Origin of the sequence: Companilactobacillus bobalius (assembly GCF_002179915.1) — a bacterium.
GTDB lineage: Bacteria > Bacillota > Bacilli > Lactobacillales > Lactobacillaceae > Companilactobacillus > Companilactobacillus bobalius.
This window is the reverse complement of record NZ_MYFM01000006.1, coordinates 173,015-260,027: the sequence shown is the minus strand read 5'-3', so window position 1 is coordinate 260,027 and position 87,013 is coordinate 173,015. Positions and strand designations below refer to the sequence as shown.

At 34.5% G+C, this 87,013-nt stretch carries 82 protein-coding genes (1 of these 82 only partly in view); 19 read left to right on the top strand and 63 right to left on the bottom strand.

The window, feature by feature from the left end:
* Positions 1 to 276 precede the first annotated feature (276 nt).
* The 21 genes from LKACC16343_RS10575 to LKACC16343_RS10475 form a co-directional block, all read right to left on the bottom strand.
* On the bottom strand, positions 277 to 1,110 hold the full coding sequence (locus LKACC16343_RS10575) for an acyltransferase family protein (protein ID WP_056953534.1): 834 nt from the start codon (positions 1,108 to 1,110) through the stop codon (positions 277 to 279).
* A gap of 115 nt (positions 1,111 to 1,225) precedes the next feature.
* Positions 1,226 to 2,335: an LCP family protein gene (locus LKACC16343_RS10570; RefSeq protein WP_056953532.1), complete on the bottom strand. Its 1,110-nt coding sequence runs from the start codon at positions 2,333 to 2,335 to the stop codon at positions 1,226 to 1,228.
* 123 nt (positions 2,336 to 2,458) lie between these two features.
* Entirely contained in the window at positions 2,459 to 3,574 is a 1,116-nt protein-coding gene (gene glf, locus LKACC16343_RS10565) for a UDP-galactopyranose mutase (protein WP_056953529.1), read from the bottom strand.
* 15 nt (positions 3,575 to 3,589) lie between these two features.
* Positions 3,590 to 4,354: a glycosyltransferase family 32 protein gene (locus LKACC16343_RS10560; RefSeq protein WP_056953527.1), complete on the bottom strand. Its 765-nt coding sequence runs from the start codon at positions 4,352 to 4,354 to the stop codon at positions 3,590 to 3,592.
* Between the two features lie 24 nt (positions 4,355 to 4,378).
* Positions 4,379 to 5,371 carry a nitroreductase family protein gene (locus tag LKACC16343_RS10555; RefSeq protein ID WP_056953524.1) on the bottom strand — a complete coding sequence of 331 codons (993 nt, stop codon included), beginning with the start codon at positions 5,369 to 5,371 and terminating at the stop codon, positions 4,379 to 4,381.
* 31 nt (positions 5,372 to 5,402) lie between these two features.
* Positions 5,403 to 6,800 carry an oligosaccharide flippase family protein gene (locus LKACC16343_RS10550; RefSeq protein ID WP_056953522.1) on the bottom strand — a complete coding sequence of 466 codons (1,398 nt, stop codon included), beginning with the start codon at positions 6,798 to 6,800 and terminating at the stop codon, positions 5,403 to 5,405.
* Positions 6,801 to 6,823: 23 nt separating this feature from the next.
* Positions 6,824 to 7,924 (bottom strand): polysaccharide pyruvyl transferase family protein, encoded by a 1,101-nt coding sequence (locus LKACC16343_RS10545; RefSeq protein ID WP_056953520.1) that lies wholly within the window; start codon positions 7,922 to 7,924, stop codon positions 6,824 to 6,826.
* 5 nt (positions 7,925 to 7,929) lie between these two features.
* Positions 7,930 to 9,228 (bottom strand): O-antigen polymerase, encoded by a 1,299-nt coding sequence (locus LKACC16343_RS10540; RefSeq protein WP_056953518.1) that lies wholly within the window; start codon positions 9,226 to 9,228, stop codon positions 7,930 to 7,932.
* A gap of 1 nt (position 9,229) precedes the next feature.
* Complete coding sequence (locus tag LKACC16343_RS10535) at positions 9,230 to 10,246, bottom strand: glycosyltransferase family 2 protein (RefSeq protein ID WP_056953516.1); 1,017 nt, start codon at positions 10,244 to 10,246, stop codon at positions 9,230 to 9,232.
* Position 10,247: 1 nt separating this feature from the next.
* Positions 10,248 to 11,222 (bottom strand): glycosyltransferase family 2 protein, encoded by a 975-nt coding sequence (locus LKACC16343_RS10530; protein ID WP_056953514.1) that lies wholly within the window; start codon positions 11,220 to 11,222, stop codon positions 10,248 to 10,250.
* Positions 11,223 to 11,244: 22 nt separating this feature from the next.
* On the bottom strand, positions 11,245 to 12,051 hold the full coding sequence (locus LKACC16343_RS10525) for a DUF4422 domain-containing protein (protein ID WP_056953512.1): 807 nt from the start codon (positions 12,049 to 12,051) through the stop codon (positions 11,245 to 11,247).
* Between the two features lie 97 nt (positions 12,052 to 12,148).
* Entirely contained in the window at positions 12,149 to 12,817 is a 669-nt protein-coding gene (locus LKACC16343_RS10520; RefSeq protein WP_056953509.1) for a sugar transferase, read from the bottom strand.
* A gap of 33 nt (positions 12,818 to 12,850) precedes the next feature.
* The gene (locus LKACC16343_RS10515; protein ID WP_056953507.1) at positions 12,851 to 13,636 is read right to left on the bottom strand and encodes a tyrosine-protein phosphatase; all 786 of its coding nucleotides are present in this window, start codon (positions 13,634 to 13,636) and stop codon (positions 12,851 to 12,853) included.
* On the bottom strand, positions 13,633 to 14,388 hold the full coding sequence (locus LKACC16343_RS10510; protein WP_056953506.1) for a CpsD/CapB family tyrosine-protein kinase: 756 nt from the start codon (positions 14,386 to 14,388) through the stop codon (positions 13,633 to 13,635). The genes LKACC16343_RS10515 and LKACC16343_RS10510 overlap by 4 nt, the downstream gene beginning before the upstream one ends.
* Positions 14,389 to 14,396: 8 nt before the next feature.
* Complete coding sequence (locus LKACC16343_RS10505) at positions 14,397 to 15,173, bottom strand: YveK family protein (RefSeq protein ID WP_056953503.1); 777 nt, start codon at positions 15,171 to 15,173, stop codon at positions 14,397 to 14,399.
* 249 nt (positions 15,174 to 15,422) lie between these two features.
* Positions 15,423 to 15,689, bottom strand: a complete 267-nt coding sequence (locus LKACC16343_RS10500) for a hypothetical protein (protein ID WP_056953502.1) — start codon at positions 15,687 to 15,689, stop codon at positions 15,423 to 15,425.
* Between the two features lie 272 nt (positions 15,690 to 15,961).
* Positions 15,962 to 16,477, bottom strand: coding sequence for a PadR family transcriptional regulator (locus LKACC16343_RS10495; protein ID WP_056953499.1), 516 nt, complete (start codon positions 16,475 to 16,477; stop codon positions 15,962 to 15,964).
* A 50-nt stretch (positions 16,478 to 16,527) separates the two neighbouring features.
* Positions 16,528 to 17,064, bottom strand: a complete 537-nt coding sequence (locus tag LKACC16343_RS10490) for a phenolic acid decarboxylase (protein ID WP_056953497.1) — start codon at positions 17,062 to 17,064, stop codon at positions 16,528 to 16,530.
* A gap of 688 nt (positions 17,065 to 17,752) precedes the next feature.
* A complete protein-coding gene (locus tag LKACC16343_RS10485) occupies positions 17,753 to 18,571 on the bottom strand; it encodes an SPFH domain-containing protein (protein WP_025085357.1) in 819 nt (272 codons plus the stop codon).
* Between the two features lie 18 nt (positions 18,572 to 18,589).
* Entirely contained in the window at positions 18,590 to 18,913 is a 324-nt protein-coding gene (locus LKACC16343_RS10480; RefSeq protein ID WP_054643824.1) for a hypothetical protein, read from the bottom strand.
* Positions 18,914 to 18,987: 74 nt separating this feature from the next.
* The gene (locus tag LKACC16343_RS10475) at positions 18,988 to 19,800 is read right to left on the bottom strand and encodes a glycosyltransferase family 8 protein (protein WP_056953495.1); all 813 of its coding nucleotides are present in this window, start codon (positions 19,798 to 19,800) and stop codon (positions 18,988 to 18,990) included.
* Positions 19,801 to 19,912: 112 nt separating this feature from the next.
* Between LKACC16343_RS10475 and LKACC16343_RS10470 the strand changes: the two genes are divergently transcribed.
* Positions 19,913 to 20,323, top strand: a complete 411-nt coding sequence (locus LKACC16343_RS10470) for a peptide deformylase (protein ID WP_056953493.1) — start codon at positions 19,913 to 19,915, stop codon at positions 20,321 to 20,323.
* Positions 20,324 to 20,343: 20 nt separating this feature from the next.
* Here LKACC16343_RS10470 and LKACC16343_RS14575 read toward each other — a convergent pair whose 3' ends face one another.
* The 3 genes from LKACC16343_RS14575 to LKACC16343_RS10455 form a co-directional block, all read right to left on the bottom strand.
* Positions 20,344 to 21,786 (bottom strand): hypothetical protein, encoded by a 1,443-nt coding sequence (locus tag LKACC16343_RS14575; RefSeq protein WP_234032516.1) that lies wholly within the window; start codon positions 21,784 to 21,786, stop codon positions 20,344 to 20,346.
* A gap of 241 nt (positions 21,787 to 22,027) precedes the next feature.
* A complete protein-coding gene (locus tag LKACC16343_RS10460; RefSeq protein ID WP_056953491.1) occupies positions 22,028 to 23,668 on the bottom strand; it encodes an Nramp family divalent metal transporter in 1,641 nt (546 codons plus the stop codon).
* Between the two features lie 30 nt (positions 23,669 to 23,698).
* Entirely contained in the window at positions 23,699 to 24,139 is a 441-nt protein-coding gene (locus LKACC16343_RS10455) for a universal stress protein (RefSeq protein WP_056953489.1), read from the bottom strand.
* Positions 24,140 to 24,545: 406 nt separating this feature from the next.
* Between LKACC16343_RS10455 and LKACC16343_RS14350 the strand changes: the two genes are divergently transcribed.
* Both LKACC16343_RS14350 and LKACC16343_RS10450 read left to right on the top strand, forming a co-directional pair.
* Positions 24,546 to 24,707 (top strand): hypothetical protein, encoded by a 162-nt coding sequence (locus tag LKACC16343_RS14350; RefSeq protein ID WP_156638765.1) that lies wholly within the window; start codon positions 24,546 to 24,548, stop codon positions 24,705 to 24,707.
* Positions 24,708 to 24,745: 38 nt separating this feature from the next.
* Positions 24,746 to 25,417, top strand: coding sequence for a metal-dependent transcriptional regulator (locus LKACC16343_RS10450; RefSeq protein ID WP_056953488.1), 672 nt, complete (start codon positions 24,746 to 24,748; stop codon positions 25,415 to 25,417).
* A 42-nt stretch (positions 25,418 to 25,459) separates the two neighbouring features.
* Here LKACC16343_RS10450 and LKACC16343_RS10445 read toward each other — a convergent pair whose 3' ends face one another.
* A complete protein-coding gene (locus LKACC16343_RS10445; RefSeq protein WP_143444247.1) occupies positions 25,460 to 25,711 on the bottom strand; it encodes a Mor transcription activator family protein in 252 nt (83 codons plus the stop codon).
* A gap of 103 nt (positions 25,712 to 25,814) precedes the next feature.
* Here LKACC16343_RS10445 and LKACC16343_RS10440 point away from each other — a divergent pair, with 103 nt between their 5' ends.
* Entirely contained in the window at positions 25,815 to 26,807 is a 993-nt protein-coding gene (locus LKACC16343_RS10440) for a helix-turn-helix transcriptional regulator (RefSeq protein WP_082604555.1), read from the top strand.
* A 9-nt stretch (positions 26,808 to 26,816) separates the two neighbouring features.
* Here LKACC16343_RS10440 and LKACC16343_RS10435 read toward each other — a convergent pair whose 3' ends face one another.
* On the bottom strand, positions 26,817 to 27,245 hold the full coding sequence (locus LKACC16343_RS10435; protein ID WP_056953484.1) for a MarR family winged helix-turn-helix transcriptional regulator: 429 nt from the start codon (positions 27,243 to 27,245) through the stop codon (positions 26,817 to 26,819).
* A 111-nt stretch (positions 27,246 to 27,356) separates the two neighbouring features.
* On the opposite strand from LKACC16343_RS10435, the gene alsS reads away from it, so the two are divergent.
* The 4 genes from alsS to LKACC16343_RS10415 all read left to right on the top strand — a co-directional run bounded on the left by alsS (position 27,357) and on the right by LKACC16343_RS10415 (position 30,514).
* Positions 27,357 to 29,033 (top strand): acetolactate synthase AlsS, encoded by a 1,677-nt coding sequence (alsS, locus tag LKACC16343_RS10430; protein ID WP_056953482.1) that lies wholly within the window; start codon positions 27,357 to 27,359, stop codon positions 29,031 to 29,033.
* A gap of 18 nt (positions 29,034 to 29,051) precedes the next feature.
* On the top strand, positions 29,052 to 29,759 hold the full coding sequence (budA, locus tag LKACC16343_RS10425; RefSeq protein WP_056953480.1) for an acetolactate decarboxylase: 708 nt from the start codon (positions 29,052 to 29,054) through the stop codon (positions 29,757 to 29,759).
* A 174-nt stretch (positions 29,760 to 29,933) separates the two neighbouring features.
* Positions 29,934 to 30,119: a type II toxin-antitoxin system HicA family toxin gene (locus LKACC16343_RS10420; RefSeq protein ID WP_056953478.1), complete on the top strand. Its 186-nt coding sequence runs from the start codon at positions 29,934 to 29,936 to the stop codon at positions 30,117 to 30,119.
* A 2-nt stretch (positions 30,120 to 30,121) separates the two neighbouring features.
* A complete protein-coding gene (locus LKACC16343_RS10415; RefSeq protein ID WP_056953476.1) occupies positions 30,122 to 30,514 on the top strand; it encodes a type II toxin-antitoxin system HicB family antitoxin in 393 nt (130 codons plus the stop codon).
* Positions 30,515 to 30,560: 46 nt separating this feature from the next.
* Here the strand turns inward: LKACC16343_RS10415 and LKACC16343_RS10410 are convergent, their stop codons facing one another.
* The 6 genes from LKACC16343_RS10410 to LKACC16343_RS10385 form a co-directional block, all read right to left on the bottom strand.
* Entirely contained in the window at positions 30,561 to 31,436 is an 876-nt protein-coding gene (locus tag LKACC16343_RS10410) for a DMT family transporter (RefSeq protein ID WP_056953474.1), read from the bottom strand.
* Positions 31,437 to 31,614: 178 nt separating this feature from the next.
* A complete protein-coding gene (locus LKACC16343_RS10405; protein WP_056953471.1) occupies positions 31,615 to 32,697 on the bottom strand; it encodes an RES family NAD+ phosphorylase in 1,083 nt (360 codons plus the stop codon).
* The gene (locus LKACC16343_RS10400) at positions 32,697 to 33,608 is read right to left on the bottom strand and encodes a sce7725 family protein (protein ID WP_056953469.1); all 912 of its coding nucleotides are present in this window, start codon (positions 33,606 to 33,608) and stop codon (positions 32,697 to 32,699) included. Before LKACC16343_RS10400 ends, LKACC16343_RS10405 begins: the two co-directional genes overlap by 1 nt.
* Positions 33,609 to 33,623: 15 nt before the next feature.
* Entirely contained in the window at positions 33,624 to 34,475 is an 852-nt protein-coding gene (locus tag LKACC16343_RS10395) for a sce7726 family protein (RefSeq protein WP_056953467.1), read from the bottom strand.
* A 129-nt stretch (positions 34,476 to 34,604) separates the two neighbouring features.
* A complete protein-coding gene (locus tag LKACC16343_RS10390) occupies positions 34,605 to 35,420 on the bottom strand; it encodes a DMT family transporter (RefSeq protein ID WP_056953465.1) in 816 nt (271 codons plus the stop codon).
* 229 nt (positions 35,421 to 35,649) lie between these two features.
* Positions 35,650 to 36,600 carry a DMT family transporter gene (locus LKACC16343_RS10385; RefSeq protein WP_056953463.1) on the bottom strand — a complete coding sequence of 317 codons (951 nt, stop codon included), beginning with the start codon at positions 36,598 to 36,600 and terminating at the stop codon, positions 35,650 to 35,652.
* 250 nt (positions 36,601 to 36,850) lie between these two features.
* Between LKACC16343_RS10385 and LKACC16343_RS10380 the strand changes: the two genes are divergently transcribed.
* Positions 36,851 to 37,807: a LacI family DNA-binding transcriptional regulator gene (locus LKACC16343_RS10380; protein ID WP_056953461.1), complete on the top strand. Its 957-nt coding sequence runs from the start codon at positions 36,851 to 36,853 to the stop codon at positions 37,805 to 37,807.
* A gap of 397 nt (positions 37,808 to 38,204) precedes the next feature.
* Positions 38,205 to 40,472 (top strand): ATP-binding cassette domain-containing protein, encoded by a 2,268-nt coding sequence (locus LKACC16343_RS10375; RefSeq protein ID WP_056953460.1) that lies wholly within the window; start codon positions 38,205 to 38,207, stop codon positions 40,470 to 40,472.
* 41 nt (positions 40,473 to 40,513) lie between these two features.
* Here the strand turns inward: LKACC16343_RS10375 and LKACC16343_RS10370 are convergent, their stop codons facing one another.
* Positions 40,514 to 41,338 carry an alpha/beta hydrolase gene (locus LKACC16343_RS10370; RefSeq protein WP_056953458.1) on the bottom strand — a complete coding sequence of 275 codons (825 nt, stop codon included), beginning with the start codon at positions 41,336 to 41,338 and terminating at the stop codon, positions 40,514 to 40,516.
* Between the two features lie 24 nt (positions 41,339 to 41,362).
* Positions 41,363 to 43,330 (bottom strand): PTS sugar transporter subunit IIABC, encoded by a 1,968-nt coding sequence (locus LKACC16343_RS10365; RefSeq protein ID WP_056953456.1) that lies wholly within the window; start codon positions 43,328 to 43,330, stop codon positions 41,363 to 41,365.
* A 418-nt stretch (positions 43,331 to 43,748) separates the two neighbouring features.
* Between LKACC16343_RS10365 and LKACC16343_RS10360 the strand changes: the two genes are divergently transcribed.
* The 4 genes from LKACC16343_RS10360 (at position 43,749) to LKACC16343_RS10345 (ending at position 47,571) form a co-directional block, all read left to right on the top strand.
* Positions 43,749 to 44,582, top strand: coding sequence for an EAL domain-containing protein (locus LKACC16343_RS10360; protein ID WP_056953454.1), 834 nt, complete (start codon positions 43,749 to 43,751; stop codon positions 44,580 to 44,582).
* Entirely contained in the window at positions 44,560 to 45,066 is a 507-nt protein-coding gene (locus tag LKACC16343_RS10355) for a hypothetical protein (RefSeq protein WP_056953451.1), read from the top strand. The genes LKACC16343_RS10360 and LKACC16343_RS10355 overlap by 23 nt, the downstream gene beginning before the upstream one ends.
* 9 nt (positions 45,067 to 45,075) lie before the next feature.
* Entirely contained in the window at positions 45,076 to 46,401 is a 1,326-nt protein-coding gene (locus LKACC16343_RS10350; protein ID WP_056953450.1) for a glycosyltransferase family 2 protein, read from the top strand.
* A 480-nt stretch (positions 46,402 to 46,881) separates the two neighbouring features.
* The gene (locus LKACC16343_RS10345) at positions 46,882 to 47,571 is read left to right on the top strand and encodes a M57 family metalloprotease (RefSeq protein WP_056953448.1); all 690 of its coding nucleotides are present in this window, start codon (positions 46,882 to 46,884) and stop codon (positions 47,569 to 47,571) included.
* Between the two features lie 38 nt (positions 47,572 to 47,609).
* On the opposite strand, the gene LKACC16343_RS10340 is transcribed toward LKACC16343_RS10345, so the two are convergent.
* The 4 genes from LKACC16343_RS10340 to LKACC16343_RS10325 form a co-directional block, all read right to left on the bottom strand.
* Positions 47,610 to 47,870, bottom strand: a complete 261-nt coding sequence (locus LKACC16343_RS10340; RefSeq protein WP_056953446.1) for a hypothetical protein — start codon at positions 47,868 to 47,870, stop codon at positions 47,610 to 47,612.
* A 112-nt stretch (positions 47,871 to 47,982) separates the two neighbouring features.
* Entirely contained in the window at positions 47,983 to 48,537 is a 555-nt protein-coding gene (locus tag LKACC16343_RS10335) for a TetR/AcrR family transcriptional regulator (RefSeq protein WP_056953444.1), read from the bottom strand.
* Between the two features lie 129 nt (positions 48,538 to 48,666).
* The gene (locus tag LKACC16343_RS10330; RefSeq protein ID WP_056953442.1) at positions 48,667 to 49,278 is read right to left on the bottom strand and encodes a sugar O-acetyltransferase; all 612 of its coding nucleotides are present in this window, start codon (positions 49,276 to 49,278) and stop codon (positions 48,667 to 48,669) included.
* 59 nt (positions 49,279 to 49,337) lie between these two features.
* Complete coding sequence (locus LKACC16343_RS10325) at positions 49,338 to 50,810, bottom strand: MFS transporter (RefSeq protein WP_056953439.1); 1,473 nt, start codon at positions 50,808 to 50,810, stop codon at positions 49,338 to 49,340.
* Between the two features lie 207 nt (positions 50,811 to 51,017).
* On the opposite strand from LKACC16343_RS10325, the gene LKACC16343_RS10320 reads away from it, so the two are divergent.
* Both LKACC16343_RS10320 and LKACC16343_RS10315 read left to right on the top strand, forming a co-directional pair.
* Positions 51,018 to 52,541, top strand: coding sequence for a Y-family DNA polymerase (locus tag LKACC16343_RS10320; RefSeq protein WP_056953437.1), 1,524 nt, complete (start codon positions 51,018 to 51,020; stop codon positions 52,539 to 52,541).
* Positions 52,541 to 52,960, top strand: coding sequence for a hypothetical protein (locus LKACC16343_RS10315; protein WP_056953435.1), 420 nt, complete (start codon positions 52,541 to 52,543; stop codon positions 52,958 to 52,960). The genes LKACC16343_RS10320 and LKACC16343_RS10315 overlap by 1 nt, the downstream gene beginning before the upstream one ends.
* A 39-nt stretch (positions 52,961 to 52,999) precedes the next feature.
* Here LKACC16343_RS10315 and LKACC16343_RS10310 read toward each other — a convergent pair whose 3' ends face one another.
* Positions 53,000 to 53,728 carry an SDR family oxidoreductase gene (locus tag LKACC16343_RS10310; protein WP_056953433.1) on the bottom strand — a complete coding sequence of 243 codons (729 nt, stop codon included), beginning with the start codon at positions 53,726 to 53,728 and terminating at the stop codon, positions 53,000 to 53,002.
* Positions 53,729 to 53,847: 119 nt separating this feature from the next.
* Between LKACC16343_RS10310 and LKACC16343_RS10305 the strand changes: the two genes are divergently transcribed.
* Positions 53,848 to 54,189, top strand: a complete 342-nt coding sequence (locus LKACC16343_RS10305) for a winged helix-turn-helix transcriptional regulator (RefSeq protein ID WP_056953432.1) — start codon at positions 53,848 to 53,850, stop codon at positions 54,187 to 54,189.
* A 32-nt stretch (positions 54,190 to 54,221) separates the two neighbouring features.
* Here LKACC16343_RS10305 and LKACC16343_RS10300 read toward each other — a convergent pair whose 3' ends face one another.
* The gene (locus tag LKACC16343_RS10300) at positions 54,222 to 54,899 is read right to left on the bottom strand and encodes an ABC transporter ATP-binding protein (RefSeq protein ID WP_056953430.1); all 678 of its coding nucleotides are present in this window, start codon (positions 54,897 to 54,899) and stop codon (positions 54,222 to 54,224) included.
* Positions 54,900 to 54,903: 4 nt separating this feature from the next.
* Positions 54,904 to 55,962, bottom strand: coding sequence for an FtsX-like permease family protein (locus LKACC16343_RS10295; protein ID WP_056953428.1), 1,059 nt, complete (start codon positions 55,960 to 55,962; stop codon positions 54,904 to 54,906).
* Between the two features lie 218 nt (positions 55,963 to 56,180).
* On the opposite strand from LKACC16343_RS10295, the gene LKACC16343_RS14345 reads away from it, so the two are divergent.
* A complete protein-coding gene (locus LKACC16343_RS14345) occupies positions 56,181 to 56,327 on the top strand; it encodes a hypothetical protein (protein ID WP_156638764.1) in 147 nt (48 codons plus the stop codon).
* Positions 56,328 to 56,345: 18 nt separating this feature from the next.
* Here the strand turns inward: LKACC16343_RS14345 and LKACC16343_RS10290 are convergent, their stop codons facing one another.
* The 5 genes from LKACC16343_RS10290 to LKACC16343_RS10265 form a co-directional block, all read right to left on the bottom strand.
* A complete protein-coding gene (locus LKACC16343_RS10290; protein WP_056953426.1) occupies positions 56,346 to 56,816 on the bottom strand; it encodes a glutathione peroxidase in 471 nt (156 codons plus the stop codon).
* Between the two features lie 133 nt (positions 56,817 to 56,949).
* Positions 56,950 to 58,371, bottom strand: a complete 1,422-nt coding sequence (locus tag LKACC16343_RS10285) for an MFS transporter (RefSeq protein ID WP_056953424.1) — start codon at positions 58,369 to 58,371, stop codon at positions 56,950 to 56,952.
* Positions 58,372 to 58,846: 475 nt separating this feature from the next.
* Complete coding sequence (locus LKACC16343_RS10275) at positions 58,847 to 59,284, bottom strand: LytTR family DNA-binding domain-containing protein (RefSeq protein ID WP_056953420.1); 438 nt, start codon at positions 59,282 to 59,284, stop codon at positions 58,847 to 58,849.
* Between the two features lie 143 nt (positions 59,285 to 59,427).
* A complete protein-coding gene (locus LKACC16343_RS10270; protein ID WP_321197799.1) occupies positions 59,428 to 59,625 on the bottom strand; it encodes a type II toxin-antitoxin system HicA family toxin in 198 nt (65 codons plus the stop codon).
* A 129-nt stretch (positions 59,626 to 59,754) separates the two neighbouring features.
* Positions 59,755 to 65,283 (bottom strand): adhesive domain-containing protein, encoded by a 5,529-nt coding sequence (locus LKACC16343_RS10265; RefSeq protein WP_087721291.1) that lies wholly within the window; start codon positions 65,281 to 65,283, stop codon positions 59,755 to 59,757.
* A gap of 842 nt (positions 65,284 to 66,125) precedes the next feature.
* On the opposite strand from LKACC16343_RS10265, the gene LKACC16343_RS10260 reads away from it, so the two are divergent.
* On the top strand, positions 66,126 to 70,304 hold the full coding sequence (locus LKACC16343_RS10260) for a beta strand repeat-containing protein (RefSeq protein ID WP_056953416.1): 4,179 nt from the start codon (positions 66,126 to 66,128) through the stop codon (positions 70,302 to 70,304).
* 119 nt (positions 70,305 to 70,423) lie between these two features.
* On the opposite strand, the gene LKACC16343_RS10255 is transcribed toward LKACC16343_RS10260, so the two are convergent.
* The 17 genes from LKACC16343_RS10255 to LKACC16343_RS10175 all read right to left on the bottom strand — a co-directional run.
* The gene (locus LKACC16343_RS10255; protein ID WP_056953414.1) at positions 70,424 to 71,086 is read right to left on the bottom strand and encodes a hypothetical protein; all 663 of its coding nucleotides are present in this window, start codon (positions 71,084 to 71,086) and stop codon (positions 70,424 to 70,426) included.
* A 73-nt stretch (positions 71,087 to 71,159) separates the two neighbouring features.
* Positions 71,160 to 71,849 (bottom strand): 2,3-diphosphoglycerate-dependent phosphoglycerate mutase, encoded by a 690-nt coding sequence (locus tag LKACC16343_RS10250; RefSeq protein WP_056953412.1) that lies wholly within the window; start codon positions 71,847 to 71,849, stop codon positions 71,160 to 71,162.
* 141 nt (positions 71,850 to 71,990) lie between these two features.
* Positions 71,991 to 73,427: a Rossmann-fold NAD(P)-binding domain-containing protein gene (locus tag LKACC16343_RS10245; protein WP_056953410.1), complete on the bottom strand. Its 1,437-nt coding sequence runs from the start codon at positions 73,425 to 73,427 to the stop codon at positions 71,991 to 71,993.
* A 67-nt stretch (positions 73,428 to 73,494) separates the two neighbouring features.
* On the bottom strand, positions 73,495 to 74,547 hold the full coding sequence (locus LKACC16343_RS10240) for an AI-2E family transporter (RefSeq protein ID WP_056953407.1): 1,053 nt from the start codon (positions 74,545 to 74,547) through the stop codon (positions 73,495 to 73,497).
* Positions 74,548 to 74,557: 10 nt separating this feature from the next.
* Positions 74,558 to 75,358 (bottom strand): YdcF family protein, encoded by an 801-nt coding sequence (locus LKACC16343_RS10235; protein WP_056953405.1) that lies wholly within the window; start codon positions 75,356 to 75,358, stop codon positions 74,558 to 74,560.
* A gap of 15 nt (positions 75,359 to 75,373) precedes the next feature.
* Positions 75,374 to 76,801, bottom strand: a complete 1,428-nt coding sequence (locus LKACC16343_RS10230) for a hypothetical protein (RefSeq protein ID WP_056953403.1) — start codon at positions 76,799 to 76,801, stop codon at positions 75,374 to 75,376.
* Between the two features lie 147 nt (positions 76,802 to 76,948).
* The gene (locus tag LKACC16343_RS10225) at positions 76,949 to 77,914 is read right to left on the bottom strand and encodes a peptidoglycan recognition protein family protein (protein WP_056953401.1); all 966 of its coding nucleotides are present in this window, start codon (positions 77,912 to 77,914) and stop codon (positions 76,949 to 76,951) included.
* A 104-nt stretch (positions 77,915 to 78,018) separates the two neighbouring features.
* Positions 78,019 to 78,507 carry a sigma-70 family RNA polymerase sigma factor gene (locus LKACC16343_RS10220; protein ID WP_056953400.1) on the bottom strand — a complete coding sequence of 163 codons (489 nt, stop codon included), beginning with the start codon at positions 78,505 to 78,507 and terminating at the stop codon, positions 78,019 to 78,021.
* A 161-nt stretch (positions 78,508 to 78,668) separates the two neighbouring features.
* Positions 78,669 to 79,418, bottom strand: coding sequence for a hypothetical protein (locus tag LKACC16343_RS10215; RefSeq protein WP_056953398.1), 750 nt, complete (start codon positions 79,416 to 79,418; stop codon positions 78,669 to 78,671).
* Between the two features lie 148 nt (positions 79,419 to 79,566).
* Positions 79,567 to 81,291 carry a glucosaminidase domain-containing protein gene (locus tag LKACC16343_RS10210; protein ID WP_056953396.1) on the bottom strand — a complete coding sequence of 575 codons (1,725 nt, stop codon included), beginning with the start codon at positions 81,289 to 81,291 and terminating at the stop codon, positions 79,567 to 79,569.
* A 120-nt stretch (positions 81,292 to 81,411) separates the two neighbouring features.
* Positions 81,412 to 81,651, bottom strand: a complete 240-nt coding sequence (locus LKACC16343_RS10205) for a hypothetical protein (RefSeq protein ID WP_056953394.1) — start codon at positions 81,649 to 81,651, stop codon at positions 81,412 to 81,414.
* A gap of 160 nt (positions 81,652 to 81,811) precedes the next feature.
* Positions 81,812 to 82,831 carry an acyltransferase gene (locus LKACC16343_RS10200; protein WP_056953393.1) on the bottom strand — a complete coding sequence of 340 codons (1,020 nt, stop codon included), beginning with the start codon at positions 82,829 to 82,831 and terminating at the stop codon, positions 81,812 to 81,814.
* 93 nt (positions 82,832 to 82,924) lie between these two features.
* Positions 82,925 to 83,884, bottom strand: a complete 960-nt coding sequence (locus LKACC16343_RS10195; protein ID WP_056953390.1) for an ABC transporter substrate-binding protein — start codon at positions 83,882 to 83,884, stop codon at positions 82,925 to 82,927.
* Between the two features lie 430 nt (positions 83,885 to 84,314).
* Positions 84,315 to 84,977, bottom strand: coding sequence for an MgtC/SapB family protein (locus LKACC16343_RS10190; RefSeq protein ID WP_056954031.1), 663 nt, complete (start codon positions 84,975 to 84,977; stop codon positions 84,315 to 84,317).
* A 45-nt stretch (positions 84,978 to 85,022) separates the two neighbouring features.
* Complete coding sequence (locus LKACC16343_RS10185) at positions 85,023 to 85,850, bottom strand: PTS system mannose/fructose/sorbose family transporter subunit IID (RefSeq protein WP_054643577.1); 828 nt, start codon at positions 85,848 to 85,850, stop codon at positions 85,023 to 85,025.
* Positions 85,847 to 86,692 carry a PTS mannose/fructose/sorbose/N-acetylgalactosamine transporter subunit IIC gene (locus LKACC16343_RS10180; protein WP_056953388.1) on the bottom strand — a complete coding sequence of 282 codons (846 nt, stop codon included), beginning with the start codon at positions 86,690 to 86,692 and terminating at the stop codon, positions 85,847 to 85,849. Before LKACC16343_RS10180 ends, LKACC16343_RS10185 begins: the two co-directional genes overlap by 4 nt.
* A 20-nt stretch (positions 86,693 to 86,712) precedes the next feature.
* Positions 86,713 to 87,013, bottom strand: the 3' portion of a protein-coding gene (locus LKACC16343_RS10175) for a PTS sugar transporter subunit IIB (protein WP_056953386.1). Its footprint extends 194 nt past the window's final position; the window shows 301 of its 495 coding nt (coding positions 195-495); its start codon lies beyond the right edge, outside the window; the stop codon is at positions 86,713 to 86,715.

The following is an 87,013-nucleotide window of genomic DNA, read 5'->3' as shown; positions in this document are numbered from 1 at the left end:
ATATAAATTAATGCTATGAGATGTTTTTTCATAAGATTCTTTTATAATCATATTCTTTAGAAGATTGACAGGTGATTTAAAAAAGCTTCATACCCATTAAGGTACATTAGTTGGTAATTATTTTATTTTTAAATATTTATTAGGATGGAAAAAGAAATTTATTATGTTTACCTTCCTTGAAAGATAACAAATAAATAATGAAGCGAACCATGATAAAATTATTGATAAAATCAAAAAGATAAAATAATTTGGAATTCCAATTTTAATCAATAAAATTTAAAAAAAGGACGTCAAAGGTAAATGTACCAGATAAATAACTATTGAATAATTTCCATACTTCTCAAAATATTCAAAAAACTTATTATTTTGAACATGGTAGAAGAAAAAGAACATCAGGAATATACTTCCAACTTTGAAAATTGCAGTATTCATTAGCATATCATTGTTTCTAAACCATGAACCGCCTAAATATATTCTTATTGCTAAACCAAAAATCGTAATTATTAAAGAAATTACAAATACCATATAATTATTCAGAATATTCATATTCCTCTTAATTAGAATTCCCATATAAAAACATGGTAACCATGAAAATGTCGCATATATAAAGTAAACTGGATTTATCAGTTGTACTACAATAAACAAAATTATGCTTAAAACTAACTGAATGTTAAAAGGAACCTTTATTATATCCATCAAACCTATAAAAACAAATATTAAAAATAATACATATAAAAACCAAAGGTAACTTATTGGCTGTTTATATATAAATATCAGACTTCCCCATGGATTCAATCTATTAACTTTCGTCAAATGCTGTAAAGATACATATAAAATTGAAAATACGATATACGGTATCGAAAAATTTACAAATTTTTTTCTAATTGAATACAGATATCCTTTATTCGATTTAGGTGACTTATATAAAAAACCTGACAGTGCAAAAAAGCATGGCATTATAAATGTATATATTATTGCCAACATCAATTTAGAAAACACATCATATTTTGGAAAAATATTTGTTCCATAAAGTTCATCTATACAATGTGCAGTCAATACAAAGAATATGGTAAATCCTTTACCAAAATCAATCCATCTAATTCTTTTCATTAAATTATCGCCCCTCAAAAGTCATTTTAAAACTTCTTTTTTGACAAAAAAATGAGAAATCACTATTCTTAAGAATCATGATTTCCCATATGTAAATATATAGTTTTCAAAAATTCTAATACCCTGTATTTGAATACCCTGAGTTGCTAGTAGTTCCCTTACTTTTTGCAGTAGAATCATTTGTAGTATTTGAACGCTGTGAACCAATATTATTAATATCTTGAACTGATTTATTGGTATTAGTACTCTGTGTTGACGGTTTAAACTCAATATTACCAGTCTTAGCGTGAGGCAAATCCAAATTCTCACGAATAAAGTTTGTTACGCGTTGTAATTCAGATTTTTTCATAACTTCCATACTTTGTTTAGCAACTTCATCGCTACTACCCTGCAAATGTGTTTCTGAGGTATGTTTTCTAACCGAATTATAATCCTTAGCAATTGTAGTTAATTCATCGAACGTTAAATCAGTTTGCGTTTGATCAGACAATGAGTTAATAAAGCTTTGATTTAATAACGTAGATACTGAACTACTCTTATGTACTAAGGCAGTAAGAACTTCCCTTTGACGAGTCTGACGACCGTAGTCGCCTTTTGGATCGTCATATCTCATACGCGAGTATGCCAAGGCCTTTTTCCCGTTCATATGAGTTTTTTCATTCTTTGTAAATGAAGATCCTTCATATTTAAAACTCAAGGACGGTGTTACATCAACTCCGCCAGCCTGGTCAATAACTTTTTCCATACCACCCATATTGATAAGTGCATAGAAATCAATCGGAATGTTCAAAAGTTTTTGAACAGTTTTAATAGCTGTCTTAGTTTGGCCGTATGAATATGCAGCATTGATTTTAGCAGGAGAAACTGACTTATATCCTGGAATATTAACAGCCGTATCACGAGGAATACTTGTTACAGTAGTCTTCTTATTATTCGGATTTAAAGTAATTACCATCATACTATCAGTACGTCCCTTATAATCTCGACCTAATGCACCGGTATCTGTTCCCATTAAAAGAATAGACACTGGCTTCTTATTCTTTAAGGCATTACTTACATCACGTTCTTTAGTCACACCTGATGGTTTAAATGAACTATTTACTGAATTCTTTACGCTTCGATAGCGCGTCATTCCATATGCTGCTCCACCCAAAACAAGTAACAATACGAATGATAAAAATACATTTCTTAATGTATGTTTTTTCTTTTTTCTATTATTATGCATCTTATCCCCCTAAAACCAAATCATCCATGTTCTAATTAATTAAACTAATACAATAAATACCCGAGCTATTACAGATAGACTATCTAATGATTCATTAAAATTTCTAGATATTCACATGGTAATCTAATTTTCAAATTCTCTTTTTACTATTTGCATTGCTGACATAATAGTTTGATCCATATTATAATAACGGTACTGTCCTAATCTACCACCAAATATAACATTTGGAAATTCATTTCTTGCTAATTTAACATAATTTGAATATAAATCTTTATTTCTTTTATTATTGATTGGATAGTAAGGATCATCCCCACGATGCCATTCTTGAGGATACTCATGGGTAATAACTGTTTTTCCATTATTCCCTTGACCAAATTCAAAATGCTTATGTTCGATGATTCTAGTAAATGGTGTATCTGAATCAGTATAATTTACAACTGCATTTCCTTGATAATTATCTTCATTCAAAACCTTTGTATCAAAGCGTAAACTACGATATTCTAATTCACCTAATCTGTAATCAAAGAATTGATCAATCATACCGGTAAAAATAATTTTATTATCAGATTTCAAATATTTGTTCTTATTTTCAAAAAAATCTGTATTAATTTTAACGTCTATTAACTCATTACTTAGTAGCTTATTAATAATTTGAGTATAGCCGCCAATTGGAATTCCTTGATATGGATCATTGAAGTAATTATTATCGTATGTAAATCTTACAGGTAATCTACGGATAATAAAAGCTGGTAAATCCTTTGCGGATTGCCCCCACTGTTTCTCTGTATATCCTTTAACCAGTTTTTCATACACATCTGGCCCTATTAAAGATAGTGCCTGTTCCTCAAGATTTTTGGGATTTCCTTCAATATGAAGCGCTTCTTTTTGACTTTCAATTTTTCTTTTGGCTTCAGTAGGTGTTATTACTCCCCATAGCTTGTTGAATGTATTCATATTAAATGGAAGGTTATAAATCTCACCTTTATAGTTTGCAATTGGACTATTTATATAATTATTAAAGTCTGCAAATTGATTAACATAATCCCATATATCCTTCATTTTAGTATGAAAAATATGAGCACCATACTTATGTACTTGAATTCCCTCTACTTCTTTAGTATAGATATTACCTCCAACATGATCTCGCTTTTCAATAACAGTCACATTATTTCCTCTTTTTGCCGCTTCGTTGGCAAATACCGAGCCAAATAAACCTGAGCCAACCACTAAGTAGTTCATATAAATCCTCCTAATTTATTGTTTTCCTCGTCCAAATAGTGGTGAATACACCTTAAATATTAAATTATATACATGAACGCCTAAATATTTTTTTATTCTTCTAGAAACCCTTGCATGCCTATATTGTTTCTCTAATGAGAATTTATTCTCTGAAACCCAGCTACTATTAAAATGATGTGTCGTATAAGCATTACCAAAATCTTTAGAATTCTTAATTTCTCCATACTGCTGAGGACAAAAAACAGAAGTTTCATAAATTATATGATTATCAATATTCTGACGTTTCCCATTAAATTTAAATCCTCTATCTTTGAAGAAAGATGTCACTATCTCAACAGTACTACTATAATTTATTGCATTTATAGCCGCATCCTTATCCATTGAAGAATATATATTCAAAATTTCACCTAAAATAGTATCCCCTTTTTCAGCAGCAAAAATTAAACCTGTATTAATCCGATCAATTTCCTCAGTAGCAAAAAAGGAGCCATTATTGACAATTTCATCTATATTCCTTAGGAACTCAACATCAACATCAACATAAATACCACCATTCTGATGAATAATATCTAACCGTGCATAATCCGATACAAAGGCAAATTTGTTCATCGAATAGGCACATCGAACAAACTCATTGGAATTTATATCGTAATTTTTCTCATTCCATTCTACAATTTTGTAATCTGGACAATATTTTTTCCAAGATGAAATTATAGATTCAAAATTATCTGGCTTTGTTCCATGTCCAAACCAGCAGTAATTAATAACTTTCGGAATCATATATTCATTTCCCCTTCTATAAAACTAATCAACAAATTTTAGTACTTCATTTGTAGGTTTTCTTGCTGATTTTGCTGCTAGTACTTCATCCTTAGGATACCCTGCCGCAACAAATGCTATTAAAACCTCTGAAGGTGAAATTCCTAATATTTTTTTTACCTTCCTTTGTTCTTCGTTAGGTAACATCGAGTTAAGAATGCATGATGCCAAGTCAAAGTATGTTAAAGAAAAATCAAAATTCATTAAAAAGAGTCCACCATCTATATATGCTTCATTTCTTTCATAACTCCCTATAAAGGATCTTCTATCGACAGTAACTAAACTTAATGTTGGAGGTAACTCATAACCATTGAATCCTTTTTGCAACCTTAACAATTCAGCTATTTTATTTTTATTACTTGTTGTGTAGACTTTCCAAGGTTGCCTATTACAGACGGAAGGTGTTTTTAAAGCCAACTTTACTGCTTCATCAAATACACTACTATCCACGCCTTTATGTGAAAATTCACGTTGCGTTGTTCGATAATATTCAAATTCTTCAAAGCTCATGTCATTTGCTTCTTTATTAACATGTTTCTCTGCACCAGCCATTTGCTTTCCAAATGAAATTTCATCAAGATTAAATAATGAATCAAAAAAAGGAGTATCAATACCCGCATTTTTATGCTTGTTTTTGTAAAATTTTAAAACGGAAATAGCATTTTGGTAAGAAAAGTCATTTTTATCAAGATTCAAACGTTCAAATTCATCTAAATTTGCCTTCAAACCAGACAGTGCTCTTTTTCCAAAATTAGGTCTAAAATGCGGATGACTAAGTCCCTTCTCCAAAGCATGCGTATGAAAAATCAATAATTCTTTAACTCCCTTATCCGAACTACCTACCAAATGGAAATTAGTTGAATTATTATATTGAACAGCATCTTCGCGAAATTCATTCTTTACACGACCATGTTCTCTAAACTCTCTATACTTAATTACCCAGATGTTGGGAACAATCTTTTTTACAAGTTCTTTCATCTCGTTACCTCTTTGATATACAATTTAATTATTAATTAAAAAATTTTGCCTTTATTCCAGAAACAACAATTCCAAGAATTTGTTTATTTAAGACAATGGAATACCCCATAGCAAATATGCAGGAAGAAATTATTGCCAAAGGTGTCTGAACCATGAATAAGCTCAATACAACACCACTGGCTATAATATTGATAAAAATGATTCTCTTTGAGTAACTCAATTTAACCATGCCTTTAACTTTCATTCTTCTATACCAATAGATGAAAAAACTTGACAGCAAGGTAGCAAATGCCGCAGCATATATTCCCATGGTCTTAATAAGGACAATATTAAGAACCAGATTAATAATGGCAGACCATACAGTGGTTGTACCCAATATCCACGTATTTTTATGGGCTGTGAAAACACCACCAAAAAAACCAGACAAATTCGAAAAGAACGTTGCAAAAAGTAATATTGGTACACAATAGATTGCACTATAATAACGATGATTGACAAAAAATCTAAAAATAATTGGCATAAATGCGGTCATTAAAAGAACTACTGAAATTAAAAAATTAATCAAATACACAAAAATCTTTTGAAAAAATGCATCACTATCATCTTTTGCAAGAGCACGTGCAGAACTTTCTTTCCATGACTGATAGAAAAAGCCATATACTGTATCCATTAATGTAGGAAATTTATAAGCTACGGCATATAAACCTGATGCACTGGCACCTAAAACATTCATTATCACAATTCTATCCGATAAATTTATAATAGACCAAGAAATACTATTTGGAATCATTGGTATTGAGTATCTAAGCATTTCTCTGTAATTCCCTGACGCCTTGAAATCTATGAAACGCCAAACATGTATTCTGAATGCCGTAAATATGGCTACCGAACTTTGTGCAATTATAAAAGCAAATAGCATACCATATACACCAAATCTAAATACAGCAATCAAAGTTACATTCAAAATAACATTCAAAATTCCTGTAATACAATTATATAAGGCATACCAATCTGTTCTTCCTATACCTCTCAAAAAAGCACTAAAAAGAGTTGCCACAACGGACGAAATCATATACATTAGGAAAACCAATATCATCACTTTATTGATAAATAGATATAATATTCCACAAATAGCACTAACTATTAAAATTCCTACTCCAGTGATTTTTACCGCTACACTAATTATCGATTTTCTTTCATTATCATTTTTTGCATCAATTAAATAACGAAACATAGACTCATCCATTAGCATAGTTGCAAAGGGAACACAAAAGGTTGAAATACTTATTATATAATCGACAGTACCATATTGGTTAGTGGTTAATAACGCCGTATATAATGGTAATAGAAAAAAAGAAACCAGCTTAGTACTCAAATTTCCTAAAGCAATTAATCCCGTGTTCTTTATAAGCCGATGTTCTTCTTTCATAACCTACTCCTCTTGATAAAAAGTTAATCATTTTTTGATAATGCTGATTTCAAAAAATTAATCGAATTCTGCTTAAGTAATTCGAGTTTTTTATTAACAGTTTTGAAGTCAATTTGATCATCCATATTAAAATTTGAATCCATTATCCTATTAGTTAATCCTAAGTTACCCAATAAATCTAACATTCTAGGAAAACTCTTCCTAGTTTTAAAAGTTGCAAATCTTTTTTCGAATATTATTGAAAAAACAGTAGCATGAAAGGAATTAGTAACTACATATTCAGCGTTCTTCAATTTAGATAGAAATTCATTTGGTGCCAAACCATATAAATTTTCAGAATTAACTGAATCAAAAATTTTCTTTTTTGTAATGTTAGATATATATAATACCTTTAGTTCTTTTTCCTTGGCTAATTTAGATACATAATCTACCAATTCATTATTTGGCTCCAAGAGATAAACAAATATGTACTTACCATCATTATCTTTATTCAATAAAGTGGAATAATCATCACTTTTTAAAAGCAGAGTGGGATCTAGTACAACTTCAAAGTCCCTATTTGTTAAGCTTTCTAGTTTTTTCTCCATACTTTTTTCACGTATTGATAAAGAATTAAAACTTTCTAACATTGGTTTTATGGTATCAAGATCTTTTTGATTTTGTCCGTTTTGTCCCATACTTGGTGCGTACGCAATTTTTTTCTTTGAAGAACTAACGAAATCCAAAAAGTAAACCGAATCTACTCCACCTGTACACTCAAAGTTCCAAATTTGATCGCTTCCAGCTACAAATGCATTCATTTCAGTATTTAAGCTTTTTAATTCTTCAATAGAGTTATACTTTTTTGAAGTTATTTTTAGATATTTCTTATGAAATTTTCTAAATGAATGTCTTCGTTTTAAATTTTTTTTCAAATATAAAATATCTGAAAGAAAAGTTTTAGGTCTATTCTTATACTGATGAATTCTAAACAATTTATAATTTTCAAAATCATACATACATATATAATCTATTATTTCCGATTCATACCCCATTTGCTCAAGTACTTTTTGTAAAGCAAAGGCCTGTAGGGTAGAACCGTAATTATATGGGTAATGCAATGTTACTGTACCCACTTTTTCCATTGTATTTACCTCAAATCCTCTGAACCATTAGTTTCATTACTTTTTAAATTCTTAAACATAAAGAACGATAGTAAAAACGCCCCGGTAAAAGTAAATGTTCCAAATTGCCATCTAAAAAAGGACGATGCTAGTATTTCAACTAGGATCATAGCTGGAAATACATATTTCTCATTTTTAAATTCTGTAGATAATACATATATCCATTTACTTAATCCACCCAAAATCAGGGAACCGATGAAGACTCCCCAAATTCGAAAATCAATATATAAATCATAAAACATAGTATCAAACGCGTTATACCAATTACCTGAATATATTTGAACCCAATTTTGTTGAGGTATATTAATTAAATTTGCAACATTTTCATATACTGGTAAATTTATTCCAAATTTGTTTAGGATCACATCCAAAAGCTGAAAGATTCCACCAAAAAATGCTAGACCATTTCCCTTAACGCCACTAGTATCTACTGTACCTATCCATCGAGATAATATTGGTAAGTTTACATTGAAATATGCATATACTGAATTGATTTTTAAAGATCCGACACTTTGAGACTTAACCCTAAACAATGTGGTAACAAAAGCAACTATTCCTAAAACTAGGACAAACATTCCAACTCTTCTAATAGTTTTCCATGGAATATCTTTCCTATAGTATCCCATAGCAAAAATAAACTGGAATAGCATAAACATAATAATTAATCGTCCACCAGTTGCTATTATGTAAGCACCAATACTTATCCAACTCATTACTTTATATTGTAACTTTAGCCTACCATGAAAGAGTTCAATAACTGCTACTGGTGCAACACAATACGTCATTGGAACATCGACAATATTATAAACATTCAACATTAGCTTAGAAGTAAAAAACTTTGTTCCATCATCATTATATGAATATAGCAAGTCTCTAATATATGCATAACTAATACCACTTCTTAAATAATTAATCATAATGACAACTAACATAATATTGAATACGGTACTGAAAACAATTATTAGTTTAATCAACCAATTTCTATAAGTTGTTGGGAAAGCACTTCCAGAATTATTTATTCTAAATGCCCCTACTAAAGTCTTACGGATTAATACAGTTCCTAAAATGAAACTTAATGTACCTATAATTACTAAATTTAAAGCTTCCTGATTTATCTGCCCATTAATCCGATATATATCTAACACATAAGTTAAAAGACACAAAACCCATGGAATTAAAAAATAAATTAATGGGTGTGTAAGATCACGTCTTATAAAGACAATGAAAATAATTATGCAGATAAAAAATATTAATAAATAACCCATCTCATTTCCCCATCCGTTTAATATGAATAACTAAACTATTCAACTTATTTTCCATAGAGTAAAACATCCCTTTAGAAAGCTTTAATAGATTTAATTCAGCTCTATACCTAGGAGAGAGAAGTTTTTTTTCTAACTTCCCATAATTCTTTGACAGAATTAATTGTAGTTTTTCATCCTCACCAAAGTCTAATCTCTGATTTGACAATGCAGCCTCTCTATATATGTCAATTATTGCTGCAATAACAGAGACTTTTAATTCAGGTAAAAATTTTGGTTTCAATTTACCTAGTTCCTTTTTTCTCAAAATCCTCGCATCCAACAAATTAAAAAAGGACTTATAACTATCGGAATGAACTATGGAATTATCTCGTTGATTATAAAAGTACAATGGTTCATCTAATAAAACTATAACTTTGGCTTTTAAGTACGTTTTATAAACCGTAGAAACGTCCTCATAAGTTGTACCCGAAGGAAATGAAATTCCTTTCCAAGTAGAGGCTTTATAAATTCTCCCCCAAGTTCTACTTCTGAACTTTCTGTCATCCAGTAATGTCTTCAAACTTGAATCACTATCTTGACGAACACATTTTCCAGAAGTATCTGGTTTTTCTATTCTATCGCCATATACAAAGTAGTTTTCACAAGCAACAATATCAGCATTTTCATTTAAAAGGACGTTCAACAATCGTTCTATCATCTCAGACTTCACCCAATCATCCGAATCAATGAATACTATAAAATCACCATGCACATTCTCTAATCCGACATTTCTAGTATCAGCTATTCCCGAGTTTTTTTTATGAATAACCCTAATACGAGCATCATGATTTGCAAGAGAATCACATAATTTATCAGACCCGTCTGTTGAACCATCATCTATTAATAAAATTTCTAAGTTATCATATGTTTGAGTACAAACACTTTTTACAGACTTTTCTAAATAACTTACTACATTGAATACCGGTATTATTACTGATACTACTGGATTTGATTTTTCCTCTTTATTTAAAGAATCCATACTATATTCCCTTTTTTACTTTAAGATAATACTTCCAAAAACAACTGTATACGGGATAGCCAAGGTATATTAAAATTAAGGCAACTTTATCCCTTGTAGGCGTCTTAGAATCACCTAGAACTTTAAATCCATTCAAGCGAATTTGTTTCACTAGTTTGTTCTTTATATCCCTATGTTCTTTAACACCTTGCATTTGGTTAAGTGTACTAATTTTAGCATAGACCCTTCTACGTAAAACAGCTCTTTCCAGCAGAGGAAATTTCTTGCTAACGTCTTTCCCCATTTGATCAGTCATACTAATCAAATCCATCTTATTCAAGCTGAACTTTCTATTAACAATAGACTTAGAGCGATATACATAATTATATTTTTCATCGCTACCAATAGAAACGTACTCTGACGCCATAATAAACTTATAAGTGGTTGAAATATCTTCAAATAATTTTCCGACAGGAAATTCTATATTCCAAAATAAATCTTTGCTATATAATTTTGCCCAAGCAGAAGTATCCACTTCATCAGAATATAAAAGTCGTTCTAATGTTTTTACAGATGAAAGTTTCTCATTTCCATGGTAAAAATGATGTTCTACTTTCCCATTAGTAAAAACAGTCCTGTGTTGGCAAATAGACATTTTTACATTATTTTTTGATAGAAGATCATAAAGATACTCGACATAATCATTATCTATAAAATCATCTGAATCAACGAAAGTAACAAAATCACCACTAGATTTACTGACTCCAAAATTTCTTGCATCGGACAATCCACCATTAATCTTGTCAAATAGTTTAAATCTAGAATCTTCATTCACAAATTCTTTACAAATACTTCTACTACTGTCTGTAGAACCATCATTAACCATTACTACTTCAATATTCTCATAAGTTTGATTTTCTACACTTTTTAAACATTTTTTAAGATATTCTTCAACATTAAATACTGGAATCACTACTGAAACTAATGGTGTATTCATAAAATCTCTCTCCAATTATTACCTAATCAACATGACTTTTAATATGTGCTTCACCATGTCCAATAACTTTTCTTTTAATAAATCCAATTCCCTTTTTAAACAATTGTTGTCCCTCTACATACAACACTGGCACTTCTACAAACGAAATCTTATTGTTCTTTAACCATACATCCAATAAAAGTTCACTTACATAGCCAAAAACTCGAGCCTCTTGCTTTGAATAATCTGATATATCTAATCTATTTTGTAATTCAAAAAGAATAGAAAATAACCACTCACAATATTCATCAAAGAATTCTGATTTCATAATAAACATATTAAACATATGAGCAGATCTTGCATTCATTACTTCATCATACGAACTTCTATATTTGGGATACATCTCGGAAATAATATTCTTTGTACATTTCAATGCCTCAGATGGATGGGCATGAACATAATGTGAGTAATTTGTTTCAATATAATATTTTCTCTTTTGAGGTAAAATAACATCAGCGCTTTTAAACAACGATTCCAAATCTGAAGTAGTTAAAATCTTATCAAAAATTTTATTTTCCCCATTAGTAAAATGATTTTCTTTACTTTTAAGATATCTGCGATAATGAACCAATCCTTTATACCTAGAATTAACATTTTTCCAGATATAGTATATTCCTGTCAATTCACTATAGTTGGAATTCAAATTAGAAATATTATCCCCTATATCATCTCTTGTAAAATTTGGTATTGTCATTTTACCCGAGGCACCAACTTGAATGGGAACATAAGAATTATCTTTCGGCATATCATATTTCTTGTGCCCGGCAACACCAATAAAAAAATCTTTCATAGTTAAACATCCTCAATTAACTTCTTTTAACAATATAAGGCCCAGTGAGATTATGCAATCAACACTCAGCCTTACAAAAAATATAGTTATAAATTTATTAATATGCCCCATTAGGGACAAAGAAAATACCGACAGTCTTGATCATAACGTACAAATCAAAAGAAATACTTCTTTTACTTATATATTTAAGATCCAAACTAACCATTTCATCAAATCCAACATCGTTTCTTCCACTAACTTGCCATAAGCCCGTACAACCAGGTTTCACAGTTAGTCTTTGCATGTCATGATCTGTATACTTAGCAACTTCTCTTGGTAAAGGTGGACGAGGTCCCACTAAACTCATTTGGCCTAACAATACATTAACTAATTGTGGAAGTTCATCAATACTATATTTTCTGATAAATTGTCCTACCCTTGTAACTCTAGGGTCGTTTTTCATCTTAAACATAGCACCTTCAATTTCATTTTGTTTCAATAATTCCTTTAAATGACTATCAGCATCAACTATCATTGAACGGAATTTAAACATTTTAAATGACTTTTTATTTTTTCCTAATCGTATTTGTGAATAAAAAACGGGGCCTTTTGGATCTTCAATTTTTATCATAACTGCGACAATCAAAAATAATGGTGATAAAATTATTAATCCTAATAAGCTTGCAACAAAGTCAAAAATTCTTTTTGACATTCGATAGATATACCTTCTATTCTGATATTCAAGATTAACAGTTGCCTTATCACTTTTATCATCAAAATATTCCATATTAAAATCCCCCCTAAAAACACTGTCTTTATACTAAAATAGCCAAAATTTCTTTTTCTTCTTAGGTAATGAAGATATCTCAATAAAATCAGTATCACCAACGTCATCACCATTGATGATATTTCTTGCATTAAGATTAAATAATTGTGCCTTGCGAAGTCCCTCTTCTTTTTCTAACTTCTCAAAGGCTTCCTTCATCAAATATCTACGCCCCTTAAAATTATGGGCATCAGATGAAAAAACAAATCCTAAATTGGCTTTAATGATTTCTTCAGTAAGTGTTTGAACCCTTTTACCAAACACACCAAGATAACTGCTACTTGTCAATTGTGTTAAACATCCCATTTTAACGAAATCATATAATTTATCAGGATCCTCTTGGATTCCTTGATTACGCTCTGGATGGGCAATAACTGGCGTTATACCACGAGTAGTTAAATCAAAAATCATGTCCGCTGTATATTCAGGAATACCATCGTGTGGCATCTCTAACAATATATAACGATTAGTTTCATCCATGAACAGAACATCATCTTTAGCAATGGCATCCATTAGTTCCCCTGTTAGATGAACTTCCTGACTAGCAAACACACTCAACGGTATGCCTGCATTATCTAAAGCTTCTTGAAATTCATTAGTCTTTCTAATCACATCTTGTTTGTGATTAGTGTATTCCCCATCCATATGGTGAGGAGTTACCAGACTATTGGTAATTCCTTGATCTACAGCTGCCTTAGCCAAATCTAATGACATCTGCATATCTTTGGAACCATCATCAACGCCTGGCAATATGTGGCAATGCAAATCAATTAATTTCATTTCTCTTTCTCAGCTCCATAGTATCCGCCATAATAACCACCATAGTATCCACCATAATAGCCTTGTGACTTTTCTTTTGTGACACGATTCATAATCACACCTAGAATATTAGCATGAACCGTATCTAATAATTGCTTAGCATGAGCAACGCCAGCTTTTTCAGCAATTCCTTGAGGTACAACCATAATTACACCATCAATTTGTGCTGCCAAGACTTGCGCATCAGTAACTGTATTAACTGGTGGCGTATCCATAATTAATAATCCAAATTTATCTTCAAGACGATTAATTAAATCCTTAGTTCTCATACTCCCAAGAAGTTCGGACGGATTAGGTGGTATTGGTCCACTAGTAATAACAAATAGATTTTTAACCATAGTTGGTTGAATAACATCTTCAAATGAAGCATTTCCCAATAAGTAACTGGACAATCCAACACGATTACTTACATTAAAGGTTTTATGGATTGTTGGACGACGAAGATCGGCATCAACAAGAACAACGGTCTCACCTTGTTTAGCCCAAGTTACCGCAACATTGTTACTTACGGTAGATTTACCTTCAGATGGAGCAGATGAAGTGAATAAAATTGAATTCAACTTTTTATCTACAGATGAGAATTGAATATTAGTTCTGATAGTATTAAATTGCTCTGAAATCGTACTGGTAGGGTCATCATAAGTAACCAAACCAACACCATTTTTCAAACTATAATTATCTAGCTTTGTAGTTTTCTTTTTAAATAATGCCATTTTATTCCCTAGACCCTTCTATGATTTCTTGAAGATTTATTGATACTCAATTTAGATTGAACTTTCTTATGTTCAACAGTTCTTTCAATATCTTTTTGATCAATTTCAGCAACAGTTCCCAAACTCGTAAGTCCTAAATCATCAGTTAAGAACGTCTCAGTTGAAACTGTTCTATCAGTTAACTCACGAATAAATGCTAATGCTATTCCTAAGATTAAGCCTATAATTACACCAGCTATAACATTTAAGGCCTTTCTAGGACTTACCGGTTTTGTATTTGCCGTAGCTTCAGAAACAATTGAAACATTATTAACACTCATAATTTTTACTACTTTTTTCTTAAAAACTTTTGCTGTCATATTAGCGATTGCTGCTGCAGTTCCTGCATCAGAAGATTTTGCCGTTACTGAAAACACTTGAGAATTCTGAGCATTACTGATGGATAACGAACTCTTTAACGCATTTATTGAACCCGGATATCCCGGATACGCGCTTACTTCCTTATTAACATCTCTTAAAACAGTAGGACTAGTAATAATATCCTTATAAGTACTAATCATCTGAACATCAGCCTGAACTTGTTGGAACTGCGCTGATTGCATATCATCTGATAATTTACGATTGACCAAAATTTGTGTAGTGGCGCTATATTTTGGTGTCATAACGAAAAAGGTAACGAAAATTGCTGCCAAAGTAACAACAATAGTTGTTCCGAAAATTGCTTTTATATGTTTGCGTAAGATGCCTACGATCTGCATCATACTAATATTTTGTTCTGATTCCACTTCGTCCTCCGAATATATACAAGTTATTGTAAATTATATACATAAAAACCCCAGCTTAATTAAAGCATGTATAAAAAAGTATAGTCCATTAGCTCGTTCCAAACAATAATTCTTGACAAATTTAAAAATTTGGCAACGTTTACCAGACGCTTTTTTCCGTTTAGTAAAGGTTAACCAGATTTTTATTTTTACTTTTTGATTAATTGTTTTTACATATATTTTGGACGACCAAGTTTAAATTTCTTAGCTTCATTTTTTATCCTTAAACAATGCCTTTCTAATCCATCTCTGGGAAAAACCATAGATGTGTGACAAATCTTTAATACTTATGGTCTTATCACTGATGCTTCCCAAATATTTTTTAAGTGTTTGACGATCATAGAGTTTCATCGGCATCTGTACTTGGGTGCCTCGGAATTCATGATAAACTTTCATCATATTATCTTCGCCAACTAAATCATAAAGAGCCTTGTATGTTGGATGTAAAACCTCGTAGCGAATTTTTTCCTTTTTCAAAATTATTTCCTCCCGAACTCCACTAATATATAAAATAGCAAAAACTTGGATACTGTAAAAATGCACGGCGCAATACAAAAAGCATGTATAAAGTCCTATGAAATGACATATTAATGGAGACTTATTATTTTTATTTTTTGTGTTTCTTCCTATTATTAATAGTTAGTTAGGCTATTAATAAAAAAGAATAACTATATTCGAACCGGTTCATTCATCTTTGTATGTTCAAATATATCGGGAGTCAAGTTCAATTGTACAAAAAAAGGACGTCATTAAACGTCGCTTTCTCGTTTTAACCACTCAATATGATTTTTTTCTCGTTCGATAGCACGCGTCAAAATCAAATAGTGACCATAATTATTTTTTATTTGTTGCTGATTGGAAAATACTGTTTGGAGTCGTATTTGCAAATGAGCATACTTATCCTGATTAATTTTTAACTCTTCAAAAATCAGTTTCTTCATCAGCGGATCTGTTTCATCCAATACAAAGTACATTTTTAGCGAGAACAAGTCCTCATCTGCTTGCAGTGGTTCTTCCATCCAGGCACGCAAAACTCCATGGCCGACTTCAGTAATTTGATAGTAAGTTGATTTACCATCTTCTTGATCAATTAACCAACCGTCCTCTTTCATACGAGCTAGTTCGGGATAAATCTGACTGTGTGATGCACGCCAAAATTCGCCAACTTCATTTTTGAATTCTTGACTGATTTGGTATCCGGATAACTTGCCTTTATTGTTTATCAATCCAAGCAATACATATGGCAAAATTCGTCTCTTAGGCATAATTCCTCCAAAAAAAATGATATACGATGTTCTCGTATATCATTCTAATACTATTTATTAATACGGTTATAATTCTTATCGAAATATTTACCATTTCTAATATCATCAGGCATCCCTTTATAAGGTGCTTCACTGATAACATCTTCGTTATCTTGACCAGCATCACCCATATATGTGATATTAGCAAATTCAGGCACAACTAATTTTGGATATGTCTCGTACTTTTCACGTGATTCTTCCATTAAATCAATATGTTCATTTTGATATGTCACAGTAATTTCTGGATGTTCTTCAACCCACTTAGGGAAAAAGATTGTTCCGTGTAATTTCTTTTCATTAGGCATGAAGTCCAAGGCTACGTCTGTACCTGTTGGTTCTGTCCAAGAAATCTTGTAAATACCTTCTGTTAACATAATGATATCAGCTTTTTGATCAGTTACCCAACGGCCACCAACCATACCACCGTGAATACGGTAGTCAACTGTGTGGTCGTTTTTTGCGTACCATTCATATTCCCAACCGTTATCGTATGTGTAAATGAAATGTGTTCCTAAAAAGTCTTCTAAAGTTTTAAATGTTTTTGTCATAGTTATTTGCCTCCTTGTGTCGTTATCGACAATTAATAGTATATGTCGATATAAACATATAGTCAAGAGCTTTGTTTTTTTAGAGATAAAAAAAGCCCTCATGCTGAGGGTTATCAAAATACTTATGCTCAATTATCACAAATCAAATTTTAAAAGTTTGATTTATTTAGTTATACTCAAGCTAGAGTCGTAAAGGGTCATTTCTCTTTATTGACTTTAGTGGCTTTAAAAACAAGTAGTATACTCCCTCTCGATTACTGGAGAAATGGAGGGTTAACTATGAGTGAAATGATAAGGTGCGTTGGGCTGTGTTTGCTTTCGCAGAATCCGTTGTTCAACTAGGTATCGCCTGCATATTTTTTGCAGTGGCCTATTGGATAATAAAAAAAGCTAACCACTAGGGTTAGCCAACCAACGAAATTTTTCGAGTCATGATTGAGATCACGGGAGCCATATTCCTGTGGTCTCTTTTCGATTACATAAATATTATAAATGATGATTATTCTTTTTGCAATCTTGAGCGGTTCTTTATTTAGATAACCAATGTTCTTGGCAATATAGTGGAAACGAGCTGCGTGAGGGCAACCTCTTCCGGTTTGCTACAGTATTGAAATTGCCCGCAAAATCCGCGTGCGATTTCAGTACTTAGGCAAATCCTCGGAGGCTAACCGCCCTCACTCCGCTCTCTCTACTTTTTACTAATCTGATTCATAACTTGTGCGGTAACGGGGATTTCGGAGAACTTTCCGATATCTTCTTTACTCATCACAACGGTATTACTTGAAGATTCTGCCAAGGCTGCGAATGCTTGGATTTGTTGATCTGTGAAGTATTTATTGTCGGCTGATGCTAACATGTCATTCAACTTCTTGATTTCGTATGCTTTGGCATCGGCTCTGGCGATGGTTGCAGCTGCTTCGGCTTTGGCTGTTGAGACGGTCGCATCGTTTCTGGCTTTTGTTTCAATTTCAATACTTCTGGCTTCACCATTTGCTTTAGCAATGGCGGCTGTCTTCTCACGATCAGCTCTGATTTGTTTCTCCATTGATTCGGTGATGGAAGCTGATGGTTTCAATTCATCGATATTTACACGGTCTACTTTGATTCCGTAGGTATTAGTCAAATCCCCGATTGCTGCGGCTAAATCTGCGTTGATCTTTGAGGTTGACCCTAGTGCTTCGTTCAAGTCGATCTTACCGATAATATCACGTAAGTGTCCACGGACTAATTGCACCATTGATTCAACTGAGTTGCTGTTTTCATATTCGAATTTACGCGCATCGGTAACGTGATAATTTAATGTAACGTTTGTCTGTACTTCAGCGTTATCTTTGGTAATAACGGAATATCCTTTTAAGGACAACGGTATCATTGCAAGGTCCACTATTCTAACTTTTTGAAAAATGGGAATGTAAAAACTCAAACCAGCGTTAACTTCACGCTTGTATCTCCCCAAAGTTTCAACCAATCCTACATGATTTTGACGCACTACCTTAAATCCAAACATTATTCCCCGCCTACTTTTCTATTTTAATTCCTGTATTGTCAGGATATTACCATTTGCTTTAATAACCTGATAATTACGTTGGGTGTTAACTGAATCGTTTGCCAGTAAATCATAGCGATAGTAGATACCTTTAACCTCGACCAAGTCGTTTGCCATGTTGATCTTATCCCCTCTGACGATAGACCCTACAATTTGGCGCTGTTCGAGGTTATTTGTAGGTACAGCTTCACTCAATTTGGTGACAATATAATTATTAACACTACGATTCTCACGACCTGCATCTTCTGCTATTCGGTCGTACAAATCTTTATCTAGTCTTAATGCAATCATCTTATCTGCCATATCTGTATTATAGCACCTTTATATCAAAGTGATATCACTTTGATATAAAATTTAGGCAAAATAAAAAAAGCCTACTAATGTAAGCTTTTGGCAACATGTGCATAATGTTTGTACAATCCGGAGAAGCGTTCTTTGTAATCTGACTTCCAAGGTTTATCCCGCCCACAGAAATGTAAGATTGAGGTATGTTCAATTACCCAATCAATATCCCAGACGCCGTTACTCTTGGTGTAATAGAGTGGATTCATTCGAGCATCGTAATTGTAGAGTTCATCGGGAATCTTTTTGATGTGCTGTCCATAGAGTCCATTCAAGATATCTTGATCTGGTAAGAACAGTGCTAGATTCTTAATTCTGATGTAGCCATAAATATCTTCAGCTTTGACATGTTCTCGTTCTTCCGGCAGGTTCATCAAAATGACTCCAGAATTGTAATAGCCATCGGTATCAAAGTTACCTAAACGGATCTTATTTAATGAATCAGTTACATCCAGTGCGATGTGACTAGCGGCTGCGTACCAGTAACCGTCGAAGTCCATGTTATATAATTTTTTCAAATCATTGATCACTAAAACGTCGGTATCGAGGTAGAGTACTCGCTTCAGATTCTTGGGTAGATACTCGTAGGCCAGCAAGCGATAATAAATTGTCTTCGGATAGCGGTCGGTCACTGGTGCCTTGTCGAAATGGGTATTGGAAACAATGATTGGATGATAGGTCATCTTGAGTTTCTTACAGACCTGGATAATCCTTTGGGTATGAGTTAATTTCTTATCTTGAATCACATATACGGAAAAACTGGTTGCGGAGGTATTACGTTTGATTGAGTATAAGACTGTTAGTAGTTGATCGACGACACGATCATCAATCGCAAATAATAGATTCATTGGTTCCACGCTCCTCTGAATTGATTAACTACCCTCATTATAGCCGTTTGTTGCTTGAATCTACTATCTTTCATCGCTTATAATGAGAACATTCTATTCTAGGAGTTTAATTATGATTAAACCAATAAACCACGACCAAGCACTTCTCAGTCAAAAATCCAAATTAGCCACTAAAAATGATTCTCAAGTCGTTCAAGATCTACTCGACACTCTACAATCACATTCCGAAAACTGTGTCGGTATGGCAGCCAACATGATTGGCGTCAACAAACGTATCATCGCCTTTTCTATGGGAATAATGAATGTTCCTATGATAAATCCTTCTATTATAAGTATGCAGAATCCCTATCACACTTCTGAAGGTTGTCTTTCTCTTGACGGTGAACGTCCTACTAAACGTTATAAAAATATTACGGTTAAGTATTTAGATGTTAATTTCAAAGAACATACACAAGAGTTCTCTGACTTCATTGCTCAAATTATTCAACATGAAGTTGATCATTGTGATGGTATTTTGATTTAAAGATTCAACACACAGTCACCTTAGTCACATTGTATACTACAAACCTCAATTAATTCTTGAAATGCATCTAACTGTTCTTTAACTTTATTGAAATAAATCTTTTTTGTATTAGAACTACCATGTGAAAACTCATTTCTATTATCACGTATACATGAAATCAATTTATTCATTTTTGTTTTTGAAACTCTACTAGATACTTTGGATGACTCATTCCAAAGTATTTTGTATATAGCATACATTGATGTTCCACTTGCTTTAATGATTTTCTTTGAAACAGCCTCTTTATATTCTTCTTCAGTTATATAATCTTTCAAAAAATAATCATCATATTTTTTTACTCCATAATAAAAATTTTTTGCATATTTTCCCTTACTAATTTTTTCTATACAAGGACAGATAACTTCGTATGTAAAATTTTCAAATGCCATATTTAATAACAATACGCTTTCACCCAATTCCTCAATAAGTAAATAAGCCTTCGCATCTAAATAAAGCTTTTCATATAGTGGCGACGAGTTGGACTCATATATATCAGAGAGACTTAATGTTTCTACATTAGGGGATATTTCATACGTTCCTCTATCATACATTGGTATATTTCTAAACACAGTATCCATAGCACCATATTTAATAGAATGCATTCCTATCATTGAAGGATAAATTCTTTTAATCCAATACTCACCCGTCTTTTGTCTATACTGATCAATAACCAAATTAATCGATTTACATACAATCTCTTGCATTACTGATGCAGTTTTATCTTTAGAGCTGTTTTTCTCACAAGATAAATAATTATTTATTTTTACAGTCCATTTAGAATTGCTAACTATAGATTCTCTATCCTGAAATCTAGTAACATTACCATTTGTTTGAATAATAGAATTATTAGCTCCTCTAGTACAAGAAACACTAGCAACTAATTCATCTTGTTGAAGAAAAACTTTAACGGGCTCTAATGTGCTATTCATTGCTATTGGCACCGTTAAATTTGTTTCCGTCCATAGTCCATTATCCCTTATAGCATATAAAATTTTAGTATCTTCGCTATAAATATCTTGAGTCTGCTCATCGAATACTCCAATTTTTTCCAATTGTTCAAAGTATTCTTTTGCCTGAATTAATTTATTACTTTCCCTGTCTTCTAGATATAAAATCAGCAAAGTTTTTACTGCTTCTGATAAAAATGCACTTTTATTTTCTTTAAGTTCTTTAGAAAATCTTTCATGCTGCATCGTTTTATACATCCAAAAAAGTGTTTCTTTATAAAAGGAATTCGAAAAAAGGAAACCAAACTTTCCCCGATAAATGACATACATTCTTTTTTCTATGACATTCTTTTGATTGTCGTTCAATTCTTTGTATTGTTTCAATACATTTTCAAGTAAACTAGAGCTTTTAAAAGATGAGTTAATAAATTCTTGAATAGTATTATCAATATTTTTAATTTTGTTTTGATTGTCCATTATATTTTCTCTCCATATAAGAAATTCAAATCATCCGTTGTATTTAATTTTAATATTTGATATAGCAAAATGGCCAGAAAACTTATCATTTTCTAGCCATTTTTGTTTTAACGTTTCATATCTTCTAAATTCTATTTTTTGATAACTATGGTTCTTGGAAATATAGTAAAAATGAGTTTCTCAAGTATGACGGGCAATTCCAAGGCACATCCTCAGAGGCTGACCGCTCTTACTTCGCTCTCTATCTTTCTGCGACTGCTTCTTTATCGAATTCAGCTTCTGAACCGGCTTCTCTTGATAGTTTAGCCAAGTGTTCATATGTTGATGATACGTGTTCACTTGCTAATTCTGTCTTCAATCTTTCATTACCTTTGTGCATATCAACCAATGTCCATACTAGTAAGGCTACTACGGCTACGATTAATACCCAGGCGATGATGTCGGCTTGTGTTGATTGTGCTGCTGTAATTCCATCTCCATAGAAAGCCTTGATTTGATCTGGCAATCCGTAAAGGTTTAATCCTGTTAGGGCTAGAACTGAGAACCAACCGAATCCTTTGATCCAGACTGCGTTCTTAAATTTCTTACCCATTTCAGTAACACTGTCGGTCATTAATAGTAATGGCAACATTGAGAATGGTAAGGCGAAGGCTAAGAAGACTTGTGAGTTGTTCATTAAATCATTCAAAGCCACGTGCTCATCAATTGAACTCTTACCACTTGTTAACATAACACAGATTAGAACTGGAATAACTGATAGCAAACGTGTTACTAAACGACGTAACCATAGAGGCATCTTCATATGAACGAAACCTTCCATGATAACTTGTCCTGAAAGTGTACCTGTAATTGTTGAATTTTGACCTGAAGCTAACAAAGCTACAGCGAACAATGTTGAAAGGATACCTGATTTAGCAACGGCAATCAAAACGCCATTACTTAGTGTTGATGTATCTGATAGAGCTTGGTATAAACCGAAGAATGATGGATCTTTAACGGCACCACTCTTGAAGACGGCAACACCCATGATCAATAGCAAAGCATTAACAAAGAATGCGGCTGTTAATTGAATATTTGAATCCCAAGCTGAGAAACGTACGTTTTGTGCAACTGATTTTTCATCAGCATGATCAACTTTTCTTGTTTGAGAAATAGCTGAATGTAAGTACAAGTTATGAGGCATAACTGTGGCACCAATGATTCCTAGAGCACCTTGCAATGGTGATTGTCCACCAATTGTTGGATGTGTAGCGAAGGTCTTACCTGTTGGAACTAATCCAGCAAAGGCAGCGCCCCAGTTAGGATCTGATAGTGCAACTTGGTATACGAATACGAATAAAATAACAAGAATTAAACATACAACGATAGCTTCAATTTTTCTGAAACCAATCTTAGTTAATAATAACAGTACTAAAACATCACCAACGGTGATAAATACAGCGATTACTAATGGAATATTGAATAATAGGTACAAAGCAATCGCACCACCGATAACTTCAGCAATATCTGTCGCCATAATAGCGAACTCAGTTAAAATCCATAAAACGATTCCTAATGATCTACTTGTTCTAGCACGAATTGCTTGTGCCAAATCCATCTTACTCACGATGCCTAGTTTAGCAGCCATATATTGTAACAACATGGCAATTAAACTAGACAAGAGAATAACTGACATTAATAGGTATTGGAAATTTTGACCACCGGTGATTGATGTTGACCAGTTACCTGGATCCATGTAACCAACGGCAACTAAAGCTCCTGGACCTGAGTATGCAAGTAGAGTTTTGAAAAAGCCTTTGTCCTTTGGAACATCGACTGTACCATTGATTTCTTCTAGTGAAGGACCATTGGCATATTGGATTAATTTACGCTTTTCAGCCATATTAATCTCCCCTTATATTTAAATTTGGTTTTAGCGAATAATCATAATTGAAATAGGTGAATATTTCGCCATATATGCAGCTTGAGAACCGAAGTACTTTCTAATCCCCTTCTTAGATAACGAACCGATTACTAATAGGTCAGCTTTGGCAGTAGGAATGATATCTTTCACGATTGTCTCGCCAGGATCTCCTTCACCAATTACAAGTTCGACCTTTTGGACTCCAGCATCCAAGGCAATTTTACGATACTCTTGCATATGCTCTTCAAGATCTTTACGTTCACCGTGAACATAATCTCTAGTTAAGGCTTGATATACATTCATATCTCCGCTTTCCAATATGGAAGTAATGATCAAAGTTGAATTATCTTTGATGCAACGATGCATAGCGTATCTAAATGCTAATTGAGCATCAGCTGAATCATCAACACCAACCAAGACACGTTCAAATGTGTTATTTTGCTTTGACATTGGTTTCTTTCCTCCAATTAATTTTTATCAGACAAGTAAGTCCTACCCGTCTTTCCAAAGACCATTCTACCGCTTTTTAAATCTATGTAAACTATTTTTTAAGTCCGCCTAATAAAAAAGTACAATCAGCGATTTTTCTATAAAATTTCAAGAAAACGATTACTTGCCCATTATAAAGACTTTCAAGGCTACCTAATGTGATATAAAAAATTATTCTTAAACTCAACTTAACTATTTCAAATAAAATAATTATGTTATATTAAAGGCGTTAACGACAGAGTTATAGCGATTCATGAATATAACTATTTGACAATATGTCCATACAATAGCTTTTATATTTATGTTTAACTATTTTTATTAGTCTAAACTAATAAATCACTCTTATTCTTATTAATGGAGGAATATCATGCGTAAAGAAACACATCGAGAGGTAATCAACGAAGTCAATGACGAGGAATTCTTAACCAATAACTGGTTAACCTCCGAGGTTTTAGTTGGTATGTATTCAAGAATTTTTACTAATTCCTTACTATTAGATGACATGATTTTTAAGAATCGCAGAAAATAGGTTGAAAGAACCTTATTAAGAAAAAGTGGTGAACGATTTTGAACGACCTAAATTTTTTAAGACTTATTTTCGAGCTTGGTGGCAGCTTCCAAAATGTTAACAATATAGATCTAGCCATCAAAGCTAACGTCAGTAAGGCTTCTATTTCCGACCGTACCCAACATCTTTCCAAGTTAGGCTTGGTTAAATATACGAAATACTACGGTAGCAAGTTAACTAAGAAAGGTTTAAATGATGTCATCCCTTTAATTCAGCAACATCGTTTAATCGAAACTTGGCTCTATGAGAAATTAGATATCCCGTTGAGTGACATTTACGATAAGGCCACGACCTTATCAGATCATCCCGATTTATTATTGATCGACCGTCTGAATATCTACTTGGAATATCCACAGACTTGTCCACACGGCAACATCATCCCAATTAATTCCGCAATTCCCATTTATTCCACTGATTCTTTGTTAGCCAGTCAGAACATTTCCGATACGACTTTCAAAATAGTCAACTTTACGGAAGATTCCTATTTATTCAAAATTCTAAGTAACATTGATATAAAGCTTTCCGATTCTATCAAGATTCTCAATATCAACGATTACGATCACTCAATGGTCATCTTGAACCTGCGTAACAATTTGAAGCAGATTCTCCCCAAGAACATCACTAAGATGATTCACATTGAAAAAGTTAAAGAGACACAAAAAAGCGTTTGAGTAGGCATGATTGTAAAATCACGCGTTGTCAAACGCTCTTTTTTATTTGCTGGCTTCCCTGATCCAACGTGGTGAATAGCCATACTTTCGCGATAACATCATAATTTGGTTCGATTGCACGTCCATTTTTTGAAGTTTTTTACGTAATTTATTAGCGTCATAGAGTCGCATTGGCAGTTGTAGTTGCATACCACAATAGTTATCACGAATTTTTAGCATCGCTTCAACTCCAATAACTTCAGCTATTCCTTTATATGATTCATTCAAAATATCATAGTCTACTTTTTCAGACATAATTGTCACCTAATTCTCCTTAATACAGTAATTTTATCTTCAAAATTACTTTATAATAATAGATAGACGAATCCTGTCCACTTATGCAAAAAGAGGAAAAGTTTTGAACACATCTGAGCGTCGCTTCGCTATTTATATAAAACTACTTGACAATCAAATTTTGAATAAGAACGACTTGGCCCGTGAATATAATGTGACTCCACGTGCCATCCAACGAGATATCAGTCAGATAAATTTAACTTTCGAAGACATCTGTCTGCCCTACAGAATCCAGTATGAGAGGAGCAATTCCGGTTATCGTATGCACAGTGATCAACACATTCTTAATGCTCAGGAAATCCTCGTTTTGATCAAAATTTTATTGGCTAGTCGTGCGCTTAATCGGCGTGAATTAACTAATACAGTCGATGGACTCTTAAACTTGGCAAATAGTCAAATCCGTAGTGAGGTCCAGCCTTTGATTCAAAATGAGATCTTCAACTACACGCCTTTGCATCATCAACAAAATTTATTAGATAAAATTTGGACTTTAAGCAAATACATTACACAGAAAAAAGCTATTGAAATCAGATACCGTCGTCAACATTCGGAAACAGTTATTCGCAATATTCTGCCACAAGCTCTGATTTTCTCTGAATACTATTTTTATTTAGTTTCCTACAATCCTGATTACAAGGACAACTTACTTTACCGAATTGACCGAATCGAAGACTATCACGTAACTGGCAAGATTGATTTAGACTATAAAGATCGTTTTGAAGAAGGTAAATTTCGTCAAAAGATTCAATTCATGTATCCCGGCAAATTGATTCATCTAAAATTTCAATTCTGGGGTATCGTTGAAGCTGCACTCGACCGCATTCCAACTGCTAAAGTTGTAGCACACTGTGACGCCAATGGAAATTTACTCTCAGATCATAATTCCAAACAATCACAGAATGGTGGCAGTGTCATTATTGAAGCCGATACTTTTGGCGAACGTGGCGTTATGATGTGGCTGTTGAGTCAGGGACAAAATGTAAAAGTTTTAGCACCAGAAAATTTAGTTACCAACATCAAAAAGGAAGCTCAATCCATACTGCAACGGTATGAATAAGCTTCTTTTTTACTTTTCAATCGGATCAACAATAGTTGAAACTACTGCTTCAATGGAAGAAACTAGTGGACTATCCTTTTGAATACCAGCTTTAACAAAGCGATCTTCCCACCATTGACTACGAATCTTTTGGACTTTTGTTACGATTTTCTTGCCCTCTTCAGTCAAATTGAGAACTTTAGTTTTACCAGCTCCATCTGATTTGGTTAAGTAATTCAATTGATTCATTTTATTGATCTCTCGAGTTGCTAACCCCTTATCAATTACTAAGGAACGGGCCACTTGGTTCTGACTGATGTTTTCATAATCACTTACAGCCAATAAAATACAAGCTGCGGTCGGATTCAAGTTGATTTGATTGAATTCATCCCTCGTATCCTTGTAATATTGACGGTGTAAGATAGAAATATCTTGTGCTAAGTATCCAATATTTTTCATTAACTTTCACTCCATGAAAAGACTCACGTGTTGACAAATCAACACAAATGCTTTATTTTTTTCCTATAAATAATTATAGAACAAATCTACACAAAAAAGAGGTTAGATACAATGACAAAAACTAATGGTGCTCAAGCTTTGATCCAATCGATGATCAATCAAGGCGCTCATTACGTCTTCGGACTCCCTGGTGCTAAGATTGATCGACTCTTTGAATCACTTGAACATAATGATGATCCAAGAACTCCTAAACTAATAATTACTCGTCACGAACAAAATGCAGCTTTCATTGCTGCAGGTATTGGTCGTCTAACTGGTAAGCCTGGTGTTGTGGCTACTACTTCAGGCCCTGGTGTCTCTAATCTAGCTACTGGTCTAATTACCGCTACTTCTGAGGGAGATCCAGTGATTGCTCTAGGTGGTCAAGTGCCTCGAAACGATATTGCCCGTTTAACTCACCAAAGTATTTCTAGCAAGGAACTCCTATCCGCCGCTACTAAGGACAGTGTTGAAGTTCAAGACGCCAACAATTTATCGGAATCATTTGCAAACGCTTACCAAAATGCTGTATCACCTAAAGCTGGGGCAACTTTCATGTCTATTCCTCAAGATGTCTTGAATGATGACGTAACTCGCCCTGTTATCAAACCACTACACAAAGTTGAACAAGGTGGCGTTGATTCAGAAACGCTTAACCAAATTATCGAAAAAATTGAAAAAGCTAAGTTACCCGTAATTTTGGCAGGTATGCGTTCTTCTACCAATGAAGTTACCGACGCTATTCACAAATTTCTGCACAAGTTCTCGATTCCAGTTGTGGAAACCTTCCAGGGTGCTGGTGTCATATCGCGTGATTTGGAAAAAAATTATTACGGTCGTGTCGGCTTGTTCCGTAACCAAATCGGTGACACTATCCTTAAGGAAAGTGATTTGATTATCGCAGTCGGTTACGATCCTATCGAATATGAGGCCCGTAATTGGAATATTGGTCGCACGGGAGAAATAATTAATCTCGATAGTATCAAGCCTGAAATTACTAATGATTATCAACCTGACTTGATTGTGAACGCTGATATTGCTAAGACTCTTAACGAAATCAGCTCTAACTTACCGGATGGTATCGACTTAGGTTCTGATATGCACAAACATCTGGCTGACCAACAAGAGAAATTTACCAAGAAAGACGCTATTCCAGCTAACCATTCCGATGAAAACGGCATCCACCCCCTTGCTATCATCCATGCTTTGCAAAATCAAGTTGATGACGACACAACTGTCACAGTTGATGTTGGTAGTCTCTACATCTGGATGGCTCGTCATTTTAGAAGTTACAAACCTCGTCACTTGTTATTCAGTAATGGTATGCAAACACTTGGTGTCGCACTTCCTTGGGCAATTGCTGCTGCGTTGGAACGTCCTGAAAAGCCAGTTGTTTCCGTTGCTGGTGATGGTGGCTTCCTCTTCTCTGGTCAAGAACTAGAAACAGCTGTCCGCTTACACCTCAATATCGTACAATTGATTTGGGACGACGGTTATTACGATATGGTTCGTTTCCAAGAAATCGCTAAATATGGTCACGATGCCGGAGTTAAATTAGGACCAGTTGACTTTGTTAAATACGCTGAAAGTTTTGGTGCTACTGGTATGCGTGTTGAGAGAGCCGAAGATCTCGAACCAATGCTAGCAAAAGCTTTTGATACTAAGGGACCAGTTATCTTGCACATCCCCGTTGATTATTCAGACAACATTCAATTAGCATCCAAGTTGGTTGACGACGTCTTGAATTAAGATAGAAAGAAGGATTTCATGTCAAACACAAATATTCTTTATCAACACGGAACATTAGCTTTATTAGTCCCAGGGTTACTCGATGGAACTATCACTATGAAGGAATTATTAAGACATGGCGATACAGGAATCGGTACTGGCGAAGGTCTTGACGGTGAGTTAGTCATTTTAGACGGCACGCCTTATCAAGTCGACAGCAACGGTAGTGTTAATATCGTAAAAGATGATTTCACTCTGCCCTTTGCTAACATTCATTTCGGCAGTTATCAGCCATTAACAAGTGTTGATGGTATCAGCCAAAAAGAACTTGAAGAGAAGATTCTATCCTTAACAAGTACCAATACTTTCTTCTCAATTGAGTTACACGGTCAATTTACAAATGTGAAAACTCGTGCGGTGAAGAAATCACACAAACCTTACGATACTCTAGCTAAGACAGCTGAAAGTCAAAGCATTTTTGAAAAAGATACCGTTACAGGTACTTTGTTGAGTTATTACTCACCTGAAATCTTTGATGGAGCTGCTGTTGGTGGTTTCCACCATCACTTCTTATCTGACAATCATGACTTCGGTGGTCACTTGTTATCACTTGGTACAGCAAGTGGAGATGTAAAACTCCAACAATTTGATACCTTGGAACAACATTTGCCCGTCAAAAATCAATCTTACATGGATTTTGATTTTTCCGGTGAAGATATTCTAGGCGATATACATAAATCAGAATAGAGAAAAACAAAAGGACGAATCCAGTTGGACTCGTCCTTTTTTATCCTACTTAAAAATGTCTAATTTGATCGTACTATCTCAAATCTTGCGTAATTTTATTTATATAGTAACAATAGTTATAACATTTTACACACGTATTAAATACGTATATTATAAAAGACGAAGGAATTTGAAATGAATCAAAAAAGATTGCTCAAATTTTTAAGTAAAAAGGGTTGGTACTTATATCGTCATGGTAATAATCATGATATTTGGACAAATGGCATTGAAAAAGAACAGATTCCTAGACATAGAGAAATCAATGAATTATTAGCAAAAAGTATAATAAAAAAACATCGTTTGGATGATGAGGGAGACTAAAAATGAAAACCGTATATCCAATTATAATTTCAAAAACAAGTGATCAAACAGTTCCCTACTTTGTCAGCATTCCTGATATTGAAGGCCTGACTCAAGGCAAAGACATTGATGACGCTATTCAAATGGCTCGTGATTACATCGGTTTGAATATTATTGATAGACAAGATAACAATTTAGACGTGCCGAATTCAAATTACACACTTCCTAGTGCAGAAAATAGCGACGTTGTTACCTTAGTTGATGTCGATATTGATGAATATCGTCGTAAAAATGACTTCAAGACTATCAAGAAGACTTTGACTATCCCCAACTATCTCAACAAGTTGGGAAAAGAGAACAATATTAACTTTTCGGAATTACTAACAACTGCTTTAAAGAAGAAATTACATGTTTAAGCGGTCAAAAAAATCCTATTTCACACGGAATAGGATTTTTTAATACTCATTTTGCAAATCTTATTGAAACCCAAACACTAGTCAAAATCAAAACCGTCCCTGCAGCAAAGCCCCAAGTTAGACCTTCTCCTAAAATTAACCAACCTAATAATGTACCAACGATTGGTTGTAACAAGTAAATCAACCCTGAAACGCTGGGACTGACCATTGTTAAACCCTTATTCCACATGACAAAAGCCATGGCTGTGGATAACGCTCCAACATAGAATAAACAGGCAATGATTTTAGGATTGAAGAAATTAACGTTTGATAATGATGCCAAATCTCCCATCACAAATGGTGTTAAACAAATCATAGCGACTATGGTTGAAACAATCGTTATTTGTAAAGCTGAATAGTCCGACAACAATTTAATCATGACGGACATAAATGACCAACTTAATGCAGCTAATATCAAGAATAAAACGCCAATTAAAATATGTTTTCCGGTCAAATGGATGCCGACTATCATTACTACCCCAAGTGTTGCCATTACCAAAGAAATGACTTTAACGCGATCTAATTTTTCCTTTAAAATTAACCAGGCAAAAATCACCATAAAAGTTGGTGTTGAAGAAGTTACCACGGCTCCTGTTTGGGCGCTGGAAAACCACGTTCCGGTTTCTTGGGCCACTAATGAAAGAGCGTACCCTGTCAAACCTGACAAGATGAACCATTTCAAACCTTTTCTTTTCAAATGCCACTTTTCTCGCTTAATCAATGAGAAACCGACTAAAAAGATTAATGCGACTAAATATCTTAGCCAAACCAATTGGAGTGGATGAATCTGCCCCACTACCATTTTCACTGCAACGAAAGTCCCACCCCAAATGCTGGCAGCGACTCCTAAAAGAATAGAACCTAATACTTTGTTAGAATTCATAATGCTTAGTCCTTTTAGCTATTGGTCTCTCCGGAACGAAATTTATAATTAAATAAATTCTTTTGAAATCTTATTTTTGTAAAAAATTATAGCATTTTCAGACTCTGTTGAAACTGAAAAAATAAAAAAAGCAAATCCATTTTGGATTTACCCCTCTAATTTATGCAATTGCGTATAATTAATTCCTTCTATTACGTAATTTTACAGTTTCATCTTCTAGCAAATGAACCTTTCTATCATCAAACAAAACTAAATCTTTCGTATCATTGTTAATCGTACTTTCATATATAATCCCATCAACATTATCCATATCTTTGATCAAATCACTCATGTACTCCGTTGGTACATAAGCGATTTCAGATCTATTTTTATTACTGATTTCCCTCATAACAATATCAATTTGTTTTAAAATATCGAAATTCATTAAATAAGTAATTTTATCCTCAAAAGAAAATATACTTAACACAGAAATTTGAGACAAATCTACTAATTTTAATTCCTCCAAGGTTTCAAACAAGACAACTGTGCAAATATCATTTAAAGAAGCCTTTATTTCACCCAGTGCCACCTTATAATCTTGACATAAATAAAGGTATCCTATTCCAGAAGCATTCAGTCTTCCTGGGGTCGACAATCCTGACGGTGCGGCTCCCATATTCTCATTAGAAATCGGCTTGCCACTGTCACTAATTCTTGCTCTATAAAATCGTTTACCTTTTCCAATATTTACAATTAAATTATTAAAAAATGCTTCTAATATCTTTTTGTTTGCCATATTAGAATGGAACCTATTAATATATTTAATTCTATTTTCAAAGGCCTTCCATCCTTTTCCACCAAAGATACCGTTATTCTTTTTCAACTTATCATCCAATAAATATTCCGGTATTACAAGACCTTCAAATAACTCATTGTTTTTGTCATAATATTCAGCTAGCAAAGCCTTTAATAATTTAGATATTTTATTTACTTCTAAATTGAAAATATTGGTATTAAAAAATAGTTGTTCACTCAACTTTCTAGCATCATCGGAATACCTTTGATAATCATTCTGTTTTCGATCATATACTGTGTAAAGATCTAATAAATCATTAAAATCTGCAATTATGTTTTTCGAATAGTCATTGTTTTTTAACGCTTTATCAATATCAAGAACGTAGACATCGTTTGATTGACAAAAATCACACTGGCCTTTTTCATTTATGGCTTTAATACGCTCTTTTATATCAACATCTTTAAAACAGTTTTCGCAACATTTCATTAATCTTTATCCAAATACCTTCCCATGATTTCAAAATGATGTTTTATAGATAATTTCTTTATATATCCCAAGCCTGAATACTTATCGATTTTATACAATTCTTCAAACTCCCTTAGAGCTTCAGAATCATTCTTTGTTTTATCAAAACTAGGATTAGAAACAAACTTAATCAATTTTTCCAGAGCTTCATGAGCTTTTAACGCTGGATTTTGTATATTATCATTAGAATCTGAAACAAAGTGATGAACACGTAATTCATCATTCTCATCAAAATACACTAAGTGAATTGCTACCGCCTTGGCTGCAAAACCAGCGCTACTGTAATCACTTCCAATTATTGAATAATCACTAAAACCATAATATCCATCTTCTTTATAGTACAAATGCTCTGTTGAGAATAATTCATCAGTCTTGGATAAATAATCTACATTCCTATCCTGCTTATTGAACTGATCATGCATTTCCACTAAAAGGTCTGTACTGTTTCTCAATTTTCTAACAGCCGATCTATTATTTGGTTCAATCACTAAATACGTATTATCATCAATCAACGATGAATCATTAAAGTCTGATTTTTCACCTACGATAGCCATTTTATTAACATTGGAATAATCAGAAAGAGATTCATTATCTGAACCCTCCAATACTAAAGCCGGAATGAAATTATCCTTTGACTTTATTTCACTTATATCAGCATCCTTGAATCCTTCGTAATCAGCGACTGACGAATTTTGGATAACGGCAATTTTTCTATTATTGTTATAAAAGGACTCCAATAATATCCTAAACGTAGATGAAGGACTTACCGGCTCTATGATTGGCAATATTTTCTTGCTTAAAACGTCGTCATTCAAGAGTTCCCTTAAAGCCAACAATTCATTTTGTTTACCCCTCAGTATAGGAAAATACATAATACACGCTTCCTCTCAATATTTAGTATTCAGGAATTCTTGCAACACATTATATTCCTTGATTTTATAGTCTGAAAAATACACCAGGGCTTTAAGTTCCTTAGGAATGTCTTTGAAGTAACTATAATTTTCTTGGTTAATTGAACTTCTCTTTTTTAACTCATCTAACATAAATTTCTGAGTTTTTTTTACTTCAATAGTCTTAAAGAGTTTAAAACACTCTTGATAATATTTTGACTGACCGACTTTTGGTAAATAACCAAAGTTCTTCTTTATAATATTCTCAAATTCACCTTTTCGAAGTATCCTAAATATTTCCCGGCTATTCAGCTTATCATTGTATTCACTTGGTGACTTCTCAACATGGAGTGTACCACGATTAGTCAAAAGTATTATTCCCGTTGGCGTATCACTAAGTAACTCCTTCAAATCATCCAGATGACTTAAATCAGTAACAACATTACAATAAGAAAATGCCATATAGTAAGCATTAAGTTGATCTTTCAATCGATTTAGATTATCAAGTCCGGTCTTTATTTCATACACCTGTCCAATACCATTTATTATCAATAAATCTAATATATTATTAGATATTGGTAATTCTCTTATAGCTGTTGAAGTTCTCACACTATGTCTACCAAGCAATATCTTATTTATTAATGTATTTTTATAAAAATATTCATTTCTATGAGACTTATACATATACTTGTACATATTCTTAATAGCATCTAAATTTGTTTTAATTTCACCATTATTTATACTTAATGAATTAATAGTTTCTTTATATAAATCACCATTTTTATTATTTACAGCTTTTCTTAAAGAATTAACTGTAAATATCTTGTTTAAAAGGACATCTGCTGTCATTTTTGCACTACCACCAATACTCAACATTAACAAAAGTATAGCATGAGTTTAATCATCATTGTTATTGCTGTATATTTAAAATTACGCATAAAAAAAGGCAAATCCATTTTGGATTTACCCTTCTAATTATTAATTACTCTCAAATTTAACTGAAATCCAGACACTGCCAACAATCAGTATTGTTCCAAGGAAGAATCCTAATGAAACTGATTCTTTCAAAAATAACCAACCTAACAGAGTTCCGACAATTGGCTGCAATAAGAAAAACAGTCCTGAAGAACTTGAATTAACTAAAGTTAATCCTCTATTCCACATAACAAAAGCCAATGCTGTCGAAATAACTCCTAAATATAATAAACTGAGAATTATTTTAGGTTCTAAGAAATCAATATTTACTAGACTTGCTGTATTCATAAAGACTACTGGAGTTAAAGAAATAACTGCGACGATTGTTGACATGATTGTAATTTGCAATGAACTGTAATGATTAACTTTTTGTATCAAGACTGACATTAATGCCCACGTTAAGGCTGCAATAATCAATGATAATACTCCTAGTAAAATATTATTACCTTCCAAATGAATTCCAACAATCATGACCACACCAATCGTTGCCATCACTAAAGATATGATTTTAACCCGCGTTATTTTTTCCTTAAAAATCAGCCAAGCAAAAATCACCATAAATGATGGTGTGGCTGAAGTAATTACTGCTCCGGTTTGAGCACTGGATAACCAGGTACCAGTTTCTTGGGCAACTATTGAGATAGTATTTCCAATCAAACCAATTATGACGATTAGCCCTATATCTCTTTTGTGAATACTCCATTTTTCTCTTTTTAAAATAGAAAATAATATTAAAAATATTATCGCTACTAAATACCTCAACCAAACTAACTGTAATGGATGAACAACACTAACTACATCCTTTACCACAACAAACATTCCACCCCAGATGCAGGCAATATTGATCCTAAAATCTTTTTTGAATTCATAATATTTCCTTCCGCTATTTAATTTCACTCGAAATTAACCAACGGAACTATCCGTTGATTAACGGATAGCTGGAACATCACATTCATTTAATGGTGAATAAATCATTTTTACACCTTCTTTTTTGCAATTCAAATATTATATCACTAAAAAAAGGTAAATCCATTTTGGATTTACCTTATTAATTATTATTCAATTTTAATTTTGCGTTCAATTTTGCAGGTCGTGTTCTCTCTAAACGAGTCTCGTTCGAGGATGAGCCATCGAACTTAACTGAGATCCAAACACTGGCTAAAATCATGGCTGAACCAATGATAAAGCCAACTGAAATCTGTTCACCGAGCAACAACCAACCTAAAAATGAACCTACAATTGGTTGAATCAAGTAGAACAAACCAGATGAACCGGCACTGACGATTTGGAGGCCACGATTCCACATTACATAAGCTACAGCTGTTGAAACCGCACCAATGTAAAGTAAACTAAGAATAATTGTTGGATCAGCAAAGTTAATACTTGTAAGTGATGACATATCACTCAAAATAAATGGTGTCAGAGCAACGACTGCTACTACGGTTGACATAATAGTAATTTGTAAAGAACTGTAAGTTTTAACTTTTTTAACTAAGACTGACATCAAGGCCCAAGCGATTGAATCAAGAACTAGGAGCAAAACTCCTAAAATAACATTAGTTCCTGACATCTTCAATCCAACAATCATTACTACTCCAAGAATAGCAATCACTACGGAAAGAACCTTAACTTTATCCAATTTTTCTTTGAGAATCAACCATCCAAAGATGATCATAAATGCAGGAATAGTTGAGGTGATAACCGAACCTGTTTGGGCATTTGATAAACCTGTACCCATTTCTTGAGCAACTAACGAAATGGTATTTCCAATGATTCCAATCCAAAAAATTAATTTTAAATCTGACCAATTGATGTGCCATTTCTCTTTTTTCATTATTGAAAATCCAATTAAGAATACTAATGCGATTAGATACTCCAACCAAACTAGTTGAATTGGATGTACCTCATTCACAATAATTTTTACAACTACAAACATTGCTCCCCAAATAATTGAAGCAATGGTTAAAAACATGGATCCGAGAACCCTTTTAGACTTCATTAGTAATATTTCCCTTCGCTTTGATTTCCTATGAATTCATTGCTACGCTACCCTCGCGAATAGCCGAAATATTACTGCTGTCAACTAACGATAAATACTCACCTTCCTTATGGTTAACACAATTCAGTATAACAACGCTAAATAATAAAACAACCAATCTAGCGTAGTAAACGTTTCCAGGGTAGAATTAACTTCAGAATGTCCGGAAAACGATTAGTATATATTTATAGGTACAGAAAGGTGACACTTAATGACTACTATTTATGACCTAGCAAAAAAGACCGGGATCTCCAAATCGACTATTTCTCGAGTCGTGAGCGGCAACGGTTACGTAAGTGAAACTAAACGCAAAATCATTCTTGATGCAATGCATGAAATGAATTACATCCCTAATCAAGTTGCCAAGAATTTACGTAAAAAACGAACAAATACGATTGGATTTCTTACTAAAGAGTATTTCCCTTTAGTTGGAGATTTTCTTAATTCATTTACCAAAATTGCTGCTGAACATGGTTATAGTGTCAATGTTTATTTCACCCAAACAGCAGATAACGAATTAAAAACTCTTAGGTTACTGACAACTCACGCTTTAGATGCTGTTTTCATTCTCACTAGAATCAATTCATGGGATACTATTAGCTCCTATGCAAAATTTGGTCCTATATCGACTTGGCATCGAGTCAATCGTCCTAATATTTATTCTAATTTTATCGATCACTATCCTATCTATTATCACGTAATGAACCACCTTTACGATAACGGTCATAAGAATATCGGACACGTCTTATCTAGCTTGAGAAATGCTAATACAAGGGCTCGGACAAGAGCTATTGATGATTTCAAAGCTTCTTACCCCGACAGTAATCAAGACTTTCAACTGTTCTACCATACTCAAACAGGGACTGGTGAAGATGCCGCTCAAAAATGGTTAGCTGCTAAAAATAAACCTTCTGCTGTTATTTTTTATGCCGATTTTGTGGCCGCAGAGTTTATTTCTACTTTGCGGAAAAATGGAAAAAAAGTCCCCGATGACTGCCTGGTAGTCGGAAGTGACAACAGTGAAATTGCCCATATGATGAACATGCCTACCATTGACCTCTGTTTTAGAAATCAAGCACATAATGCCTTTATTTACTTATATAACGAATTAAATTCTGATCGTTTGTCTTATGAAAATCAAAATCCCCATTGGGTCGATGCTAACTAATTCTTTTAAATTTGTGCTTGACCTGGGACCAATCCCACATCGTAGTATATAAATGTACTAAGGAAGAGGTCATGACAAGCCCTAGTTACTAATGATTCAGTGGAATAATCATTGTAGGCGGATGATTGTTGAAATATGACTTCCGATAGTTGCAGACAACCATAAGAATAAATACCCCTTTATTCTAAAAATTCAAAAAGTTACTAAGTAGATTAATACCATCTGCGACTACCAAATCCATTAATATATATATAAATAATCAGGCATTAATGTATACAGCCAATACATTGATGCCTGATTATTTTTGTTGAAGTTTTCTTAGTTAAAATCGTCTATTGAATATTTTATGGACTATTTTTATATAATAGAATTATTAAATTCACTGTTGGAGGTTTTTATGACTGATTTATTTGCAGATGGAACTATCTCTATCCATGGGGCTCAAGAAAACAATTTAAAGGATGTCAGTTTAGATATTCCTAAACATCGAACGACCGTTTTTGCTGGCCTTTCTGGATCTGGTAAATCCTCTTTAGTTTTTGATACATTAGCCGCTGTTTCCCGACGTGAATTGAATGAAACTTTTCCTAGTTTCACCCAACAATATTTGCCTAAATACGGTCAACCTGAAGTGAACCGAATCGACAACTTACCAGTGGCAATTGTGGTTGAACAGAAGCCTATTGGTCGTAATTCTCGATCTACTCTGGCAACCTACACCGGCATCTATTCCGTCTTACGTTTGATGTTTTCTCGAATTGGACAGCCTTGGGTTGGGTATTCTGAATGGTTTTCCTTTAACCTACCTCAGGGAATGTGTCCAAAATGCCAGGGATTAGGATTTGTTGACGACGTAGATGAACGTCAATTAATTGATCCTAATAAGTCACTCAACGAGGGTGCAATGACTTTTGCCGGCTTTCAACCTGGAACTTGGCGTTGGAAGGAATATGGTAACAGTGGCCTATTTGATTTAGATAAGAAGATCAAAGACTATACCGATGAAGAATACGATTTATTTATGCACGCTCCGCAACAAAAATTGAAAAATCCACCAGCAAATTGGGGCCGTACGGCGTTATATGAAGGACTGGTTCCACGTATGCTTCGCTCTGTTATTCATAGTGCCTCAGGTCGTCATCACGAAGCTGCTTTATCAAAGATTGTCACTCGAAAACCTTGCCCAGTATGCCATGGAACACGTCTGAACAAAAAGGCTCTAACTGGTAAAATTGCCGGCAAAAATATTGCAGAAGTCAGCGATATGGATTTAGTAAGTGTCCTAAAATTTTTGGATAATATCCCGGACCCCAAGGCTAAAACAATGGTGCGTGAACTACATAGTAAAATTCAAGCTTTGGTCGACATCGGTTTAGGTTATCTTTCCCTTGGCCGTGGAACTGATACTCTATCTGGTGGAGAAGCTCAACGAATTAAAATTGCCAAATATTTGACGAGTTCCCTATCCGATTTAGTTTACGTACTCGATGAACCAAGTGTAGGACTCCATCCTCACGATATTAAATTAATTACCCAATCCTTAAAAAAGCTCAAGGAACATGGCAATACCATTATCCTAGTTGATCACAACCCTGCCATTATTTCGACAGCAGATTATGTCGTGGAAATGGGACCACAAGCCGGCAAAAATGGTGGTCAAGTAACTTTCACTGGTACCTACGACGAACTATTACAGTCAGATACGATTACGGGTAAAATGTTGCGAGAAAAAATCACTTTCCCAAAGCCTCGTGAACCTCAATCTTGGCTAAATGTTAATCATGTAACTTCTCATAATTTAAAAGACGTATCTGCCAGAATCCCTCAAGGTGTAATGACCGTGATATCTGGACCAGCAGGTTCTGGAAAAAGTACTTTAGTCCAAGCTTTCAAACAACAAGTTTCTGATCAAGACTATATTGATTTGAGTCAGGATTCTGTAGGTTTGAATATTCGTTCTACACCTGCAACTTACTTGAACATTTTAAATCCTCTACGAAAGCTTTTCAGTAAAGCCAACAATGGCGTTTCAACACAACTATTTAGTTATAACGGTAAAGGTGCTTGTCCCCGTTGCAAAGGTAAAGGTGTGATGATCACCGAGATGGCATTCATGGATCCAATCGTTCAAGAATGCGAGTTGTGTCATGGGAAACGTTATAGTCAAGAAGCACTGCAATACACTTATCATGGCAAAGATATTTCTGAGGTTCTAAATCTTTCTATCAACGATACCTTAGAGTTTTTCAAAGATGTGCCAGATATCTACAAAAAGGTTAGTCTACTCCACCAAGTTGGACTTGGTTATTTGAATCTTAGCCAGTCGATGACCACTTTATCTGGTGGTGAAGTGCAACGTGTTAAATTAGCAATGGAATTGAATCATACCGGTCGAATCTATTTCTTAGATGAACCAACAACCGGATTGCATTTACAAGATACTCAACAATTGATTGATTTATTTGAAGGATTGGTTGATAAGGGAAATACATTAATTCTGATTGAACATAATCTAAAATTAATTTCACGAGCCGATTGGTTAGTTGATATGGGACCTGATGCTGGTAAATTCGGCGGTCAAGTTTGTTTTGAAGGCCATCCAAAAGATAGCTTAAACGACAAGAACTCTCGGACCGGTGCTGCATTAGCGGCAATAATTTCTTAGTAGATTCAAAAAGATCACCTCATTTGAAGTGATCTTTTTTATTATCCAAGAAATTTCATCATCTGAAGCCAGTTAAAGGCTAATTCAATCCATTTAGCTGTCCAAGAATTTAAATACTTCTTTTTGCCTGGTTTCTGAGTTACATAGGTTCCAAACGCCAATCCATGAATTCCTGAACCAAAAAGATGATACTCGACTGGAACGTTCAAATCATTCAATCGATCGACATACTTAATTGTATTGACAACTTTTACTAATTCATCAGTCTGCGTCTGCCAAACAAACGCCGGCTTCGATTGTGAACTCACCAGTTCTTGAGCTTTCCACAGATTCTTATCTGCTGTAATTTGATTAAGTACTTTATCATCATCTGGAAAGCTTCCCTTGACGGTCATATCGATGACTGGATAGCCTAAAATAATGGCCGCATGCTGCCCTTGATACTGATCCAAATGATACTTTTGACGCAATTTAGGATTTGTTGCAACGCCGTTATAAGTTGCTACAATGTTCCCTCCTGCTGAAAATCCAGCTAAAATTATTTTGTCTTTATCAATGTGACGTGCTTCCGCCTGCTCAGTAATCCATTCAATAGTCTTAGACATTTCTTCTAAGGCCATTGGATAAACTGGTTCATTACCAATTAATTGATATTCCAAAACTACCGCATGCATACCATACGAATTAAATCTTAGAGCTATTGGTTCTTCCTCTCTTTGAGAATGAAAGGTAAAACCACCACCTGGGCAAATAATCACTATCGGATAATCAACGTCTTGTCCAAAGTCATCAACTTGATCAAGCCAATATCCTTTAACCTTAAAATCGTGATCAGAGATAGTGAGATTGTATTGTTTCGTCTCCATATCTTCACGTTCTTCCTTAACTTATTAAGCCATTTTTACATTCAAATTCATCGGATCGGCTTTCTTTGCCAACATTTTGTCGGTAAAACCAAATAGATAAACTAATACGACTGAGATTACAAGCGTACCATAATGCGAAATCAAATATCCATAAAAATTACTACCGATACCAACACCTGGTGTGATAAAGGCCGGGAATCCGATTAAGGAGCCCGATAAGGCATAGTTATTAACTTTCAAGAATCCAGTCAAAGCGCCACCTAAGGCACTGGCGATACTTGCAACTACAAAGATTCGTTTATATTTCAAATTGACACCATATAGAGCCGGTTCAGTTACACCACAAAATGCTGATATCGCAGCAGCCAAGGAAACTTCCTTGAGTTTCTTATCCTTAGTCTTCAAGAAGACAGCTAGAACAGCTCCCCCTTGAGCAACCATTGTAATTGAAACGATGGCATTGATGTAACTGTGACCATTTGTAGCAATATCGTTGATGATAATAGGAATAAGCCCCCAATGAAGTCCAAAGATAACCATTGTTTGATAGACACCACCCAAAACCAATCCTGAAAGTGTAGGACTGAAACTGTAAATAGCCACTAGTCCATTTGAGAGACCTTTGCTCAAAACAGTGATAATTGGTCCGACACCAATGATAATTACTAAACTTAAAATTAAAGCTTCAATGATTGGAACAAAGACACTTCTAAGATAAAGTGGAATGATTTTCTTCAAAAATTTTTCTACATACTTACCTAACCAAGCAGCCACGATAATTGGGAAAACCGATGAAGTGTAAGAAACTAAGGTTGTTGGAATTCCTAAGAATGTTGTGCTGGCTGTACTGGCCTTTCCCGCCATAGTGACAAGACTAGGATAAATTATAATTCCACCGACAATGGCTAGGACAATTGGATCTGAACCTAACTTTTTAGCTGCTGTAAATCCTAAAACAACTGGCAAAAAATAAAAAGTTGCATCGCCAACTGCATTCAAAATAACATAAGTACCACTAGTCGTAGATAGCACTTTGAATCCTGTTAATGCTGCCAGAATTCCTTTTAGAATACCAGAACCTGCTAGGATTCCAATAATGGGAATCATTGATGCTGTTAAGACGCCAATGAAATTACTGATCCCACTTTTAACATTTGACCACAAATCTTTAGGCTGGTTGGCTTCTTTAGTCGTTTGGGCTACAGCTTCCGCAGTTGCTGAATTATTAGCATATTCTGATCCAATCTGTGCTATAACGGCGTCATAGACATCTGTAACGGCTTGTCCGATAACAACCTGATATTGACCACCAGCCTTAGCTACACTGATGACACCATCCATATTCTCAATCTTTTGATCATTTGCTTTAGTATCATCCTTCAAATAAAAACGTAGTCTAGTTATACAGTGGATTAAACTATTAATATTTTCCGTTCCACCAACATTTTCCACAATATCAGCTGCAAGTTGATCATATTTACCATTACCAATTTTAATTTTTTTCTTTGTAGCAACTGCCTCAATAGAAGCAACAGCTACTGTTGTACCAGATTTGACATCTTGATCGAATTTGCTGGTCATCAATTGCTTTAAAATATCATTACTATTAGTGATTGCTAAAATAACTGTTTTTTGTTTACCAGCATCTTCAATCATCTTCAAATCCATTTTAACAACAGCTTGCCCAGCCTCGATCTGGTCGCCCTGACTAATTAAAACAGAGAATGGTTCACCCTTTAGCTCTACAGTATCAATTCCCAAATGAATTAAAACGTCTACACCATCTTGGGTCTTAATACCGAAAGCATGTTTAGTTTCAGAAACAAGCGTAACTGTTCCAGTAACTGGCGAAACAATATTACCATTTACCGGTTCAATAGCGAATCCCTGTCCCATCAATCCTTGAGAAAAGACAGGATCCTTTACTTGAGAGAGCTTTATCAATCTTCCGTCAACAGGAGCTGCTAATGAAACTAATGTTTGATTATTCATAACATTCAGTCCTTCTGAAAAATAATTCCATTATTTGAGTACGCTTACATTATATAAAGCGATAATTCAATAGTCAATATTTATGCGAATAAATTTCAAAGTTAATATCGAATATATATTTAAGATTCTAATTCTATATTCCATTGGTCAATTTACATCTTTACTTGTCAGATTGAATCATATCGACATTTATTTCTTATTGGTACATCCAGCAGATAAAAAACAATAATATTATCCATGTCACACTGTATATCATAATTTCGATTTAATAATCGTAAATATTAAATCCACACGTCCCTTGGGTTTCACTACGCATGATTAGAGTAATTTATGTATGTCATTTTACATATAAAAGGCCTATTCCACGAGGTATAATTGCATAGTTTATGTCCTAAATACAGGAATAAGGAGCACTAGAATGGATTTAGCCTTTTTAGAAATGATTCTATTACGTTTTACGTTAATAACCCTAATCATTTTTATTATCATAATTGTCATTTACTATTGGAGATCTAGAAAGACGAACAACAATTATTTAGAAAATAAGGACTTCAATTTAAGATATTTTATTCAAAAACAAGTCGATCATAATGAAAGGACCATCGGTTATGAGTGTCTTTTACGTCAACAAAATTCTGACGGATCATGGACTCTTCCTAAACAATTAGATTCCTTACCTTTACAACGAATCGTTTTTCTTTTAGAGGACACTTTTAAATCTTTACCAACTGAAAAAATTCGGCTTTCAATCAATCTTGAATACAATCAGATTATTAGTTCAGATTTTCAATACTTTGTTCGTTGGGCCATTTCTAAAATTGATCCCATGCAACTTTCTATTGAATATACTTCTGCGTATGGTCCTAAATATATCAATCGTTACTTATTTGAGAGTCGTATTAAAGATGCAAAAAAATACGGTATGGAATTTAGTATCGATAATGTGGGTTCTGAAATGAAAAGCCTTCGTCAAATTGAATGGATGTTGCCTTTCGTTGATACTATAAAATGTTCCATGCGTAACTTTCGAAAAGAAGATCCTAATACTTGGTTAGATTTGAATTTACAATCATGGAATAAGATTTCTAAAGAAAATAATATTGAACTAATTTTAATGGGAATTGAAAATCAAGCTGATGAGGATCTGGCTAAATTTTTAAAAATTAAAACTCGACAAGGATACCTCTTTGGTCATCCTGAAAATCCTAAGAAATTGCGAGTAAAGACTGATGTCGAAAAAACAAGAAAATAAACAACAATTATATACTGATGAATACTTTGAAAAGGGTCATTGGTTATTAAAAATCCGTCAAACTCTAATGAGCTTAATCGGCTGGTTAGCGGTTATTATCCCAATCGTTATAACGATAACCTCCTTTTGGGCCAGTTTTAATCCCAGAGTCCCCCATATTTGGTCATATCATGAAGGTATCTTAGAGATTAAATTCATTGGCATCATTCTCCTTTTTGCTTTCGTTATGTCAGGTATCTTTTCCATCAGTATGACTATTATCCAAAATCGGAAACGTCAACGTCTTGTTCAACAATGGCCCACTTTCAATCCTATCAATCAAAAAAAGCGTGAAAACACGATTGACACTTTCATCGATAAACGTTTTGGCAATAAAGAATTTCGAGAAAATGTCCGAACATACAACGTCCAACCTGAACAGAACCTTGATACTGATGAAATACACAAATTATATGATGAATATCATATCAATGACTTAGACTAGGAGAACAGCATGCATAACATATTCATCGATCATTTATTTGAATCAACCACTTTAGGTACGATTCTCAATATTTGTCTTTTAATCCTTTGCCTCTATCCTATTACTGGTTCGTTTTTATGGTTCTTTGGAGCGATGTCCTATCGTTTTATCAAAACAGATAAGGAAGACAACACTTGGAAAGCTATTCCACCTAATAAGCAACCAATGATAACTATCATGATTCCAGCTCACAATGAAGAAGTTATGATTGAAGAGACCATTACTTACCTTTTTGAAAATTTGAATTACAGTAATTACGAAGTTTTAGTTATGAACGATGGTTCCACCGATACAACGGCAGAGATCATTCAACGTCTTCAGGAAAAGTATCCTCGTTTACGTACAATCAATATCATCAAAAACAAAGGTAAAGCGCACGCCTTCAATATCGGCATGCACTTTGCTAAGGGTGAATATATTTTAAGTAACGACGCTGACACCATTCCTGAACCAGATGCATTGATGAAATATATGAATTTTTTCATTCATGCACAAGATATGAACACCTCTGCAGTTACTGCCAATATGGACGTTCAAAATCGGTCATCTCTTTTGGGAAAATCACAGACAGTTGAATTTTCCAGTATTGTCGGCGTCATCAAAAGAAGTCAAAGTTCGATCAATGATTCCATGTACGCCTACAGTGGCGCCAATACTCTATATAAGAAGGACTTTCTAATCGATGTCGGTGGCTTCCGTCAAAATCGTGCTACTGAAGATATCAGTATTGCTTGGGATCATCAAACTATTGGTGCCGTTCCAAGATTTGCCCCTAATATTGTCTTCCATATGAACGTTCCAGAAACAATCCGTGATCTCTACAAACAACGCAAACGTTGGGCTCAAGGCGGCACAGAAGTTTGGTTAACTAATTTGAAAAAATTTATTTTCCATCCTATTAAGAGACGTTATCAAATGTCGATGTTTTTAGATTCAACCTTGTCGATTATTTGGTCATTCTTCTTCGTTATAACCTCCTTTGCGTTTATCTTCTTAATGATTTGGTTTGCCATCCACGGAAACTATGAACGAATTTTCCATGCCTTTGCAATTTCTTTCATTTTTGTCAGTTTCGAAATATTAGCTGGTCTATTACAACTCATTACTGCACTGTTACTCGACCACCATGCAGCAAAAATGAAATACGTTCTGTTTGCACCACTATATATTCTTTTCTATTGGATGGTTAATCCCATTACCGTCGTTATGACCTTCATTCCAGCTATGAAAACTATTCTAGGTTTCGGATCTGGAACCTGGGTCAGCCCTAAACGGAAAAGTTTACAAAATAAGTAACTCTTTAATACTAGAAAGGATTACTATTTAAATTAGATTTGTATATCAACGAAATAGTTATATATCTTGCCTTGTCAGGCTAGACTATTTCACCAGATTATCACTAAAAGAGGTGTTCATACTAATCGTCAAAATCCGGCTGATATGAACACCTCTTTAATTTAAAAACAGAATATTATCAAATTACTTATTTCGGATAAAATAGTCGAAACGCTATTTAGTCTGGAGTAAAAGTTGAAAATGCGGTCAGCTGTGAGATCATTGTTAGCGGCTTTGCCGGTTACAATGAGGCCGGACTTGAAGATCCATTATTTTGCACGGAGTGTGAAATAATTAGCTTCAAGCCGTGCCCACAGCGTTCCACCAGCATTTTCAACTTTTACGGAAGACGGGTTAGAAGAGCCAATATTGGACTTTTAGTCATGAAACATTTATCATAATTGAGATATTTCAATGATTCTAAAGGAGTACTTACTCAATATGAAAAGAAAATCATGGATATGGCTATTGATCTTAGCCTCAGTCGTATTAGTAATTACTAAGAATCCTAAACTGATGACACAAGTTAAAGAACAAGTACGTGAAACTAACATTAAGCTTCAACCCTACCTATATTCATTACAAGCATCTGTCAACCGCAAATTAAGCGGAAAAACTAAAACTACTGATAATAAACAAGTTGGTAAAACCACTACTCCTATGGAAAGTCCTTTAAAAAATGTGACAACTTCTGATACATATTACTTTCATTTCAAGAAGAACGTTCCTCAATCAGTCCGTGATGTCTTCACTACCGCCGTCAACGCATATAACGACACCGGTATTGTTCAACTAATTCCAGGAAGTGCTGAAACTAACAAAAACAGTATTACCTTTTTTGTTTACCATAAGAAAATAGAAAATATTGCTTCTAATACTGTTGAATTAGGAAATGGTGGTCCATCAGCATTAGTAATCAATCACTATGCAATTAATACTGGTCAAGCCGGTTTAAATCTAGATTACCCCAATCTATCTATTAAAGAGTCAGTCGCTCTGCATGAACTAGGACATGCTCTAGGTTTAGCCCACAGTTCAGATACTAATTCAGTCATGTACCCTATTGATCAAGGTGTCACAACCTTATCCAAAGGAGACATCGAAGGATTAGAAAATATTTATAATCAATAAAAAATTCCACTAATTTATTTTGAATTAGTGGAATTTTTTTATGCTCTTTTTTCTCTAATACCTTTGATCCAACGTGGTGAATAACCGAATTCTAAAGATATTTCTTGGTTCGTCATATCATCTAACTTACCTGTACGAATGGCTTCTTTTAAAGCGACCCGATCGTACATTTTCATAGGCAATTGTAACTGCGTCCCCCTAAATAGCTCATATATCTTCAATAAGTTATCTTCTCCAACTATGTCGTATAAAGCTTTATACGTTGGATGTAACATATCATAATTTAATTTGCTGCGCATTTGCACTCCCTCCACAACGATATTTTTTTCTAACATAATTAAAATATCAAAAAATGCACAGCACTAAAAATACATTGTATATGTAAGACTACATGCATAATTTACTGTGCTTTTAAAGTGAAAGTAACGTTATGTTCAACATTTTATCAAAGCTATCACGCGCCGCTACAAGCTTATCATTAAATCGATCATTTCCTATGTGAATAATTTCTCCAATAATTAAATTACGTAACATTCTAGAAATTATTAGTTGTAATTTTTGGTCCTCAATGAGAGAATCCAATAATTTATTTAATATTTTAAGAACTGCAGGTAGACCATTATTTGAAGTTTTATCATAATCCTCATTTGCAGGAATACTTAAAACTTTTTGAACTACTAAAAAATGACTCAAAGAAAATTGAACACTGACATTTGCAAAGGTCTTTATTGCTTGTTTGCCAGACAATCCTAAAAGATCTACTTCTAATCTTTGTGACAATTGATTATAAAAATCAATCGCTACAGCGGTCTTAATCGCCATTACATCGGGAAAATAATTATAGATAGCCTGCGAACGTGTTCCCAACAGCTTACTTAACCTAGTAAAAGTTAAGGATTCTTGATTATTTATAATTTGAACCGCCGCTGCAACAATCTTTTCTTTTGACAAAGTATGTACGGTCAAAATTTGCCTCCTGCTTATAATTACAATATATCTAATAATCAAATTTAATTCTAGTTAGCTTTAATAAATTCTACAATTAATAACCACTATCTTTTCAATGACAAAATTATAAAGATTACAAAAATATCTTTAACTCCAGATATCGAGTTTTTCATTCTTATAAAAATAATCGTGATCATGCTGCCCAATCGGCCTCAATACTTTGCATGGTGTCCCCACTGCTACAACATTGGCCGGCAAATCTTTCGTGACCACACTACCTGCACCAACTACGGTATTATCACCAATCGTCACACCAGGTAGGACCGTCACATTTGCACCTAACCAAGCATTCTTACCAATATAGACAGATTTATTAAATTGATAATGCTTCTCTGATCGTAAAGGTGGATAAACTGGATGCCCTGCCGTTGCAATTGTCGCATTAGGACCAAACATTGTATTATCTCCCACAAAAATATCCCCATCATCAACTAACGTCAAATTGAAATTAGCATAAACGCCATTGCCAAAGTGAACATGTTGCCCACCCCAATTAGCGTAAAATGGAATTTCAATCATACAATCTGTCCCCATTTCCGCAAACATCTCTTTTAACAACTGCGTACGACCTTTGAAATCACTTCTCTTTAAAGCATTGTAAGCATCATTTTTTTCTTGAGCAATAATTTGTTGCTGCATTAACTCTGGTTCATCTGGATTATAAACTTTCCCTCGTTGCATACGTTCTATATTTGTCATTTTATCTCCTCTTATTTGTAAGCGATTACTGTGATTATAACAAAAAAAGACTTCATATTTTATGAAGCCTTGCGATTCAAATGTTCACGTCTGAAGAGATACAACAGAATAATGATAACTAAGATAATCAAAATGAGTGCTGTTAGCATAATACTGTGAATTCCTTGAAAAAAGATTTGTCTCATTTCAGGAATCAAATGTTGTGGTAAGTATTTGGCATCAGCAGCATTACTCAACTTGTTCATCATTGCCATTGTAATACTACCGTGACTTTCTCTAACTCCACGCATCAAAGCAATATTCAAAATAACTCCATAGATTGAAGACATGAAAGTTTGGCTCAAGATTCTAACTAAATAGGCAAATGACGTTGAGATTGGTACATCTCGTGGTTCAACATCAAATTGAACAGCAATCAATAAAGCATTGAAACAAATACCTACACCAAATCCTTCAAAAACGCCCATGATCAATAGAAAAGTATAACTGGCAGTTTGTTTTGCAAAATACAATCCAGCAAACGAGATCAAGAAAGCAATTGCCCCGATACCTATGATCGAATAACGACTAATTTTTCGCTGAATCAGAGGTTCTAACTCGGAACCAATGAAGTTAGCGATTGCTCCGGGAATCTGCGTCATACCACCTATTAGAGCGCTCAAGCCCATAATTCCTTGTGCCCACATTGGAATATAGATATTGAAGGCTACGAACGATCCCCACAATAAAGCAAACAAAATCAAATCGATTACTAGTTTCTCATTTTTAAACAAGCGATTAGGTACGATAGGATCGTCAACCCGATTCTCAACTCGTGACATCCACAATATCAATAGTAGTCCCACGATGATAAACCCTAGTGTGACAAAGATTGAGGAAACACCTAACAATTGAATACCTACTAAGATTGAAGATAATCCTAAAACCATCAAGATGGCCCCATGATAATCAACTTTAGCATGATTGAGCTTCTCTTTGATTTTAAAGAAGAAAGCGATAATGATGATAGAAAGCAATGCCAAAGGTAAGTTAATATAGAACACCCAATGCCAGCTGAAGGTATCAACGATCCAACCACCAATTAAAGGACCAATAATTGATGTTCCACTGAAACCAGCCGAGGCAATTCCGATAACTTGCGAACGACGTTTAATATTCTTAAAAATTTGTGAATAGATAATGAAAGGAATCGTGTTCATCCCTCCGGCACCAATTCCCATAATACTTCTAGCGGTAATGAACCAAATAATATTAGGAGCTAATCCTTGGAATAGCGCTCCGATCATGAAGACAATCGTTGCTGTGATGTAAGCAACTTTGTTTCCACGTTTCTCACCAAATTTACTCCATAACGGTGTCGAAACGGCCATCCCCAAAAGGAAAATAGCAACGATCCAGCCCATATATTGAATACCATGCAAATCACTAATAATTGCTGGCAAGGCGGTATTAATAATAGTTGCGTCGAGTCCAGCCATCATGTTCGACAAAACTAATGCGAACGTAACCAGAATTTTTCTATTCCTACTCATATCCTTACTTCTTTCCCCTACAAATTCCATAAAAAATAAGACCCACACAGAGTGCAATGTCTTATTTCTACAGCGTATAAATATGATATTTACTGAAAATAATTATCTATCTTTCAATTATAGACTTAATCATTTAAACGTACAAATTGTAATGGTATAATTTTAAAAAGAACGTATGTTTGTACATTTTTAAAAAGGAGTTTAGCAATGACTAAAGAAAGAACTTATATGGCAATCGATTTGAAATCTTTCTATGCTTCGGTCGAATGCATCGCACATGATTTAAATCCTTTAAATGATAATCTAGTCGTTGCTGACAACTCACGAACTGACAAAACTATCTGCTTAGCAGTCTCTCCAGCACTCAAGAAGTTTGGTGTACCAGGACGTCCTAGACTATTTCAAGTTGAAAGAATCGTCTACAAGCTAAACCGGGAAAAGATGAATAGTGCTCCCCATCACCGTTTAACCAGATATTCTTCCATCGACCGCCAACACTTATTGAAATCACCAACCCTCAAAATTGGCTATAAAGTAGTTAAACCGAGAATGAACTTTTACATGTATAAAAGTGCTGAAATTTACGGTATTTATTTACGTTTTATCGAGGCCAAAAATATTCACGTCTACTCAATCGATGAAGTTCTAATGGACGTTACTGATTATTTAGAAAAACATAATATTACCGCTCACACTTTAGCCAAAACTATTATCCAGCAGATTCAAGCTGAAACTGGTATCACGGCTACAGCCGGCATCGGAACTAATCTCTATTTAGCTAAAGTAGCGATGGATATCGTTGCTAAACACATCCCTGCTGATCAAGATGGCGTCCGGATTGCACAAATGAATGAACATCAATATCGTCAATTACTTTGGGCTCATCAACCTCTAACTGATTTTTGGCGTATTGGTCGTGGCTACTCTAAGCGTCTAGAGAAACTAGGCTTGAACACAATGGGAGATATTGCCTGCTGCTCTTTAGGAAGCTTGTCCGACGATATGAATGAAGAAATTCTCTATCATGAATTTGGAAAGAACGCTGAACTATTGATTGATCATGCTTGGGGGCATGAAACGGCTACACTTGCCGATATTAAAAACTATCGGTCTGACAATCACGGACTCTATTCCAGTCAAGTTCTAATGAAACCAACCTCTTATGATGATGGCTTAAAAATTGTTCGTGGCATGAGCGATAATCTAGCTCTCGATTTGGTTCAAAAGAAGTTAGTAACTAATTGTATTGGTCTAATCGTTGACTACGATATTAAAAGTTTGCAGATCGACAACAGCTTTAATGGCGAATTAGTTGATGATTACTATGGTCGCAAAACTCCTAAACCGGATCACAATCACGTTAAAATGTCTGCCTTCACCTCTTCATCTAACGAGCTACGACAGACTTTCAAAAAACTTTATGAAGACAATATCAACAGTAAATTGTTAATTCGACGTGTCACCCTCACCGCCAATAATTTAACTGACGAAAAATTAGCCCAGCAACAAATAACTTTTAAACAGACTGATTTATTTTCCAATACATCACAGGAAATTATCCAGGATCAACATTCTCAAATTGAACGTAATCGTGATCGTAAAATTCAGGAAACTATTCTCGATTTACAAAGGAAATTTGGCAGTCGCAACATTGTCTTGAAAGCTTCCGATTTAGTAGAAGGTTCAACTACGATTGAAAGAAACAATCAGATTGGTGGTCATCACGCATAATGGACGAAAAGAAATTAATTGAACAACAAATATTTAATGACACCTCTGCATATCAAGACATTATGGACTTACCCTACACTTCTTCTAAACGTCATTTACCAATGGAACAAATCGATCGTGCTGCGCAATTCGCCCCTTTTGGAGCCTTAGAAGGTTTCAGTAGTCTCATTAAAGATAAAACTAAAGATTATACTCGAAAAAAGTATTCCACAGCGGCTGAGGAAAAATGCATTACACAACAATTAAACTATTTAGAAACACACCCTTTAAAAGTGGATGTGAATTACTTCAACGACAAGTCCGGTTATTACGAACATCTCAAAGGATATCTTAAAAAGATTGAACCACAAAAAGGACGAGTAACTTTCGATGAAACTTCTATTGTCATCGTCAATATTCGTGCCATTAAATTAGTGTAGTAAAAAGCCTCGACTATTACAATCGAGACTTTTTTTACTCTATGAATCTTGACGTGTGGCCGCAATATCGACTTCACGAATATTAACTTCTTGAGGCATATCATACATAAACTTGACCGTTTCAGCAACGCGCTTAGGATCAAGCACTACGCCGCCCATAGTTTCTTCCCAAGCAGCATAATCCCTCAATGCTGATTTACTTGTCACATGCGTTAACAATTCTGTTTCGGCAGCACCCGGAGCCACCATCATGATACGAACATTTTTAGCAGAATTTTCTTCACGAACAGTTTCAGACAATCCATGAACACCAAACTTAGAAGCCACATAAGCAGCATGATTAACAAATGTTTTCTTACCAGCAATTGATGACATATTTAAAATTGTCCCGTGTTCACGTTCACACATATCATTTAAAACAATTTGCGTACCGTTCAAAACACCCATAACATTGGTATCCAACATCGTTTGCCATTCTTGTGGATTTTGATTCTGAACATTTCCTAACAGCATAACACCGGCATTATTAACCAAAAGGTCAGTTTTACCATATTTAGTTTCAGCCTTGCGAATAGCCTTTTCAAATTGCTTATAATCAGTAACATCAACCGAATCAAGCATGACATTTTCCATACCTGTAGCTACCTCTTGAAGTTTTTCCATCCTACGTCCTAACAGTAGCAATGGAAATCCATCAGCATTAAAAATTTTAGCAATTTCAGCACCAAAACCTGAACTTGCACCTGTTATTACAACTAATTTTTTCATATTTATATCCTCAATACTTAAAAAGATTTTTTCAACGCTTTAAAGTATAATGGCAGGTATTATGAACAACAAGTACGCACTTTCAGGTTACTAGCTGTGGAAAACTAAGAGGAAAACTTATGGCAAAATATTTAAACGAGTTTGATGCCACCATGCAAATGATTCAAGGAAAATGGAAAATCATCATTCTCTATGAATTAGCCGAAACTGGTCAGGGTCGCTTTGGTGAATTACAACGACATATTCAAAATGTTTCACATAAAACATTGGCCAATCAACTACGTGAATTAGAAGCTGACGGGCTTATTATCAGACACGACTTTGAAACTGCTGAACCACATGTTGAATATCGACTAAGTGAAAATGGAAAATCTTTGATTCCTATCTTGGATGCCATCTGTACTTGGGGTGATACTCATGTTAATCACAATTTAATTGAACGTTCCCTGTGTGACGAGTAAAAAATCCTCAACCAAATCGGTTGAGGATTTTTTTATTCTTTTTTCTGTTCTGTTAAGGTACCGTCTCGCATAACAAATACCCGATCCGTCGGTGTTAACAAACGTGTATCATGGGTAATCATAATCACACCACGATGATATTCATGAGCAATTTTGGCTAATAAGCTTACCACTTGGTTGGCTCTTTCTGAATCCAAACTAGCTGTTGGTTCATCCGCTAAAATCACGTCAGGATTATTATATAAAGCTCTGGCAATTGCGGCACGTTGGCGTTCACCACCAGATAAGTTACTAGGATAATTGGTCGCTACATCAGTCAGGTCCAACATCTTCAATAGATCGGCTTGATTCATTTTTTCCTTATTATCCGGAGTAAACTTATCAACTAATTTGAATTGTTCTTTAACTGTCAAAAACGGAATCAAGTTGGATGCCTGTAAGATGAAGCCAAATTTATTAAACCGTAAATCTGTTTTTTTCTTGGCACTTAACTTAGTAACATCTTTTCCACCGACATAGATTTCACCAGAGGTTGGTGTTTGTAATAGTCCTAAAATGGTCAATAACGTCGTTTTACCTGAACCAGATGGTCCAATAATAGCGTTGAACTCACCTTCATCGAGGGTAAAATTAGTTTTATGTAATGCTTCGACTAAAGTTCGACCTGAACCGTATTGTTTAACTACATCTTTAACTTCAATTAAATGCATAAGTTTAACCCCCTTCGATAGCTGATAATGGATCGACTTTTAGAACTTTGCGCATTGATAAGGTTCCACCCAATAGCGCCATGATCATAATTGCCAAGGTCAATAAGCCATATGCCGGCCAATTACTGTAGAATGGTACTGTCTTCGGTAATCCCAATTGAGTTGCCGCAATTGCCACTAGAGCTAAGCCAGCCCCAAGTGCCGTTAAAATCAAAATCTGATAGAATAACGCCGCTATGATTCTGGCTGTTCTGATTCCTTGAGCTCTCATGACACCGTAAAGACTGATCTTTTGAATCGTTATGATGTACATGAAAATTCCAATGATCAAGAAAGTAATGATAATCATTGCTCCTATCATAAAGGCAAAGACCATGATTTGGGCCGTATACCCTGGAATATGATTGATCAAATCAGGAATCGTAATTTGTGACAATCCAGATTTTTTGATTTTAGTCTTATCACGGACAACCAAAGCACTGATATTCTTTGCTTGATCTGATCCATATTTCAAAGTCCTAAAGGTATTCATATTGGTAAAGATAATCGGTACTGTGAAGAAACTGTTATCCTCAGTCAACCCAACAACTTTGTAGAGATCCTTACTACCATTGATCTTTACCTCTGAATTGAGCTTAATATTGTCATTACCTAGTTTCGAATCAGCAATGACTTCTTTACCATTCTTCGGCATCCGACCAGCTATCAACTTAGGGCTAATAAAACTATTCCAGTTTACACCGAAAATATTGGTATTGATCTTTTTGTCTGAATTTTTGAGCTTTGTAACAACAGTCATCTGACCAAGTGGTACCACATCCTTACTCTCATATTCCTTATAAGATCCTTCAGGAATATTTGATACTGTCAAACTCTTATTAGAATAGCTGGAAACGACTACTGATTCAGCATTCCATTGATCTACTGCCGTTCTATTTCCCCTTGCCAAACCTACAGCTAAACTAGTTAGGAAAAAAACCATATAACTGATCAGAAAGACTGTGAAAACAACTAAGAAATATCTTGTTTTATTGTGAAGAATTTCCTTTATCGCTAAAAACATATTCTCACCACCATTTCACTTAATTAACGTTTGATAAACGAAATTGCAATATAAATATATCCCATCTATTTATAGAACTACGTTGAAGCAAGCCTACCACTACAAGTTTTTTAACACAATTTATTTAATTTGTAAATAAAACAACTTATTTGCCTTAAAACATGCCTCTATATTAGAATTATTAGTTAAAGCACTTCCATTAGAAAGGTAATTAGACAATGAGTAAACCAGAGAAGAAGCTTTCTGTTTCAAAATTAAGTGAACAATCACAAAAAAAGTTAGAAGAAATTCGTCAAAAACATCACCTAAAATCCTTAGATGAAGCAGTTGAATACATGTTGGATTTCACAAAGGAAAAGAAATAGACCTCACAGTTGTGAGATCTATTTTTTTAGAGCATCTATAATCAAGTTTTCCATTTTTTCAGGTTTTGTAATTGGTGCAAAACGTTTCAACAGGTTGCCCTCTTTATCAATCAAGAACTTAGTAAAGTTCCACTTAATTCGACCCTTCCCTGATTGATCTTTTAAATAAGTGAATAGTGGATCTTCATCCAGGCCATTCACAATTACTTTGCGAGTCATAGGGAAAGTCACTCCGTAATGCATCTGACAAAAATCGCTTGTCTCTTCATCACTATCAAGTTCTTGATGGAATTGATTAGAAGGCAGACCTAAAACTTCAAGACCTTGAGCTCGATACTTATTATAAAGTTTTTCAATGGATTCAAGTTGCGGTGCTAAGCCACATTTGCTTGCGGTATTAACGATTAACAGAACCTTACCTTGATAATCTCTGAAATTAATAATCCCACCATTCATCTCAGTTTCCTTAAAATTATAAATTGGTTCCATTGCCCTACCGCCTTTCTTACTCTCTATTTTCACTACATTATACTAGAAAGGAAGCTAGTGAGACAAAGTTAGCAATTGATTTATTCGAATTGTTACTTTCGAGATTCTTTTGTAATAATGATTTCTAACTTAGTTATCGGTATTTTCTTGTAACGGCGTTATGCTTATCAATTCGATGAATCATATAAACTAAAACAATTGCAATAATTAGCAATACTAATGCTGTTAAATAAGCAAAATGCATACCACTTAAAAACCAATTTGGATGAGCCGTTGGATAATAAGCTATCTGCTTATTAGCTTTCAAACTCATACCATAATAAAGGCTAGTCGTCGCCATACTGACGCCAATACCCATACCAAGATTTCTAAATAAGGCGGCTAAACTACCAGCAATTCCCTGATAAGCCTGAGGTGCATACCCCATAATCATTGGATTATTTTGAAACCCACCGTTACCAATTCCAAGAAATAGCAACATGAACGTAAAGACTATTAAGCTATCTGTTTTTGAAACCTGCATCAAAAATACAATAGGAATAGCATAGATAAACAAGTTAACAATCGAGACACTAGCGGCGTTATATTTGTCCGTAAAATAACCGGCAATTGGTGCAGCAATTACGTTAGCAAATGGTATTGCCATCATAATTAATCCAGTCAATGAAGTACTTAATGATCTAAAATTGGTTAAGTAAAACGGCATTATAACGTTGGCATAATACCCAATTGAAAAGACTATCAAGGCACTAACTAGGCTCAAAGTTAAACGAGATATCTTAAAAATCTTGAAATTGATCAACGGTGATTTAATATGCTTCTCAGCATAGAAGAAACCAATCCAGAATATCAAACTAACCATAAAGGTCAGTATAACGGCTCGATTGCCGAAACCAATATCCTGTCCCATAAAAATACTGACAAAGAAAGTGGCTATTGCAACGGCATAGGTTATTAGACCAATCCAATCGTAAGATACTTTTTTAACTCTACGATTCTCTCTAGGAAACATAAAACGACCATAGATATAAACAATAATTCCAATTGGAATATTGATAATGAAAATCCAGTGCCAAGATAAAACACTTAGTACTAATCCGCCTAAACCAGGTCCTGAGATATTTCCTAATTGGGCAATGATACTGTTGATACCATAGGCCCGGCCACGCTGACTCATTGGAAAAATCATTGCGATAATACCAATATTAGTTGCCATACTCATACTGGCTCCAAGTCCTTGAACAATTCGCCCAAATAACAATATGTATAACGATGGACTCATCGCACATATTAATGAACCAATCGTGAAGAAAATAGTCCCCGTTTGAAAAATTTTAATGTATCCGATTTGATCAGCCATTCTTCCCCAGAACAACAATAGCATACAAATCATAATCAGATAGACTGACACAATCCATTCGGCCCGATTCATTGGTACATGCAAATCTTTAGTTAAACTAGGTATCGCTACATTAACGATACTGGCATCAAGCAATTGCATGAACGACATAAAACTGGTCGCAAACAGTGTCAAAATATTATGTTTGCTTTTCATAATTAAGCCTCTCTCACTAAAAATACACTATTAATAGTAGACTTTTTTTAATGTCGTTGGCAACCAAAGCATTAACGTTGACGTAATTGATTCAATTCCCGTGCCATCTTTTCATTTTGATATTTTCTATAAAAATAAAAGAATATTACATGAAGAAGTATCGTTACACATAGAATTACCAACCAATATGGCAACGTTAGATGAAAAAGAATTTTTGAATAAAGATATAAAACAAAATAACCCGTCAAAAAATTTATTACCGAAGACAGAATAATACTTATTGGCGCAATCCAAGTACTGTAATTCCAAATATACGGATAAATAACACCAAATATCAAACTCAAACTAACCGAAATAAGCAAAATGTTCCAAAAAAAAGTTACCTCCATTGTTTGCCTTGTAAATCCAGTTAGAAAAACAATCCAAATAATTGTCAGTAGAGTTCCTTGAATAAAGCGATTCTTATATTGTTTAATCATCTTAAATACTCCCGAATTTTTTTACTAAAGTGTCGACTGACAACAAAACTCTCTCCATTGTCAGTGTAAACTTCTAAGCGCGCGTACTTTCCATTTTTAAAACTAACAATTTTATCTAAATTGATCATAACTGAATTGCTTATTCTCAAAATTCCATATTTTGTTAAATATTCTAAATCCTTCAATCTACCTTTCAAATAAAAAACGTCTTTGTCAGTGGTATAAAGTTTGGACAAATTATCCATGGCCTCAATGATAAGAACATCTTCAATTCTCAATTTTGACTGTCGACTATTTTGGGGATCAATTACTTCTAAATGTTTCGTCTCTAAATTCTTTTCAATAGTTGAAATCAGTTCATGATTATTAGGATGCATGCGAATCCCAATTTCATCAGTGGCATAATCATCGATTAGCTGATAATTAATTTTCATAGGCTCCTCCTCTGTTTAAAAAAATACCATCCAAATCTAGATTCGTCAGCACTTTTTTAACTTGTTACACTAATTTAAATTTCGATACAAAAATAAGGCTATGTAATGACTCTTTCCATGAAAAGTTCATTACATAACCTTATTTAGATATCGGTAACCTTAATACCAGCCTGCTTCAAAATTTTGCTCTCAATTCCATGTTCGAGCTCCTTATCATGATGTATCGGCACTGGTAGCGTCACATTGGTATCGGGATTATACATTTTTAAGTGCGATCCATTCTGCGACTTTTTAACAAAACCATGTTGTCGTAGTATTTTCACGATTTTCTGGGGTTTCATTGCCATATTATTACCCCCTCTCATATATCATTGTACACAATATCAGTCCAGTTCAAAAATAATAGACTCGACAACGCAAAAAAACACAAAGCCATCAACTAGACTTTGTGTCTTTTATATTAACTATTTTTATTGATTCTCTCTTTTCTTAAATACTTTTTTGAACATAACTACAATCAATGCTAATAATGCACCTCCAATTGAAATAATACCTGCAGTTTTTTCACCAGCTTTCGGTAACATTCCAGTTTTATTAGATTTTTCAGCCACATTTTGACCATCAGCATTGTTAGATTTCACAATACTTCCGTTACCAATTACTTGACCACTGGATGATAGACCGTTTCTATTTGAAAGACTTTCATTTTGTAATCCTCCACTCGAATTAATACCACCAGATACAACTGAACTTTCAAACTCACTATTACCAGATTGTCCACTACTATTGTTACCAGCATTACCATCCGTGTTGCCGCCGTTATTGTTATTTCCGTCGCCACCACCTGTATTGCCGCCGTTATTGTTATTTCCGTCGCCGCCACCTGTATTGCCGCCGTTGTTGTTATTTCCGTCGCCGCCACCTGTATTGCCGCCGTTGTTGTTGTTTCCGTCGCCGCCACCTGTGTTGCCGCCAGTATCATTAGCACCAACGTTTATTTGAACAATATTACTATTCTTAGAGTACTGACCATTCTTAGCCACCACTTTAACTCTTACTTGATCATCTTTGTTTAATTTACCAGTTTCTACAGTAAATTTACCGTCTGAACCAATTGCACCGGTTCTCTCAGATCCATCAGACAAGATGACAACTACTTCAAAATCTGTTCCTTCCGGAACTGGTTGATTAAATTCAACCGAGCCTGTCACTTGTGTGTCACCATCAATAATCGAATCAACGGATGGTGCTCTAACTTCATAATCATTCAGAGGGTTATCGATTGATGGCAGTCCAGAATCAACGAGTACTGAAACTTTCTGACTAGATTTTTCAAAGTTTGTATTTCTCGCAATTATTTGTACGTCTACATATTCTCCGCTGTTCCATTTTTCAGTGTCAATTGAGAATCGTCCATTTTCATCAATACTTCCCGTATGTGGATTGCTATTCGAAAATGGTTGTACGTCTGCCAACATAAAGCTTCTTTGCATTCCATTAGACAAAGTTACAACTACTTCAAATATTGTTCCCTCTGGAATTGGTTGATTCAAGACAACTGAACCATTTACTTTCATATCACCATCTGTAATCTTATCAACCACTGGTGTTGCTACTTCATAGTCTTCTAATGGGTTGATTTCTTCTTTTTCACCTACGGTTACTGAGATTGATGCACTGTCCTTAAAATAGCCATCGTTTTGCGCCGTAATTCTAATTGAAATAATCTCCCCAGTATTAAGGGCAATCGTTTCAATACTAAAATCACCATTTTCATCAACCCGTCCTTTCACTTCTGTGCCATCAGCAAGAGTTGCCACAGCTTCAAAAGTTGTTCCCTCTGGAATTGGTTGGGTTAAATTCACTGAACCATTAATTGTGGTTGCACCTTCTAATACTTCATCAACTATTGGTGCATTAACAATATAATTTGCTAATGGATTAGTGTCAGGGATTTTTGATCCTACTGTCACTGAAATTGGGCTACTTTCTTTTTGGTCATTACCGTTATGAGCGACGACTTTAACCGAAACAGTATCTCCTTCTTTCAATTCACCAGTTTCAACAGTAAATTTACCATTCTCATCAATCTGTCCCTTCACTTCCGTACCATCTGGTAAAGTAACTATCACTTCAAAACTAGTTCCCTCTGGAATTGGCTTTGTCACTTCCACTGAACCACTAACAGAAGTATCTCCAGATACAATTGGATTAACTGTCGGTGAAGCTACATTATAGTTTTCCAATGGATTGGTTACTTCACTTGTAGGCTCGACAGTTACCGAAATTGAAGCTCCATCCTTTGTATATTCGCCATTCTCGGCTGTAATCTTAACTGATAGAATATCACCTTCGTTTAACGAACCTGTCTCTACAGTGAAACTTCCATTCGCGGAAACTACGCCTACCTTCTGGCTACCATCTGTTAGTGTCACTACTGCCTTGAATGAAGTTCCTTCTGGAATTGGTTGTACTAGTTCTACCGATCCATTGATAGAGGTAGAATCCGCCTTGACTGGAGTAACTACGGGCTGTGATACGTCATAGTCTGCCAATGGATTCCCCGCTTCAATTGCTGGACCAACGATTACTAATACTGGACTACTGTCCTTCTGATTATTGCCATTATGAGCAACAATTTTAACTGAAACAGTATCTCCTTCCTTCAATTCACCAGTACTAATATCAAAGTTACCAGTTTCATCAATTTGACCTTTTAGCTCACTACCATCTGGAAGTGTAACTATAGCTTCAAATGTTGTGCCTTCCGGAATTGGTTGTGACAAGTTTACTGATCCAGTAACCGATGTATCTCCCGATATAATTGGATTAACTACTGGTGAAACTACATTGTAATTTTCCAGAGGATTGGTTGCTTCTGATGGCCGCACGTTTACCGAAATAGAAGCACTATCTTTAGAGTAATCTCCGTTCTTAGCTGTCACTTTAACGGAAAGAATTTCATCCTTTTTCAAAGCACCAGTTTCAACTGTGAATTGACCATTTTCATCAACCGTACCCATCTTTTCAGTTCCATCAACCAACGTTACAACTGTCTCGAAACTCGTACCCTCCGGAATTGGCTGGACTAGATCAACTGATCCTTTAACCTGCATATCTCCTTCGGTAACTGTATCAACTGAAGGTACTGAAACTTCATAGTTGCTCAAAGGATTAGTCTCAGTAATTTCTGGTTGTACAGATATCATCACAGGTGAGCTTTCTTTTGTATTCTCACCATTAATTGCTACAACCTTAACTGAAATAACATCTCCTTCTTTTAGCTCCCCTGTTTCAACCGTGAAATTACCATCAACATCAACTATAGCTTTTTTCTCATTTCCATCTGGCATCGTTATAACGGTTTCAAACGTTGTACCTTCTGGAATTGGTCGTTCCAGTGTAACCGAACCACCAACTGACGTATCACCCGATGTAACAGGATTAACTACTGGCGAAATCACATTATAATTTTCTAATGGATTTGTTACCTTGGCTGGCTGCACCACTACTGAAACAGAAATACTATCTTTCACGTTATTGTCATTATGAGCTCTGATCTTTACAGATAGGATTGCATCTTTTTCCAAAATTCCGGTTTCAATTGTAAAATCACCATTTGCAGCAACAGAACCTGTTTTCTCAGTTCCATCAGCTAAAATTGCTACTGCTTCAAATGTTGTATTCTCCGGAACAGGTTGTACTAAATCAACTGATCCTTTAATCTGTTTATCTCCTTCAGTCAGAACATCGACATCCGGTTTCGAAACTTCATAATCATTTAATGGATTCGTCACTTCAATCCCTGGTTGAACAACTATTGATACTGGAGAACTTTCTTTCGTATTCTCACCATTAGTTGCTACCACCTTAACTGTAATAGCATCTCCTTCTTTTAACTCTCCTGTTTCAACCGTGAATTTTCCATCTGCATCAACTGCGGCTTTTTTCTCACTTCCATCCGGCATCGTTATAACAGCTTCAAAAATTGTACCTTCTGGAATTGGTTGTTCAAGTTCAACTGAACCTTCAACTGATGTATCACCATCCACAGCAGGGTTAATAGCTGGTGAAGACACATTATAGTTTTCCAACGGATTAGTAATTTCAAGTGGCTGAACTGTTACTGCCGTTGAAGCACTATCCTTAGAATAGACATCATTTTTAGCTCTAATCTTTACAGATAAATTATCCTTCTCCTTTAATTCACCGGTATTAATTACAAACTTGCCATCTTCTGCTACTATTCCTGTGGCTTCAGTTCCATCGGATTGAATAACCACAGCTTCAAAAGTTGTGCCCTCAGGGATTGGTTGATTTAAAGCTACTGTACCTTTTATAGAAGTATCTCCTGCATAGGCTGAATCAACCGTTGGTGTAGCGACGTCATAATCAGCTAACGGATTTTCAGTTCCTATTGTTGCTTGGACAGTTACCGATACTGATGAACTTTCTTTAGTGTATTCTCCATTCGTTGCCACTATTTTGACTGATAAAATATCACCTTCGTTCAACATTCCTGTATCTAAAGTAAAATTACCATTTTCATCAATCTCTCCACTTACTTCTGTACCATCTTTAAGAGTAGCAGTTGCATTAAATGTTGTACCATCTGGAATTGGTTGATTTAAGGTTACCGAACCTTTTATAGAAGTATCTCCTGCATAAGATAGCGATACTGTAGGAACACTTACCGAATAGTTTTCTAATGGATTCTCACTTGTCTGACCTGCTTGAACGGTTAAGGATGCAGCTTCACTATCTTTAGTATAAGCACCATTCGTAGCCTTAATTTTTACGCTAATGATCTGATCTTTTTGTAAGACTCCAGTTTCAATTACAAAACTTCCACTAGCATCAACATTACCGCTGATTTCAGTCCCATCGTCTAATGTTGCAATTGCAGCAAAAGTTGTTCCCTCCGGAATCGGTTCATTGAGCGCTACCGACCCGCTAATTGTTGTTTCTCCCTCAGTAGCCGGATCAAGACTTGGTAAAGCCACTTCATAATCAACTAATGGATCAACCGCATCGTTAGGGAAATTCAAAGTTACTGGTTGTCCTTCTTGATCTATCAGTGAAATGATATCGGCTGATAAAACAGCATTACTAATAACTGATGCCCTCACTGTTGTTGTAGCTGTATTAGGGTCACTAACTGTCGTTGTCAAAGTACCACTAGTTTGACCCAGAATATTTGCATTTAAAGCAGAACTTAAAATTGTTGAACTTCCATTGGCAATCTCATCAATTAAATCAAAGAGCGGTGTCGTACTACGTTTAAGCACTGTTAAGGCCGTATTAACAACTGGATTACTTGAACTAATACCATTGACCGCATCTTCTAAACCATTAAAAAGTGATGAGTATGCCTGATTAACATAATTACCTAATCCTTGTGTGAAATCGACTGAAATAGTTTTACCATCGGCTGAAACTATACCTGGCAAGGTATCATGATAGCTTCCTAATTCCTTTAATCCTTTTAAATCATCAATTGCATCTTGCAAACCACTAACATCCACGCCCAATAATTTAACTGCCCCGGCAAAAACATCAACAGCTGCCTCTACCGCTGCAAATAAAAGATCCACTCCAGGAACATCCGCAGGTACAATTGGCAATAACTGAGCATCAATTTGAACTGTCGCTCCTCCCACAACCTTTCCTTGTAATTCAGGTGGCAAAGAATAAACTAATACCTTTTTATCAGCCACTCCAACACTTGCTAACCCCATCCCTGAATATTTCAAGGATAGATCATAGTTTCCCTGTGAATTAGGTGTCATGGTATTTCCAGTTGTAGAAACCAAGCTGGCATTACCTAAAACTGAAATATCGGCTAAACCAGCCGTCGGCATGATAGTACTTTCTTGAGCTTGTTTATGATTGCTTTCTACTGCTGCACTCACCACTCCTGAGCTAGCGTTCATTAATAATAGAACTCCACTCGAAGTATATAGTGTTACATTCAATGCTTTTTGTTTTTTAATAGCCATACTCTCACCTCTAATATATTTGTGATTTATTTAACAATTACTAGGTTAGCATTTATAAACATCCCTGTAAACAAATATCATATTATTTTTATAATATTTTTCTTATATTTAAATCAAAACATCATTTAATTTAATGAACTTTTAAAGTCATATTTTGCCCACAAAACAATCTTTTGTTAATATTCATATTGAAGTTTCGGCCTACTAATCCCATCAAATTACCATAACCTGAAACTAATCATTCTTTTAATCTAATGGTCAATTTGCAACATTATTTCTCAATTTATTAGACTAATTTTTTGAGAGATCACTATACGACATAAAAATAAAAAGGCCATATTTTCATATGACCATCAAGAAATATTAGTTCTTTGGATAACAAATTAATTCATAATTAATGTATATTACATTTGGAGGATATTTTGAAAAGACTATATAATTTCAACAATCGAATTAATATTTTACTTAAGCTTAAAATTTTGAAATTTTTATTGATAAAAAACGAATCATTAATAATTTAGGATATTTCTTTTTCAAAATACTTTCCACAGTACTTCATAGAAAATGCTTGAATTCATAACGATGTTTTTAGTTTATCTATCCACCTGCATTGATACCAGACATTAAAAACATCAATGATGTTGTGAAAAAGTACCCTTGGATCAATCTAAGGATACTTTTTATTATCATTAATAATATCTTTTATATGCTTAATTAATTGTTCTATTAATGTAACTTATAATACTTTATATATATAAAATTAATTCTTTTTGTGTTTTTTAACATTATATGAAATATAATTATTAATAACTTAAGCGTTTTAATTTTGGAGGGAAATATTTATGAAATTGAATAAGTCACTAATAGCTACTATTGGTATTTCATTCTTTTCGACAATAGTACTTGGCAATTTAAATATTCAGCAGGTCAAAGCTGATGCAAACAATCCATCAATAACCAGTACTTCTAAGGATAACTCCTCTACAAGTTCTTCTAGTACTTCCAATCCTACCGATTTTGCTAGTTCTAACAGTCCCTCTAATTCAAAAAATAATTCCAATTCCACTGATTCTTCAACTCCCTCTACCCTCACTAGTTCCCCTGATCCTACAGCTAATTTAAATTCCATTGGATCAAATTCTGAAGATACTTCTAACACCGTCGACAACGTTAGTTCTAATAATGCTTCAGATTCCACATCTACTAACAGTAATGAGTTGCAACAATCCAACATTACCCTCACTGATTCAAATGGGAACAAAGTAATTAATAGTAAAAACCAGGAGTTTTCCCTTTCTGACAAATATAAAGTTGGAACCGATATTACCAGTTTATTACCAGACGATTTAAAAAAAGCCTATAAAATAGATGCTGGTCAAAACACAACTATTACCGCAGGAACTACTGATTATAATCTAAAAGTTACCGCTAACAAAACCAACCTGATTATGAAAGTCTATGGCAAGAATAGCGATGGAGCGGGTTCCGGTAATACAACTTACAATGTTCCATATGGAACCCCCGTTACTTTAGCGTATAGTAACGGTTTGGGTAGTGTAGACAAATATGTCTTCAAAGGCTATGCGTTTACAAAGTTGGTTGATAGAAATGGCAATGATCTTCCCACTGCTAATGGCAGCACAATAACTTTTACTTATGATATGCCTGCAATAAGTGATACTGACTCTTCAAATGTATATATTATTTATGCCATTTATGATATTCCAACTAACCAGTCTTTAAATGTCAACTATTTAGATGACCAGGGTAAACAACTATTTACTGACTCTTCAAAGAAATATAATGATGGAACCGATATTTTAACTGGTGATTCAATTAGTAATTTCTCTAATTTTTTAAACATCGATAATAAAAAATATACCTATTGGAAAATGGATCCTACTTTGCCTTATACCGTAACTGATAATAATTCGTTAACAGTTTATCTATTAGAAAATGATCTCAACTATACTACCGTTAACTATACAGACGAGAACGGTAATACAATTTATACCGACAAATTGCGTGGTGAAGTCGGTCAGACTGTAACTCCTAAAGATATTGCGACTATAAATCCTTCGTACCATATGGTAGATTCCATTAAAGATCATACGGTTACAGAAAAGAACACAACTCTAAACCTTCACGTTTCAGATGTACTTACTCTTCATCTTGTTCAAAAGGTCAATGGAGATATTGTCTTTGACTCTCAGACTACTAACAAAGCTTTTACGAAAATATTGCTTAAAAATGACGTTAAAGATATTGATTCAATCAGTTACGGTATAGACGATGCAGTCCAAGCCACATTCACTTCAGATCAGTTAACCGAATTTGACACAATAAGTACCCTTCTAAATATGTTTCCCTCTGCGGGTCTCAACTATGCTGTCATAAACTACAAAACAAGCGATGCCCCAACTGTTTCATACCAAGATGAAACTGGTAAAGAAGTATCCAATTTCACTCTAACTACTACTTCCAACGCTATCCAAAGTATTAAAGACAATGTTCCACCTTATTACTCTCTTCTTGATGAAGACAATCCCTATACTGTTAATAAAGATGGCAAAATAATATCCACAATTAAAAATAATTCTGCTTCAAGCATTTCAGGTAAAAATATTACATTATCTAACGGACAAAATTGGAATCCTGACGATACTATTTCTTCAGTTACCCTAGCTGATGGTACAAACATGACCGCCGAAGAGATAGCCGCTGCCATTAAGGACGGAAGTATTACAACAACTATTACTAACTCCGACGGCAACACTATTGATTCTCTAGATACCACTAAAACCGGTAAATATTCAGTCACCTATTCTTATAAAGATGTCACTGGAAAGACGGTTTCATCACAACCAATTACTCTAACTATTGAGGCTAAAGATTTTAGTGGTATCGTTGCTAAAGACTCAACCATTAAGAATGGTGCTTCTTGGCAACCTAGTGACAATATTTCTTCTGTAACTAAATCTGATGGTTCAGATATGACCGATGAGGAAATAGCCGCTGCTATCGAGAATAAAGACATCACTACAAGCATTGTTGATGCTGATGGCAGTACAATTGATTCATTAGATACTACCAAAGCTGGTAAATATACTGTTACTTATTCTTATAAAGATGATACCGGCTACACTGTTTCATCTCAACCGATCACTCTAACAATTAACGATAAAGATAAAGGTGCCATTACTACTAAAGATTCCACAATTGAAAATGGTGCTTCTTGGCAATCTAGTGACAACATTTCTACTGTAACTAAATCTGACGGTTCAGATATGACTGACAATGAAACAACTACTGCCATTAAAGATGGAACTATTACAACAACTATCACTGATTCAAGCGGTAATACAGTTGATTCTCTAGATACCACTAAGGCTGGAACTTATAAGATTACTTATAACTATAAAGATGAAGGCGAAAATACCATTAGTGCATCATCCACATTAACTATTAATGTTAGAGACCAAAGCAGTATCACTGCTAAAGATTCCACAATTAAAAATGGTGCCTCTTGGCAACCTAGTGACAATATTTCCTCTGTAACTAAATTTGATGGTTCAAATATGACTACCGATGAAATAGTCATTGCTATTAAAGATGGAACTATCACTACAGCTATTACTGATTCTGATGGTAATACGGTAAACTCTCCAGATACTACTAAAGCTGGTAAATATACAATTACCTATACTTACACAATTAATGGAAAAATTGTTTCGTCTCAACCAGTTATTCTAACCGTTAACGCTAAAGATCAAAGCAGTATTACAGCTAAAGATTCTACAATTAAGAATGGTGCCTCTTGGCAGCCTAGCGACAATATTTCTTTCGTAACTAAAACTGATGGTTCGGATATGACTACCAACGAAATCAACGATGCCATTAACAATGGTTCAATTAAGGTAACCATCACCGACCCAAGCGGAAATACCGTTACCTCAATCGATACGACTAATGTCGGAGATTACAAGGTTACTTATACTTATACGGATGATAAGGGTAATTCAACTACCATCAACCCACCAATCACCGTAACAGTAAGTAATCCTGTAGTTAATAACAGTGCTTTATCAACCAAAGATAGTACATTGAAAACCGGTAACACTTGGAATCCTGTAGATAATGTAAAGACTATAGTCGATTATTCTGGTAATAGTTTAACAGCTAGTCAGGCTTTAACTGATAAGACTCTTACCTATACCATCCAAGATAGTACAGGTTCTACAGTAGATTCAGTTGACACAACCAAGGTCGGATCTTATAAAATAACTTATTCATATACTGATACTACCGGAAAAGTTTTAACGTCCACAGCTACCATAACAGTTACTAAAGATCCGGCTGACAACAATGGCTCCAACAGTAGTGGTACAGGCAATTCCAATAACAATTCCACTGATCAACCCGACAGCAATAACTCTGACGATACTGAAATTTTTAATGGAACTATTACCATTTCAACAATAGATGCCAAAATATATGATGACAAAGGTAATTTTACAAACTGGACACTTACTTTGGACTCCAATTGGTTAACCGATAGAAAAATGAGTTTAAACGGTCAGACCTATTACCGTGTTGCCACTAACCAATGGGTTAAAGTTAGTGATACCTATGTTTATTATAATAATACAGGCTACATCAAAACTTACTCTGGCAACTATCCCTTAGTCGATTCACAGGGTAAAATTATCGCGAATGCAAGTCTAAATGCTAACAGCAATTGGCGCTTTGATAGATACGCTTATTTCAATAATCAGAAGTATTATCGTGTCGCTACGAATAAATGGATCAATGCTGAAAATGTTTTTGAATACCAACCAATCAGTAAAATTCTTAATACAAAAATTCATGTAAAAATATTTGATAGTGACGAAAATGTGGTAAGAACCATTTCATCATTGAGTCTTAAGACTGATCAAGCAGCAACAATCAATGGCACTAAGATGTATCGTGTTGCTACAAATGAATGGATCAAAGCTACTGATGTGAAAAATTTATATTAGTTCAAAAAAAATAATACCGACCGGATAGCATTTTAAGTGGCTATCAGGTCGGTATTTTTGATTAAATACAGCTATCATCTTTAAATATAGTTTTGTTGAGTTTTTTAAATGAATCAATTCTATTTTAATTTATTAATAGATATTTTGATTGGTTTGACATATTTGAATTCATATTTATCATCTGGAATATTTTCATTGGAATATTTTCTATTCTTTTTCATTTTCTTCCAGTATTTCCAATCAAAAATTTTACCTACCAATGCCAAATTTTTTTGCTCTATCCTCTTTAATTTAATTGATTTAACATCATGTTGTATTAGTGGAGTTGCACTAGCACTGTTGATAATATAATGTTTATTCATTTTCGGTTGAACAATACATAACCAGTGCGAGTTCGTAAAGTGAGTATGTTTTTCAATTATTTGTATTAAAATAAATTCATTATTTTTTAAATCATTAACATTTTTAACAAGATCATCATCCAAAATTTTCATATTTACACTATATTCAGATGCTAAAAGTGACTTTTCATTATTACTTTTAAGATAATAATCATCTAAAGCCTTTACGGCTACGTTACTATCGAAAAATTCACCGACATATGAACACTTCTTCTCTTTTGTAAAAAAGTTCAGCATATTTTTAGCTAACTGGGATAATTCTTTATTCTCATCTCTGCTACCTGACACGTATTTTAAACCATTAACGAATTCATAAATTAAACAGGTCGGTCCGTCTTGTTTTATTCGTCTAAAAATTTTATTATCTCCTTTATTCACCATTTATACAAAAAAACGCCCACACAGATTTACTCTGTATATAGGCGTTTTTTATTAAAAATAAACTAATCAAAAATTAGTTAAGCTTCTTCTTACTTACAACGTTCAACTTGTCATCCAAGTCATAAACAACTGGTTCACCAGTTGTCATTTCAACATCCATGATGTCAGCATCAGAGATATTTTCGATGTACTTAGTCAAAGCACGTAGTGAGTTACCATGGGCAGCGATGATTACGTTCTTGCCGTCTAATAGCTTAGGAGCAATTTCATCTTCCCAGAATGGAATTACACGTTCCAAAGTAACTTTAAGGTTTTCACCACCTGGAACAATTCTTGGGTCCAAGTTTGCGTAACGACGATCGTTAGCTGCTGAACCTTCGTCAGTAGCTTTCAATAGTGGAGGTAATGTATCGTATGAACGTCTCCAGATATGAACTTGTTCATCACCGTATTTTTCAGCTGTTTCAGCTTTGTTAAGACCTTGAAGTGCACCGTAGTGACGTTCGTTAAGTCTCCATGTCTTTGTTTCAGGAATCCATAATTGGTCACAGCCTTCAAGAGCGTAGTGCAATGTCTTGATAGCACGTGTCAATACTGATGTATAAGCTTGGTCAAATTGGATGCCAGATTCTTTAAGAAGTTTACCAGCGTTTTGAGCTTGCTTTACACCTTCTTCACTTAAGTCAACATCAACCCAACCAGTAAATTGGTTTGATAAATTCCATTCACTTTGTCCGTGACGAATGAAAACTAATTTTGCCATTTATATGATCCTCTTTTCATTTCTTTAACAATCTACATTTTACACGATATTGCCAATAAAAAAAAGAGAGTGACACCTAATTTAGCCTAAAAGACTAATTTTTGGCATCATTCTCATGAAAAAAATATTTTTAATGAAAATTTATTTTTGTTCTTTATAAATTGGTGTCTCGATTTCCTTTAAAGTTGTGATATCCATCTTGTTCTTGGCATTCTTATTCAAGTAAGTATTTACTTGATCAGTTCCAGCAATCACTGCAGAAACTTTATCTGTACCATCAATCAAACTGGAAATTCTATCAGCGTTTTCACTTTGTTTCATTACAATTGGAATCACTTCAATCCCATTATCACGTAGTGACAAGAGCTTCTTATAGAAGTCTGAACCAATCGAAACGAAGATAGTCGATGTACTTTGTTTCAAGGCCTGATTCTTAAGCCACCAGATAATTAAATCTTCATCACTGTCAAATGTACTCATCAAGACGTTACCTTCACTGAAGAGTTGAATATAAGGCTCGTCACCTGTATAACTCTTGATCAAGACAAGTGTTCCATCTTGGCGATAAAAGTTCTCGCGAACCACTTTGTTGGCATTACGATGATCGTAAAATTGTGTGGCAGAGATAACTCCGTTAACGTCAAAAATATCACGACTTAATACTTGTTCATCTTTATAGTGACGAATAATTTGTAGTTGATGATTGGAATCACGAGAAACTTCCATAACTAATTTATCGTTAGCATCCAAAATTTTATCAACTTTATCAGTCACATGTTGAACACGATAATCAGCATCAAATGGTATCTCAGCAGGCGTGATAGGTACATTCAAGTCACGACCTTGCAACTCATTGTACATATTCAATAAGTAAGCATTCCCATCAACGAAACCGGCATTTTGATAATTCATCCAAGTTGCGTCAATTTGGTCATTATAAGTAACAGAGATTGCATTAGCCAATAATCCCCGATCAGCTAAAGTCATTGTCATCTGTTGCCACATTGATGTGACATCACTATCTGGATTGGCAGGCAAATCATCAGTAAAGACAAAATAGCTTGTATTAGGATCCAAATAGATCTCATTAGCCATTTCATCAGTTCCAAACCATTCTTTCAATGAATCATTGATATCATTGATACGGTCAGTTGCCTGTCTTCTCTCATCAATTTGGTCACTACCAACCGTTCTCAAAAGATGATTGCAATAGCTACGGTCAGCTAATAATTGACTACGTAATTGTGACTTAAGGTCAGCACTTTGATCCAAAGTATTTTGTAAACTTTGTTCAGTGTATTCCCAATCCTCATTGCCAGGTTGTCCCGGTTGAACCGGTGCTTGTGCTTGAGGTTGAGGCTCTTGTGGCCCAAAGTAGTAATTATTGTTGCTACTATTAAAATCTTGATTGTTAGGTGTAAATTGAGTCCCCATCCCCATATTAGGGTCATTATTGAATTGGCCTTGACTAGGATCAAAATTATTTTGGTCTGGTTGTTGAGGTGTCTGATAAGAAGAATTATTCGGATCAGAATAATTATCATCGTTGTCTTTCTTTTTTCTATCAAAAAATGACATAACTTAATCTCCTATCTACGTCAGTTAGTTATCTCCATTATATATGACAAGTTTTCTTTAAAGTTAATTATAACATTTTCTTTAATTTTATTCTCTTCTTTTTGGAGTTCTTAGTAATCGAATGAACGCCTAATATATCAAGGAAGAAAACAAAGATTGGTATACCAATAATCAATCCCCATGTACCAAGCAATTCCTCTGATACGATCAATACAACAAATGTAAAGAAAATTGGCAAATGTGTCATGCTGGACATGAATTGTGGATTCAGGAAATACGTTTCAATCATATGAATAATCACGATCATGATAATGATATAAATAACGTATCTGATACCGCCAACCGTATAAGCAATGAAACTCAGTGGGATCATCGAAATAATAACTCCAGCTACCGGAATCAGTGACAAGATGAAGACCATCACTGCCAAAGCAATAATCCCTGGCATCTGCATGAACAACAAAGTAATTGTCGTCAAGGCTGTATTAACAACGGCAATCATCAATTGTGCTTCCAGAACAACACCGAAAGTATTGACAAACTTTTGTCCAAAATACTTTAAGTCAGAGAATACCCAACCATAATTGCTGTCCAAGAATTGTCTTCCGAAGGAATTCATTTGTTCTACCTGACTAGCATAGAAGAAACTCAATAAGAATGAGACAACAATATTGAATCCGACTGCACCAACACTGCTGATGTAGTTTACAACTTGCGTGATGGCTCCCTTAATTTGATTATCCAAATTAATTTGTTGCAAATAATTATAAATAACATTCAAATAAGGATTCGAACGTACTTCTTTACTTTCATAAAACTTCTGTAACGATGAGAACATTTTTGCTGTTTGCGTGATCAGTTGCGGCACATAGTTAGCAATGACAAAAACTAATAACGCAATAATTATCAAATAAACTGGTGCTATTACCCAAATCGGTTTAATTCTGGGAAACTTTCTTTGAATTACTCGAACTAATTGAACTGACAAGAAGGTAAAAGTAAAAGTTAGTAGAAATAGACTCATCATCCCTCGAAAAAGATAGATCAGCAATATGACTAAAGCTAATAACGTGAATCTTCTCAATCGTTTGTTATCAACGAACTTATCGTACAAACTCATATAAAACTCCTCACATACACATACTTAGTGAAAATACCAAATCCATTCCTAATAACGTCAACAATGAATAACGATGATACCAAACAATCGCCGTAAACTCACGAAACATTGCTGGCCACTTCAACATTCTAACAGTACAAGCGGCCGCAAATTGAACTTTTAAGCCCAATCTTTTGGCGTGCCATTTAGTTCTAGGAATATGATAATCACTCGTTACTATAATAACCCTTGGCCGTGTTTTTTTCTGCCATGCTTGATGAATTTCGATCGCCGAATACTCTAAATTCTGTACTGTATTGATCGATTCATCCTCTTTAATAATAACCGATTCCGAAATATTTCTATCTATTAAGTACTTGCGCATCATCTCAGCTTCGGTTCCATATGATGATTCTGAACTTTTAGCACCACTAACAATAATCTTCGGTTTATATTCAAAACGATTGTATAGTTGTATTGCCTTATCCAAACGTTCACTCAATATTGGTGGTACTCGTGATCCCATACATTTATTACCCAAAACAACTAAGAAATCTGGTTGTTTGGCGGCCGGTAACTCGCGCAAATCACGTTTCATTTGATACATATAAACCAACATGATCACTAACAAAATCAAATCCACCGTTGCAAAATTGAACGCATAGGCACGTAAATACTTATCTACTGAAACAATCGAAATGAAGTATAACGCCGCTATGGTTATGACAGCAACTCCTATGGCAAAAATCGGTAAGCGACTATAGGCATACCTTATTTTATAAATAATCATTACCTCAATCATTGATACAGCAAATATTAATAAATAAGTCATATTCCCCTCCATGGCTTAATCTAAACTGAATTTTAATTTTGGAACCTTCAATGGAAAGTCCTTAACTAAAGTCCAGGTTACTGTTGTTGAATCTTTATCTGGTTGTTTCAAAAGAAATAATCGATTGTCCAATGAACCATAAACTAAAAATTTACCCTTAGTAGTTGTAACAGCCGGTCCATTCTGTGAATAAGCTGAAGGTGATACTAAAAACATATATTGCATCAATGGTTGTTTACTACCGTTGACACTAATCCCTTGATAGTCAGTCGGTTGTAAATTAGTTCCATATTGACCACCAAAATTAACCCCTAAATTGCCAATTTTTTTATCATTATTATCCGAAATAGCTCCTGCCAATTGCATTAAATCAGCATTCGATGATAAAGGATTTTCTTTATATTTATCGTAGTAATCTTGAGTCTGTGAAATGGCTGCTTTCAAATCAGTTTGAGCAGTATCCGATTTAGTCAATAAATTACCATTCTTATTGCTCTGACCATCCTGAACTCGGACCGTGTAGTCACCTGAATACAAGTACAACTGATTAGAATCCGTTTCAATTCTAATGTTAGCTCGCTTGATTTGATTCCCCGTAGCTTTTGAATTAACCTTCAAATTAACACTCTTAGGCAAAAGTCGATCCGTGTTCTGTCCATGATAATAGTAATTAATCGTCAACAGGTTCTTCGGGGTTAAATAGTACTTACCATATAAACTCTGTACCTGACCACTTTCAATTAACGTTTCCATGACAACTTTGCTATCGGTATCATCATTTAACTTCTGGGCTGAATGTTCCGTTAAAGTCAGCTGATAAGTCCCATTCTGATTAATCGTTAGATTCCCATCAGTTCGACGATAGTCAATAATTGTTTTGAAGTTATAATTACCAATCATCACATTATTAGCCGTTAACGGTTTAGCATTACTGTTAACATCGATGATATGATCTGGCATTTGTTTAGAAGAAATACTTTGAGACAAATCTTTTTTCGTGTTATTAGCAGCAGTAGACGGTTTGTCTACTTTAGTAATATAGGCAAATTTATACGTGTCACCACCAGAAGACACCGAATAACCCTTCATATGTTTACCATAGACATTTTCATGATAAGTTTTTTCAATTTTTAAAACTAAATCTTTTTTAGCCGTCTTAAAGGTAATCGTTCTACCATCACGATTTAAAACGTATTTTGGATTGTTAAATTGATTATCAAATCGGTTAATGCCGACTTTACCATTAATAGTAGAAACATCTTTTATTTCTGCTCGTTGGTTCTTTAAAAACTTAATTGAAACAGTATCGTTTTCTCCCTGATCTTGATACAAATACCAAGTTTTGTTACTGGAAACTACCTCATCAGTTTCCTTTGGCTTGCATCCTAAGATTGTTAGGAATAAACAAAGAATTCCAAGAACCGCTAAGAATTTTTTAACCATATTGTTCACTCAATGCCTTTCTGAAGACAATTATACAACTTCAAGATTAACCCCTATTATGAAATAATGATAGCAAAAAAAGACCTGCTTTTCAGCGGGTCTTTTGTAATAATTTGTTATCAAAGAATATTTCATTCTATATTGAAATTATGCTAGTGGTTTAATAATTTGTCCAACTGAACTTTCTGGAACCCACTCATTAGTAGCAACACGATAATACTTAATACCATTAACTACTTTAACTTGATCCATTTGCCAATCAGTCCCTGTACCTAAAGCACGGTTTGTAATTCTAGACATAGTATCATTATTCAATGAGTATAGAGAAATATATTCTTTCGAACCATCTTTAACTCTAAGAATTCCAATGTTACTTGCCTGGTTACCATTATTAGTATTAGCATTTCCACCGTTGTTAGTGTTGCTGCCCTTTAATTGGTTATAATACTTACCAACTAAATCATAGAACTGATCCATGCTGTAACCCCATTGAGCAAAGTAGCCAACTGGATCAGTATGATTTGTTTCTTTGTACATTCTTGAAACATCGTTATGTGAAAGAACTGTCTTACCAGGTGTAAATGGTAATCCATATTGAACTAATCTAAAGGCTGCGTAGTAAGCTTGGTTAGCAACGGATCTAGCAAATTGATCTGTTGTATTTACACGACACAACTCAACTTGAATGTATTTGTTATTAGCAGTTTGACCTGCTCCCCAAACACCATAGTCAGCACTATGGATATTTATAATTTCTTTATCATCGACAAAAGCATGAACATAAGTGTATGTTGTTGGCCATGACCAATTAAAGTATGAAACTTCATTTTCGGCTGTAGCACCAGGTGTTGCAGTTTCGTGGATAACGACCCCTTCTGGCTTACCAACACCGTTCTCGTAACCGAACATCTTGTTAAATGTTCCTGCACGATATTGAATTGAAACTGGTTTAATGTTGTTATTATTAATGTAATCGTTGATTGCTGAAGTTGCAGCTTGTGTTGTTTGAACTTGTGAACCTAGTTGTGGAACCACTTGTCCAACAGTTGCAAAACCGACACTTGCAAGTGCAGCTGAAGTAGCTAAACTTGTAATAAATTTCTTCGAGACCATAATATATATTTCCTTCCCAATGTTAATTTCCTTAACCCATAAATTATAACAATTTTCAAAGCATTTTTGAGAAAAGTAACAAATATGTAAACAGATAGTAAAATTTACTTTTGATTCATTGCTCTTAATTTGGTTAAAAGCCTATTTCGCTGGTATCTAAGGTTACGGGGCGTCTGTTGATGATGTTGAGCAATTGTTGTGAGTGAAATCCCATTCATGAAATGTTCCTGCAATATTTCTTTTTCCAATTCAGATAATTTTTGCCAATCAACGAAATTAATTTGAGTAATTTCTGTCTCCGGTACTCTTTGAAAATCAAACTCTTCTAAACTATGAAAATCGAAGTATTGTTTCTCTTGTCGCAACATATCGGTTAACCGCCAAACCAATTTTTGAAACACATATGGTTTGAACTTAGTCATATTTTGATCTCTTTGACAGTATTTTAAATAAGTTTGTGCATAAATAATTACTGCTTCTTGAAAGTAATCTTCATAATCACAACGAGTCACATAAATATGAACTCGTTTCAAAGCTCCATGAATTAATTGTTGATTCTCTAATGCTTGCTGAAATCCTAATTCTAGATTCATTGTGAGCATCTCCTAGTTTTACTCACAAGCGCTTGTGGTAAAACTAGGATAACTAATTTAGACTAGAAAAATTAGTTGCCAAAACAGTCTAAGAATAAGGCTTTAATTCGATCGATTAAAAAAGAACACCCACAAACAGTGTTCTTTTTTGGTTTTGGCGATTAATATAATTTTTTAATTCTGGTTAAATTTTGATGGTAATACTTTTTCGTCTCGAGTTTACCTAATCCTTCAATACCTTGATTTATCAAAATAAACTCAATCAAATGCCAGTAAAATATCGGCAAACTGTTCAATAGGCAAATTTTTGAATGCAAATCACAACGACATCTATCATACGTAGAAAATAATTTATTACACTTATACTTTAAATGACAACTACCAACATTAACCATCATTTCAAATACGTTTAATGAACACTTCATTAAAAAGTAAATATCATGCAATCTTTTTTCCAAATCTCCCCTTGGAAAATCTAATTGAATCTTATGGCTGCTCTCGGTGACAAAATAGGCTTTCTTTTCAATTTGTTCATAGCATTCTAAGAAGTGAACAGCAATCCAATCGGCATTTCTTCGACTGGCCCCAGTCATTGGCATATAGGCAATATCTTCATGAATAAACGGCGTATAGTGAGTCATCCCATACAAATCAGCTAAAAACTTGGCCATGGCAAATCCTATTCCATTAATCAAATACATCTCATTCATAATCTTCCTGGTCGTTCTTGAGTCAATAAAGATTCCTTGTTCAGCATGAACAACAATCGTATTTCCCAAATTAGTGATATCTGAAATATCCAACAAGGCTTCAATTTTATAATCAACTTTAAAATTTTTACAAACATTGAGAGAACTAAAGATTCTTTTAGATATTACATCCTTAATGGATTTAAAATTTGATATCATCATTTATTTTCCCTAAAATATTTATTTACTCACTTTTCATGAGTATGTCAACAATATAACAAGAATATATGTTCTGAAGATACCAAAATATATAATTTATTCAAAATAATTTCACGTAATTTGTACAAAAAAAGAAGCCCCTAAGGACTTCCTAATCTGCATTGAAAATACAGTATTTTCCGTTGACCCAACCGGCATTTACTTTATACCAAGTTTGACCATCGACAATTTGTTTTGAGGTTACACGCCAAGTCGTACCATCGGCTAGACGAGTTCCTGTAAATTTATTATTGGCAGCAGGACTGTTATAAACGTTGACACCATATCCAGGAATATAGTTAATCTTTGCCATACCACTAACACTTGTTACATAGTTAGATCCTTTAACTTGAACATCGTTAGCACTGACCCATTGATTAGTAGCTACACGATACCAAATGGAACCATCTGAATGAGTAGACTTCTGATCAATCTTCCAATCAGTTCTGTTTGAAAGACTAACTGCCAAAAGATTATGTTTATCATCATAAACTTTGGCTCCTGGATTAGCAGTGATGTTAACGATATCGGGATAAGATACTACTTTATCCTTAGTATAGTCACCATGTGATTGTGTTGATTTCAAGGAAACATCAGTTGCCTTGATATAACAGTCGTTACCTACAAAGTAGAATTTATTACCAGAATTATCCAACACATACTTAGTTGTAATCCAAGAAGATTGATATGGCAAAACTCGATTCGTAGCCGTATTCAAATTAGGCAAACGATAAACTACGGAACCACTCTTATTAATAATAATTGCTGTATCAGCAATATTAACTGGTGGGTTAGTCTTTTCAGATTCCAATTGAACATCTGAAGCCTTTACGTATTCGTTTGTCGAGACTTGATAATAAGTCGTACCGTCAGATTTAACGACCTTAGATGTAACTTTCCATCTAGTTCCGTTAGCTAAAGTACGGTTAGCAGCTATTTTATCAGCGTTTATATAAACATGTGCTGAATTTTTATTAGTTATTGTTACAACATCGTTTAATTTTGTTTGTGTACCTTCAATTGCATTTTCATTACCAGTACCATTTGTACTGGCTTTTCCATCATATTGTGTCAAATTAGAGCTCTCAATTATATTATTTAATACAGCTGCATAGGTTGGTGAAGTGGCATAACGTCCTTGCAACCAAGCTGTAGCATCTTTATAAGAAGAGGTATTCTCTCTCCATGTACCTTTATAGAAAGCACTATTTCCTTGAATACCATTACGTAACTTATCGCCATTATCAGCAAAAGATGCGTAAACACTAGGGTACTTTCTAAAGTTAGCATAAATAGTGTAGTAGCCCTTATCGGCACTCCACTCTTGAGTTGGTAGTGAGACATATGAACCTTGATAGTCCCCTTTAATACCAAAGTAATTATTATACTGTGATGATAATACTGAAGTACCCCAACTACTTTCCAAAATAGATTGTGCCATCATTACTGAAGCATACAAATTGTATTTTGATGCAACCTGTTGTGCCTGTGGAGCAACCTTAGCCAAGTAGGCTTGTTGTTGAGCAGTTGATGCTCCCTTAGTTGTTCCAGCTTGTGTCAAAGCGGCAACCGCATTAGCTGGCAAAACACTACTTCTACCAGATTTTTGATTAGCTTCAATAGCGTCAGCTGCATCCTCATTGATTGGTGCACCACTCTTGTCCATTACACTAGCAACAGTAGTATCCTTAGTCTCAGATGTATTTTGATTTTGGTCGTCAGTTTGATTACCCTCGTCATCAGAAACAGCAGCCTTAACTGGAGAAGTATTAGAAGAAATACCAACAGCGGCTAAAAAACTTGCTAATGCCGTTGAGGCAACCCATTTTTTATTCATAATTTGTCTCCTCCCAAATTCTTGTATATCTAATGCTTAGACTACTATTTAATTTGGAATTCGACAATAAAACCTTAAGAAATTTGGATATTTTTAAACTTTTTTAATGATTTAAAATCACTAACCTTCAGTAGGAATGAATTCAACATATTCAGCTTCGATCCATTCACCATCTTCAGCGATACGATAGAATTCTTTTCCGTCTTCACCTGTACCCTTGGCATCAGTATACCAAGCAGTTTGACCTTTAACGTATTTGTCTTGAAGCATTTTACGGTTAACTTCATAATTATCAAATAAGAAAACAACGTAGCGATCGTCTTGAGTTACTTTAACGATTCCTTGTACTTTTTCAAGCATTGCAATACCACCTTTAAAGTTAATATTAGTTACATTATACATTAATAGATAAAGAAATGACCTGCAATGATGAGTAAAAATAATAGCACCTATTCAGATTCCTCATTTTCCCTAATTATTACGGAAATTGAAATTCTGAATAGATGCCATTTTAATTTTTCTAAGTGAACAATCTTTTTACAACTGGTATCTTGCTTAAAATCAAAATTACTAATAGTGATAAGACAGTTGCTAAAACGAATACGTATAAGAAGTTAGCATTCACATAATACTTCATCACAAACTGTATTGATAATCCGTGAACTAGATAAACTCCATAAGTCAATGGTGCTATCAATTCAATCACTCGTGCAAATCCTTTACCATAACTTGTTTCAAAGCGTTTGAAGAGCATGAAGACCAATGCTGCAATGATTGGCGTATTGATGTTAGCAATGGCATTCAAGAATTGTAGGTTTGGTTTCAAACTGATAAAACTGATTAGAATATTGATTGCCATTAACACGGCCGCTATCAGGATATTCATATTGAGTTTTAACGAATGTTTGTCAATCTTAGAAATTCGATAACCAATAAAGAAGTAACCAATATCTTTGGAAACAACCACTCGGCCTAAATCAAAGGAATTGAAGTAAACTCCAATATTCTTAGGTGTAGTAGTTGTTAACGTTGGCAATGCAATATCAATGATGACCCAAAGAATTAACAAATACATCAACATCTTATCGTCAATCTTATCAGCAATAGCTTTCAAAAATGGTGACAATAAATACAAAGCAATCAATGGATACATAAACCAATATGCTATTAATACTGGTTTATGATACATCATTAACAATGTATTGCTGAAATCCTTCATATCAACTGGACCTGACATGGCACGAGCCAAATAAGCTGACACAACTGACCAAAGTAAGAATGGTACAACGACTCTGACCAATCGATGCTTGAATAAGTACTTTAAATCATAAGTTTTTTTACTGTTTAAAACCATGGCACCACTGATCATGAAAAAAAGTGGCACTGCGATTTCTGTCACTATAACGATGGAATTTACGACACCCCATTTTAACGTTGGTTGATAGTTAGCCAAATCATCAGCACAAGAATGCGCCAAAACCACCAATAACATCGCAAAAACTCTAATCGTATCGACATAGATTAGTCTTTTGTTCTTCAAGATATTTCCCTCAAATCAATTAAATAATAAGAACATTTTACCATTATTATCTGAGCAAGAAAAAAAGTTCATCATCAGATGAACTTTTTTTGATTACTTAACTTGTCTAAGCTTCATATTGGCTTTTTTATAATTGATTTTACCTTTGTATAACTTTTGTTGCTTAGCATACTTGAAGGCTTTCTTAAAATCAGATTTCTTAACCTTATGCATTGTCTTAAACTTAACATTCATGTTGTTCAACTTAGCAACAGCTTTATCGCTAGTTCCATAGTTAGAGAATGTCTTGTTAAGCATGATGTACATGTTACCCTTATTGATTTTCTTAACTTCTTGCTTCATAACATTGCATAGAATATTAGTATTAGAAACATTCTTCTTAGCATAATCGTTATTAACAATCAAAACATTACCATTATCAGCACTAATCTTATCTCTATTTAGAACCTTAGCACCATTAACTTTAGCTTCAGTCATTGATGGATCTTGTAAGACAGCAGCATCAACGTCGCCACTCTTCAACTGACTGACACGATCTGCCTCAGAATCAACTTGCTTCAATTTAACGCTAGATAACTTTAATCTGCTCTTCTTCAAAGCTTTCTTTAGATAGAACATTGAGTAGTCAGTTTTATCAACTGCAATTGTCTTACCTTTTAATTTCTTAACACTCTTGTACTTCTTGTTAGCAACTAAACCGCTATAACCAGGCATAGTACCAGCAATCTTCCAATTTGAATGTTTCTTAGAAATAGCTGCATAATTTACTAAATCAGTCACAGCCGCATTAACCGTTCCATCGGCAATAGCACTATTCAATTCTTTAGTAGAATCATATGCTTTCAGATCAACATTTAAATTGTTGTTCGTATAAGCATTTAAATCCTTACCCATTTGGGCAACAGCGGAAGGAATATTTTTAGTTGTTCCAATCGTGTATTGTGCTTGATCTGTGTCAGCAGCTTGAACGTTCTTTATCCCGACAAATGAGAATGAACTAAGCACTAAAAGACAAGCTACTAAAAAGATACTTATTTTCTTTAAGCTCTTCAATGTAAAAACTCCCTTTTCATTATTCAAGTTTCATCATAACGTAAAGGGAGCTGTTTTTTCTACTATAACTGTACTTATTTTATGTTTTTTCTACCTCAAAATTATCAACACTAAAAAATATCCGTATTAACCAATATACATTGGCTCTACGGACATTTCTTTCGAATTAAAATTAATTTTTATGATGAAAAATAATAGACTAATTTATTCATCTCAAGCTAAACAATCAAAGTGAGATTCAGTCTGGAGCAAAATTTGGGAATGCGTTCAGCTATGAGATCATTGTTACCGGCTTTACCGGTTACAGTGAGGCCGACTTTGGAAATCCATTATTTTGCACAAAGTGTAAAATAATTAGTTTCAAATCGTACCCATAACGTTCCAACAGCATTCCCAATTTTTGTGGAAGACGGCATACTTCACAAACCCATTACACGTTAATAGTCTCAACTTTAACAATATTTTCATTCATTGATAGATTCTCAACGATATCCACGTAATCAACATTTTTGCCAAAATCAATCGAGTAAATGTTGGTATAAATACTATTGTTGTTATTCAATTTGGAAACGCGGAATTTTACGTCTTCAACAGAAATTTTATTTTCTTTAAAGTAACCATCGATAAATTCCTTCGTTTCTACTTTCTGCTTATATTCAACTTTTAGTTTTCGTACCGGACTGATCCGGATAATCTTTTTCAAAAATGCTACCACACCAAACACCACCAAAAATCCACTTATTGCAATAATGTAGTTGCCCATTCCAATTGCGATTCCGATACAAGCTACAACCCAAAGGCTAGCTGCTGTAGTCAAGCCTCGGATTGAATGATTTTCAACAATTATCGTTCCTGCACCGAGAAATCCTATTCCACTGACAACTTGTGCTATCAGTCTAGCTTCATCTACTCGCAATATTCCTTTGTATTGAGGATATTGTTGGGCAACCATTAATGCATTGAAACCGAGATTCTTCTGAATCATTGCGATGATACAAGCTCCTAAGCAAACCAAGATGTGCGTCCTTAATCCGGCAGGTCGGTGCTTATAGGCTCGATCAATCCCAATGGCCCCGGAAAAAACTGTTGCCATCAATAATCTCGTAATTACTGTGATGGCATCCAATTGAGTCGTCAACTAAACAACACCAAGTAGTCCTAGGATAATAGCCAGAACTAAGACGCCTAATAGAATCCAGTTAACGTTAACTTTCTTGCTCAATAACCAGTAGCAAAGAAGTGTAATACTCAATGGAATCAAGCCTTTGAATAGTTGATCTAAATAAGTTTGAATCAAGATTGGCTTGCCACCAGCAATAGGAACAGACAACTTACTTTCAAACTTGACCATACTTGCAGTCATACTACCAATCATTAGAAGACCCAATGTACTTGCGGCCTTATTCAAAATCTTCATACTTCCGTTAGCATAAATTTTTTCAATAAAGGATGAACCTAATGAGAAGCCCATGTATGTTAAATAATATCTCGTTAAAATTGAAGGAATATTGTAGATCAATAGGAACAAAATTGGTCCTAAGATTGAACCTTGTGCAGCTAAACTGATACCAACACCGGCGGCGATAACACGGATAACACCCCAGAAAATTGAATCGCCAATACCTGATAGTGGACCCATCAAGGAAGTCTTCAAGGCAACGATTGATTCTGCATCAAAGTCTTTTTCTTGTGCATTCTTCTTTTCCATGGAAGCAACTAATCCCATAACGAAAGTACCAACGTTTTGAGTGATGTTATACCAAGTTGTGTGACGCATCATGGCTTCACGTCTGCCTTCAGGATCATCTTTGTAGTAACGATTCAAAGCAGGTGTGATTGAGTAAATAAACCCGGGAGCATGAGCTTTTGTAGCACCGGCACGACTGGCAAAAACGGTAAATGAACGCCAGAAGATACCATTTAGCATCTTTCGATCTTCTTTTGAAATGTTTTCATTTAATTTCATGAGAAAAAATCCTCCTCTTCTTGTTCCTCAGCTGTTTCGTTGTTAGAAGCCCCAGTTCCGGCAGCAGCCACTGGTCTCTTCTCTAATTCTTTTTGTTTGTTCTCCATATCTAATAATTGTTTGTCTTTGAAACTAATTACTAGAACTAAGATGATACCTAAAGCTGCAACAGCAACGGATGGTAAATTGAGGTAAGCAACCATAATAAAGCCTAAGAAGAAGTATGGAGCTAACTTCTTACTCCAAAGCATTCTCATCAAAATAGCGAATCCGACAGCTGGTAATAGTCCCCCAGTAGCTGAAAGTCCAGCCATCAAATTATCAGGAATACTATTGATCATATGTTGAACTGGTTTTGCTCCTTCAAGAACACTGAAAAATGTAATTAGTGAGAATACAAAGTAATTAATAAACCACATTGAATAATGCATGATTGCCATAGCACGAGGATTGTTATCCTTAGCATATTTATCAACAAGTGGTGCGAATAAGTTCATTACGACGTTCTTCATAAACATAGAAATAAAAGCGGCTAAAACTCCAATAGGCACAGCCAATGCCAAGGCAGCTTTTTCATTAACATTCAATACAATTGAGAATGTTGTGGCTAAAACTGTAGCGGTAACTGGTTCGGCTGATAAAGCACCACCGATATCAACAGCTCCCATGAAGATAGCTTCCAGTGAAGCCCCCATGATAATTCCGGCACGCATATCTCCAAAAATAATACCGGCAATACATCCAACAACAAGTGGACGTTCAATCATTGTTTGACCGAATAGCCAATTTCCACCGTAACAAACGAAAACGGTCAAAGCGGCTAAAAACGCTTCTCTATACATAATTATTTCCCCCTCAGGCCTTATTTATTTTTAAGCATTGAAGCAATTGAAGACTTAGGATTACTTGGAACAACTTGTTGAAAGACTGGAACATCTAATTTAGTTAATTCTTTCAAAGCTGCCAATTCCTTGTCACTTAACATCAACGTACTACCAACTTGATGAGTTTCACCTTCTGATTTATCAGCGAAACGACCAACGTTTGCTACATTAATACCATCAATATCAGAAACATTTTGAGCAATCTTCAAGGCATCGGCTACGTTGTTAGTTAAAGCAAACATACGCATTCCTTTACCCTTGGGATTGTTGAAAACTTTA

Bases quoted from the DNA above. Each gene is read 5' to 3' on its own strand.
- LKACC16343_RS10575 (WP_056953534.1), bottom strand. From the start codon at position 1,110: ATGAAAAGAATTAGATGGATTGATTTTGGTAAAGGATTTACCATATTC.
- LKACC16343_RS10570 (WP_056953532.1), bottom strand. From the start codon at position 2,335: ATGCATAATAATAGAAAAAAGAAAAAACATACATTAAGAAATGTATTT.
- glf (WP_056953529.1), bottom strand. From the start codon at position 3,574: ATGAACTACTTAGTGGTTGGCTCAGGTTTATTTGGCTCGGTATTTGCC.
- LKACC16343_RS10560 (WP_056953527.1), bottom strand. From the start codon at position 4,354: ATGATTCCGAAAGTTATTAATTACTGCTGGTTTGGACATGGAACAAAG.
- LKACC16343_RS10555 (WP_056953524.1), bottom strand. From the start codon at position 5,371: ATGAAAGAACTTGTAAAAAAGATTGTTCCCAACATCTGGGTAATTAAG.
- LKACC16343_RS10550 (WP_056953522.1), bottom strand. From the start codon at position 6,800: ATGAAAGAAGAACATCGGCTTATAAAGAACACGGGATTAATTGCTTTA.
- LKACC16343_RS10545 (WP_056953520.1), bottom strand. From the start codon at position 7,924: ATGGAAAAAGTGGGTACAGTAACATTGCATTACCCATATAATTACGGT.
- LKACC16343_RS10540 (WP_056953518.1), bottom strand. From the start codon at position 9,228: ATGGGTTATTTATTAATATTTTTTATCTGCATAATTATTTTCATTGTC.
- LKACC16343_RS10535 (WP_056953516.1), bottom strand. From the start codon at position 10,246: ATGGATTCTTTAAATAAAGAGGAAAAATCAAATCCAGTAGTATCAGTA.
- LKACC16343_RS10530 (WP_056953514.1), bottom strand. From the start codon at position 11,222: ATGAATACACCATTAGTTTCAGTAGTGATTCCAGTATTTAATGTTGAA.
- LKACC16343_RS10525 (WP_056953512.1), bottom strand. From the start codon at position 12,051: ATGAAAGATTTTTTTATTGGTGTTGCCGGGCACAAGAAATATGATATG.
- LKACC16343_RS10520 (WP_056953509.1), bottom strand. From the start codon at position 12,817: ATGGAATATTTTGATGATAAAAGTGATAAGGCAACTGTTAATCTTGAA.
- LKACC16343_RS10515 (WP_056953507.1), bottom strand. From the start codon at position 13,636: ATGAAATTAATTGATTTGCATTGCCACATATTGCCAGGCGTTGATGAT.
- LKACC16343_RS10510 (WP_056953506.1), bottom strand. From the start codon at position 14,388: ATGGCATTATTTAAAAAGAAAACTACAAAGCTAGATAATTATAGTTTG.
- LKACC16343_RS10495 (WP_056953499.1), bottom strand. From the start codon at position 16,477: ATGCCTAAGAGACGAATTTTGCCATATGTATTGCTTGGATTGATAAAC.
- LKACC16343_RS10490 (WP_056953497.1), bottom strand. From the start codon at position 17,064: ATGACAAAAACATTTAAAACTTTAGAAGACTTTTTAGGAACACATTTC.
- LKACC16343_RS10485 (WP_025085357.1), bottom strand. From the start codon at position 18,571: ATGTTTGGATTTAAGGTAGTGCGTCAAAATCATGTAGGATTGGTTGAA.
- LKACC16343_RS10480 (WP_054643824.1), bottom strand. From the start codon at position 18,913: ATGGCAGATAAGATGATTGCATTAAGACTAGATAAAGATTTGTACGAC.
- LKACC16343_RS10475 (WP_056953495.1), bottom strand. From the start codon at position 19,800: ATGAATCTATTATTTGCGATTGATGATCGTGTCGTCGATCAACTACTA.
- LKACC16343_RS10470 (WP_056953493.1), top strand. From the start codon at position 19,913: ATGATTAAACCAATAAACCACGACCAAGCACTTCTCAGTCAAAAATCC.
- LKACC16343_RS14575 (WP_234032516.1), bottom strand. From the start codon at position 21,786: ATGGACAATCAAAACAAAATTAAAAATATTGATAATACTATTCAAGAA.
- LKACC16343_RS10460 (WP_056953491.1), bottom strand. From the start codon at position 23,668: ATGGCTGAAAAGCGTAAATTAATCCAATATGCCAATGGTCCTTCACTA.
- LKACC16343_RS10455 (WP_056953489.1), bottom strand. From the start codon at position 24,139: ATGTCAAAGCAAAATAACACATTTGAACGTGTCTTGGTTGGTGTTGAT.
- LKACC16343_RS14350 (WP_156638765.1), top strand. From the start codon at position 24,546: ATGCGTAAAGAAACACATCGAGAGGTAATCAACGAAGTCAATGACGAG.
- LKACC16343_RS10445 (WP_143444247.1), bottom strand. From the start codon at position 25,711: ATGTCTGAAAAAGTAGACTATGATATTTTGAATGAATCATATAAAGGA.
- LKACC16343_RS10435 (WP_056953484.1), bottom strand. From the start codon at position 27,245: ATGAAAAATATTGGATACTTAGCACAAGATATTTCTATCTTACACCGT.
- alsS (WP_056953482.1), top strand. From the start codon at position 27,357: ATGACAAAAACTAATGGTGCTCAAGCTTTGATCCAATCGATGATCAAT.
- budA (WP_056953480.1), top strand. From the start codon at position 29,052: ATGTCAAACACAAATATTCTTTATCAACACGGAACATTAGCTTTATTA.
- LKACC16343_RS10420 (WP_056953478.1), top strand. From the start codon at position 29,934: ATGAATCAAAAAAGATTGCTCAAATTTTTAAGTAAAAAGGGTTGGTAC.
- LKACC16343_RS10415 (WP_056953476.1), top strand. From the start codon at position 30,122: ATGAAAACCGTATATCCAATTATAATTTCAAAAACAAGTGATCAAACA.
- LKACC16343_RS10410 (WP_056953474.1), bottom strand. From the start codon at position 31,436: ATGAATTCTAACAAAGTATTAGGTTCTATTCTTTTAGGAGTCGCTGCC.
- LKACC16343_RS10405 (WP_056953471.1), bottom strand. From the start codon at position 32,697: ATGAAATGTTGCGAAAACTGTTTTAAAGATGTTGATATAAAAGAGCGT.
- LKACC16343_RS10400 (WP_056953469.1), bottom strand. From the start codon at position 33,608: ATGTATTTTCCTATACTGAGGGGTAAACAAAATGAATTGTTGGCTTTA.
- LKACC16343_RS10395 (WP_056953467.1), bottom strand. From the start codon at position 34,475: ATGACAGCAGATGTCCTTTTAAACAAGATATTTACAGTTAATTCTTTA.
- LKACC16343_RS10390 (WP_056953465.1), bottom strand. From the start codon at position 35,420: ATGTTTGTTGTGGTAAAGGATGTAGTTAGTGTTGTTCATCCATTACAG.
- LKACC16343_RS10385 (WP_056953463.1), bottom strand. From the start codon at position 36,600: ATGAAGTCTAAAAGGGTTCTCGGATCCATGTTTTTAACCATTGCTTCA.
- LKACC16343_RS10380 (WP_056953461.1), top strand. From the start codon at position 36,851: ATGACTACTATTTATGACCTAGCAAAAAAGACCGGGATCTCCAAATCG.
- LKACC16343_RS10375 (WP_056953460.1), top strand. From the start codon at position 38,205: ATGACTGATTTATTTGCAGATGGAACTATCTCTATCCATGGGGCTCAA.
- LKACC16343_RS10370 (WP_056953458.1), bottom strand. From the start codon at position 41,338: ATGGAGACGAAACAATACAATCTCACTATCTCTGATCACGATTTTAAG.
- LKACC16343_RS10365 (WP_056953456.1), bottom strand. From the start codon at position 43,330: ATGAATAATCAAACATTAGTTTCATTAGCAGCTCCTGTTGACGGAAGA.
- LKACC16343_RS10360 (WP_056953454.1), top strand. From the start codon at position 43,749: ATGGATTTAGCCTTTTTAGAAATGATTCTATTACGTTTTACGTTAATA.
- LKACC16343_RS10355 (WP_056953451.1), top strand. From the start codon at position 44,560: ATGTCGAAAAAACAAGAAAATAAACAACAATTATATACTGATGAATAC.
- LKACC16343_RS10350 (WP_056953450.1), top strand. From the start codon at position 45,076: ATGCATAACATATTCATCGATCATTTATTTGAATCAACCACTTTAGGT.
- LKACC16343_RS10345 (WP_056953448.1), top strand. From the start codon at position 46,882: ATGAAAAGAAAATCATGGATATGGCTATTGATCTTAGCCTCAGTCGTA.
- LKACC16343_RS10340 (WP_056953446.1), bottom strand. From the start codon at position 47,870: ATGCGCAGCAAATTAAATTATGATATGTTACATCCAACGTATAAAGCT.
- LKACC16343_RS10330 (WP_056953442.1), bottom strand. From the start codon at position 49,278: ATGACAAATATAGAACGTATGCAACGAGGGAAAGTTTATAATCCAGAT.
- LKACC16343_RS10325 (WP_056953439.1), bottom strand. From the start codon at position 50,810: ATGAGTAGGAATAGAAAAATTCTGGTTACGTTCGCATTAGTTTTGTCG.
- LKACC16343_RS10320 (WP_056953437.1), top strand. From the start codon at position 51,018: ATGACTAAAGAAAGAACTTATATGGCAATCGATTTGAAATCTTTCTAT.
- LKACC16343_RS10315 (WP_056953435.1), top strand. From the start codon at position 52,541: ATGGACGAAAAGAAATTAATTGAACAACAAATATTTAATGACACCTCT.
- LKACC16343_RS10310 (WP_056953433.1), bottom strand. From the start codon at position 53,728: ATGAAAAAATTAGTTGTAATAACAGGTGCAAGTTCAGGTTTTGGTGCT.
- LKACC16343_RS10305 (WP_056953432.1), top strand. From the start codon at position 53,848: ATGGCAAAATATTTAAACGAGTTTGATGCCACCATGCAAATGATTCAA.
- LKACC16343_RS10300 (WP_056953430.1), bottom strand. From the start codon at position 54,899: ATGCATTTAATTGAAGTTAAAGATGTAGTTAAACAATACGGTTCAGGT.
- LKACC16343_RS10295 (WP_056953428.1), bottom strand. From the start codon at position 55,962: ATGTTTTTAGCGATAAAGGAAATTCTTCACAATAAAACAAGATATTTC.
- LKACC16343_RS14345 (WP_156638764.1), top strand. From the start codon at position 56,181: ATGAGTAAACCAGAGAAGAAGCTTTCTGTTTCAAAATTAAGTGAACAA.
- LKACC16343_RS10290 (WP_056953426.1), bottom strand. From the start codon at position 56,816: ATGGAACCAATTTATAATTTTAAGGAAACTGAGATGAATGGTGGGATT.
- LKACC16343_RS10285 (WP_056953424.1), bottom strand. From the start codon at position 58,371: ATGAAAAGCAAACATAATATTTTGACACTGTTTGCGACCAGTTTTATG.
- LKACC16343_RS10275 (WP_056953420.1), bottom strand. From the start codon at position 59,284: ATGAAAATTAATTATCAGCTAATCGATGATTATGCCACTGATGAAATT.
- LKACC16343_RS10270 (WP_321197799.1), bottom strand. From the start codon at position 59,625: ATGAAACCCCAGAAAATCGTGAAAATACTACGACAACATGGTTTTGTT.
- LKACC16343_RS10265 (WP_087721291.1), bottom strand. From the start codon at position 65,283: ATGGCTATTAAAAAACAAAAAGCATTGAATGTAACACTATATACTTCG.
- LKACC16343_RS10260 (WP_056953416.1), top strand. From the start codon at position 66,126: ATGAAATTGAATAAGTCACTAATAGCTACTATTGGTATTTCATTCTTT.
- LKACC16343_RS10255 (WP_056953414.1), bottom strand. From the start codon at position 71,086: ATGGTGAATAAAGGAGATAATAAAATTTTTAGACGAATAAAACAAGAC.
- LKACC16343_RS10250 (WP_056953412.1), bottom strand. From the start codon at position 71,849: ATGGCAAAATTAGTTTTCATTCGTCACGGACAAAGTGAATGGAATTTA.
- LKACC16343_RS10245 (WP_056953410.1), bottom strand. From the start codon at position 73,427: ATGTCATTTTTTGATAGAAAAAAGAAAGACAACGATGATAATTATTCT.
- LKACC16343_RS10240 (WP_056953407.1), bottom strand. From the start codon at position 74,547: ATGAGTTTGTACGATAAGTTCGTTGATAACAAACGATTGAGAAGATTC.
- LKACC16343_RS10235 (WP_056953405.1), bottom strand. From the start codon at position 75,358: ATGACTTATTTATTAATATTTGCTGTATCAATGATTGAGGTAATGATT.
- LKACC16343_RS10230 (WP_056953403.1), bottom strand. From the start codon at position 76,801: ATGGTTAAAAAATTCTTAGCGGTTCTTGGAATTCTTTGTTTATTCCTA.
- LKACC16343_RS10225 (WP_056953401.1), bottom strand. From the start codon at position 77,914: ATGGTCTCGAAGAAATTTATTACAAGTTTAGCTACTTCAGCTGCACTT.
- LKACC16343_RS10220 (WP_056953400.1), bottom strand. From the start codon at position 78,507: ATGAATCTAGAATTAGGATTTCAGCAAGCATTAGAGAATCAACAATTA.
- LKACC16343_RS10215 (WP_056953398.1), bottom strand. From the start codon at position 79,418: ATGATGATATCAAATTTTAAATCCATTAAGGATGTAATATCTAAAAGA.
- LKACC16343_RS10210 (WP_056953396.1), bottom strand. From the start codon at position 81,291: ATGAATAAAAAATGGGTTGCCTCAACGGCATTAGCAAGTTTTTTAGCC.
- LKACC16343_RS10205 (WP_056953394.1), bottom strand. From the start codon at position 81,651: ATGCTTGAAAAAGTACAAGGAATCGTTAAAGTAACTCAAGACGATCGC.
- LKACC16343_RS10190 (WP_056954031.1), bottom strand. From the start codon at position 84,977: ATGGCAACAGTTTTTTCCGGGGCCATTGGGATTGATCGAGCCTATAAG.
- LKACC16343_RS10185 (WP_054643577.1), bottom strand. From the start codon at position 85,850: ATGAAATTAAATGAAAACATTTCAAAAGAAGATCGAAAGATGCTAAAT.
- LKACC16343_RS10180 (WP_056953388.1), bottom strand. From the start codon at position 86,692: ATGTATAGAGAAGCGTTTTTAGCCGCTTTGACCGTTTTCGTTTGTTAC.